This window comes from Chryseobacterium sp. Leaf405, from assembly GCF_001425355.1.
In the GTDB taxonomy this organism is placed as follows: domain Bacteria; phylum Bacteroidota; class Bacteroidia; order Flavobacteriales; family Weeksellaceae; genus Chryseobacterium.
In genome coordinates, this window is record NZ_LMQN01000012.1 from 173,014 (window position 1) to 288,356 (window position 115,343).

The 115,343-nt window shown below is 32.9% G+C and carries 101 protein-coding genes, 6 tRNA genes and 1 pseudogene (1 of these 108 running past the window's edge); 68 read left to right on the forward strand and 40 right to left on the reverse strand.

Going from position 1 to position 115,343, the window contains the following annotated elements:
• Positions 1 to 27: 27 nt before the first annotated feature.
• Together fusA and ASG22_RS06950 are read right to left on the reverse strand one after the other, a co-directional pair.
• A pseudogene (fusA, locus tag ASG22_RS06945) lies at positions 28 to 2,094 on the reverse strand (elongation factor G).
• A gap of 543 nt (positions 2,095 to 2,637) precedes the next feature.
• Complete coding sequence (locus ASG22_RS06950; RefSeq protein ID WP_055982471.1) at positions 2,638 to 3,573, reverse strand: LamG-like jellyroll fold domain-containing protein; 936 nt, start codon at positions 3,571 to 3,573, stop codon at positions 2,638 to 2,640.
• Between the two features lie 348 nt (positions 3,574 to 3,921).
• Between ASG22_RS06950 and ASG22_RS06955 the strand changes: the two genes are divergently transcribed.
• From ASG22_RS06955 to ASG22_RS06985, 7 genes are all read left to right on the forward strand, one after another.
• Positions 3,922 to 4,587 (forward strand): HAD family hydrolase, encoded by a 666-nt coding sequence (locus ASG22_RS06955; protein WP_055982473.1) that lies wholly within the window; start codon positions 3,922 to 3,924, stop codon positions 4,585 to 4,587.
• A gap of 8 nt (positions 4,588 to 4,595) precedes the next feature.
• Positions 4,596 to 5,420 carry a phosphoribosyltransferase family protein gene (locus tag ASG22_RS06960; RefSeq protein ID WP_055982475.1) on the forward strand — a complete coding sequence of 275 codons (825 nt, stop codon included), beginning with the start codon at positions 4,596 to 4,598 and terminating at the stop codon, positions 5,418 to 5,420.
• Positions 5,410 to 5,964 carry a TerD family protein gene (locus ASG22_RS06965; RefSeq protein WP_055982477.1) on the forward strand — a complete coding sequence of 185 codons (555 nt, stop codon included), beginning with the start codon at positions 5,410 to 5,412 and terminating at the stop codon, positions 5,962 to 5,964. The genes ASG22_RS06960 and ASG22_RS06965 overlap by 11 nt, the downstream gene beginning before the upstream one ends.
• Positions 5,964 to 7,052 carry a toxic anion resistance protein gene (locus tag ASG22_RS06970; RefSeq protein ID WP_055982479.1) on the forward strand — a complete coding sequence of 363 codons (1,089 nt, stop codon included), beginning with the start codon at positions 5,964 to 5,966 and terminating at the stop codon, positions 7,050 to 7,052. The genes ASG22_RS06965 and ASG22_RS06970 overlap by 1 nt, the downstream gene beginning before the upstream one ends.
• Positions 7,053 to 7,082: 30 nt before the next feature.
• Positions 7,083 to 8,003 carry a hypothetical protein gene (locus ASG22_RS06975; protein WP_055982481.1) on the forward strand — a complete coding sequence of 307 codons (921 nt, stop codon included), beginning with the start codon at positions 7,083 to 7,085 and terminating at the stop codon, positions 8,001 to 8,003.
• Between the two features lie 18 nt (positions 8,004 to 8,021).
• Positions 8,022 to 8,630, forward strand: a complete 609-nt coding sequence (locus ASG22_RS06980; protein WP_055982483.1) for a TerD family protein — start codon at positions 8,022 to 8,024, stop codon at positions 8,628 to 8,630.
• A 180-nt stretch (positions 8,631 to 8,810) separates the two neighbouring features.
• Positions 8,811 to 9,785: a TerC/Alx family metal homeostasis membrane protein gene (locus tag ASG22_RS06985; protein WP_238586891.1), complete on the forward strand. Its 975-nt coding sequence runs from the start codon at positions 8,811 to 8,813 to the stop codon at positions 9,783 to 9,785.
• A 94-nt stretch (positions 9,786 to 9,879) separates the two neighbouring features.
• Here ASG22_RS06985 and ASG22_RS06990 read toward each other — a convergent pair whose 3' ends face one another.
• Complete coding sequence (locus ASG22_RS06990) at positions 9,880 to 10,878, reverse strand: catalase (RefSeq protein WP_055982487.1); 999 nt, start codon at positions 10,876 to 10,878, stop codon at positions 9,880 to 9,882.
• A 211-nt stretch (positions 10,879 to 11,089) separates the two neighbouring features.
• Here ASG22_RS06990 and ASG22_RS06995 point away from each other — a divergent pair, with 211 nt between their 5' ends.
• The 4 genes from ASG22_RS06995 (at position 11,090) to ASG22_RS07010 (ending at position 13,780) form a co-directional block, all read left to right on the forward strand.
• Positions 11,090 to 11,524: an FKBP-type peptidyl-prolyl cis-trans isomerase gene (locus ASG22_RS06995; protein ID WP_082504966.1), complete on the forward strand. Its 435-nt coding sequence runs from the start codon at positions 11,090 to 11,092 to the stop codon at positions 11,522 to 11,524.
• 119 nt (positions 11,525 to 11,643) lie between these two features.
• Positions 11,644 to 12,594 (forward strand): hypothetical protein, encoded by a 951-nt coding sequence (locus ASG22_RS07000; RefSeq protein ID WP_055982489.1) that lies wholly within the window; start codon positions 11,644 to 11,646, stop codon positions 12,592 to 12,594.
• A 64-nt stretch (positions 12,595 to 12,658) separates the two neighbouring features.
• Positions 12,659 to 13,069: an Rrf2 family transcriptional regulator gene (locus ASG22_RS07005; protein WP_055982491.1), complete on the forward strand. Its 411-nt coding sequence runs from the start codon at positions 12,659 to 12,661 to the stop codon at positions 13,067 to 13,069.
• A 60-nt stretch (positions 13,070 to 13,129) separates the two neighbouring features.
• The gene (locus ASG22_RS07010; RefSeq protein WP_055982493.1) at positions 13,130 to 13,780 is read left to right on the forward strand and encodes an NAD(P)-dependent oxidoreductase; all 651 of its coding nucleotides are present in this window, start codon (positions 13,130 to 13,132) and stop codon (positions 13,778 to 13,780) included.
• Positions 13,781 to 13,853: 73 nt separating this feature from the next.
• Here ASG22_RS07010 and ASG22_RS07015 read toward each other — a convergent pair whose 3' ends face one another.
• On the reverse strand, positions 13,854 to 14,864 hold the full coding sequence (locus tag ASG22_RS07015; protein WP_055982495.1) for a M23 family metallopeptidase: 1,011 nt from the start codon (positions 14,862 to 14,864) through the stop codon (positions 13,854 to 13,856).
• 225 nt (positions 14,865 to 15,089) lie between these two features.
• Between ASG22_RS07015 and ASG22_RS07020 the strand changes: the two genes are divergently transcribed.
• The 7 genes from ASG22_RS07020 (at position 15,090) to ASG22_RS07050 (ending at position 23,117) form a co-directional block, all read left to right on the forward strand.
• Positions 15,090 to 16,127 carry an NAD(P)H-dependent glycerol-3-phosphate dehydrogenase gene (locus tag ASG22_RS07020; RefSeq protein ID WP_055982497.1) on the forward strand — a complete coding sequence of 346 codons (1,038 nt, stop codon included), beginning with the start codon at positions 15,090 to 15,092 and terminating at the stop codon, positions 16,125 to 16,127.
• Positions 16,128 to 16,349: 222 nt separating this feature from the next.
• Positions 16,350 to 17,852, forward strand: coding sequence for a malate dehydrogenase (quinone) (mqo, locus tag ASG22_RS07025; protein ID WP_055982499.1), 1,503 nt, complete (start codon positions 16,350 to 16,352; stop codon positions 17,850 to 17,852).
• A 66-nt stretch (positions 17,853 to 17,918) separates the two neighbouring features.
• Entirely contained in the window at positions 17,919 to 18,320 is a 402-nt protein-coding gene (locus ASG22_RS07030; RefSeq protein WP_055982500.1) for a hypothetical protein, read from the forward strand.
• A gap of 15 nt (positions 18,321 to 18,335) precedes the next feature.
• Positions 18,336 to 18,950 (forward strand): DUF1684 domain-containing protein, encoded by a 615-nt coding sequence (locus ASG22_RS07035; protein WP_055982502.1) that lies wholly within the window; start codon positions 18,336 to 18,338, stop codon positions 18,948 to 18,950.
• 3 nt (positions 18,951 to 18,953) lie between these two features.
• Positions 18,954 to 19,427, forward strand: a complete 474-nt coding sequence (locus tag ASG22_RS07040; RefSeq protein WP_055982504.1) for a GNAT family N-acetyltransferase — start codon at positions 18,954 to 18,956, stop codon at positions 19,425 to 19,427.
• A gap of 74 nt (positions 19,428 to 19,501) precedes the next feature.
• Positions 19,502 to 20,311, forward strand: a complete 810-nt coding sequence (locus ASG22_RS07045) for a glucose 1-dehydrogenase (RefSeq protein ID WP_055982506.1) — start codon at positions 19,502 to 19,504, stop codon at positions 20,309 to 20,311.
• Positions 20,312 to 20,462: 151 nt separating this feature from the next.
• Positions 20,463 to 23,117, forward strand: coding sequence for an MGH1-like glycoside hydrolase domain-containing protein (locus ASG22_RS07050; protein ID WP_055982508.1), 2,655 nt, complete (start codon positions 20,463 to 20,465; stop codon positions 23,115 to 23,117).
• A gap of 37 nt (positions 23,118 to 23,154) precedes the next feature.
• Here the strand turns inward: ASG22_RS07050 and recO are convergent, their stop codons facing one another.
• Genes recO through ASG22_RS07070 form a run of 4 tightly spaced genes read right to left on the reverse strand, consistent with a single transcriptional unit; the run spans position 23,155 to position 27,843 of the window.
• On the reverse strand, positions 23,155 to 23,841 hold the full coding sequence (gene recO / locus ASG22_RS07055; protein WP_055982511.1) for a DNA repair protein RecO: 687 nt from the start codon (positions 23,839 to 23,841) through the stop codon (positions 23,155 to 23,157).
• Positions 23,841 to 26,123: a hypothetical protein gene (locus tag ASG22_RS07060; protein ID WP_185113789.1), complete on the reverse strand. Its 2,283-nt coding sequence runs from the start codon at positions 26,121 to 26,123 to the stop codon at positions 23,841 to 23,843. The genes recO and ASG22_RS07060 overlap by 1 nt, the downstream gene beginning before the upstream one ends.
• Positions 26,124 to 26,125: 2 nt before the next feature.
• Positions 26,126 to 27,076, reverse strand: a complete 951-nt coding sequence (locus tag ASG22_RS07065; protein WP_055982513.1) for a bifunctional metallophosphatase/5'-nucleotidase — start codon at positions 27,074 to 27,076, stop codon at positions 26,126 to 26,128.
• The gene (locus tag ASG22_RS07070; protein WP_055982515.1) at positions 27,076 to 27,843 is read right to left on the reverse strand and encodes a 5'-nucleotidase C-terminal domain-containing protein; all 768 of its coding nucleotides are present in this window, start codon (positions 27,841 to 27,843) and stop codon (positions 27,076 to 27,078) included. The genes ASG22_RS07065 and ASG22_RS07070 overlap by 1 nt, the downstream gene beginning before the upstream one ends.
• Before the next feature lie 187 nt (positions 27,844 to 28,030).
• On the opposite strand from ASG22_RS07070, the gene dapA reads away from it, so the two are divergent.
• The 4 genes from dapA (at position 28,031) to ASG22_RS07090 (ending at position 30,783) form a co-directional block, all read left to right on the forward strand.
• Complete coding sequence (gene dapA / locus ASG22_RS07075) at positions 28,031 to 28,903, forward strand: 4-hydroxy-tetrahydrodipicolinate synthase (RefSeq protein WP_055982517.1); 873 nt, start codon at positions 28,031 to 28,033, stop codon at positions 28,901 to 28,903.
• Between the two features lie 74 nt (positions 28,904 to 28,977).
• On the forward strand, positions 28,978 to 29,481 hold the full coding sequence (locus ASG22_RS07080) for a GNAT family N-acetyltransferase (protein WP_055982519.1): 504 nt from the start codon (positions 28,978 to 28,980) through the stop codon (positions 29,479 to 29,481).
• Positions 29,482 to 29,764: 283 nt separating this feature from the next.
• Positions 29,765 to 30,340, forward strand: a complete 576-nt coding sequence (locus ASG22_RS07085) for a helix-turn-helix domain-containing protein (protein WP_055982521.1) — start codon at positions 29,765 to 29,767, stop codon at positions 30,338 to 30,340.
• Entirely contained in the window at positions 30,337 to 30,783 is a 447-nt protein-coding gene (locus ASG22_RS07090; RefSeq protein WP_055982523.1) for a response regulator, read from the forward strand. The genes ASG22_RS07085 and ASG22_RS07090 overlap by 4 nt, the downstream gene beginning before the upstream one ends.
• 506 nt (positions 30,784 to 31,289) lie before the next feature.
• Here ASG22_RS07090 and recG read toward each other — a convergent pair.
• From recG to ASG22_RS07115, 5 genes are all read right to left on the reverse strand, one after another.
• Positions 31,290 to 33,374 carry an ATP-dependent DNA helicase RecG gene (gene recG / locus ASG22_RS07095; protein WP_055982526.1) on the reverse strand — a complete coding sequence of 695 codons (2,085 nt, stop codon included), beginning with the start codon at positions 33,372 to 33,374 and terminating at the stop codon, positions 31,290 to 31,292.
• Positions 33,375 to 33,517: 143 nt separating this feature from the next.
• Complete coding sequence (locus tag ASG22_RS07100) at positions 33,518 to 34,051, reverse strand: thioredoxin family protein (RefSeq protein WP_055982528.1); 534 nt, start codon at positions 34,049 to 34,051, stop codon at positions 33,518 to 33,520.
• Positions 34,052 to 34,089: 38 nt separating this feature from the next.
• Positions 34,090 to 35,601, reverse strand: coding sequence for a peptide MFS transporter (locus ASG22_RS07105; protein ID WP_055982530.1), 1,512 nt, complete (start codon positions 35,599 to 35,601; stop codon positions 34,090 to 34,092).
• A gap of 151 nt (positions 35,602 to 35,752) precedes the next feature.
• Positions 35,753 to 37,507: a peptide MFS transporter gene (locus ASG22_RS07110; RefSeq protein WP_055982532.1), complete on the reverse strand. Its 1,755-nt coding sequence runs from the start codon at positions 37,505 to 37,507 to the stop codon at positions 35,753 to 35,755.
• Positions 37,508 to 37,640: 133 nt separating this feature from the next.
• On the reverse strand, positions 37,641 to 39,296 hold the full coding sequence (locus ASG22_RS07115; protein ID WP_055982534.1) for a peptide MFS transporter: 1,656 nt from the start codon (positions 39,294 to 39,296) through the stop codon (positions 37,641 to 37,643).
• 171 nt (positions 39,297 to 39,467) lie between these two features.
• Here ASG22_RS07115 and ASG22_RS07120 point away from each other — a divergent pair, with 171 nt between their 5' ends.
• The gene (locus tag ASG22_RS07120) at positions 39,468 to 39,929 is read left to right on the forward strand and encodes a hypothetical protein (protein ID WP_055982536.1); all 462 of its coding nucleotides are present in this window, start codon (positions 39,468 to 39,470) and stop codon (positions 39,927 to 39,929) included.
• A 79-nt stretch (positions 39,930 to 40,008) separates the two neighbouring features.
• Here ASG22_RS07120 and ASG22_RS07125 read toward each other — a convergent pair whose 3' ends face one another.
• Both ASG22_RS07125 and ASG22_RS07130 read right to left on the reverse strand, forming a co-directional pair.
• Complete coding sequence (locus ASG22_RS07125; protein WP_055983464.1) at positions 40,009 to 42,138, reverse strand: S9 family peptidase; 2,130 nt, start codon at positions 42,136 to 42,138, stop codon at positions 40,009 to 40,011.
• A gap of 107 nt (positions 42,139 to 42,245) precedes the next feature.
• A complete protein-coding gene (locus tag ASG22_RS07130) occupies positions 42,246 to 42,425 on the reverse strand; it encodes a bacteriocin-like protein (protein WP_131726164.1) in 180 nt (59 codons plus the stop codon).
• 126 nt (positions 42,426 to 42,551) lie between these two features.
• Between ASG22_RS07130 and ASG22_RS07135 the strand changes: the two genes are divergently transcribed.
• Positions 42,552 to 43,025 carry a hypothetical protein gene (locus ASG22_RS07135; RefSeq protein WP_055982540.1) on the forward strand — a complete coding sequence of 158 codons (474 nt, stop codon included), beginning with the start codon at positions 42,552 to 42,554 and terminating at the stop codon, positions 43,023 to 43,025.
• 11 nt (positions 43,026 to 43,036) lie between these two features.
• The gene (locus tag ASG22_RS07140) at positions 43,037 to 43,222 is read left to right on the forward strand and encodes a DUF6496 domain-containing protein (protein WP_055982541.1); all 186 of its coding nucleotides are present in this window, start codon (positions 43,037 to 43,039) and stop codon (positions 43,220 to 43,222) included.
• 202 nt (positions 43,223 to 43,424) lie between these two features.
• Here the strand turns inward: ASG22_RS07140 and glgP are convergent, their stop codons facing one another.
• Positions 43,425 to 45,089: an alpha-glucan family phosphorylase gene (glgP, locus tag ASG22_RS07145; protein ID WP_055982543.1), complete on the reverse strand. Its 1,665-nt coding sequence runs from the start codon at positions 45,087 to 45,089 to the stop codon at positions 43,425 to 43,427.
• A gap of 198 nt (positions 45,090 to 45,287) precedes the next feature.
• On the opposite strand from glgP, the gene ASG22_RS07150 reads away from it, so the two are divergent.
• The gene (locus ASG22_RS07150; protein WP_055982544.1) at positions 45,288 to 46,085 is read left to right on the forward strand and encodes a hypothetical protein; all 798 of its coding nucleotides are present in this window, start codon (positions 45,288 to 45,290) and stop codon (positions 46,083 to 46,085) included.
• 134 nt (positions 46,086 to 46,219) lie between these two features.
• The gene (locus tag ASG22_RS07155) at positions 46,220 to 48,316 is read left to right on the forward strand and encodes a T9SS type B sorting domain-containing protein (RefSeq protein ID WP_055982546.1); all 2,097 of its coding nucleotides are present in this window, start codon (positions 46,220 to 46,222) and stop codon (positions 48,314 to 48,316) included.
• A gap of 44 nt (positions 48,317 to 48,360) precedes the next feature.
• On the opposite strand, the gene ASG22_RS07160 is transcribed toward ASG22_RS07155, so the two are convergent.
• Positions 48,361 to 48,696, reverse strand: coding sequence for a nuclear transport factor 2 family protein (locus ASG22_RS07160; RefSeq protein WP_157844709.1), 336 nt, complete (start codon positions 48,694 to 48,696; stop codon positions 48,361 to 48,363).
• Between the two features lie 195 nt (positions 48,697 to 48,891).
• Between ASG22_RS07160 and mtaB the strand changes: the two genes are divergently transcribed.
• Positions 48,892 to 50,238 carry a tRNA (N(6)-L-threonylcarbamoyladenosine(37)-C(2))-methylthiotransferase MtaB gene (gene mtaB / locus ASG22_RS07165; RefSeq protein WP_055982550.1) on the forward strand — a complete coding sequence of 449 codons (1,347 nt, stop codon included), beginning with the start codon at positions 48,892 to 48,894 and terminating at the stop codon, positions 50,236 to 50,238.
• A gap of 55 nt (positions 50,239 to 50,293) precedes the next feature.
• Entirely contained in the window at positions 50,294 to 51,811 is a 1,518-nt protein-coding gene (locus ASG22_RS07170; RefSeq protein WP_055982552.1) for an FMN-binding glutamate synthase family protein, read from the forward strand.
• A 51-nt stretch (positions 51,812 to 51,862) separates the two neighbouring features.
• Here the strand turns inward: ASG22_RS07170 and ASG22_RS07175 are convergent, their stop codons facing one another.
• Positions 51,863 to 52,633, reverse strand: a complete 771-nt coding sequence (locus ASG22_RS07175) for a hypothetical protein (protein WP_055982554.1) — start codon at positions 52,631 to 52,633, stop codon at positions 51,863 to 51,865.
• A gap of 54 nt (positions 52,634 to 52,687) precedes the next feature.
• Here ASG22_RS07175 and ASG22_RS07180 point away from each other — a divergent pair, with 54 nt between their 5' ends.
• Entirely contained in the window at positions 52,688 to 53,125 is a 438-nt protein-coding gene (locus tag ASG22_RS07180; protein ID WP_055982556.1) for an RNA-binding S4 domain-containing protein, read from the forward strand.
• A 15-nt stretch (positions 53,126 to 53,140) separates the two neighbouring features.
• On the opposite strand, the gene ASG22_RS07185 is transcribed toward ASG22_RS07180, so the two are convergent.
• The gene (locus ASG22_RS07185) at positions 53,141 to 53,656 is read right to left on the reverse strand and encodes a shikimate kinase (RefSeq protein WP_055982558.1); all 516 of its coding nucleotides are present in this window, start codon (positions 53,654 to 53,656) and stop codon (positions 53,141 to 53,143) included.
• A 115-nt stretch (positions 53,657 to 53,771) separates the two neighbouring features.
• Here ASG22_RS07185 and ASG22_RS07190 point away from each other — a divergent pair.
• From ASG22_RS07190 to ASG22_RS07210, 5 genes are all read left to right on the forward strand, one after another.
• Positions 53,772 to 53,844, forward strand: a tRNA-Lys gene (locus tag ASG22_RS07190).
• A gap of 34 nt (positions 53,845 to 53,878) precedes the next feature.
• Positions 53,879 to 53,961, forward strand: a tRNA-Leu gene (locus tag ASG22_RS07195).
• Between the two features lie 56 nt (positions 53,962 to 54,017).
• A tRNA-Lys gene (locus ASG22_RS07200) sits at positions 54,018 to 54,090 on the forward strand.
• A 309-nt stretch (positions 54,091 to 54,399) separates the two neighbouring features.
• Positions 54,400 to 54,472: transfer RNA gene (locus ASG22_RS07205), tRNA-Lys, on the forward strand.
• A gap of 100 nt (positions 54,473 to 54,572) precedes the next feature.
• Positions 54,573 to 54,645: transfer RNA gene (locus ASG22_RS07210), tRNA-Lys, on the forward strand.
• A 180-nt stretch (positions 54,646 to 54,825) separates the two neighbouring features.
• Here ASG22_RS07210 and panC read toward each other — a convergent pair.
• On the reverse strand, positions 54,826 to 55,674 hold the full coding sequence (gene panC / locus ASG22_RS07215) for a pantoate--beta-alanine ligase (RefSeq protein WP_055982560.1): 849 nt from the start codon (positions 55,672 to 55,674) through the stop codon (positions 54,826 to 54,828).
• Positions 55,675 to 55,854: 180 nt separating this feature from the next.
• Between panC and ASG22_RS07220 the strand changes: the two genes are divergently transcribed.
• The 9 genes from ASG22_RS07220 (at position 55,855) to ASG22_RS07260 (ending at position 66,407) form a co-directional block, all read left to right on the forward strand.
• Positions 55,855 to 56,625, forward strand: a complete 771-nt coding sequence (locus ASG22_RS07220; protein ID WP_055982562.1) for a glycogen/starch synthase — start codon at positions 55,855 to 55,857, stop codon at positions 56,623 to 56,625.
• Between the two features lie 14 nt (positions 56,626 to 56,639).
• Positions 56,640 to 58,235, forward strand: coding sequence for a DUF4270 domain-containing protein (locus ASG22_RS07225; protein ID WP_055982565.1), 1,596 nt, complete (start codon positions 56,640 to 56,642; stop codon positions 58,233 to 58,235).
• A 24-nt stretch (positions 58,236 to 58,259) separates the two neighbouring features.
• On the forward strand, positions 58,260 to 60,113 hold the full coding sequence (glmS, locus tag ASG22_RS07230; protein ID WP_055982567.1) for a glutamine--fructose-6-phosphate transaminase (isomerizing): 1,854 nt from the start codon (positions 58,260 to 58,262) through the stop codon (positions 60,111 to 60,113).
• A 108-nt stretch (positions 60,114 to 60,221) separates the two neighbouring features.
• On the forward strand, positions 60,222 to 61,640 hold the full coding sequence (gldK, locus tag ASG22_RS07235) for a gliding motility lipoprotein GldK (RefSeq protein ID WP_055982568.1): 1,419 nt from the start codon (positions 60,222 to 60,224) through the stop codon (positions 61,638 to 61,640).
• A 60-nt stretch (positions 61,641 to 61,700) separates the two neighbouring features.
• A complete protein-coding gene (gldL, locus tag ASG22_RS07240) occupies positions 61,701 to 62,402 on the forward strand; it encodes a gliding motility protein GldL (RefSeq protein WP_055982570.1) in 702 nt (233 codons plus the stop codon).
• 52 nt (positions 62,403 to 62,454) lie between these two features.
• The gene (locus ASG22_RS07245; protein WP_055982572.1) at positions 62,455 to 64,047 is read left to right on the forward strand and encodes a GldM family protein; all 1,593 of its coding nucleotides are present in this window, start codon (positions 62,455 to 62,457) and stop codon (positions 64,045 to 64,047) included.
• Positions 64,048 to 64,063: 16 nt separating this feature from the next.
• Positions 64,064 to 65,002, forward strand: coding sequence for a gliding motility protein GldN (gene gldN / locus ASG22_RS07250; RefSeq protein ID WP_055982575.1), 939 nt, complete (start codon positions 64,064 to 64,066; stop codon positions 65,000 to 65,002).
• Between the two features lie 54 nt (positions 65,003 to 65,056).
• Complete coding sequence (locus tag ASG22_RS07255) at positions 65,057 to 66,094, forward strand: NAD(P)/FAD-dependent oxidoreductase (protein ID WP_055982577.1); 1,038 nt, start codon at positions 65,057 to 65,059, stop codon at positions 66,092 to 66,094.
• A gap of 55 nt (positions 66,095 to 66,149) precedes the next feature.
• Positions 66,150 to 66,407 (forward strand): SemiSWEET transporter, encoded by a 258-nt coding sequence (locus ASG22_RS07260; RefSeq protein ID WP_055982579.1) that lies wholly within the window; start codon positions 66,150 to 66,152, stop codon positions 66,405 to 66,407.
• A 60-nt stretch (positions 66,408 to 66,467) separates the two neighbouring features.
• Here the strand turns inward: ASG22_RS07260 and ASG22_RS07265 are convergent, their stop codons facing one another.
• Both ASG22_RS07265 and ASG22_RS07270 read right to left on the reverse strand, forming a co-directional pair.
• Entirely contained in the window at positions 66,468 to 66,899 is a 432-nt protein-coding gene (locus tag ASG22_RS07265; protein WP_055982581.1) for an META domain-containing protein, read from the reverse strand.
• A gap of 22 nt (positions 66,900 to 66,921) precedes the next feature.
• Complete coding sequence (locus tag ASG22_RS07270; RefSeq protein WP_055982583.1) at positions 66,922 to 67,326, reverse strand: hypothetical protein; 405 nt, start codon at positions 67,324 to 67,326, stop codon at positions 66,922 to 66,924.
• A gap of 716 nt (positions 67,327 to 68,042) precedes the next feature.
• Here ASG22_RS07270 and ASG22_RS07275 point away from each other — a divergent pair.
• The 6 genes from ASG22_RS07275 (at position 68,043) to ASG22_RS07300 (ending at position 77,332) form a co-directional block, all read left to right on the forward strand.
• A complete protein-coding gene (locus ASG22_RS07275; protein WP_055982585.1) occupies positions 68,043 to 68,432 on the forward strand; it encodes a hypothetical protein in 390 nt (129 codons plus the stop codon).
• Between the two features lie 147 nt (positions 68,433 to 68,579).
• The gene (locus tag ASG22_RS07280) at positions 68,580 to 69,662 is read left to right on the forward strand and encodes an efflux RND transporter periplasmic adaptor subunit (RefSeq protein WP_055982587.1); all 1,083 of its coding nucleotides are present in this window, start codon (positions 68,580 to 68,582) and stop codon (positions 69,660 to 69,662) included.
• 20 nt (positions 69,663 to 69,682) lie between these two features.
• Entirely contained in the window at positions 69,683 to 72,877 is a 3,195-nt protein-coding gene (locus ASG22_RS07285) for an efflux RND transporter permease subunit (protein WP_055982590.1), read from the forward strand.
• Complete coding sequence (locus ASG22_RS07290) at positions 72,864 to 74,306, forward strand: TolC family protein (protein ID WP_055983466.1); 1,443 nt, start codon at positions 72,864 to 72,866, stop codon at positions 74,304 to 74,306. Before ASG22_RS07285 ends, ASG22_RS07290 begins: the two co-directional genes overlap by 14 nt.
• A gap of 652 nt (positions 74,307 to 74,958) precedes the next feature.
• Positions 74,959 to 76,614 (forward strand): helix-turn-helix domain-containing protein, encoded by a 1,656-nt coding sequence (locus ASG22_RS07295; RefSeq protein ID WP_157844710.1) that lies wholly within the window; start codon positions 74,959 to 74,961, stop codon positions 76,612 to 76,614.
• 448 nt (positions 76,615 to 77,062) lie between these two features.
• On the forward strand, positions 77,063 to 77,332 hold the full coding sequence (locus ASG22_RS07300) for a hypothetical protein (RefSeq protein WP_055982594.1): 270 nt from the start codon (positions 77,063 to 77,065) through the stop codon (positions 77,330 to 77,332).
• Here ASG22_RS07300 and ASG22_RS21120 read toward each other — a convergent pair.
• The 3 genes from ASG22_RS21120 to ASG22_RS07315 all read right to left on the reverse strand — a co-directional run bounded on the left by ASG22_RS21120 (position 77,325) and on the right by ASG22_RS07315 (position 78,623).
• Positions 77,325 to 77,468, reverse strand: coding sequence for a hypothetical protein (locus tag ASG22_RS21120; RefSeq protein ID WP_185113790.1), 144 nt, complete (start codon positions 77,466 to 77,468; stop codon positions 77,325 to 77,327). The genes ASG22_RS07300 and ASG22_RS21120 overlap by 8 nt on opposite strands.
• A 154-nt stretch (positions 77,469 to 77,622) precedes the next feature.
• On the reverse strand, positions 77,623 to 78,249 hold the full coding sequence (locus tag ASG22_RS07310) for a hypothetical protein (protein WP_055982598.1): 627 nt from the start codon (positions 78,247 to 78,249) through the stop codon (positions 77,623 to 77,625).
• Positions 78,246 to 78,623: a hypothetical protein gene (locus tag ASG22_RS07315; protein WP_131726165.1), complete on the reverse strand. Its 378-nt coding sequence runs from the start codon at positions 78,621 to 78,623 to the stop codon at positions 78,246 to 78,248. The genes ASG22_RS07310 and ASG22_RS07315 overlap by 4 nt, the downstream gene beginning before the upstream one ends.
• A 315-nt stretch (positions 78,624 to 78,938) precedes the next feature.
• On the opposite strand from ASG22_RS07315, the gene ASG22_RS07320 reads away from it, so the two are divergent.
• The 9 genes from ASG22_RS07320 to ASG22_RS07360 all read left to right on the forward strand — a co-directional run bounded on the left by ASG22_RS07320 (position 78,939) and on the right by ASG22_RS07360 (position 90,375).
• Positions 78,939 to 79,865 (forward strand): IS1595 family transposase, encoded by a 927-nt coding sequence (locus tag ASG22_RS07320; protein WP_055982602.1) that lies wholly within the window; start codon positions 78,939 to 78,941, stop codon positions 79,863 to 79,865.
• A gap of 1 nt (position 79,866) precedes the next feature.
• Positions 79,867 to 80,088, forward strand: coding sequence for a hypothetical protein (locus tag ASG22_RS07325; protein WP_055982604.1), 222 nt, complete (start codon positions 79,867 to 79,869; stop codon positions 80,086 to 80,088).
• Positions 80,089 to 80,189: 101 nt separating this feature from the next.
• A complete protein-coding gene (locus tag ASG22_RS07330) occupies positions 80,190 to 80,657 on the forward strand; it encodes a hypothetical protein (RefSeq protein ID WP_055982606.1) in 468 nt (155 codons plus the stop codon).
• Between the two features lie 101 nt (positions 80,658 to 80,758).
• The gene (locus ASG22_RS07335) at positions 80,759 to 83,878 is read left to right on the forward strand and encodes an FG-GAP-like repeat-containing protein (protein WP_055982608.1); all 3,120 of its coding nucleotides are present in this window, start codon (positions 80,759 to 80,761) and stop codon (positions 83,876 to 83,878) included.
• Between the two features lie 80 nt (positions 83,879 to 83,958).
• A complete protein-coding gene (locus ASG22_RS07340) occupies positions 83,959 to 85,836 on the forward strand; it encodes an RHS repeat domain-containing protein (protein ID WP_055982610.1) in 1,878 nt (625 codons plus the stop codon).
• A 53-nt stretch (positions 85,837 to 85,889) separates the two neighbouring features.
• The gene (locus tag ASG22_RS07345) at positions 85,890 to 86,453 is read left to right on the forward strand and encodes a hypothetical protein (protein ID WP_055982612.1); all 564 of its coding nucleotides are present in this window, start codon (positions 85,890 to 85,892) and stop codon (positions 86,451 to 86,453) included.
• Positions 86,454 to 86,687: 234 nt separating this feature from the next.
• Complete coding sequence (locus ASG22_RS07350) at positions 86,688 to 87,437, forward strand: hypothetical protein (protein WP_055982613.1); 750 nt, start codon at positions 86,688 to 86,690, stop codon at positions 87,435 to 87,437.
• 391 nt (positions 87,438 to 87,828) lie between these two features.
• Positions 87,829 to 89,361 (forward strand): M20/M25/M40 family metallo-hydrolase, encoded by a 1,533-nt coding sequence (locus ASG22_RS07355; protein ID WP_055982615.1) that lies wholly within the window; start codon positions 87,829 to 87,831, stop codon positions 89,359 to 89,361.
• A gap of 318 nt (positions 89,362 to 89,679) precedes the next feature.
• Positions 89,680 to 90,375, forward strand: coding sequence for a hypothetical protein (locus ASG22_RS07360; protein ID WP_055982617.1), 696 nt, complete (start codon positions 89,680 to 89,682; stop codon positions 90,373 to 90,375).
• 147 nt (positions 90,376 to 90,522) lie between these two features.
• Here ASG22_RS07360 and ASG22_RS07365 read toward each other — a convergent pair whose 3' ends face one another.
• From ASG22_RS07365 to ASG22_RS07385, 5 genes are all read right to left on the reverse strand, one after another.
• Positions 90,523 to 90,912: a hypothetical protein gene (locus ASG22_RS07365; RefSeq protein WP_055982619.1), complete on the reverse strand. Its 390-nt coding sequence runs from the start codon at positions 90,910 to 90,912 to the stop codon at positions 90,523 to 90,525.
• 206 nt (positions 90,913 to 91,118) lie between these two features.
• Positions 91,119 to 91,415, reverse strand: coding sequence for a JAB domain-containing protein (locus ASG22_RS20725; RefSeq protein ID WP_238586869.1), 297 nt, complete (start codon positions 91,413 to 91,415; stop codon positions 91,119 to 91,121).
• 158 nt (positions 91,416 to 91,573) lie between these two features.
• Entirely contained in the window at positions 91,574 to 91,945 is a 372-nt protein-coding gene (locus ASG22_RS07375) for a hypothetical protein (RefSeq protein WP_055982621.1), read from the reverse strand.
• An 81-nt stretch (positions 91,946 to 92,026) separates the two neighbouring features.
• The gene (locus ASG22_RS07380; protein ID WP_055982623.1) at positions 92,027 to 92,431 is read right to left on the reverse strand and encodes a hypothetical protein; all 405 of its coding nucleotides are present in this window, start codon (positions 92,429 to 92,431) and stop codon (positions 92,027 to 92,029) included.
• A gap of 4 nt (positions 92,432 to 92,435) precedes the next feature.
• Positions 92,436 to 92,873, reverse strand: a complete 438-nt coding sequence (locus ASG22_RS07385; RefSeq protein WP_055982625.1) for a hypothetical protein — start codon at positions 92,871 to 92,873, stop codon at positions 92,436 to 92,438.
• 102 nt (positions 92,874 to 92,975) lie between these two features.
• Here ASG22_RS07385 and ASG22_RS07390 point away from each other — a divergent pair, with 102 nt between their 5' ends.
• Positions 92,976 to 93,209, forward strand: coding sequence for a helix-turn-helix domain-containing protein (locus ASG22_RS07390; protein ID WP_055982627.1), 234 nt, complete (start codon positions 92,976 to 92,978; stop codon positions 93,207 to 93,209).
• A gap of 375 nt (positions 93,210 to 93,584) precedes the next feature.
• On the opposite strand, the gene ASG22_RS07395 is transcribed toward ASG22_RS07390, so the two are convergent.
• On the reverse strand, positions 93,585 to 93,944 hold the full coding sequence (locus ASG22_RS07395; protein ID WP_185113791.1) for a hypothetical protein: 360 nt from the start codon (positions 93,942 to 93,944) through the stop codon (positions 93,585 to 93,587).
• 278 nt (positions 93,945 to 94,222) lie between these two features.
• Between ASG22_RS07395 and dgt the strand changes: the two genes are divergently transcribed.
• The 4 genes from dgt (at position 94,223) to ASG22_RS07415 (ending at position 100,477) form a co-directional block, all read left to right on the forward strand.
• Positions 94,223 to 95,863 (forward strand): dGTP triphosphohydrolase, encoded by a 1,641-nt coding sequence (gene dgt, locus ASG22_RS07400; RefSeq protein WP_055982629.1) that lies wholly within the window; start codon positions 94,223 to 94,225, stop codon positions 95,861 to 95,863.
• The gene (locus ASG22_RS07405; RefSeq protein WP_238586870.1) at positions 95,844 to 99,617 is read left to right on the forward strand and encodes an N-6 DNA methylase; all 3,774 of its coding nucleotides are present in this window, start codon (positions 95,844 to 95,846) and stop codon (positions 99,615 to 99,617) included. Before dgt ends, ASG22_RS07405 begins: the two co-directional genes overlap by 20 nt.
• Positions 99,618 to 99,706: 89 nt before the next feature.
• Positions 99,707 to 100,243: a hypothetical protein gene (locus ASG22_RS07410; RefSeq protein WP_131726166.1), complete on the forward strand. Its 537-nt coding sequence runs from the start codon at positions 99,707 to 99,709 to the stop codon at positions 100,241 to 100,243.
• A complete protein-coding gene (locus ASG22_RS07415) occupies positions 100,244 to 100,477 on the forward strand; it encodes a hypothetical protein (protein WP_055982633.1) in 234 nt (77 codons plus the stop codon).
• Between the two features lie 37 nt (positions 100,478 to 100,514).
• Here ASG22_RS07415 and ASG22_RS07420 read toward each other — a convergent pair whose 3' ends face one another.
• The 6 genes from ASG22_RS07420 to ASG22_RS07445 all read right to left on the reverse strand — a co-directional run bounded on the left by ASG22_RS07420 (position 100,515) and on the right by ASG22_RS07445 (position 107,649).
• Positions 100,515 to 101,549 carry a DUF3871 family protein gene (locus ASG22_RS07420; protein ID WP_055982635.1) on the reverse strand — a complete coding sequence of 345 codons (1,035 nt, stop codon included), beginning with the start codon at positions 101,547 to 101,549 and terminating at the stop codon, positions 100,515 to 100,517.
• Positions 101,533 to 102,444 (reverse strand): AAA family ATPase, encoded by a 912-nt coding sequence (locus tag ASG22_RS07425; RefSeq protein WP_055982637.1) that lies wholly within the window; start codon positions 102,442 to 102,444, stop codon positions 101,533 to 101,535. Before ASG22_RS07425 ends, ASG22_RS07420 begins: the two co-directional genes overlap by 17 nt.
• A gap of 178 nt (positions 102,445 to 102,622) precedes the next feature.
• Positions 102,623 to 105,019 (reverse strand): DEAD/DEAH box helicase family protein, encoded by a 2,397-nt coding sequence (locus tag ASG22_RS07430; RefSeq protein WP_055982639.1) that lies wholly within the window; start codon positions 105,017 to 105,019, stop codon positions 102,623 to 102,625.
• A 49-nt stretch (positions 105,020 to 105,068) separates the two neighbouring features.
• Positions 105,069 to 106,271 (reverse strand): site-specific integrase, encoded by a 1,203-nt coding sequence (locus ASG22_RS07435; protein ID WP_055982640.1) that lies wholly within the window; start codon positions 106,269 to 106,271, stop codon positions 105,069 to 105,071.
• A gap of 217 nt (positions 106,272 to 106,488) precedes the next feature.
• Positions 106,489 to 106,575, reverse strand: a tRNA-Ser gene (locus ASG22_RS07440).
• 57 nt (positions 106,576 to 106,632) lie between these two features.
• On the reverse strand, positions 106,633 to 107,649 hold the full coding sequence (locus ASG22_RS07445; RefSeq protein WP_055982642.1) for an asparaginase: 1,017 nt from the start codon (positions 107,647 to 107,649) through the stop codon (positions 106,633 to 106,635).
• A gap of 81 nt (positions 107,650 to 107,730) precedes the next feature.
• Between ASG22_RS07445 and ASG22_RS07450 the strand changes: the two genes are divergently transcribed.
• The 3 genes from ASG22_RS07450 to ASG22_RS07460 are packed head-to-tail and all read left to right on the forward strand — an operon-like array spanning position 107,731 to position 109,719.
• Complete coding sequence (locus ASG22_RS07450) at positions 107,731 to 108,405, forward strand: TrmH family RNA methyltransferase (RefSeq protein ID WP_055982644.1); 675 nt, start codon at positions 107,731 to 107,733, stop codon at positions 108,403 to 108,405.
• 28 nt (positions 108,406 to 108,433) lie between these two features.
• Positions 108,434 to 108,865 carry a hypothetical protein gene (locus tag ASG22_RS07455; RefSeq protein ID WP_055982646.1) on the forward strand — a complete coding sequence of 144 codons (432 nt, stop codon included), beginning with the start codon at positions 108,434 to 108,436 and terminating at the stop codon, positions 108,863 to 108,865.
• Positions 108,865 to 109,719 carry a hypothetical protein gene (locus ASG22_RS07460; protein WP_055982648.1) on the forward strand — a complete coding sequence of 285 codons (855 nt, stop codon included), beginning with the start codon at positions 108,865 to 108,867 and terminating at the stop codon, positions 109,717 to 109,719. The genes ASG22_RS07455 and ASG22_RS07460 overlap by 1 nt, the downstream gene beginning before the upstream one ends.
• Before the next feature lie 21 nt (positions 109,720 to 109,740).
• Here the strand turns inward: ASG22_RS07460 and ASG22_RS07465 are convergent, their stop codons facing one another.
• From ASG22_RS07465 to tsaD, 3 genes are read right to left on the reverse strand one after another with little or no spacing between them, the layout of a single operon-like run.
• Positions 109,741 to 110,463, reverse strand: coding sequence for an RsmE family RNA methyltransferase (locus tag ASG22_RS07465; RefSeq protein WP_055982650.1), 723 nt, complete (start codon positions 110,461 to 110,463; stop codon positions 109,741 to 109,743).
• A 42-nt stretch (positions 110,464 to 110,505) separates the two neighbouring features.
• On the reverse strand, positions 110,506 to 110,916 hold the full coding sequence (locus tag ASG22_RS07470; protein ID WP_055982652.1) for a hypothetical protein: 411 nt from the start codon (positions 110,914 to 110,916) through the stop codon (positions 110,506 to 110,508).
• On the reverse strand, positions 110,913 to 111,929 hold the full coding sequence (gene tsaD, locus ASG22_RS07475) for a tRNA (adenosine(37)-N6)-threonylcarbamoyltransferase complex transferase subunit TsaD (RefSeq protein ID WP_055982654.1): 1,017 nt from the start codon (positions 111,927 to 111,929) through the stop codon (positions 110,913 to 110,915). Before tsaD ends, ASG22_RS07470 begins: the two co-directional genes overlap by 4 nt.
• A 4-nt stretch (positions 111,930 to 111,933) precedes the next feature.
• Here tsaD and ASG22_RS07480 point away from each other — a divergent pair, with 4 nt between their 5' ends.
• Positions 111,934 to 115,343, forward strand: partial view of a translocation/assembly module TamB domain-containing protein gene (locus tag ASG22_RS07480; protein ID WP_055982656.1) — the 5' portion only. It continues 1,387 nt past the right edge of the window; the window shows 3,410 of its 4,797 coding nt (coding positions 1-3,410); its start codon is at positions 111,934 to 111,936; its stop codon lies beyond the right edge, outside the window.

Here is a 115,343-nt window from a genome sequence, read left to right on the forward strand (position 1 = left end):
GCAAAATAAATTTACAGCCCTCGTTTTTTAGATTAATAATGTATTAGCAATAAAATCGGGCACCAAAGCATAGTGCGACAACTTCATGCTGATCGAAGCTCTACCGCTCGTCAACGTTCTCAGATCAGAAATATATCCGAAAGTAGAAGCCAAAGGGACTTCCGCTGTGAAGATTTTTCTTCCTGATTTTTCATCAATCGAAGTGATGATTCCTTTTCGTTTGTTGATATCGGCGGTCACAACTCCGGTGTATTCTTCAATACTTTGAATTTCAACCTGCATAATCGGTTCCAATAATTTTGGTTTACAACTTTTGGCAACGGCTCTGAAACCGTCTCTTGCCGCCATTTCAAAATCATAAGCTCCGGAATCTTCGGAATGAGTCGACCCATCCAAAAGCGTAATTTTCATGCTTTCTAAAGGATTTCCACTTAATGCTCCGTTTTCCATCGCTTCTCTGAAACCTTTTTCAACAGACGGAATAAATTCATTCGGAACAACTCCACCTTTGATTTTATTAATAAATTCTAAACCAATTCCATCGTCATTTCTCGGTCCGATCTCAAAAGTAATATCAGCAAATTGCCCGCTTCCACCGTTTTGTTTCACGAGTTTTTCTCTGTGAGTTTTGGTTTCCGTTAAAATTTCTCGGTAGGAAACTTTAGGTTTTCCCTGATTGATTTCAATTCCGTGATTCAATCTGATCTTTTCTAACGTAACTTCAAGATGCAATTCTCCCAAACCGCTCAGCAAAGTTTCTCCAGTCTGTCTGTCTCTTTCAACAACTAACGACGGATCTTCTTCCTGAATTTTTGCCAAAACCAATCCAAAAGATTTTTCAGCAGCATTCGTTTTCGGTTCAATTGAAACTCGAATAACCGGAGCCGGAATCGTGATGGATTCAAGCAAAACAGATTGTTCAAGACTTGATAAAGAATCTCCTGTTTTCGCATCTTTTATTCCTGTTAAAGCGACGATATCACCTGCTTTTCCTTCCTCAATTGTTAACGTTTTGTCCGACTGCATCTGCAAAATTCTCGAAATTCTGAAAATTTCACCCGTTCTTACATTCTGAACCGTATCGCCGGATTTTATCTTACCAGAATAAATTCTCAACATTGAAAGTTTACCCATATGTTTATCAATAACCACTTTGAAAACCAATCCTGAAAAGGTTTCTTCCTCACTTCTTTCCAATTCAATCGTTTCTTCCGTTTTCGCATCTTTTCCTTTAATAGAAGGTAATTGGTTCGGAGCTGGAAGATAATTGACGATAGTATCAAGTAAAGGTTGGACACCTTTATTCTTAAAAGCAGAACCACATAAAACAGGAACTAAACTTCTTGCCTGACAAGTTCTTTGGATCGCTTCAACAATCATTTTTTCGGAAATTTCGTTTTCGGAATTCATAAAAGCTTCAAAGAAAGTTTCGTCAAATTCTGCTAATGTTTCCATTAATTGTAATCTGAATTCATCAGTTTCCGCTTTATAATTCTCAGGAATTTCCTTTTCAATAATCATTTCTCCGTTTTCATCAATCCAATACAAAGCTTTTTGTTTAATTAAATCGATAACGCCTTCAAATTGATCTTCAGAGCCAATCGGAATTTGTAAAGCCAAAGGAACTGCATTGAGTTTGGTTTTAATTTCATTCAAAACGGCAAAGAAATCAGCTCCGATTCTATCCATTTTATTGATAAAACAGATTTTTGAAATTCCATGTTTTTCTGCTTGAAACCAGACATTTTCCGTTTGCGGCTGAACTCCCGAAGAAGCGCAGAAAACGGCAACAACACTGTCTAAAACTCTTAACGAACGCTCAACTTCCACTGCAAAATCAATGTGTCCCGGAGTATCGATAATGTTGATATTGAAAATATTATTATCCTTTTTCCATTGCGTGGAAATCGCAGCAGATTAAATGGTAATTCCTCTATTTTTCTCCTGAATATCTTTATCCATCGTAGTATTCCCTTCATCTACGTTTCCAATTTTATGGATCATTCCTGTGTAATAAAGCAATCTTTCCGTTAAAGTTGTTTTGCCTGCATCGACGTGTGCTATAATCCCTATATTTCGTGTGTTGTATTTCATTTTTTTTAATTTAATTGTTGATTTTTAGGTTGTTTTGATGTTTTAAACGAAAAGTTCTTTTTAAAACTGTTTTATTTAAGAGAGCAAAGATTTGCGACAAAGTCAATGATGAAGGAAGCTTCTTACAATCAATGAAATTGATTCGAATTTTTGCTTACTTTCTTATTCAGTAAGAAAATTTTTCTTTGCGTTAAAAATGTAGACAACCAACTTGAGTTTTCGAAAGCTGGAAATAGGGTAGCAAAAAAAACCTATCTGAACAGATAGGCCTTCATTATATTTTTTGTTGTATAAAGGTCGATCGTTATTCAGATAAATATTCAGTGCTACCAAAGTACACAGCTCTGATAGGATGGCTTAAAGAAATTATATTTATCATTTTTGTTGACATTGTTGATTGTTAATCGGTTGCGAAATTATAAAAAATATTTAAACCTCAAAAATATTTTTCAATTTTTTTGAAGAGCTTAGGAATTTAGATTAATGAAAAATAAAAAACCGCCTCATATTGCTATGAGACGATTCTCACTAATTTTATTTCATTTACTTTTTTAGGAATTTTTGTGTTTTTACCCCGTCTATTTCTATAAAATAAGCACCTTTTGCTAATTCGGAAATATTTATTTTTTCTTCTGTTGAAATTTGTCCTTCAGATAATAATCGACCGTTCGTATCTGTAATTTTATAAGGTTTTGCACCTTTCAATGCGAAGTTGATTTGAATGTAATCGATTGCAGGATTGGGAACAAGAGTTCCGGAGATCAGTTGAGATTTTACTTCATTCGTAGATAATGTAGCTGAATATAACTGACTGATTTCATTGGAAGTAAGTACTCTGCTCCAAACACCGATGTCGTCCAGATTTGCGGCAATATATCCTCCGCTAATTGCTCTGCCGATATAAATTGGCAACGATGCCTGAGTTGTAGCCGTGTAGGTATTGGTCGTAGTTCCGATAGAAACTCCATTTTTATAAAGCTGCATGGTCTGGTTATTGTAAACGGCAACGTAATGCTCCCACTGCGTAGTAGAATAATTAGAACCGTTCAGCCACGTCCAGGATTGCCCTTGTTTATTGGTTCCGTATATAGTTTTGGAGGTATCACACTGCAAAAGCCAAATGAAATTTGAAGCGGCATTTGATCCACTCATTAGCGCTACTCCTTCAGCATTTCCCGTTTTTTTAATCCAAAAAGAAATGGAATGAGCACCTGTTTGCGAAAAACTATACGATAATGCATTATTGGTAAGATAACTGCTAGTGCCGTTAAAAGAATAAGCTGCGTTTGCAGTTCCGTTTCTGTCGGTGGTAAGTGTTGCACTGGTTACAGTAAGATTATTATTGTTTCCACTGGAGTCGTTGGCATTTCCGGTGAATCCCCACCATGCAACAAGTCCGGAAGATGGTACGTAATTTGGAGTTTGGGCATAGAGGGAGATTGCCAACAATACAGAGGATAGCAGAGAGATTTTTTTCATAAGTTATTCATTTTTAGTATATCAAAAATAAATATAATATTTCAATTATGAATGGTGAAATCTTATTTTATTTGATTTTTAAATAAAATTTATGCCAATGTTTTAAATATTTATTATCTCATAATGAGTATTTTTATTAATTGTATATTTTTAGTTTTACGATTGAGTTATTTGAAATGCTCAGATATGATAAATCTTAAATATTCTTAAAATAAATCAGCATTAGTATAAAAATTCTATCTTTGGGAGTAATTGACATTATAAAGACGCACCGATGTATAGAACCAACAGTTATTTAAAACATCTTTTTCGGAAAAAAAGCTAAATAAAATTTTTAACTAAACCATTTTGAAAACAGATATAGACATCCACAAACACTCACATTTTTCTTTTGATTTGTGGCTTACTTTAATAAAATCTCATCCTGAATTTAAAGCAAAAAGAGTTGAGCTTTTTTCTTCGTTTTTTGAAGTGAATAAACCAATTGACGAAGTGGCGAAAGTCGTAAAATATTACGATGATCTTTGTAATAATATCAATGAAGTAATTGGAGGAAATGTGGATACTTTTGAGATCTATTTATTGATTTTAGGATCTTTAAATGTTGACTTAAAAACTTTAAACAAAGATATTCTCAACCAGTTTTACCAAAAAAGTGAAGACTTGTTTTTAGAATATAAACCAGTTGTGATTTTCGAAAATTTACATCAGTTTTTTGAAGAAATTAAAAATCAGGATAAGACCATCAATATTTTAAGCAATACAGGTTTTATCAAAGGAACGACGATGAGAAAATTTCTGATTCAGGAAAATTTAGATCAGTATATTGATTTTCATATTTATTCTGATGAAATCAATTGTTCAAAACCTAATCCTCTTATTTTTCAGGAAGTTAAAAATAAAGTTAAACAAAATCTACAGCTCAGCCAGATTTTACACATCGGAGATAATCCGATTGCAGATTATAAAGGAGCAAAAGATTTTGGTTTCAGCGCACACCTACTTACACACTAAATATTAATATGAATAAAAGATACAGCTTACACCACATTCACTCGGCGGAAGAATTTACGTTTTCACCCGCTGAATACAGCTATTTCAAGTATGGAGATAAATTGTATGCAGAAAAATTTGCCAAAGAATTATTCGAAGGATTTGTTGCTCAGCACGAGGAAATTTTAAACACAGATAAAGAAATTGTGGTTCTGCCAAGTCCGTATATGGCAATTCCGACGGCTTCTAATTTTTTGTGCTTTTACTTCAAAAAACAATTGGATTTTTACCTGTTTCAAAAAGGAAAAAGATCCAGTATTTTATCTAAAATCAACAGAAATCATACTTATACGACAGATTACGGAAATTTAAGTTTTGAAGACCGTAAAAATCTGATCGCCAATGATACCTATTATCTTGATAAAGATTTCTTAAAAGGAAAACTTTGTATTTTTATTGATGATATCAAGATCACAGGAAGTCATGAATTTACGGTAAATAAAATTCTTGACGAATACAATGTTCAGGCAGACTTTTTGTTCATGTACTACGCAGAACTGATGAATTTTGAACTCGATCCTAAGATTGAAAACTATTTTAATTACTATGCCGTAAAAAATGTTGAACACATTGTGGAGGTAATGATAAAGCCAAGTTTTCAGTTCAATACCAGGATTGTGAAATATATTTTAGGTTTAGATTCAGGTAATTTTGAGTATCTTACGTCTAAAGTATCAAAAGAACATATGGATAATCTGCTGGAGCTTGCCATCAGCAATAATTATCACTTAATAAAAGATTACGAAAATAACATTAACACTTTAACGCAAACAGAATTAAATTATGGCTATTAACTTACAAAAAGGACAGAGAGAAAACATAAACGCCCCAAAATTCACTGTAGGATTGGGTTGGGATACCAACAATACTTCTACAGGAACGGCTTTTGACCTTGATGCTTCTTTATTTTTATTGGGAGAAAACAAAAAATTGGTTTCAGACAATCATTTTATTTTTTACAATAATCTTGAATCTCCTGATAAATCGGTAATTCATACAGGGGATAACCTGACGGGTGAAGGAAGCGGAGATGATGAGCAAATTAAAATTGATTTGAATAAAATTGATCCTGCAATTAAAGAAATTACCGTTGTGGTAACGATTCACGAGGCAGATGCCAGAAAACAAAATTTTGGACAGGTAAGAAATTCTTTTATCAGAATTTTCAATACAGATACGAATGAAGAGATCTTAAAATATGAATTAGATGAAGATTTCTCCATCGAAACAGCAGTAGAATTCGGAAGAATCTATAACAAAAACGGAGAATGGAAATTCGAAGCTGTAGGAGCGGGACAAAGAGATGGACTTGATAAATTTGTATCAATTTACCAATAATGGATAATCAGCAAACACCCAATACGGCGCCTGCCTTATTAGACAGAGACGGGAATGTTAATCTTAATCAGCTTCCGGCAGAAGAGCGTCAAAAATACGAAGTTCTTGCCAATGGAATTGATGAGACAAATCCTGGTTCGATTGTTAATTTCGGATCAGATCTTCAGAAAACATTAGCCAATCAGAGTGACAGCTTTTTAGGAAACGTAAGAAAATCGAATTCCGGAGAAGTAGGAGAATTGATCAATAATTTATTGGTTGAATTGAATTACGTTGATGTAGACGAATTGAACAGCAAAAATTCAGTAAAAGGATTTTTAAGCAGATTGCCTTTCATGAAAAAGGTCATGACGCAGGTAGAAAATCTTTTTGCCAAATATGATAAAATTGTTAATAATATCGATCAAATCTCGCATAAAGTAAACGCAGGAATTATCACTTCTTCTAAGGATAATGCTGTTTTGCAGACGATTTTCGACAGCAATGTAAATTCCATCAAACAAATTGAAGGTCTTGTGATTGCCGGAAATATAAGAATGGAAAGAGCATCTAATGAATTGGCAGAAATGGAAGCTAATGTTCAGAATTATGCAGATTACCAGATTGCCGACAAAAGAGATTTTATCAACAGATTAGACAGAAGAATGGCGGATCTTAAAGTGGTTCGTTTGATTATGATGCAGTCTCTTCCGCAGATCAGATTAGTGCAGAACAACAACGTTTCGATTGCCGAAAAAGCACAGACTATTCTTACAACGACACTGCCGGTTTGGAAAAATCAGCTTTCGTTGGCGGTAGCGATGCACAGACAGCAACAGAATATTGAAGTTCAGCAGAAAGTGTCTTCCACAACGGAAGAAATTCTTAGAAAAAATGCAGAACGTTTAGGTCAGAATTCTGTAAATGTTGCCAAAGCAAATGAGCAGACGATTGTTTCTGCGGAAACATTGAGACAAACAACGGCGATGTTAATCAATACATTGAATGAGGTGAAACAAATCCAACAGCAAGGTACTGAAAACAGAAGAAAACTGGATCAGGATCTTCAGACGCTGGAAAGTGAATTAAAAGCAAATATCAGAGGATAACAGAAAGTGAGCGATGAAGTTGAAATCATAATGTCACAAAGTAAAAGGAGATTAACAAAGCTTAATCTTCTTTCCAATTTCTTTGAAAATGTTGATATAATATCGATTTACATAAAAACGGATATTATTCATCGGCTGTTTGAAGAAAATAAGACATTGGATTACAATAAGCTCGAGCTTTTCCATCTTCAGTACACCGACAGTCTGATAGAATTGCTCACGAAGATCAAAAGGAAAAAAGAAAATGATCTTCTGGCGGTTATTAATGAGATTAATATTAATAATCAATATATTATTGCTTTTGAAGAAAAGATTGATGATCATTTTGAGACAGACAGAAAAATATACAGTGGTAAATTTTCGCAACATCTGAAAAGCCTTTACAATGATCTGATAGAGAACAGAAATTCATTGAACTGGAATGATGTTTTGTATTTTCAGAGGAAATACGGAGCGGAATTTTACAGAACAGATGCTGATGAAAGTAAACTAAAACCTGAATCGGCACCCTTCTACCAGTATCAGGATTATTGTATTGAAAAAAGATTGTTGGGGAAACTTAATATTGAAGGTTTCAGAGTTCGTTTTGTATGTGGATTCAGAATTGGCATTAATGAATATGAATTGTTTAAAATCTTTCAGACTGAGGATTATTTCATTTTTAATGTTGAGGAAAAAAAGTTATACTTAATTGATGATGAATTGTCAGATTTAAATATAACCGAAAACGAATCTAACCAGATTGCCATTCTTAATGAATTGAAAAGAAGGAATCAGGATTTGGAAGAATCCATTGAAGAACGAAAACGTACTTTACCCGATGATGTAGGATCTGTTTTAAAAGACTATCTTAGAAATCTGGAAAGGATTGATATTATGAGTAAAATATTCGATGTGAATGAAGAAACCAATATTCTTCGTGCCATGTTGAATTTGAATTTAAATAATTAAAAATATAAACATAGAAAGATGGCTATTAACTTACAAAAAGGGCAGAGAATAAACCTGACGAAAGAAAATGGTACAACACTTACACAGGCTTGTGTAGGAATCAATTGGGGAGCAATTGAGAAAAAAGGGCTTTTCGGAACTAAAAAAGAAGCAGTCGATTTAGACGGAAGCTGTATTTTATACGACACCAACAAAAATGCAACGGAAGTTATCTATTTTGGTAACCTAAAATCCAGAAACGGTTCTGTAAAACACAGTGGAGACGATTTAACAGGTGACGTAAACGGAGATGACGGTTTAGATAATGAAGTAATTACGATAGATTTTAGTCAGTTAGACTCAAATGTAGAACACGTTGCTTTGGTTCTGAACAGTTACAAAGGTCAGGATTTCGGAACAATTCCTTTCGCGTCAATCCGTATTTATGAAGGAACTCCTACGAATGTGAGAGAGGTTTTCGCTAAATATGATATTGCCAACGACGCATCTTTCAGCGGACACGTTGCGATGGTAATGGGAGTTTTCTACAAAAGAAACAATGAATGGAAATTCAATGCAATTGGAGATCCTACTTCAGACAAAAAACTTGAGCAGACGATTCAGACCGTTCAGCAGAAATATTTGTAAAAAGTAATATTGAATGGGCTTTAGCCCGCTTTTCGAATAAAAATAAAATAAGCAATAATTGTATTCTGTGCAGTTATTGCTTTTATACTAATAACACAAAAAATTAAAGTGGGACAAAACAGTAGTATTTTAGATCTTCATCCTGGATTGGTTTGGGGATTTGCGATAACCGTAGTTATCATGTTGCTCCTTGACTTAGGGGTTTTTAACAAAAAAAGTCATGAAGTTTCTTCTAAAGAAGCGACAATATGGTCTATTGTATGGATTTCACTTTCTATGGTGTTTTCCGGAGTCGTATATTGGGTTTACAATTCAGATCTCGGACCTAACAGCCATGAAATTGCCGTACAAAAATTAACAGAATATCAGGCAGCTTATTGGGTAGAGAAGGCACTTTCTGTGGATAACTTATTCGTATTTATCCTGGTTTTCGGTTTCTTTAAAGTACCGAAATATCTTCACCATAAAGTTCTTTTCTGGGGGATTATCGGTGCGCTGATATTTAGAGCAGTCTTTATTTTTGCAGGGGTTGGATTAATTAATCTTACTTATTTACCGGAAATGACTGTTTTCGGTCAGGCAGTGAAAATTAATATTGTGATGGTTCTTTTTGGTTTGTTCCTTGTCTATGCAGGTATCAAATCTTGGGGAGGTGGTGACGACGGTGATGATGAAGATTACAGCAACACGGCAGGTGCAAAATTAATTAAGAGATTCTGGAAAGTTTCCGATAATTATGTAGGAGATAAATTCTTCACTGTACAGAACGGAATGAAAATGGCGACGCCCCTTTTGGTTGTTGTTGCAGTAATTGAGTTTACGGATGTATTGTTTGCCGTAGATTCTATTCCGGCGATTTTTGCTATCTCAAACGATCCGTTTATTTTGTATACATCGAATATTTTTGCAATTTTAGGGTTAAGATCTTTGTATTTCCTATTGGCAAATTTCATTCATATGTTCAGCAAATTACCTTATGGCTTGGCGGTTATTCTGACTTTCATCGGGGTAAAAATGCTGATCGCACCATGGATTCATATTTCGTCTCCGGTTTCTTTAGGAATCGTGGGTGGAGTATTGGTAATTTCAGTGATTCTATCGCTTATTTTCCCTGATAAAAAAGAAGATGAAGAACAGGAAAAGATTGAAGAATAAGATCAATTATCATAAAATAGAAAGGCTTTACAAATTGTAGAGCCTTTTTTATTTCAAATTTCACTATTGCTTGCAAAGCAAAATTTACCCTTCACTATTTATATTTTAGTAGTTTATTAATTTTGAGTCTCGTTTGCAGTGAAGTTTTATACGCTTCATCTCTTAATTTCTGAATTTTTCCGACAGGCTGAAAATACGGATTGCTTTCAAAAGGATTAAATGAAAGCATCTCGTTGTCGCAGGAGCGAGCATCAAGCAAAGAATCTTTATTAATAATGATTTCTCCGATTTTGATAAAAGGCGATTTTTTCCATTCCACATTCAGTCTGTTAATGGGCTGATCATCTAAATTGTAACAGATTTGAATCAAAACATCGGCTCTGAAATTATTAGATGTAAGATATTCTTCGATAGCGTCCTTTGTTGCTAATTTTTTTCCGAAATTTTTACTGACAGATGTTGGACTGAGTTTAATTTTAATCATATTTTCTCCCAAACGATACGCTCCGACAGAATGAAAATCAAAAGACAGAAAAAAGTCATTTCTTTTGGTCCAAAGTTTGAAAATATTTTTAATAAACGAACCTGTAAGCGTAGAAGGAATCACTTTTACAATCTGCATCATTAAAGAAAATGAACTCCATTTTTTAATAAAAAAACGATTTACAGAAGTAAATAATTTGAGAAAAACGCTTACGGAATTTATTGGAAACAAAGGAAAATTCACCAATGGATAATTGGCAATCATATTTCCGTTTTCATCTTTTATCCGTACTGCAAAACCATAAGCAGGAATATCTTTTTTACTTTTATTGATTTTCAGGTGAGCGTTGGAGAAACGTATTTTCAGATTGTATTTTTCTTTATCAAAAAACTTATGCAGTTCTTCCGGCACGTTTTTATCAATTAAAAATTCTCCTCGGGCAACGGCATAGGTTTTGGCGTGTGCATTTCGGGTTGCAAAATTTACATCGCTTACAGATGGAGACTGTTCTACAAAATCGGCAATACTTTTTTTGTTGATTTCAAGGAGTTCTTTTTCCTCGTCAGTCAGTCTGTCAAATTTCTTGTTATATTTTAGTGGAATTGGCATTTAGTTTTTAAAATTCAATTATAACGCCAAGTTTCGACAAAAGTGTTAACAGAGTATTACAATTATTTGAATTTTTCAAATTACAAAAGATGTAAATGAATATTTTGTATTTAATATGTTGAAATTTAATTATTTGTATAAAAATTATTCTAGAATATTTTAATTAAAAAACATCACATTTCAAATTCTTATCTTTGCAAAAAATTATAATATGGGAGTAGCAGATATGTTATTTAAGCGTAAAAAAGAATTGGCAGAAAAAAACCTGAAAGACGGTCAGGAATACATGGTTGAATACGGCAAAAGAGAAAGCGTAGTAGAATTACCAAGCGGTTTACAGTACGAAATCATCACTGAAGGTGACGGCGAAAAACCAGGACCGAAATCTACCGTAAAATGCCATTACCATGGAACTACAATTGCTGGAAAAGTTTTTGACAGCTCTGTAAAAAGAGGAACGCCTGCATCTTTTCCATTAAACAGAGTCATTAAAGGGTGGACGGAAGCTTTACAATTAATGCCTGTTGGAAGCAAGTGGAGATTAATCCTTCCTCCGCATTTGGCTTACGGAGATCAGGAAATCAGCAAAGAAATCGGACCAAACAGTACATTGGTTTTCGAAGTGGAATTGTTGGGGATTAAATAATTTTTTATTTTTATCAATACATTAAATTTACTCATTTTCGGGTAAATTTTTTTATTTGTGTATATTCGTGATTGAGTATCATTTCGTATTTTCCAATATTGATTTCTAAAATAGATTAAATGAAAAGACTAATTTACCTTTTAGCAATTTTTGGTTTTCTTACTTCCTGTGTTTCAAAGAAAAACCAGACGATTAAACAAAATATTCTTACGCTGAAGGACAGCTATTGCAAAGCGCCTTTTCAGTATAATTACGGAAATAAAATTCCATCTTATAATTCAGATTCAATTATTTTGGCAAATAAAGAGTTGAAAGGATTATTTTCTGATCAAAGTATTTTGATTTTAAATGCATTGGATAATCTGGATGAGGTGCATGATATTATGGAACTTAAAAAAAGCAACTCGTTAGAATCACAGGTTAAAGTTTTACAGCTTAAAAGTAAAATCAACAGTAAAATAACTATTGCTTTAACCGAATTAGATGCCGTTGCTGCAGAATTTGACTGTGAAGGTGAACGGGTGGCTCAAATTGGAAATTATGTTGATAACCTGAATGATTCAAGGAATAATAAACTTATTTTGTTTTCAATTATTACGGGAGCGGCCGCTTCTATTGCCGGAGGAATTGTAAAAGATAACGCCTGGAGTAATGCCATTGACATCAGTGGAGGTATTTTGGGAGCTGGTTTTGGATTAGCAACATTAAATCCGAAAGGTAAAAAAGTAGAATTTATCCATCAGAGGAATCTTTTAAGAGATGTCTGGAAAGAAAAACTTGAATCACCCAACTTTCCGCCTTTTGTATGGTATATGTACACAGAAAAAAAGTTTTCTAATAAAGAAGGGGTACCGATTATCCAAAGTATTAAGAAAAGATGGCTCCATTTCCAGTTTGATAATAATCTGGACGCTGCCAATCAGTCTGTTATTTTCAGTGACGGTGGTTTCTATCGTGCGGATGACCTCAACAACAGAGCCGCAATGCTGAATCAGATGCAGTCGGCAACAAGAACGATCAATCAGAATATTAATTATTTACTTTTAGATTTAGACAGATTAATTCTTTAACAAAAATTAATTGTAATAAATTTTGTTACAATTAAAAATTGCATATCTTTGCAAAGTAATTACAATGAACAATACAAGATTTGCTACGGCAATACATATTATGACTTTATTGGCGGATAGCCCACAGGACTGGCTAACCTCCGAATGGATGGCGGGAAGTATTAATATAAATCCCGTAGTTGTCCGTAAAGAATTGAGTGTTTTGAGGGAAGCGGGGCTGATTATAAGCCGACAAGGAAAAGAAGGAGGAACCCAACTTTCAAGAAATGCAGATTCAATAACAATTTCGGAAATTTATTTAGCGGTAAAGAATACGGAAGTGTTGGGAAAGAAAAATCAGAATCCGAATCCTATTTGTACTGTAGGAAGAGATATCAACGATCATTTGAATAATCTTTTTACTGAAACAGATAAATTGGTTATTGATTTTTTAGGAAATAAAACATTGAAAGAATTTACCGATCAATTTGCATAGGAAAATTTTTTAACTATAAATGTAACAGAATTTATTACAATTTAATAAAATAAAATTATTATGAAAAAAGTAGCCGTAATCGGAGCAACAGGTTTTGTGGGAACACAGGTAGTAAACGAATTGGTAAACAGAGGATACGCTGTTGAAGCTATTGTAAGAGATGTTTCAAAAGTTCAGCAGAACGACAACGTTATTGCAAAAAGTATCGACGTAAGTAATGTAGATGAATTAGCAGAAGCTTTAAAAGGAAATGATGCCGTAATCAGTACATTCAATGCAGGATGGACGAATCCAAATTTATATAATGATTTCTTGACAGGATCAGAAAATATTGAAAAAGCAGTTGAAAATTCCGGGGTAAAAAGATTCATTACTGTTGGTGGAGCAGGAAGTCTTTTCATCGACGGAAATCAATTGGTAGACGGTCCGGATTTTCCGGCGGAAATCAAACCGGGAGCAACAGCAGCGAGAGATTATTTAAATAAAATTAAAGAAAATAATACGTTAGATTGGACGTTTTTCAGCCCTGCCATCGAAATGCATCAGGGAACAGCTGGAGTCAGAACAGGAAAATACAGAACGGCATTGGAAAATCCGGTATTTAATGAAGAGGGAAGAAGTGTACTTTCTGTGGAAGATGTTGCAGTAGTTTTAGTTGACGAATTAGAGCAGAATAATCACATTCGTGAGCGTTTTACAGCAGCTTATTAAATAACAATACTCTTGTTGAAAAACTTACGGCGGCACCAAAGGTGCCGCCGTAAGTCTCAATATATCAATCATTCTATAAATTCATAAACAACTTCGGATTCACCGGAGTATTATTTTTGTGTACTTCATAATGAAGGTGAGGTCCTGTAGAACGTCCCGAATTTCCAGATTTTGCAATCACCTGACCTACTTTTATTTTATCATTCGTTTTAGCCACCAATTGTGACAAATGTCCATACAATGTTGCCAGGCCATTTCCGTGAGAAACGATAACACAATTTCCATAACCGCCTTTCTGACCGGAGAAAATAACGGTTCCGGCAGCAGTTGCAATAACATCAGATCCAAAAGGAACCGCAATATCCAATCCTTTATGAAACTGCATCTGGTCGGCTTCTGCGGGTGGGTTATTTTTTTCTGTTGATACTTTTGGAGAATTATTTGAAGCGACAGAAGTGGTAGATGGAGCAGATACGGCTGGTGTAGCTTTTGGCGTTACCATTACTTTCACTTGTCTTTTTTCCCCGTAACTGTCGGTTACTTCAATGATTTTTTCTACGGGTTCAACTTTTACTTCAGGTTTTGTCGTTGCTGCTAAAGGTTTTGCTGATGATGTAGTAGACTTTACCGAAGCAAATACAGTTTTGAATGGAATAGGGTTTTTTCTGATTCCGAAATTAGATGAAATATACCCTTCGGTTGGCATTCCAAGAGGAACCTGCGTCAATTTTTTTTGAAGATCCATCAGGTATTGACTGTATCGGTTGGCTTGTTTAGCAAGATAGATAGAATTCGAAATGCTGTCTTTGCTGAGAACTGTAACTTTTTCACTTGCAACATCTTTAGATTTCAAAAAAGAGTTCAGTTGTGTCACAGTCTGATCTACCAAAGTAAGATCTGTCTTCATTTTTAAGTAATCTACACTGTCTTTTTCAGTGTTTATTTTTACAAGGTTTACTTCATAGTTTTTATCATCCTTCTGCGAATAAAGCTTTGCTATGAAAATCCCCTGTGCGAAAACTACTAGTAAAAGTCCTCCAAGAAGGATATTTACGTTCCTTTTACGGCTTAGAAATTTTTTCATTTTCTTCTTCTTAGTGTAATTAAACGGTTTTAAGGTTGCAAATTTAATTAAAAATAAACTTTGAGACCTATTTTTAACGAAACTTTAGTTATTTCTATAATTAACGGTTAATTAGATATTTAATTGTATTGATGTGTTAATTTTATTTAAAAATGGTTATTATCATGTCTTTAAATATTTCGCTTCAATCTTTGTTTTAATATATTTGCAGTTCACATTTCTATTATGGCTAAAAAGAAAACCAATACAGAACCGAATCCTAAAAAGAACAAAAATGAAGTGGCAGTAGGTGTTGTCGGAAGCGGAAGTTTCGCAACGGCTATTGTGAAAATGCTTGTTGAAAATTGTAAAGTCGTGCATTGGTGCGTAAGGAGTGAGTATGTAAAGGGGGCAATCGAACAGCGAGGTCACAATCCAAGTTATCTTACAGCGGTAAATTTTAATTTGAAGAATTTAAAACTGACAACCGATATCAACGAATTGGTTTCTGCTTGTGATATTATCGTTTTGGCTACTCCGTCTATCTATCTTTCGGATACGATGGATAAAATGAACTGTGAGTATAAAGATAAAATTTTCGTTTCTGCAATTAAAGGAATTATTCCAAAAGTAAACGATGTCGTGGCGCATTATTTAAGAGACGAGTTTAAAATAGGTTTCAGAAATCAGGCAGTGATTGCCGGTCCTTGTCATGCCGAGGAAGTCGCCATGGAAAGACTTTCTTATCTTACAGTAGCAACGGTGGAAGACGAAACTTCTCAAAAATTGCTGGACATCTTTAATTCTGATTTTATTAAAATGCATTCCAGTAAAGATATTTTAGGAAATGAATACAGTGCGATTCTGAAGAATATTTTTGCCATCGGAGCAGGAATTGCAAGCGGTTTAGGGTACGGGGATAACTTTACTGCAGTTTTCGTTTCAAATGCAATCCGTGAAATGGAAACTTTCCTTGAAGCCATTTATGAAGCGCCGAGAGATGTGAATGAAAGTGCTTATTTAGGAGATTTATTGGTAACGGCCTATTCATTATTTTCACGAAACAGAAGCTTAGGAAACCTCATAGGAAAAGGGTATACCGTAAAATCTGCCATTCAGTCGATGAATATGGTTGCAGAGGGATATTACGCTGCAGATTCTATTTATAAAACAGCAAAACAGAAAAATCTGGAACTTCCGATTATTGATACGATTTACGGAATTTTGTATGAAGGGAAAAATGCAGAAAAACAATTCAAAAAGTTAACGACTAAGTTAAATTAATAGAATATTTAACAGATTGAATAGGTAAGTTCATTCAATTTGTCGAGATGTTTAGAAAAGTAATTTGATTAATCGTTTCAATTCCTGTTAATCGATAATTTCCATCGTATTATTTAGTATAATAAAAACTTTATTTTCTATCCCGAAATTCATTGTTAAAATTTTGAAACGGTCTGTGGTTATTAAAAACTTTTACCGAAATTTGATGTAAAATTTAGTTTTATGCCACACCTTATAAGCAGAACACCAAAACCAAAATACGACGTCGTGTTAATTGGAGGTGGGATAATGAGTGCAACATTAGCAACATTACTTCATGAATTTGATCCTAATCTTGAAATTGCTATTTTTGAAAGATTGGGAAGGTTTGCCAAAGAAAGTACAGCAGCCTGGAATAATGCAGGAACAGGTCACTCAGCATTTTGTGAGCTTAATTATACTCCTGAAAAACCGGATGGAACCATCGAGATTTCCAAAGCGGAAAGCATCGCCGAACAGTTTGAAATTTCAAAGCAATTCTGGTCATATTTAGTTGCCAAAGGATATATTAAAGAACCTAAAGATTTTATTAATTCGTGTCCGCACATGAGTTTGGTTTTCGGTGAAAAAGATGCTGAATATCTTAAAAAACGTCATGATAAAATGTCAGAATCTGCTCTATTTAAAGGAATGGAATTCTCAACTGATCATGATAAACTGAAAGAATGGATTCCATTGGTGATGAGCAAAAGAAACCAATCGGAAGTAATGGCAGCGACTAAAATGGATTTGGGAACCGACGTAAATTTCGGAACGCTGACAAGAAAAATGGGGAGACATTTGCTGGAAGATTCCAATGTTGAGGTTTTCTTGTATCATGAGGTAAAAGATGTCGATCCAAAACAAAACGGAACGTGGGGAATGAAAGTGAAAGACAGAATAAACAATCATAAACAGGAAGTTGAAGCAGATTTTGTATTCATCGGAGCCGGTGGTTACGCATTGCAATTGCTTGAAAGTTCGGACATCAAAGAAAGTGAAGGCTACGGAGGTTTTCCAGTTTCCGGGCAATGGCTGGTAACTCACAATCAGGAATTGGTGGCAAAGCATCAGGCAAAAGTGTATACACAGGCAACTGTTGATGCTCCGCCAATGTCTGTCCCTCACTTAGATTTAAGAATTATTGATGGTGAAAAGGCTCTTCTTTTCGGACCTTTTGCAGGATTTTCAACTAAATTTTTAAAAGAGGGCAGTTACCTGGATTTACCTGAAAGCGTGAATACAAAAAACTTAAGATCCCTTGTGGGAGCATGGTGGCATAATCTTCCTTTAACGAAATATCTGATTCAGCAAGTTGCCATGACAAAAGCTCAGAGAATTCAGCATTTAAGAGAATTTATTAAAGATGCAAAAGAAGAAGACTGGGAATTGAAAATTGCCGGACAAAGAGTTCAGGTCATTAAAAAAGATGAAAAAACCGGTGGGAAATTAGAATTCGGAACCGAGGTTGTAGTGAATAAATCAGGTACCATTGCCTCATTATTAGGGGCCTCTCCAGGAGCATCAACAGCAGTTTATGCGATGCTGAATGTGCTTGAGAAATGCTTCCCAGAAAAGCTTCACGGAGAATGGAATGAAAAACTATTGGAAATGATTCCTTCTTACGGTCAGAAATTAGCAGAGAATCCTGAACTTACCGAAAAAGTAAGAAATTACTCGAAAGAAAAATTAGAACTTGAATATTAAAAAGTGAATGGTAAATGGTCAATTGTGAATTTAAAAAATTGACCATTCACTATTGACCATAAAATTATGTCTGAAACACTCGTAAAACCAATCATTGTAAAAGAACTTCTGGAATCTCTTCAGGCGAAAGTGCAGGAAGAGCAGCAAGTCATTGTGCATTGTTGTTTTCCCGCATCACCATTTTTAGGAAATCTGATCAGAATCTGGAATTCAACCTACCTTATTGATAATCAGTCTGATCATGAAAGTAAATTAATTCATGCAGAGAATATCACTATTTATCCCAATTGGACACCTGTTCCTTTTATGAGAGATTTCTGGTTTACATTGGTTTTTTCCGGACTTCCAAAAGATTGTAAAAGTTTTGATTTAAAAGAAGTCATTCCCGAAGAAGGCGGTTTTTTTGTGGAATCTATTAAAAGAAACTCCTCGGACGTTTATCGTGTGAAAATTTCTGAATCTTTTTAATTTATTTAAAAATCAATGAAAAAATATATATTGATATTCTTACTTCTTCCTTTGTTTATCTTTTCCCAAAAAGATTCTAAAGAAGATTTTGAAGTTAAAAAATTTCAGAAAGAACTGAATGAAGAATATTTAAATCCTAAAGAAACGCCTTTGCGTGGAGATAATTTCACGAATTTTAAAGCGCACCCTTTCTTTCCGATTGATTCAAAATACAGAGTGACGGCAAAGTTTGCAAAAACTGAAAATGCGGAACCGTTCGAATTACCCACATCTTCAGGAAAAACAAAATCGTACAGAGAATATGGTAAAGCAACGTTTGAATTAGACGGAAAATCTTACACTTTAACATTGTATCAAAGTTTAGCTTTAATTAAACAGAAGAAATATAAAGATTATTTATTCCTGCCTTTCCGTGATGCTACGAATGAAAAAGAAACCTACGGCGGCGGAAAATATATGGATTTAACAATTCCCAAAGGAAATACAATTGTTTTGGATTTCAACAAATCTTATCAGCCTTACTGCGCATACAATGCATACGATTACAACTGCCCGATTGTTCCTGAGGAAAATAAATTGCCGGTAGAAATTCGTGCGGGAGTGATGTATGAAGATATCTATCATCATTAATGTATGGTTAGCTTACGATTTTTCAATCAAGAGGATTTTCCTGATTTAAATTATCCACTGACCGAACTTCAGTTGGAATATACTTCATCCGCCGAATTTGCATTAAAAAGAATTGCAGAAAGAAACACCGATTTAGAATTTCCTGTCACCATTTTCAAAAATAAAAAACCTGTAGGCTTTTTCACCTTAGATTTTGGTGAAGATAAATTGGATATAACTGATAATCAAAATTCAACATTGTTACGATCATTATCCATCAATCCTGAATTACAGGGACAAGGAATCGGAAAAGTTGCCATGCTTAAAATCGACGATTTTATTAAAGAAAATTTCAAAGACTGTAAAGAAATTGTTTTAGCTGTAAATCAAAACAATATTTCTGCTTACGAATTATATCTAAAAGTCGGTTATCAATATGACGGAAAAAACCGAATGGGCAGGAGCGGAATGCAATATTTAATGTACAAAAAACTTTAAGAAATTTTTAATTCAAAATTTTCATGTTTGGCGTGATACTTTCAACTAAATTTGAGTAACATCAAATAATAAATATGGAAATATCACTTCGCAATCAGGTTGCCGTGGTCACAGGAGCATCCAGCGGCATTGGTTCAGGAATCGCAAAATCGTTGGCTTCAGCAGGGGCAACAATCATTGTCAATCATTCTTCTGAAAGATCTACCGACGAAGCAAAAGCTGTTTTAAAAGAAATTACCGATGCCGGCGGAAACGGAATTACCTATCAATGTGATGTTTCCAAAGAAGACCAGGTCGTAAAAATGTTTCAGGATGTAGTATCACAATTTGGGACGGTAGATATTCTCATCAATAATGCAGGCGTTCAGAAAGATGCAAAATTTACAGAAATGACACTTGATCAATGGAATACTGTCATCGGAATCAATTTGACGGGTCAGTTTCTGTGCGCAAGAGAAGCCATCAAAGAATTTCTTCGCCGTGGTATCGATACTTCTCGTTCCGTCGCTTGCGGAAAAATCATTCATATCAGTTCAGTTCACGAAATTATTCCGTGGGCGGGTCATGCCAATTATGCTTCGAGCAAAGGAGCGATCAGAATGTTGATGCAGACCTTGGCTCAGGAATATGGTGCAGATAAAATTAGAATCAATTCTATCTGTCCGGGAGCTATTCAAACGCCTATTAATAAAGATGCCTGGAGTACTCCGGAAGCTTTAAACTCATTATTAAACTTAATTCCTTACAACAGAATCGGGCAGCCGCAGGATATTGGAAATCTGGCAGCTTTTATTGCCAGTGATCTTGCAGATTACATTACCGGAACGAGTATTTTCGTAGATGGTGGAATGACAACTTTTGAAAGTTTTTCAACGGGTGGATAACTTTTTGGCGCACATTTCCGGCTTTCACTACTCGCTTTTTTGTACTTTGGCTTTTCCCTCGGCTTACAAAAAGAGCTCAGACAGGCCGTTCAATCCGGGGCGCAGTCAGTCGTAATTTCAACAGCAATTTTTTTATTAAATTTTATTCAAAATGAATTCCGAAAAAGAAAGACTATCCGATGTTACCTGGAAAAAATGGGGACCTTACGTCAGCAACCGTGAATGGGGCGTTGTACGTGAAGATTACAGCGCAGATGGCGATGCGTGGAATTACACCAATCACGATATTGCCGAAGCAAAAACCTACCGCTGGGGCGAAGAAGGAATTTGCGGAATTTGTGATGATCTCCAAAAGCTGGTTGTTTCCGTAGGATTTTGGAATAAAAAGGATAAAATGGTGAAAGAGCGGTTCTTTGGTTTGTCAAACGAACAGGGAAATCATGGTGAAGATGTAAAAGAATATTTTTATTATTTGGATTCTACACCGACGCATTCTTACATGAAGATGCTGTACAAATATCCTCAAAATACCTTTCCTTATGATGATCTGATTACAAAAAATGCACAGAGAAGCAAACAGGAAACGGAATACGAACTAATCGACACCGGAATTTTTGATAAAAATGAATACTTCGATATTTTTATTGAATATGCTAAAGAAAGTCAAAGTGATATTTTAGTCAAACTGACGATCGTCAACAAATCTGAGAATGCAGCTCCGTTACTTATTTTGCCGACAATTTGGTTCAGAAATACTTGGAGTTGGGGTTATGATAATTACAAACCACAAATGAATTCCGAGGATGGGAATTCTATAAAGATCAACCATAAAGATTTACAGGTAAAAAATATGTATGCAAAACAATCTGAAAAAGTTCTGTTTTGCGACAATGAAACTAATAACGAAAGACTTTATCAATCTTCAAACAAATCAAAATATACCAAAGACGGAATCAATGATTTTGTCATTAACGGAAATTCGCAATCAGTCAATTCCAGAAACATAGGAACAAAAGCATCATTTTTAATTGATGAAAATTTTCAGCCAAAAGAAACAAAAACTTTTGAATTCAGGATTTCAGATAAAGACTTAAATCAACCTTTTAAAGATTTCGACGAAATTCTTACAGCGAGACAAAATGATGCAGAAGAATTTTATGAAGAAATTCAGGACGGAATAACTACGGATGATGAAAAACTGGTTCAGCGACAGGCTTTTGCAGGAATGCTCTGGAACAAAATGTTTTATCATTACAACGTTGAAAAATGGCTGATAGGTGATCCCGCAGAGCCGACACCGCCAAAATCCCGAGAAAAAATCCGTAATTTTAATTGGAAACACCTCAACAATGACCACATCATTTCGATGCCCGACAAGTGGGAATATCCTTGGTATGCGACTTGGGATCTGGCGTTTCACACGATAAGCTTTTCATTAATAGATCCGGATTTTGCCAAACATCAGCTGAAATTGTTTCTTTTTGAATGGTATATGCATCCAAACGGGCAGCTTCCGGCCTATGAATGGAATTTTAACGATGTCAATCCGCCGGTTCATGCATGGGCAGTCTTCAGAGTTTTTAAAATTGATGAATATTTAAAAGGGAAACCGGATATAGAATTCCTTGAAAGTGCTTTTCAAAAACTGCTGATGAATTTTACCTGGTGGGTTAACAAAAAAGATAATAACGGGAATAATATTTTTGAAGGCGGGTTTTTAGGATTGGATAATATTGGTGTCTTTGACCGAAATATGAAGCTGCCGAATGGCGAACACCTGGAACAGTCCGACGGAACAAGCTGGATGGCAATGTTTGCCTTAAATATGATGAGAATTTCTTTAGAATTGGCACTTTATAACAATGTTTATGAAGAAATGGCGATGAAATTTTTTGAACATTTTCTTGCAATTGCCAATTCTCTTGCCAATATGGGCGATGAATGTTTCAGTCTTTGGGACGAAGAAGACGAATTTTTCTATGATGCCATTGCTTCTGATGATGGAAATCATATGTATCTGAAATTGAGATCGATTGTGGGGTTAATTCCTATTTTCGCTGTTGAGGTAATTGATGATGAAATGATTGAAAAGCTTCCAAATTTTAAGAAAAGAATGAACTGGATCTTGGAAAATAAGCCCGAACTGGCAGCCTTGGTCTCGCATTGGGAAGTAAAAGGTGATGAATCTAAACATTTGCTTTCACTTTTACGGGGTCACCGTTTAAAAAGACTATTAAGCAGAATGCTTGATCCTGAACAGTTTTTAAGTGAATTTGGAGTTCGTGCTCTGTCAAAAGAATATGAAAAAAATCCTTTCAATATAAACCTGAACGGAAACGATTTTACGATAAAGTATACACCGGCAGAAAGTGATAGCGGGCTTTTCGGTGGGAACAGCAATTGGCGCGGGCCGATTTGGTTTCCTATTAATTTTTTATTGATCGAAAGCCTGCAGCGGTTTTTCTTTTATTACAGTCCTGATTTTTTGGTTGAATATCCTACAGGAAGCGGAAATTATCTGAATTTAGACCAGATTGCCGATGCTTTAAGTAAAAGATTATCAAAATTATTTTTAAAAGATGAAAATGGAAATCGTCCTTTTAATAACCAATATCCAAGATTTCAAACCGATCCGGATTTTAAAGATTATATTTTGTTTTACGAATATTTTCACGGAGACAGCGGTCGTGGAGTAGGAGCTTCTCACCAGACGGGTTGGACGGGTTTAATTGCGAAAATTCTGATGCCGAGATTTTCCAAAAAAGAAATCGCAGAATCTGAAACTGAAATGCCGGATGATAAATAATATGTACTAAATATCAATTCAGCTTTGATGAAATAATTTACTCAAATATCTGCTGAAGAACTTCCAGTGATACCGGAATTTTAAAATCAGTAATATGATAGTGATAATAGACCAATAAGCTGTCTAAGAAATTTTTTCGGAAAGAGGAATGGATTTTAATTTGATAAGGATTCTGAGTCTGAAGTATTACTTTCCAAATGGTTGAAATGTCTTCATTAAAAATCTGGTGCGTGATTTCAGAGGAAAAAGTTCCTGTTTCCGGATCTAGAAACTTTCCGTCATTCAACAAAGGAGCAACGCCCTGAATTTTTAAAATTTTAATTAAAAAAATGAAGTGAGAATGGTAATTCTGATTTTCTAATTCGTCGATAAATTCTTCAAGACAAAAAAATATATTATGATTTTTATTTTCATGTCTTAAATTTTGATTCAAAAAATCTGAAACAAAAAAAACAACAGAATTACATCTGATATCAGAATAAATATCGTTGCTTTTAACCATTTCAAACTTTGAAATCGTCTGTATTCCGCTTCCTTTTATGGGATTTAAAGAAAAACTCAGTTTGCTTAGTGGCAGAAGCAAGGCTTTTTTCTTGTTTTTTTTGGCATAAATACCCTTTAAAAAATAAGACTGAAAGCCATCTTCTTCTGTAAAACAATGCAGGACTGCATCGTTTTCTCCATATTTTATATACGAAAGTAAAAAGCCGTTTTGTGAATTCATTAATTAACCACAGCTATCTTTGCAGTAGCTTTATCTGAGCCGTCTTCATTGGTCATTAGTACAAAATATATCCCCGAAGCCACTCTTTTTCCTCGTTGATTGTTGAGATCCCATTCGTAATATCCACCTCTTGCTACCGCAGAATGTACTACATTCCCGGCTGTATCGGCAATTCTGATATTCGTAACTTCCGCCAAACCTTTAATGGTTACTTTTCCTTTGAAAATAGAAGCTACGACAGGATTCGGATATACCAAAACATTACCAAAACCGGAGGTAACGTCGGCAACATCTCCCTGATATGTTACAATTCCATTATAGGAAACAAAATATACTTTTCCTGTCTTTCTGTCAACTTTAATATCTGTAATACTGTTAGTAGGAAGTGGAGAATTTTCTTTTGTAAAATGTTTAATCGTCTGCTGCCCGTCTGCTGAAAGATAATATACACCACCACCTTCTATAGAAACCCATTTGTGATCTCCTGCATCTACTTCAATCTGTAAAATTTGGGCATCTCGGAAAAGTTCTTCCCCTAAGCCGTTTTGCTCAATAATGATGGGTTCTACGGTTACATTTGCCGGAGTTTTAATTTCTGAATTGGCATTAGGTAAAATTCTTAAGCCTGTATCTGAGCCAATCCATGCGTCTCCTGATTTATCTAACGCTACAGAAACACTACCATTAGAAGACGCAGGAAACCCGTTGTCTGTTAAAAGATATTCTGTATCATCTGAAGTATTGACGGTTTTTTTAGCATCATATACTAAAAATCCTTTTAATCTTGGAGTAGGAATCCATAATAATCCTTCGTAATAAATTGGTTTTTGAGCGGCTCCAAAGTTAGATGCCGTATTTTTTACCAAAAAATTATCGGTACCACGATCGTAAGCTCCGATAGCAGTATATCCCCCTGGTGCTGATCCCTCACCGGAAAATGACATTGATAAAAATAGATTGTTTGATTCGTCAAACGCAAAACCTACGGGACGTCTTGTATTGGTATTTGTAGTTCCCAGATCATAATATTTTGTGAAAGTGAAATCTTTACTTCCATCATCATATTTCATTTTATAAATACCTCTCCCAGTGTTATCGTTGTAATTGGTGAAGAAAATATCATTTGGGTTTACAGGATCTGAAACTACATCTAATACATTGAATTTTGTAGTATTTCCTAAGAAATAGGAAGGATAAACCCATCCCGTTCCGTTATAGTAATAGAATCCTGGATTTTTAGGATTTATTAATGCCACATTAAATCTACCCGCTCTTGAACCTGTTGAAACCAATAGTTGATTTTCACCATGCAAATTTATTTTATAGGCAAAATTGAAATAAGGACCATCCGGTTTAAAGGTACTATTAGCTTCATCTTTAATGCCTGACAGAATAGTTCCACCATATATTTTTCCCCCAACAGTCGTTGCTGTATTACACTCTTCCCCTAATGCAGCGAAAGTGCTGAAATTTCCGCTAGTATTAAATGTATAAATCCTAGCCGCATCCGTTACAACAATATTACCGGAATTTACCACAACATCATGAATACCTGCAAAAGATTGTGCAATCTGAACAGGCGTTCCACTGTTTAAAATATAAGCTGAATTGGCAGATGAAAAAGAAATAACACCTTCAGAATCAATGTGATTGAAATTCCCGGGCATATCCGTCGTCCAGGTAGTAAAAACCGGAAACGTTATATTCATTTCATGGCTTTTTAATCCTATGCTGGTTACGGAATATACTTTATTACCAAAAATTGTTGCTTCATTACTCGCCTGATAAACTCCACCTGACAAAAAGAACGCTGAATCTTTAAATTCTTTTTTCTTTAAATCAAAAATAGAAACTCCATATCCTACAGAAATAACAGCCAGATCTCCTGTAATAGAGATATGATTAATCTTTTTTGTTCCGTTATATCCTGTTGCAATAGGAATATCAACAATATATTTAATTCCATCCGGAGAAATTACATCCAATGAGCCGTTGCTATAGCCTACGAGTGCGACTTTAGTCTGCGGATTGTAATCAAAAGCTGAAATTCCTATCTCGTGCAGTCCGTTTGCTTTAGACAGCTTTGTAATTTCACCTGTGGCAACTGTATAGTAGAAAATCCCGTTTTCTGCTGCTGCAACGAGTTTTCCATTATCTTCTCTCATAGCAAGAACATTGTTATAAGAAAATAGGTCTGCCCATTTTTTTGAAGAAATGTTTTGTGCATTTGCAACTTGCAGAGATGCCAAAATACCAAGAGAAATTAAAGAGAGTTTTTTCATGCTTATGCTGTTATGCTGCTGTCTATTGCCTGATTATTCCAGGAAATATGTTTTACGTTTTTATTAGTATCGAAGAAGAAATCTATTCTGCCCAACAGAAGACCTGCCCATCCAACCTGGTTTACCAAAACATTTTTACCTGCTCTGTTGGTAAAAGTCTCAGGTTCCGGTAAGAAAGTATGAGTATGCCCGCCTAAAATAATATCAATATTTTCTGTTTTGGCAGCTAAAATTTTATCACTTATTTTGTTAGGTTCGTCTTTATAATCGTAGCCGATGTGTGAAAGGCAAATTACAAGATCACATTTTTGTTCGTTTCTAAGAAAGTTGGAATAATGTTGAGCAACATCAATCGGATCTGAATATATTGTTTCTCCGTATTGCTTTTTGCCAACCAGTCCGTCTAACTGAATTCCTACTGCAAAAATTCCAACTTTGATTCCGTTTTTATTAAAAATCTTGTATTGAGAGGTTTTTCCGTCGAGAACTGTATTTTTAAAATCATAATTTGAACAGATAAAAGGAAATTTTGCATTGGGCAAAACCTTTAAAAATCCATCTAAACCATTGTCAAAGTCATGATTTCCCATCGTTGAAGCATCATACTTCATCATCGACATTAATTTAAATTCCAGTTCGCCTCCGAAGAAATTGAAATAAGGAGTTCCCTGAAAAATATCTCCTGAATCAAGAAGTAAAACGTTACTTTCCTGATTTCTGATTTGCTGAATTAAACTTGCCCTTCTCGCAAAACCTCCCTGATTTGGATTTTTGGTATAGCTTGCATCAAAAGGCTCTATTCTGCTGTGTTGATCGTTGGTATGAAGAATAGTCAGTTTATTTGCAGATTTTAAATCAAGAATATTTAATTCTTCCGCCATCATCATATTGGGAGCTAAAGCCATTGCTAAAGTTCCGCCACCTATTGCTTTTAAAAAACTTTTTCTATCCATTATTTCTTACCGATAAAATTTAAACGAACATCTGTATTGGCCACCACTTCAGGATTTTTCTTAAAATAATCAATAAAAAGATCTCTTAATTTAATTCCTGTTGAGATAGATTCTCCTTTGGCGAAGAATTTCATGTTGTCACCGCCCAAAGCCAGATAATCAGAAGTTGCGATGTAATAATCCTGCGTAGGATTTACCGCTTTTCCGTTGATCAAAGTTTTGGTTAGTTGTCCGTTATTGGTTTCAATATATAAATGAGAAACCGGATTATTAACCTGGGTTTTTGCATAATAATCATACAATCCCTGCAAATCTGAACCCTTCATTTTTACAATAATCACTTCATTTTCGAAAGGCATTACTTCAAAAATACTTTTCAATAGAATATCTCCTTTTCCGATCGTTGTACGGATTCCTCCAATGTTAATCAATGCAGCATCTACATTTTTTTTAAGATGAGTCTTTGCCCATTCATCAGCTCCATCGAATGTATAATCTGCCAAAAGATTACCCAAATTGCTATTGTCGCCCTGCTTTGTAAGGTCTGTATTGGTATGAGATATTTTTTGGTTCATCTCTTTATCCAATTTTTGCTTATAAGGTTCAATAGTTTTTACAAACTCCTCATCATTCTTTAGCTCATTATTAATAGAAATATTTTTCTGGGTCTTCACCTCCTCAAGCTGCATGGAAGAAGCCGATGAAGCTGTCTTACAGGCTGAAAGTGTAGCCAGAGCAATTCCTAATAACAAGAATTTATTTTTCATATGCATCAATTATTTTAAGATTATATGTAATCGCTCGTACTTTAGTATTTTTGTAAATAACTTCGATCATAGCGACGCATAATATCTTTTAGTATATGCAAATATAATTATATGTATAATAAAACATTATTAATTATTAGAAATTCTTAGTCGAAATTATTAAATTTGGAAAAAATAATTCTAACAGATGAGCATTTTAAAAGGAGTAGGTGTTGCGTTGGTAACACCCTTTAATGAAGATTTATCCGTAGATTTCGACAGTTTAACAAAATTGATTGATTATAACATCGAAAACGGAACCAGTTATTTAGTTGTTTTGGGAACTACAGCAGAAGCTGCAACGCTTTCTGACGACGAGAAGAAACAGGTAATTGATCATATCATTAAAGTTAATAATAAACGTGTTCCTTTGGTGTTGGGAATCGGTGGAAATAATACTCTTGAAGTAAAAAAACAGATTGAAGAAGCTGATCTTTCAGCTTTTGAGGCGGTACTTTCTGTATCTCCATATTATAATAAACCGAATCAGGAAGGGCTTTACCAGCATTATAAAATGTTGGCTTCCACGGGAAAAAATATTATTATTTACAATGTTCCATCGAGAACTGGACAAAATGTTGAAGCAGAGACTACGTTACGTCTGGCAAAAGAGTTCCCGAACTTATTCTTAATTAAAGAAGCTGCACCCAATATTTTACAGTATTTTGATATTTTAAGAAAAAAACCTGAAGGTTTCAATTTGGTTTCTGGTGATGATGAATATACTCTTCCTGTAACGTTAGCTGGTGGAGCGGGTGTAATTTCTGTTATCGGACAAGCATATCCAAAGGAATTTTCGACAATGGTTCAATTGGCTTTTGATAAAAAAGTAGATGAAGCATATGAAATTCACAACAAGTTAGTAGAAATCACGAGATTGATTTTCGCAGAAGGAAACCCTTGCGGAGTTAAAGTGATTTTGGCAGAAATGGGAATCATTAAAAATTATTTAAGACTTCCATTAGTTCCGGCTTCAGAAGGATTGTATGCTAAAATTAAAGTTGAAATGGCTAACATTTAATAATTATCAATTAATAAATATATAAAGTGGAAAGCCTATGGTTTTTCACTTTTTTTAATCATTAAAATTAAAATATGGAGTTTATAAAAGCTACGGAAAATGATATTCCATTGATCCAGGAATTGGCGAGAAAATCTTGGGAAAATGCTTATGCAGAAATACTTTCCAGCGAACAAATGGAATATATGCTGTCGACAATGTATTCGGCTGAAGAAATTGGAAATCATTTACAACAACCCAATTATCATTATTTCTTAATTAAAGATGAAACTCAAGATTCTTTCGATGGTTTTATAGGATATGAAGTGGGTTATGAAGAGAACACGACCAAACTTCACAGAATTTACCTTACTCCAGAAAGTAAAGGAAAAGGGTTGGGAAAAGCTGCATTGGCATTTTTAAGTGAAAAAGTAAAAGAGAGTGGAGACGAGAGAATTATTTTAAATGTAAACAAACATAATTCTGCCAGGAAATTCTATGAATCTCAAGGTTATAAGGTATTTGATGAAGGGATTTTCGATATTGGAAATGGCTATGTAATGGATGATTACCTGATGGAAGTATTAATTCAAAATTAAGTGACTTAAAATTATATAAGATTTGAACGTAATTCTATAAGAAGTGATGTATTTTTTTTATTCATCTTTGTACAAGAGCCAAATAATATAACAATACATATATGCTCGGTCTGAAGTATAAGAACTTTTTATCGGTATATTTTTTTTCATCCTTAGTGTTTAAATTCCTGTATTTTAAGAATGCAGGAATTTTTTATTTATTTTGATATTTGTCTTTTCTAATTCACTTTTTATTGAAATAATTATTATATTTACTGATAATTCACTCACACTATTTATAAGGATGAAAATGTATGTTAAATTTGATCTCAATGCTCTTTGCAAAAAGGTATTGGAAGAAAAACTCAAAGAACAGGGTTTGAAATACAGACTGCTGAATTTCGGAGAAGTAGAATTCTATGAATCCTTCACTCAGGAACAGCATAAGATTTTTAAGAAAAACCTTGAAGAATACGGAATAGAAATTATTGAAAGCCAGAAGGTTGCATTAGTTCAAAAAATTAAAGATACTATCGTGGGTCTGGTTTTTTCTAAGGAAGCAGTTACTGTAAAAGCTTCTATTTATATTTCCGAAAAACTAAATCACAGTTATGGGTATCTGTCAAATCTTTTTTCAGAAGTTACCCATACTTCGATAGAAAATTTCATTATTATTCAGAAAATTGAGCGTTCCAAAGATTTGATTATCAGAAATAAGCAAAGTCTTACGGAGATTGCACACAAGCTCAATTATTCAAGTGTTGCACATTTAAGTACGCAGTTTAAAAATACTACAGGTATTACACCTTCTCAGTTTCAGAAAATTATGCTGAAGAAAAGGAAGTTTCAAAGTATGATCAATAATATCAATGTAGCATGACTAAAGAATATCTCAATGTAATTGTTGTGGAAGAAGATGAAGGAATTCAAATATTTTTTAAAAGTATATTTGCAGATTTAAAAATCAAAACCAAAGTTTTATTTTTTTCCGACGGAAAAGTTGGTGTTGATTATTTAATGAAAGAAGATGCTTTGGTGCCTGAAGTTTTATTTATGAATTATGACTTTCCTGAAAAAAACAGCTTAGAATTGATCGATCAGGTTAAGGAAAATTTCAGGTACAATAAAATGACAACTGTTTTATATTCTGAATGGTTATCTGAACATGAAATCGAAGAAATTTTTGTAAAAGGGATCAATGTTTTTATGAAAAAACAGAATAATTATAGCAATCTGAAGAAAGCAGTCACAGAAATAATCACTGTAAACTGGCAGTATTACACGTCTGGACTGAATAAAGAAAATTTTATTATGAAAGTTTAAAAAATTTAAAATTTAATTATTCATTATGTGAAATTTAATTTTTATATTTGCTGTATTAATACTCACATAATAGTGAATATATAATTCAAAATGTTATCAAAATTTTCAGGCATAAAAATTCTTGACTGAAATTAATAATATTAATCACAATGTTAGTTAACAAAATGAATTATAGCAACTTCCAATTAATAAGCGAAGAAGATCTTTAAAAAAACGGTACAATCATGAAAACTTATTTAGTAGGCTAAAGGCAATATTCGTTTCATTTTAAAAACCTTTAGTCGAAAGAAACAAGTTAGTTTTTATAATAACAATTGGAAATTATAATTCGTTTTGTTTTTTTATTCAGACACCTAATCAATATTATAAAAATATTTTCAAATCACACCAAATCATAAAATATTATATGAAATAAATTAGAGTCATTTTTTTTGAAGTAAAGTAATTTCTTCTAAATAACAGTTTTATAAGGGGGAACCGCAGCGAGAAATCTTGTTGCGGTTTTTTTATGAAATTTTACTCCATTTATTTTTTCCTTTATAGTTTCTCAGATAATAATTTTTGATAATCTGATGGTCTGTTTTAGTTAATAAAGGGTCGTTTTCTAATATTTTTTCAACGGTTTTTTTTGTGGTTTTTATAATCGCACCGTCATTCACTAAATCCAATCTTTTAAAATCTACAATGCCGCTTTGCTGTGTCCCCAAAATATCTCCTGGACCGCGAAGCTGCATATCAACTTCAGAAATTTTAAAGCCATCATTGGTTTCCGTCATGGTCCTAATACGGGTTCTGCTTTCTTTAGAAAGTTTGTCGGAAGTCATTAAAATACAGTAACTCTGTTCGGCACCTCGACCAACACGACCACGAAGTTGGTGAAGTTGTGACAAACCAAATCTTTCAGAACTTTCAATCACCATAACAGAAGCATTCGGAACATTTACTCCCACTTCAATTACAGTTGTAGCCACCATTATCTCTGCTTTACCCGAAGCAAAATAATTCATGGCATCATCTTTTTCGCTAGGTTTCATCTTTCCGTGGAGCATGGTGACGTTATAATGGGTAAAATTATCCATTACATTTTCAAGCCCGGTCATTAAATTTTTATAATCTAATGTTTCAGATTCTTCAATTAAAGGATATACAAAATAAACCTGTCGCCCTTTTTGAATCTCTTCTCTGCAAAAATTATACACGTACGCTCTGTCTTTTTCCCTTCTGTGAGCAGTGATAATGGGTTTTCTTCCAACCGGCATTTCATCAATTACAGAAACATCCAAGTCAGAATAAAAACTCATTGCCAATGTTCTCGGAATTGGAGTCGCTGTCATCACCAAAATATGCGGTGGGATTTTATTTTTTGCCCAAAGTTTTGCTCTTTGTGCCACCCCAAATCTGTGTTGCTCGTCGATAATCGCTAAACCAAGATTTTTAAACTTCACTTTATCTTCCAAAACGGCATGAGTTCCCACCAAAATAGAAAGTTGTCCGTTTTCAAGTTCTTCATGAATAATCCTCCGTGCAGATACTTTTGTTGAGCCTGTTAAAAGTTTTACATTAATATTGGTATTTTCTAACAGTTCTTTAATTCCATTATAGTGTTGCTGTGCAAGAATTTCCGTTGGAGCCATTATACAGCTTTGAAAGCTGTTATCCATGGCAATTAACATGGTCAATAAAGCGACCATTGTTTTTCCTGAACCTACATCTCCCTGTAAAAGCCTGTTCATTTGAATCGGACGTTTCATATCAAGCCGGATTTCCTTCAACACTCTTTTTTGAGCACCTGTAAGTTCAAACGGAAGATGATTTTCATAAAAATCATTGAAATAATCGCCAACAACCGGAAATGGATTTCCAATCGTATGACTTTTATGATGAAGTTTTTTTAATGCATATCCTAACTGAAAAAAGAAAGATTCTTCAAATTTCAAACGGTAATTTGCCTTATCAAAATGCTCCATATCTTTTGGGAAATGGATATTAAGATAGGTATGCTGTCTTGATAAAAACTGAAAAGATTTCCTCATATAATCAGGAAAATTTTCCTGAATAAGATTCGGAATTTCTTTGCAGATATTTCTTAAAACAGTTTGAAAGAATCTTTGTCCGAGACCTCTTTTGGTTAATTTTTCCGAACTTGGATAAATGGGTCTTAAACGATTTTCAGTGTCTTTTTTTTCTTCAACTTCTATTTCCGGATGCGGCATAGAATATTGATTGTTAAAAACATTTATTTTCCCGAAAATAAAAATTTCCTGATTAATGGGAAGCTGCTCTTTCAACCATTTTGAATACTGAAACCAAACCAAATCCATCGAGCCCGTATCGTCATTAAATTTGGCAGAAAGACGTTTTATTTTTCCGGTTTGTATTTCCTGAACATTCGTAATTCTTCCTTTTAACTGAATATCAGTTGTCACATCATAAAGCTGAGACACTTTATGAACCTTACTTTTATCCAGATAACGCAGAGGAAAAAAGTTCAGAAGATCTTCCACATTAGAAATTCCCAAGACATTTTTGATGACTTTGGCCTTTTCAGGACCGATTCCTTTTACATATTCTATGGAAGTTTCGAGATTCATTTTTCTGGGTTCGTGATAGAAGATTCGTTTTTTTTTGATTTAAATTTTGGATAAAAAAATAAAAGTTCGAATTTCGGTAAAATAAAAAAGACTTCCAAAAAATTGAAAGTCTTAATTATATTTTCTTAGTTTAATCTCTAAAATCAATCTTTTATTTTCGATTTAAATTTTTTCTGATAATCTTCCCACTGATCTCTGGTTTTTATTTTCTTAAATAAATTTTTCGAAATCAGTTCTAAATAAGGTTCCAGTTCTTTAGCTGATAATTCTCCTTGTAGAATGGTTATCGGTCCGCCGTTTTCATCCAAAAAAACTGTGCTCGGAACTGCAGCGACGTTCATGTATTCTGTAAATTCGTGCATCGAGTTTCTTCCTTTTCTATGTTGGGTATTAGAATTTGAAAACGTTCTTCCGAAAATTTCAATTGAATTTTTTTCCTCCGCATTAAATTTTACAGGATAATAATTTTCATTGATAATATCAGCAATAATCTGATGTCCGTATGTTTTCTTGTCCATGATTTTGCATGGCCCGCACCAGTCTGCATAAAAATCGATCAATATTTTTTTCGGACTTTCTTTTTGTGCTTTCAAAGCTTCTTCAATTGTCATCCACTTCACCTGCGCAAAGCCAAAACTGAATATAAAGAGAAAGATTATGCTTATAATTTTCTTCATGATGTGATATTTAAGTAAAAATAAGCAATTACTTATCTTTATTTCACCTCCTGCATTAATTTTTTTACAAATGGAGAGATCAAAATTAATACAACTCCGGCAATTACTGCATATAATCCCAATTGTTTATATCCATCAGTATAAGTGATCAAAGCATCATAATTAGTAGAGCCTTCTTTTGCTGTTGCCAAGCCAGCTCCTATGATTCCCGCAACGTATTGTCCGTAAGCTGAAGCCAAAAACCACATTCCCATCATCATTCCCTGGAGATTTTTCGTAGAAAGTTTTGTCATGATGGATAAACCGATAGGAGAGAGGCATAATTCTCCCAAAGTAATAACCAATAAGGCAATCGTAAAGAAATTCAATGAAGTGATCCCCTGAAGATTAGCGAATAGTCTTGTCGCAAATAAAACATAGTAACCTAACCCAAGGAAAATAAATCCTAACCCGAATTTGATGATAGTATTGGGTTCAATTTTTCTTTTACTGAGCCAAATCCAAAGTAATCCAATCAATGGAGCTAAAAAGATGATAAAGAATGCACCTCCGGAGTTATTCACACCATTCGGATCAAGACCAAGTAAATCTTTATTTAAATTTTTTGCTGCGAAAATACTTAACGAACCTCCACTTTGCTCATAAATTCCCCAGAATAGAATGGAGAATAAAATGAAAACTAAAGCCGCCCATAGCTTTTTACGTTCTGCGACAGTAACTTTTGACATTTCGTAGAACAAATAAATCAATGTTAGTGGTCCGACAGTCCACATAAAATAATCTGTATATTCAGGCACAGAAACCATAATCATGATAATCGGAACGAAAATTAATGATAAAACATACACTCCGTATTCCTGCCATTTTGGGATAGGCGCAGATTTTATTTCATGATTTGGATGTCCCGGCTGAAGTCCAATAGAACCTAAGCTTTTTTGGGTAAAGACAAAATTAATTAAGCTTATTACCATTACAACAGCAGCAAATCCGAAAGCTAAATGCCATCTTAATTCTTCAGGTATATAAGTTGAAAAAAGTTCACCTTTTCCCACAGCAATACATAAATATCCCCCAAGCAACGCTCCAAGGTTAATTCCCGCATAGAAAAGTGAGAAACCTGCGTCTGCTCTTGAGTCATTTGGTTTGTACAACTGACCCACCATTGATGAAATATTCGGCTTAAAGAAACCTGTCCCTACAACAGTAAATGCGATCCCTAAAAAGAAAAATTTGTGTGGATCTATTGCTAAAATTATACTTCCGGCAATCATTAAAAGTCCGCCCCAAAAAAGAGACTTTCTGAATCCTAATATTTTATCAGCGAAAAGTCCGCCAACAAAGGTAAAAGCGTAGACGAATGCCTGCGTTGCTCCGTATTGTAGATTGGCTTCTTTCTCATGGAAATTAAGTTGAGAAATCATAAAGAAAACCAACATTCCGCGCATTCCGTAGAAACAGAAACGTTCCCACATTTCAGAGAAAAACAGACTCCAGATTTGCTTTGGATATTTTCCTTTGAAATTTTGTATTTCATCTAAAGTTAAACTCATAATTATATATGATTGAATTTTTAAGTAAGAATTTTATCAATCTACTTAATTGTTGAAGCAATCGTCAAGTATTGTAATTGATAAAGAACACACGAAAATAAAAAAAACCTCCGACTTAGCAGAGGTTTTCATTATATTTTATTGATGCGGATTAGTTTACACCGTGCATCATTTTCTTTAAGATTGGTGAAATTAAAGCTAAAATTACCGCAGCAATACCACAAAGAACTACGAATACCATGAAGAATTCGAATAAGTTGTGGATTTCAAATCCTACAAAAGTTGGATTTGCTAAAGGTAATTGAGCTTTTTCGAAAGCAGCAACCTGATCTGCATTTAAAGTCACTTTTTTATCTAAAACATCTTGAAGATTTACTCCAATTTCCTGTGCTTTAGAGAATTTATCTCCTGTAGCAGGAATTAGTGCTCCTAAAGAACCTGCCAAAGCGTAACCTGCAGCATTAGAAATAAAGAAAACTCCGTATAATAAAGAAGCGAATCTTTTTGGAGCCAATTTACCTACCAAAGATAAACCGATTGGTGATAAGCAAAGTTCACCACAAGTCTGAATGAAATATAATACCATCAGCCATTTGATTGCCAATAATCCTGAATTTCCAAGATCTTTAACATTGTGTGCGATGATGAAATAACTTAAAGCAATTAAAGCAAGACCCATAGCCTGTTTCATAGGAGAAACCGGTTCTTTTCCTTTCGCTCTTAATTTATCCCAACACAAACTGAAAGGAACTGCTAAAGCAACAACGAAAATACCATTGAAAATCTGAACCATTGAAGGCGGCATATTCCATCCAAAGATGTTTCTGTCTGTTTGGTTATCTGCAATAAATGTTAATGAAGAACCTGCCTGCTCGAAAGCTGCCCAAAAGAAAATGATAAAAAATGATACGATATAAATTACCCAGATTCTTTGTCTTTCAATCTTGTTTTCAGCTGAACTCATAATTAAGAACGCCAAAGAAATACCTGCGGCATAAATAAAAGGATAAATAATTCCTTTAATTAATTGCCCCATTTCTACTGCCTTGAACCCGAATTCTCCCACTAATAAATATCTAAACACAAAGAATAAAACAACAAAAATAGCTCCTGTAATTCCTAAAGCAGAACCTGAGAATTTTGCAGTTTGAGTTTCTCCTTCTTCGAAATCTTCACTTGTATTGTTTTTTGGTAAACCTCCGATAGGTCTTCCTTCGGGTGTTACAACATATTTATTTTTAAGAATAAAGAACGTAATTGTTCCGATTACCATTGCAATAGAAGCTGCTAAGAATCCCCATTTGAAAGCAAAAATATCTCTTACTCCCGTTGTTGCATCTTTCACATCTCCTACGTATGGACAGATAAACTGACCTAAGAACGCTCCAATGTTAATCCCCATATAGAAAATGGTGAATGCAGAGTCTAATTTTGATTTTTCTTGCTTTGGGTAAAGACTTCCCACCATTGAGGAAATGTTTGGCTTGAAGAATCCGTTACCAAAAATAATAACGAATAGTGCCAGCCACATGATTGTCTTTGCACTTCCAAGATCTGCCGAGAAACTCGATGCACTTATGAATAGTAAAAACTGACCAATTGCCATTAAAGATCCACCAATTAAAATGGCGTTTCTGTTTCCGATATATTTATCGGCAATAAAACCTCCCAAAAGAGGAGTAAGATAACATAAAGCTAAAAACCCACCATAGATGATTGCTGCATCTGCTTCTTTTATTAATAAGGAATTTACCATGAAAAGCGTCAATAGTGCTCTCATTCCGTAAAAATTGAAACGCTCCCACATTTCGGTTCCGAAAAGAACCCATAATCCTTTTGGATGTCTGGAACCTTTATTCTCTACAAATTCATCCTGTTTCGGACTTAATGCTTCAATATTATCCATTTTTATTGTTAATTTTTGTTAAGACTGACAAATATAGTTTTTTTTGGGTTTTCGGCAAGGTTTTAATTTTATAATTAAATAAAAAAGCTGCAGAATGATTCTACAGCTTCATATTCTTTATGATAAGGTAATATTAATGTCCTTTTTCTTTCATGATTTTATTTAATTTTTTTAACATGGAAAGTCCTAAAAGTGTGGCAAATATCAATAAAGCAAAATTCACAAGGAAATAATTCATTTTATTATCATAGCTGTACCATGTGCTTGCCAGAATTCCTGAAAGTTTGTTCCCTACTGAGTTTGCGAGGAAAAAACCTCCCATCATTAAGGCGGTAAGTCTTGCAGGGGAAAGTTTAGAAACAAAAGAAAGTCCCATCGGCGACAGGCAAAGTTCTCCGATTGTAATGACTCCATAGCTCGCTACCAGCCACAATGCTGAAACTTTCACGACTCCGTTTTCTCCAGCCATTACAGCAAGTACCATAACCAAACAGGAGAGCGCCGAAATAAATAAACCTAAAACAATTTTTGTTGGCGTTAAAGGTTCTTTTCCTTTTCGTCTTAGCAGTGCCCAAAAGCCTACGACAACAGGTGTTAAGGCAATTACCCAAAACGGATTTATAGATTGGAAGAGTTCGGTATTATATAAAAAGACTTGCTTTTCAGGATTTTGTTCTAATGAAGCCTTTTGTTCGGGCGAAATATTTTTAAAATAAACATCTTTTCCTGTTACTTTAATGGCTTTACCGTTATCATCTTTTTGAGACTGATATTGGTCGTTATATACAGGAACTTCCTTATCCTTGTAGCTTTTTCCTTCCACCATATAAATATCTTCCAATGGTTTTTCAAGTGAGGCAGGAACACTTCTGTCGGTGTAATAATTTGCCCATCTTGTTAAGGCTGTTCCATTTTGTTTGAAAACTGCCCAAAAGAACATACTGATCATAAATACCAATAGAAGTGCACCGATAGAAGATTTCTCTTCAGGCTTAGCTTTAAAGTATAATGAAACATAAAAATAAATCACGGGAATACAAGCTAAGATGAAGGCGTCTGTACTATCGCTTCCGAAGATATTTCCTGGGATCATCCAACCAATTGCTCCAGCAATGATAGCGGGTAAAAATACTTTAAGCAGAATTTCAGAAAGCTTGGTGTCGCCTTCCTGTACAGGTTTCATTTGTGCTGCGTGGATATAATGTTTTCTACCAATGGTAAAAATGACCATACCGATTAACATGCCGACTCCGGCAGTGATGAATGCTTCGCCCCAACCGAATTTATTTCGCATAAATGCTGCAATAATGTTGCAAATAAACGCTCCAATATTAATTCCCATGTAAAAAATATTGTATCCGGAATCTTTATTGGCTTTATATGGTTCCTCAGAATACAGATTTCCAAGTAATGTAGAAATCGTAGGTTTAAAGAAACCATTTCCAATGATAATTAAAGCTAATGAAGAATAAAACAACGTAAGATCTTTGAAAACTCCCATTCCGATATAGCCGGCTGCCATTAAAATTCCTCCTATGTAAATAGATTTGATATATCCTAACACTCTATCTGCCAAAAATCCTCCGATAAAAGGTGTCAGATAAGTTAGAGCGATATAAGTTCCAAAAATGTCGTCTGCCGTTTTATCAGGAAGTCCTAGACCACCTTTGGAACCAGTCGGTTCAATAACATACAATACGAAAATTCCGAGAATTAAATAATATCCGAAACGTTCCCACATTTCAGTAAAGAAGAGGAAAGGCAATCCTTTAGGATGTTTAGTCTTCATAGTTGATAATTTCAAATTTCACAAATATAAAATTTTAAAAAGAATAATTGAATTTTATTAAATTTGAATAAATAAAACTACACAAAATATATTTGTCAGTGAAAACTAAGATTGTATATTCATTTAGTGAAGACTGATTTTAATAAAAATTGTATTTAATGCTAAAACTGAATGGAAAAACTTCTGATAGCATCAATTGAAAAATATTTGGATCTTTTTGATTCTAGAGATACTTTTATCACCGAGAATGCTTTTAAGGCGATGCTTCATCATTATTTAGAAGTTAAAATGGTTGATTTTTATTTAAATGTAAACCCAAATGATATGTTTATCTTACGTTATGATAGTTTAGGCATTTCAATCACAACTAAAAGTTACAACTATCTTCGAATAGAGTTTCAAAGAGCTTTTAGATTCGATAATGAGGAAGATGCAATTCAAATAAGATTGGAATTACATTTCGAAAATATTTTAGATAATTCTAGATATGATGAGTATTTTGAACTATCAACAAGTGATTCCGATAATGTTTTTGAAGATAGAATCAATAGTTTAATGGATAATTTTTTTTATAAGCAGGTAACAAAAATGAAACCCACACATTATGGTTTATCAGTTCATTATGATTTTTAAGAGCATGACTAAAATTTCGCCTCAATAATAAAAAAATCACTCAAAGCTTGAGTGATTTTTTTATGTGATTTTTCGGAAATTATAAATTCTCCAAAATAAAATCAGTCATTTTCTGATATAATTGAGGTCTTGTCTGTCCGCCGTAGATTCCGTGGTTTTTATCAGGATACGCCATAAAATCAAATTGTTTTTTGTTTTGAATCAGCGCTTCTGAGAATTCCATAGAATTTTGAAAATGTACATTATCATCGGCAGTTCCGTGAATTAATAAGAATTTTCCTTTCAATAAATTAGCATATTCGGTTGGTGAATTTCTATCATAACCATCAGGGTTTTCCTGTGGTGTTCTTAAAAATCTTTCGGTGTAAACAGAATCATAATATCTCCAGTTGGTAACTGGTGCTACTGCAATTCCCATTTTGAAAACATCGGCACCTTTTGTCATTGCCAAACTCGTCATATAACCTCCGAAACTCCATCCGAACATTCCGATTCTGGATTTATCAATGTAAGATTGATTTCCAAACCATTTTGCAGCGGTAATCTGATCTTCTATTTCATGTTTTCCTAAATTCATGTACGTTACTTTCTTGAATTTAGCGCCTTTGTAACCCGTTCCACGTCCGTCAACACAAGCAACGATGTAGCCTTTTTGCGCTAACATTTCAAACCAGATTCCGTTTCCATTGTCCCAAGAGTTTGCAACTTGCTGAGATCCCGGACCAGAATATTGAAACATGAATAATGGATATTTCTTGTTTTTATCAAAATTTTTAGGCTTAATAATCCACGCATTCATCTGATCTCCCACATCGTTTGGAATGGTGATGAATTCTTTTTCAGTGAAATTATCAGCTTTTAATTTTTGAAGCTGAGCATCATTATTCTGAAGTTCTTTTACCACTTTTCCTTTCCCGTCTTTTAATACAAACATATAAGGTTTTGCAGCGGTAGATGATGTTTCAATGAAATAATTATAGTTTTTACTGAAATTTGCAGAATTATTTCCTTCAGTATTTGAAATCAACTGAGATTTTCCGTTTTCAATATTAATTTTTGAAATGACTTTATTGATACTTCCTTTTTCGGTGGTCTGAACGTAGATTTCTTTAGATTTTGGATTATAACCGTAATAATCGGTTACTTCCCAGTTTCCTTTTGTTACCTGTTTTTTCAGTTTTCCATCTTTGTCGTACCAGTATAAATGACGGTTTCCATCTCTTTCAGAACCCCAAAGGAAAGAATTATCTTCTAAAAATTCTAAAGTCGGACTGTCTGTATCAATCCACTTTTCATCAGTTTCTGTGAATAATTTCTGAACAGCTCCCGTTTTTGTATTCACTTTTAACACATCAGAAGCATTTTGAATTCTGTCGGAAGTAAGCAATACAATTTCGTCAGGTTTCGCCGTCTGAATAACGTTTGGAATATAATAATGTTTGTAGTTATCTAAATTAACTTTCGTTTTTTTTCCGTCACTTAACTGATAAATATGTGCAGAAGCCACTGAGTTTTTTTCTCCCGCTTTTGGATATTTATAACGCATTTCACCTGGATAAAGCGTTTTGCCATAAATCGGAATATAAATTTCCGGAACTTCCGTTTCGTCTAGTTTTACAAAAAGAATAGCATCCGAATTTTTTGTCCATTCATATAATCTTGCGTGCCCGAATTCTTCTTCATACACCCAGTCTGCAAGACCGTTTAAAATTTTATTCTTAACACCATGCTTAGTAACCTGTGTAATTGTTCCTGAATTTAAATCCTGATAAAAAATATTATTATCAACGATGAAAGCTATTTTCGTAGCATCAGGAGAAAATCTCGGTTCCTGAATAAATTTACCTTCATTTAAAGAAATTACTTTCCCTGATTTTAAATCTTTTACATCAAATTTTCCTAAAAAAGAATGTCTGTAAATTGGCTGACTTTCCTTTTGCAAAAGAATTTTAGACTCATCATCAGAAAATTCATAGCTTTCGAATTGTCCGTCGACCAAGTTTCCTTCTTTTTGAGAAGTTTTATAAGAATATTTTGCAATTCCGCCTTGTTCGATGATCAGATAATTTTCACCGTTTTTCATGGAAGTGATTCCGGCAATGCCTTTCCCACGGTAATATCCTGAATATATTTTATCTAAAGTGATTTCCTGTGCTGATACACTTTGGAAAGCTGCAGCAATTGTAAGCGTTAGTAAGAATTTTTTCATTTCTAATTTTAAAGAATTCAAATTTAATAATTCTTGATAATATTTTAGCATAAATAAAAAAAACAGAACTCTGATGAATTCTGTTTATTTAATTATTTTTAAAGATTTTAATCCTGTGGAGGAAGACATACAGGTAAATCTGTTGCACAAGGGCTGTTCAGCATACTTAAAGCATAATAAATTGTAACTTGGCAAGTTGCTTCATCATAACATCTTTTCATTCCTGGTAAAATTCCACCTTTCACTTCTTTTAGCTGTTCTCTTGAGATTTTTTTGAGATTTTTCATAATGATTATAATTTTTAATAACGGCTCTAATTTAATGAAAAATATCATTCATTAGTGAAATTTTAAATAAAAAGTATTTTGGCAAATAAATTGAATATATAAACTATAATCAAATCAATAATAATTATGGAAACGAATGCCTTTAACCAAAAACTAAATCGATACGAGTTAGATAACCAAATAATATATACAGGATTCTCAAGTTTTAATGATGCACAGGAATGTGCGAACAAAAAAAACGGAGAATTGGTGGAAGTAGGGTTCAAAGACGGAAATGACAATCCAGAAATTTGTAGTGATGCAGATTTAATTGAAAAAAAACTTCATTATTTTGTAGATGCAGGTGCAGAATATAAATTTATCCATTCATCTGATCCTGGTTTTAGAAAATATGCTGATGAATTGCAGAAAATTAAAGCAAAACTTCAACAATCTCCACCTGATGAAAGATATTTAGCGAATTTTGAAATTGAAAATGCAGAAGATCCGATTGTTGTGATTAAAAATGATCAATTTGAATCGGTAACTTCAAGAGAGCGTTCAAAATATTTGAAACATGCTAAAGTTTACGAAATAGGAGTAGCTGTACCAAAATCTTAAAATATAATATCATGAGCAAGACAAAATATTCAGAAAAAGCTCAGGACAAAGTTGGAAAGGTAATGCACGAATTCAAAGAAGGAAAATTGAAATCTTCCTCGGGTGAAAAAGTTACAAGCAGAAAACAGGCAATTGCCATCGGGATTTCTGAAGCGAAAGAATCAGGTTTAAAAGTGCCTAAAAAGAAAAAAGATTAATTAAATAAAAACGGTCTGAAAATTTTTTCAAACCGTTTTTTTTATTCATTTTCAAACCAATTATAATATTTTCATCGTCATTTCGATTAATTTTCGAAATGAAATGAAGAGAATGTATCGAGATTTTTTAAATAAATTTCTCGATACGATTTTTTCAAAATCTACTCTAAATGACGGAGTAATATTTACTCTCTTTCAAGAATTATTCTTTATAATTATACAAAACTCTATAATATTCATCAGCCATTCTATCGCTGTTGAAGTGATCTTTTACATCATCCATAGAATTATACTGAATTTTCCTCCATTGGTCTGGCTGATCATAATAAGTTGGAAGAATTTCGTTTTCAAGAATTTCATATAACTTGTTTAAGTCGTAATTATCCTGTTCATAAATACTCATATTCATATAATCTGCTTTTGGAACTACAAAAGAATTTTCTCCGTGTTTTGCAAATTCAGGAATCCAGCCGTCATCTGTTGATAAGTTAATCGATCCATTCATTGCTGCTGTCATTCCTGAAGTTCCTGAAGCTTCTCTTGGAACTCTAGGATTATTTAACCACAAATCTGAACCTTGTTTCAGAGATTTACTTAATGACAATTCGTAACCCGTCAAAACTGCCATGTTTTTGTAGTTTTTGCTTTCTTCAACCAAAGAATTAAAGGTAGAAATCGAAGAATAATCCATCGGATAGGGTTTTCCGGCCCAGATAATCTGCACCGGATATTTTGGATGATTTAATAATTTGTAAAATCTTGCTTTATCATGTAACAGCAAATCTGCACGTTTATAACCTGCAAATCTCCTTGCCCAAACAATCGTGAAAACATTTGGATTAAATAGATTTCCCGTTTGGTCTGCTACAATTTTAAATAATCTCTTTTTTAAATGCTTTTTACGAAAATCAAAAACTGTTTCGTCATTTTCATCTTTAGCGTTATAAAGCGGTTTATCTGCCCAATATTTGAATTCCTGAGCGTTGGTAATGGAAGTAATTTCACAAATTCCCGGATATTTGCTCCACATGGCTCTTGAAACTACGCCGTGAAGCTGGGAAACTCCGTTGGCAACTTTCGCCATTTTCAACGCACAAAGAGAATGATTGAATTTATCATCATCAAAACCTTCGATATTTTTTGCTTCTTCTATGCTGAATCCTGAAAAATACGACATATCGTGGCAAAGTCTTACATTATGTTTTTCATTTCCTGCTTCTTCGGGAGTATGAGTCGTGAAAACTAACTTTTCTTTTACTTTATTTAAATCTCCATTGTACTTTTTCAATAAATGAAAAGAAGCGGGCAGTCCGTGTGCTTCATTTAAATGATAAATATCTCTTTCAATATTCAGTTCATCCAGCAATTGCGCACCGCCTTTTCCTAATAAAATATATTGAGCCAATTTTGTAGATTCATTCGCATCATACAGCTTATGACTGATTGTTTTTGAAACATGATCATTTTCAGCAACATCCGTTGAGAGGAAGAACATCGGAGCGGTGTGAAAGATTTCAGGGTCAAGGTAATAGACTTTTACCCAAACCGGTGCGCTGTGAATTTCGATCTGAAATTTGATGCCCGTATCTTCCAGAAAACTGTACATTTTCTTTGTCCACGTTGGCTGTAAGGTCTGGTCGTGATTTCTCGCCTGATCGTAATAACCGAATTTCCAGAGAATCCCGATTCCTATCAAATCTTGTTTCAAATTATAAGCACTTCTCATGTGAGAGCCTGCTAAAAATCCCAGTCCTCCCGAATATATTTTCAGAACCTGCTCAATGGCAAATTCCATAGAAAAATAGGCAACTTTTTTTGAATATTGTGGATTGACGCTGAAGGGTATTTTAAAATTCTTAAAATCCATATATAATAGTTTAGTGTTTGAAGAGTAAAGGTATCGATTATGATAGTTAAACCCTACATTAATTATCTGATAAATTAACTTTAAAAATGTTTGTTGAATCTCTTTTTTAATTACCTTTAATGTGTAAATTTTTGAAAATCAAAACCTTTCTGATGTGAAACCTCGGTTTTATATGCTGTAACGATAATAAATTTAAGCATGAAAAAGGCATTTTCTGAAGAAGATTTAATTAAAAATCTGAGTTTATATTATCTGAATCGACATTTGAAAAAAAAGCCGATCGAAAAATATCATCGTACTATAGACGAATCCCGTCTTCATGACCGTGAAAAATACAAGAAGAAAGCAGAAATTTTACTTCTTAATTCATTTATGCATCATTTTCCTGAAGTTAAGTTTGAGGATTTAACGTGCGAAAGCCCCGACTTCATTGCAAAATTAAATGACAAAAAAATCGGAATAGAATTAACTGAAGTGATCAATCATCTTGAAATGAAAAAGGTGGAAAGCAGTTTAAACAAAATTTTCCGTCAGGCAGAAATATTATTGGAACAGGAAGACACTACGAAATATCGTGGTGTTTATTTTTTAGAATTCAACTCAAATATGAAATTGGATTCTCTGGAAAATCAACAGGAAATTATTCTTAATATTTACAAAAGTATTAAAAAAGCTAAGCCCTTTGGTTGTGTAAAAAGCGTAAGAAAATCTTTTCACCGCAGAAATGTTTTTATTACTCATGAATATAATATGAATCTTTTTGATGAATTGTGTTCAGAGAAAATTTTGGAATTAATAGAGAAAAAGAATGAAAAATTCCCGTATTATGATACTTCTGTTGATGAATGCTGGCTCGTTATCGTGTCAGATATGAATTCTATTGCTTCCCGTTATACTTTTATTCAGGATAAAGAACATTTGCATGAAGTAAAAAGTCCGTTTCATAAAATTTTTCATCTGGAAAATCTTTGCGGAAATATCACGAGTATAAAGTAATTTGTTGTCAAAATTTCATTGTTTTTCCTTTTTTATTGAATTATGATTCTTTAATTTTGTTAATATTGATATAATTTCTTTATATTTGATATACACTGTTTTAGGATTAAAAATTAATAACAAATTGAAAATATATGAAAAAACTTTTACTACTTTTTTTACTGTTTATATCACAAATATTCTTCTCTCAGGCCGATTGTTCAACGGCACTCAGCGTTTGTGGAAATTCGGATATTACCTATTCACCTTCGGGAATTGGCTCAGTCAACGAAAGCTTAGGAGGATGTATGGTATCGGGTGAGCATAATTCTATCTGGTATAAAATTACCATTGCTACAGGTGGAACTCTTACTTTTAATCTTATTCCCGCAGATCCGGATGCAGATTATGACTGGGCAGTCTACGGACCGAACGTTACCTGTGGAAGCTTAGGTGCTCCGATACGTTGTAATGCAGCAACTGTTATCGGAGTTGGCGCAGCTACAGGATTGAATATGACAAGTACAATTCTGAGTGCGGCAGGAGGTTCTACAACTCCCTATTGCAGATATTTGGATGTTTTACCGGGTCAAACGTACTATTTGTATATTGATAACTGGGTTGATGTTTTTAATCCTACATTGGCTCCTTTTTCTTTAACTTGGGGAGGAACGGCTACGTTGGCATCACCATTTAATGATCCTATTATACAGCCGAAACCTTTTGTTCCACCGGGAATTCCGGCGGCAAATCCTGCAAATCCTAAAGAAGTAATCGTCTGTGAAACTCCTGCTATATTTAATTTTTCTACTTTATCTGTAGGAATTTTAAATGGCAATCCTAATTTTGAAATAAGTTATCATGTCTCACAAAATGATGCTTTGTCGGGGGCAAATCCTATTTTATCTCCGCAGACGATTAATACGACTACAACGTATTATTATAGTATTCATTATCAGGATCCGGCAAATCCGACTAATCCTATTAACGGTTGCAGACAGATTGGACCGTTTAAGTTTAAACTTGGAAATATTTCTGGTACAAATGTTACGCTTTTTGGCTGTAATAATAACAATGTGGGTTTGGCGACATTCAACCTTACGACGGCAGCTGTTTTTGGCGATCCTTTGGCAACAAAAAAATATTATGAAACGATGTCAGATCTGAATTTGGGTGTTAATGAAATCCCCAATCCGACAGCTTTTGTTTCTGCTGAAGGAACTGTTTATGTGAAAATTACTTCTCAGTTCGGATGTACTGCTGTTGCACAGATTTTTCTGAAATTTTATCCTGTTGTGGTCGTAAATGATGCGACTTTAAGAGCTTGTTTTATTGATTCAAATCCTTCAATGGGATCGTTTGATCTTACTCTTGCCGCGGTAACCACACAGTCTGGAATTACTAAAACATATTATCCTTCTTTAGCAGATGCTCAAAACGGAACTAATCAGATACTTTCTGCAAATCCTTACATTGCGCCAAATGGAGTTATATTTATAAAAGTTACTAACGGAAACGGATGTTTTGCCATTGCTAAAGTAACATTAGTAGTTATTCCGCCGGTTTATTCAAATATTCTGGAAGATAAAATTATCTGTATAGAAGATAAAACAACATTAGATGCGGGTCCCGGATTTGCCAGCTACGAATGGAGCACGGGCGCAACTACTCAGACGATTACTAACGTCGGAGTTGGAACATATTGGGTAAAACTAAAAACCGGACAATGTATTACAACACAAAAGGTAAAAGTTTATCCTTCTGAGCAACCTGTCATCGCAAATGTTGAAATTGCGAGTACCACGGTTACTGTAAACGTTATAGGAGGAACTGCTCCTTATAAATATTCAATGGATGGGATTAATTGGCAGGATTCTAATGTATTTAATAATGTTCCGAGAGGTGATAATTATATTCATGTGAAAGATGCTTACGACTGTGAACCAATTGATATTACGATTGTTGTGCCTAATTTGGTAAACGTTATCACGCCAAATGGAGACGGTATTAATGATGTGATAGATTATTCAGCATTGGGAAATAAACAAAACTTGATATTCAATATTTTTGACAGATATGGAACTAAGATTTTCCAGGCAGATAAATCCAACGGCTATAAATGGGACGGAACAATTGCCGGCAAAAAAGTTCCGACTGGCACATATTGGTATTCGGTAACCTGGAATGAAAATGATAAAAAGAGCACCTTATTCAAATATTCAGGATGGGTGATGGTAAAAAACAGGGAATAAAATAATGTTTAAAATAGAAAAACCGTCGCAAGAGTGGCGGTTTTTTAATTAAATACTTTTGTATCTTTAAAATAATCAGAGAGATATAGGATTTTACCGCATTTCGAAAACTGAATGATTGTGCAGATTTCGTTTTCATAAGTTCCTTTTCCCGACAGATTTCCTAAAGAATTAGTTTGATAAAAATATTTTTCATTTCCCAAAGAAAAAATCTCAGAAACACGCCATTCAATATTTTCGTAACGCCTGAAGATAGCTCTGAATAAAGCTAAAATTCTGTTCTTGCCTGAAATTTCTTTAGAAGGCGGAATCCATATTGTACTTTCGTCCGTAAACCATTTTTCAAGATGATCTGTATCTAAAGAATTTAAATCTTTCATAAAATGACTGATTTTACAATTCATATTTTCCGTTTACTATTAATATACGTGAAAAATCTTAACTTGGTTTTTATTTTAGCAGTATGATTCTCGATTAAACCGGATTATGAAAGATAAAACAGATCGATAGATCGAATCAATTTATAAATAATATTAAATTGCTATCTTTGCACCACTAAAATTCAGGAGTAAATAATGTTAAATTTTCACAAAACTGCCGCATTTCACACCCTTGGCTGCAAATTAAATTTTGCGGAAACATCTACTATTGCCCGTCAATTAACAGATGCAGGGTATGACAAGGTAAGTTTCGATGAAAAAGCGAATATCTATGTTATCAACACTTGTTCAGTAACTGAAAACGCCGATCGTGAGTGCAAACTTCACGTAAAAAGAGCGATGAAAGCCAATCCTGATGGTTTGGTAGTGATCGTTGGGTGTTATGCACAGTTGAAACCTGAAGAAATTTCACAAATTACTGGTGTTGATTTAGTTCTTGGAGCTAAAGAAAAATTCAATATTCTAAGTTATCTTGATGATTTGGAGAAATCTGAAAATGAAGGAATCGTTCATTCTTGCGAAATTGAGGAGACTGATTTCTTTATCGGAAGTTATTCCATTGGTGACAGAACAAGAGCTTTTTTGAAAGTTCAGGACGGTTGTGATTATAAATGTACCTATTGTACTATTCCTTTGGCAAGAGGGATTTCCCGTTCAGACACCATCGAAAATGTGATTGAGAATGCCAAAGAAATTGCGGCAAAAGATATCAAAGAAATTGTTTTAACTGGCGTGAATATCGGTGATTATGGTAAAGGTGAATTTGGAAACAAAAAACACGAACATACCTTTTTAGATTTGATTTCAGAATTAAATCGGGTTGAAGGAATCGAAAGAATCCGTATTTCGTCTATCGAACCAAATCTTTTAAAAGATGAGAGTATCGAGCTGGTTTCAAAAAGTAAGAGCTTTGTTCCGCATTTTCATATTCCTTTGCAATCCGGAAGTGATGATTTGCTGAAGAAAATGAAGCGTCGTTATTTAACAAAATTATATAACGACAGAGTTCATAAAATTCGTGAAGTAATGCCTGATGCTGCAATCGGTGTTGATATTATTGTTGGCTTTCCTGGTGAAACAGAAGAAAAATTCATGGAAACATATAATTTCTTGAATGATCTTCCGATTACATATCTTCACGTTTTCACATATTCTGAAAGAGAAAATACCGAAGCGGTAGGAATGGAAGGGATTGTACCGATTCCTGAAAGAAAAAAACGTAATAAAATGCTGAGAATTCTTTCTGAAAAGAAAAAGATGGCATTTTATCAGACTCAGCTTGGTAAAACGCTTCCCGTACTTTGGGAACATGAAAATAAAGATGGGAAAATGTTCGGTTTCACAGAGAATTATGTGAGAGTGCAGAAGGATTTTGACCAAACCTTTGTAAACCAGATCGAATTTCTAAAATTAGAGAAAATCCTGTCAGATGGCACGGTTTCTGTGCAGTCGTCTTACGAAAGTTTTTTAGCAAAAGCGTAGTCTGTTTGCCGAATTTCCACTACATTTAGTTATAACTTTTTTAAATCTACATTCTATGAGAGATAAGTTTTTATCTTGGGGAATTGTATTAGTCATTGTTACATGGGTCGTGGCAGTACTAATCAAAGCGCATTATTGGATACCAACATTGTTAACGGCCTTCTATGCATTGGGTGTTTATAACACCTATCAGTCAAAACACGCTATTCTGAGAAACTTTCCTGTTATTGGATATTTCCGATACTTTTTCGAGGGTATTTCTCCCGAAATGCAGCAGTATTTTATTGAAAGAGAAACAGATGGAAAACCTTTTCCGAGAAATCAGCGTTCTGCAGTTTATAGACGTGCCAAAAATCTCAGTGATACAGTACCTTTCGGGACACAATTAGAAGTTAATCACAGAAAATATGAGGGAATTAAACATTCCATTTATGCCAAATCTCCTAAAGAAGAACTTCCAAGAGTCTGGGTAGGTGGTGAGCAGTGTACGCTGCCTTATCATGCTTCATTATTCAATATTTCAGCAATGAGTTTTGGAGCATTGAGTGATAGGGCGCAGATTTCTTTAAACAGAGGTGCCAAAAAAGGTAATTTTTATCATAATACAGGAGAAGGAGGGATTTCTCCACACCATTTGGAAGGAGGGGATTTATGTTGGCAAATCGGAACCGGATATTTTGGATGTAGAGATGATGAGGGAAAATTCAACCCAGAATTATTTACTAAATATTCCACACTTCCTAATGTAAAGATGATTGAGATTAAATTGTCTCAAGGTGCAAAACCCGGTCATGGAGGAGTATTGCCAGGAGTTAAAAATACACCGGAAATTGCAAAAATTCGTCATGTAAAACCCGGAATGACTATTATTTCTCCACCTTCTCATTCTTCTTTTTCTGATGCAGCCGCATTGTTGAGGTTTGTTCAGCAACTAAGAGAACTTTCAGGTGGAAAACCAGTCGGATTTAAACTGTGTATTGGTGATACCAAAGAGTTTGAAGACATTTGTGTTCAGATGAATGTTTTGAAAATCTATCCTGATTTTATCACAATTGACGGAGCTGAAGGAGGGACAGGGGCTGCACCGCCGGAATTTTCGGATGGAGTAGGAATGCCTTTGGAGCCAGCTTTAATTTTTGTGAACAAAACACTTAACAATTATAATGTAAGAAATAAATTAAAAGTTATTGCAAGCGGAAAAGTTCTGACGAGTCTTGATATTTTAAGAGCGGTAGCAATGGGAGCTGATATGTGTAATAATGCAAGAGGGTTTATGTTCTCCTTAGGTTGTATTCAGGCGCTGAGATGTAATAATAATAAATGCCCGACAGGTGTTGCAACGCAAGATAAGATGCTGATAAAAGGACTTGATGTTACCGATAAGGCAGAAAGAGTGTATCACTTCCATAAAAATACGCTTCATACCTGTAATGAATTAATTGCAGCAGCAGGAAAAGATTCTTATGAAGAAGTAGATGCTACGATGTTTATGAGAGGAGATGAATTTGATCACCTGGCAGATCTCTATTTTCCGGATATTTTAGGAAATGTAAAACAGAAAGCTAAATATTAGTAAATAAAAGTCATAAAAAAACCGCTTCAAATTTTGAAGCGGTTTAATTTTTTATTGATCACCACTAGGCCTTGGGTTTGCTTTATAGATTTGAAAGTTAAATACAAAAGAAGTATTTTTTAAAGAATACGTTGAAGAATAAGGAAAATGTGCATCCCTTGCAAAAGCAGCTCTGGATGGCACTATGATTACTCCCTGTAAATTATAAGGATCTCCGTCATTCATATTTTGAAATCCTTTAAAATATTTTAATCCTTCTTGTAGACCTTCAATTTCGTAATAGCTTCTTTGTTTTGCAGCATCTGAATTATTTGAAGCATTTAAGACAGAATTTTTTACATAATAAAATGAAGGATCAGTTACAGGAGACCCATCACCATTAATTGTATTAATTATATTTCCTATTGATGAAAAAGTAGTATTTCCATCGATGTTTGCAGCTACGTAGCCCGTACCTCTCATCATTGTTCTGATTTGAGTAGCATTATTTCCGGCAGATGAATTAGTTTCCAAAGTAACTCCCGGATCAGGTTGTACCCCATCTCTTACAATATAAATAACTCCTGAAGGAAGCGTTTTGGGAGCTAATTGAGATAATTTTTTATAATTATCATCAGCAGTATCTGTAGCGCTAAATGTTTTTATATTTCCCTGAACATCCAGATAATTCTCATCCATGAATTTCTGAATTGCCTGATCATCATAAGAATTTCTAACTGCAATGTCATCTGGCTCTACAAAAGTTGCCACTTCATCATCATCCTTTTTACAAGCAGAAAAACATAAAGATCCCGCAAGGATATATAAAAATATTTTTTTCATTTCAAAAACTTTAATTACTTTACAAATAATATAACGACAAAAGTATAAAAAAATATGAGAATAGATAAATTTTTATGGAGTATTCGTTTTTATAAGACTCGAACTATTGCTACAGATGAGATTAAAAAGAACAGAGTGTCTATCGGCGAGTCAGTTGTGAAGTCTTCTAAAGAGGTAAAAGAAGGAGATGTGATTAAGATCCGTAAAAATCAGATTGATTATAAAATTAAAGTACTTCAGATTCCCAAAAGTAGGATGGGAGCTAAGCTTGTTCCGCTTCACATAAAAGATGTGACAGATAAAGAACAGTATGAAATACTCAAAATGAGAAAAGAATCTCAGGATTATTACAGAATCAAAGGAGAAGGAAGACCAACCAAAAAAGACCGAAGAGAAATGGACGACTATGTAGGAAATGACATTGCATCAGATTTTACCGATTGGGACGATTTCTTTGGCGAAAGTGGTGGAGATTCTGAAAACGAAAATTAATCAAAATGAAAAGCTCTATATGTAGAGCTTTTCTATTATTTCGTTTACAATATCTTCAGGTTCTCGATTGTCTGTATTTACATTATATTGAGCCTTGCTGTAAAATTGATTTCTTTCAAATAAATGCTTAGCAATAAATTCAGGCAGATTTTCTTCATCAATATTGGCTATCAGCGGACGTTTTTCTTTTTGTTTTGAAAGTCTTTCCGCTAAAGTTCCTACAGATGCTTTCAGAAAAACACTTTTTGAGTTATGATTAATAATTTCCATGTTATTATAATAAACTGGAGTTCCTCCACCCAAACTTAAAATTACATTTTCTTCTGAAGCCAGAATTTCTTCTAACGCCTCTCGTTCCAGCTTTCTAAAGTAGATTTCTCCTTTTTTCTCGAAGATTTCAGGGATGGTTAATTTATTTCTTCTGGAAATGTCTTTATCCAGGTCAATTAATTTAAAATTGAGTTTATCGCTTAATATTTTGGAAATGTGAGATTTGCCACTTCCCATGTATCCGACCAGTGAAATTATCATGAATTTATTTTAAACAAATTTGCAAAAAAGTTTTGAGATAACGAAAAACTTCATATCTTTGCACCACTGAAAACGAGAGATGTTATAACAGACAATAATCGTTGCTAAAGTGACCGACTCGGTAGCTCAGCTGGTAGAGCAATACACTTTTAATGTATGGGTCCTGGGTTCGAATCCCAGCCGGGTCACTAGCAAAAAATTACTTAATTTGTGTAATTTATTGCCTGTGTGGTGAAATTGGTAGACACGCCATCTTGAGGGGGTGGTTTCCTAAGGATGTGCTGGTTCGAGTCCAGTCGCAGGCACTGCAAAGAAAAAATTAATGATTTGAAATGAAGCATATTCATTTTTAATTGTGGCCGACTCGGTAGCTCAGCTGGTAGAGCAATACACTTTTAATGTATGGGTCCTGGGTTCGAATCCCAGCCGGGTCACAAGTTTACTGAAAAGTAAATTTTTTTCATATTAATATTTTGTGATTTGGTGTTCGAAGGCTTCCTAAGGGAGGCCTTTGATTTTGNACTTTTAATGTATGGGTCCTGGGTTCGAATCCCAGCCGGGTCACAAGTTTACTGAAAAGTAAATTTTTTTCATATTAATATTTTGTGATTTGGTGTTTAAAGGCTTCCAAAAGAAGCCTTTAATTTTTAAAATAAATTTGCAAATACGAAAAAAAACCGTACATTTGCACTTCTTAAAAATGAAAATTAATTTTTATAGTTGTTTTCATTGATAAGGTGACCGACTCGGTAGCTCAGCTGGTAGAGCAATACACTTTTAATGTATGGGTCCTGGGTTCGAATCCCAGCCGGGTCACAAGTTTACTGAAAAGTAAATTTNCATAATCGCCTGGTTGCAGTCGCCGTAGAAAAAATTAATGATTTGAAATGAAGCATATTCATTTTTAATTGTGGCCGACTCGGTAGCTCAGCTGGTAGAGCAATACACTTTTAATGTATGGGTCCTGGGTTCGAATCCCAGCCGGGTCACAAGTTTACTGAAAAGTAAATTTTTTTCATATTAATATTTTGTGATTTGGTGTTTCAAAGACTTCCCTCAGGAGGTCTTTGATTTTTTTATATCTCTGATAATGTTTAAGCAAATTAAAAAGCATCACTTAATAGTAATGCTTCATTATATTAAACTGGAATTAATTATGTTCTTGAAAATTAATCCAAATGCATATTATCAATCAATCTCACTCCATCAACGATAACGACAATAAATGCTCTGAAACTTCTGCCCTTATAGAAAAAATCTGTTTCTTTTAAGGTTTCTTCGTCTGCTATTAAAAAATATTCAAGCTTCATGCCCTGTTGGTCATCAAAAACATCCTGTACTCTGTCTTTAATTTCCTGAATAGTGATTGTGTGGAACCATTCATTAACTTTTTTTAAAGTTTCAAAAATAATTTTAGAAGCATCTTTTCTATCTTCATGTAATCTTTGGTTTCTTGAACTTAATGCTAAACCGTTTTCCGCTCTGTAAATAGGAACTCCATGTATTTTCACCGGAATTTTATTTTTTTTAGCTAATTTTTTAATAATAGCCAATTGTTGAAAATCTTTTTCACCGAAATAAGCATTGTCGGGTTTTACCTGTACAAAAAGTTCTTCTACAACGGTTCCAACACCATCAAAATGCCCTGGTCTGGATTTTCCTTCCATTTCATTTTCAAGTCCATCAAAATCGTAATGTTTGCTTTCTGCTTTTTCAGGATATATATCAACTACTTCAGGGATATAAACGGCATCTACCAAACCAGAATTTTTCAGAATGAGAATGTCTCGATTGATGTCTCGGGGATATTTTTCAAGATCTTCAGGATTATTAAACTGAGTAGGATTAACAAAAATTGAGGATATTACCAGATCATTTTCTTTTCTTGCTTGTTCATATAAAGATAAATGACCGTTATGAAGGGCTCCCATTGTAGGAGCGAAGCCTATTTTCTTACCCATCTCCTTCTGTCTTTCAATGAAATCCTGAAGAATTTTCTTGCTTTTTAAAACTTCCATAGTTTATTTTAATAGTAATTCAAAAATACTAAAAATATCATATAATTATTGTGCAATTTGAGATTGTTTAATAATTTATGGAAGGGAATTATCGTAAAAAAATGTTAATTAAAATAATGTTGGATGTTTTTTCGTAATTTTGCACATTAAAGCATTTTTACAAAAATTAGATAGAAGTTTATGCCGAATCAAAAAATACTGTACATTACTACAGAAATGTATCCATATCAGGAAGACACAAATATGGCTGCGGTGGTAAATAAAATGGCACTTAAGATGCACCAAGAAGGCAATGATGTAAGAGTTTTTATGCCAAGATTTGGACAAATAAGTGAAAGAAAGTTCCAGCTTCATGAGGTGATTCGCCTTTCTGGGATGAATATTATTATTAATGATCTAGATCAGCCTCTTATTATTAAGGTAGCGTCTCTTCCTGGTGAAAGACTTCAGGTTTACTTTATCGACAATGAAGAGTATTTCAAAAGAAAGCAATATTATTTTGATGATGAAGGAAATCCCTTCGATGATAACGACGAGAGAGCAATATTCTTCGCAAGAGGGGTTATTGAAACGATCAAGAAGCTAAATTGGGTTCCTGATGTTATTCACTTAAATGGATGGATGACTTCTTTCGTTCCTATTTACCTTAAAACATATTACGAATCAGACGCTTATTTCAAAGATGCTAAGATTGTTCTTTCTTTATACAATGAGAAAGATGCAGCCTTAGCTTCGAATATTGATGAGAAATTGAAGTTTGACAATATTGCAGGGTTAAAGGCGTTAGAAAACCCGACGGTAAAAAGCTTTGTTATCGAAAGCATGAGCTATGTAGATATGGTGGTAAAAGGAGATGAGTTTCTGGATGAAGACTTGGACAAAGCTTTTAACGAAACAAGTACAGAAAAGTCGGAGTATCTCGATGTAGATTCTATAAATAAACTTTATTAAAAAACACATTTTTAATGATTCATTCTATTAAAAAAGCGATTACCATATTTTCGTTGGTAATTTTTGGAAGTGTAGTACTTTATAATTGTGAGCCTGATGCAGATACTTTAGGAGAACAATTGTTTTTGGATGGGGCTGCTCAGGGGAATGAGGAATCCTTTGATATTACTGCCTTTAATATTAATAATAACGATACTATCCAAAGTGATGCATCAAAATTAGGTCTGGCAACATTGGGTGCTTTTAACGAACCTCAGTTTGGTAAACAGAAAGCATCATATTTTACCCAGTTAAGATTATCAACATACGATCCTGATTTTGGAACTAATCCTGTGATTGACTCGGTGGTGTTGGTAATTAAGCCAACTTATGCTTCAGATTCCGTTAAAACGAATACCGTAGATGATGGTTTTACTTTTACAACAGCTACCGATGCGAATATAAATGCTAAAAAAGTTGTCAATACTTATCCGGTTAATAAGTACGGACGAGCTAAGATCGGTTCTACAACAGCTCCTTTTAATATTCAGGTACATGAAGTGACGGACTTCTTAAAAGGTGCTTCTGATCGTGCTGCTTCTAATTCTGATTACAACGTTGGTGCTCTGTTGGGAGAAAAAAGTTTTGATGGTAATATCAGCTCAGTAACAATTACTAAAGATGATGATGGAAGTGCTTTATTTACGGCTTCCACTCCGGGAATCAGAATTAAATTGGATAATGAGTTTTTTAAATCTAAGATTATTGCGTATCAGGATAAACCTGAATTGCAGGATGCCTCAAACTTTATCAGACATTTTAAAGGCTTGAAGATATCTGCTACTCAAGATGACGGGTATTTAATGCAGTTCAATCCTAATGATTTGGAATTAATCATGTACTATAAATATGATAAGACAGATGTTCCGCCAGCTACAAAACCGCAGGTAGCTTATGCTTTTGCGTTAGGTTCTGGTAATGTTCACATCGGACATTATGAATATGACAGAGCAGGAACACCACTTCTTAGTGAGGTTAATCAGCCAATTGGTACTATAGGTCATAAAAAATTGTTTTTACAAGGGATGGGAGGACCTTCAATTGGTGTTAAAATTCCGGGAAATACTTTTACTGAATTGAGAAATCGTTATAAAAATGATAGAGCAGCAATTATCAGTGCTAAGATAAGAATCTCTATTGATAACGAAAGCTGGGATAGTAAAGCACCTAAACTTACAGCGTTCTCAATTGTGGATAGATACATTGATACTACCAATAATAAGGAGAAATTTAAGTTTCTATCAGATCTGTTAAATTTAGTAGGCTCCAATAATTTTTCAATATATAAAGCTTATCTGGATAAGAGTCCTGCATACTATGATTTTACGGTGACTCAATCTATTAAAGATATCATCGAAACAAAAGATGATGTGACAATTAATCCGGAAGAATATATCAGAATAGATATGGGAAGCTTTTTATCAAACAGTCAGACTAATGCTTTAGTAGGTGCTAATACCACCTCGAGAGCTTATGCAAGAGACAGAGTTGTTTTTGTCGGTTCAAACACAACAGATCCAAAGGATAAAAAAAGAGCACACCTAGTTGTTACTTACGGGACAAAAAAATAAAAATTAAAAAAACACTGAAAGAATATGTGTGGAATTGTTGGTTATACAGGTTTTCAGGACGCTTATGATATCGTAATTAATGGTCTTAGAAGACTAGAATACAGAGGTTATGATAGCGCAGGGATTGTTCTGGAAAATACAGATAATAAACTTGAAGTCGAAAAAACAAAAGGTAAAGTAGACGATCTTGTTGAGATTTCTAGTCAATTAAAAGGAGTTGCTAAAATCGGAATGGGACATACGCGTTGGGCAACTCACGGGGTGCCAAGTGATAGAAATTCACATCCGCATTTGTCTAATAATAATAAAATTGCATTGGTTCACAATGGTATCATAGAAAATTATGATACTATTAAAACAATGTTGAAGGAAAAAGGATTTACTTTTAAATCTGAAACAGATACTGAAGTTTTAGTGAATCTGATTCAGTATTTTATGGATTTAAATGCTGAAATGGATTTTCCTACGGCTGTAAGATATGCTTTAAATGAAGTGTACGGAGCATATGCAATTACAGTAATGCATGAAGATTTCCCAGGAGTTTTGGTCGTGGGAAGATTAGGTTCTCCTTTAGCAATCGGAATCGGTGAAAAAGAATATTTTATTGCCTCAGATGCTTCTCCTTTTGTAGAGTTTACTAAAGAGGCAATTTATCTTGAAGAAGGCCACATGGCTACAATTTCTTTGGAAAATGGAGTAGACATCAGAACAATTAATGATAATTCTAAAATAGAACCTGAAATTCAAGAGCTTAAATTAAGCTTGGAACAGATTGAAAAAGGCGGTTACGAACATTTTATGTTAAAAGAAATTTTCGAACAGCCAAAGTCTATACATGACACAATGAGAGGTAGGCTTATTGTAGATGAAGGGGTTATTAAAATGGCAGGAATCTGGGATCATATTGAGAAATTCAAAAATGCTAACAGAATCATTATTATAGCTTGTGGAACCTCTTGGCATGCGGGTCTTATCGGTGAATATTTAATTGAAGAATATGCGAGAATTCCTGTTGAAGTAGAATATGCTTCGGAATTCAGATACAGAAATCCGATTATTACTGATAAAGATGTCGTTATTGCGATTTCTCAATCGGGAGAAACGGCTGATACAATGGCTGCTTTAAAGTTAGCTAAAGAAAGAGGAGCATTTATCTATGGTATCTGTAATGTTGTTGATTCTTCAATTGCAAGAATTACCGATGCAGGTTCTTATACGCATGCAGGTCCTGAAATCGGGGTTGCTTCTACGAAAGCCTTTACTGCTCAGCTTACCATTCTTTCGCTTATTGCTTTAAAATTAGGTAAACATAATGGAAACTTAGGAAACGCTGATTTCATGAGCTTAATTGCAGAGTTGGATGCTATCCCTAAAAAAATTGAGGAAGTTTTAAGTTCTACTCATGAGCTAGTTCAGGATATTGCTAAAGATTTTATAAACACAACTAATTTCCTATATTTAGGAAGAGGGTATAATTATCCGGCTGCGTTAGAAGGAGCTTTAAAATTGAAAGAAATCTCTTATATTCATGCCGAAGGTTATCCTGCTGCAGAGATGAAGCACGGTCCTATTGCATTAATTGACGAAAACATGCCAATCGTTATCATCGCTCCCAAAAAAGGACATTATGACAAGATTGTAAGTAACGTTCAGGAAATTAAAGCAAGAAAAGGAAAAGTAATTGCTGTAGTAAACAGAGGAGATAAACAGGTAAGTGAGATGGCAGATTATGTCATCGAAATTCCGGAAACTTCAGAATGTTTCTCACCAATCGTTGCATCGGTTCCTTTGCAGTTATTAGCATATTATATTGCGGTATATAGGGGAGCGAACGTAGATCAACCAAGAAACCTTGCGAAATCGGTAACTGTGGAATAAATATTACTTGTAAATAAAATAAATTTAGATTTCTCACGTTATTTCAAAAAAAATCTTAAAAGTTTCTTAAAAAAATTATATATTTACGGCTTAATTATAAAAATTAACATGAAAAGGATATTTCTTTTATTATTGTCTGCGTCGGTAGCATCGGTATCTTGTTCAGGTGGGGGATCTTCTTCTGTCGGAAAACCCGGAACAAAAGGAGAATTGATACCTAGAGAAAAAACAAAATCATTTGTAGCAGAAAGACCATACGGAATGGTAGGTATTCCTGCAGGTTCGTTTGTTGCGGGATTAGCTGATCAGGATTTCACGAGTAGTCCTGAAAAAGCTCAAGCAAAAACAGTTACTGTTTCTTCCTTCTTTATGGATGAAGCAGAAACTACCAATGCAGAATACAGAGTATTCATTAATTATGTAAGAGATTCTATCGCTAGAACTTTGCTTGCTGAAGCTGCCGGAGAAGGTGGTGAAGGGAAAGGTAAAGGTACTAACATTGGTGACTACGCATATCTTGCTCAAAAAGAAGAAAACTTAACACCATATCAGGAATATTTAGAAGGACAAGGTGGTGGAGACGAAGGTACATTCGATCCAACTAAAAAAATTGACTGGAAAGTTCCTTTGCATTGGAGTACGTCAAAATATCCTGACGTAGAATACGCAGAAGTTTTAGAATCTATGTATTTACCGGCTTCTTCAAGAATCAGTAATGAAAGAATCTTAGATGTTAGTAAACTTAAATATACTTACAGATGGGGAGATATGGACGCTGCTCTGGCTGAAAAAGAAAGAGGAGTAAACTATCTTAGAAGCGAAAGTATTGCAATTTATCCGGATACAACTGTTTGGGTGAAAGATTTCCATTTCGCTTATAATGAGCCATTGTTTGAACAGTATTTCTGGCACAAAGCTTACAAGGATTATCCTGTGGTTGGGGTAACTTGGGATCAGGCAAGAGCTTACTGTAACTTCAGATCAAAATTAAAATCTGATTATAACGAAAGTTTAAAAAGAAAAAAACAAAGACCATTAATCTTCAGACTTCCTACAGAAATCGAATGGGAATATGCTGCAAGAGGTGGAATGCAAAATGCTACTTACCCTTGGGGAGGTCCTTATTTAATGGATGACAGAGGTTGCTACTTGGCAAACTTCAAACCTAAAAGAGGTAATTACATGGAAGACGATAAGAAAGGTACTTATACATATACAGCTCCAGTAAAGAAGTTTAAGAAAAATGGTTTCGGATTATTTGATATGGCTGGAAACGTTTCTGAATGGACAGAATCTGCTTATAACAACTCTTCATACGGATTCTCATCTACTTTAAATCCTTCTACTAAAGATAAAACTGATAATAAGAGATCTGTAAGAGGTGGTTCTTGGAAAGATGTTGGTTATATGTTGATGACAGGTGCTAGAGATTGGGAAAGAAAAGATTCAGCGAGAAGTTATATCGGATTTAGAACTGTACAGGATATTCCTGAAGCTGCTGTTAAACCAAAAAGAGTTAACAGATAATTATCAGACCATTATTTTTCAATAACAATTTTATTTTAACATTAAAAAAAACTAACTTATATGTTTAAGACTAAAGATGCTTGGATGAATTTCTTCTATTCATTCGGGGCTGCAATTGTAATTCTTGGAGCTTGGCTTAAAATTACTCACATTACTTTGGGACCAATCAATGGTAACATTGCCCTTACAGTTGGACTTATTACTGAGGCAATTATCTTTATTATTTTCGCTTTTGACCCTCCAAAAAATGAAGAGTCTTATGCTTGGGAAAATGTTTATCCTGAATTATTAGATAAGCATGCAAACCCAAACCCATTACACTCAAATGTATCTTCTAAAAATGCTGCTGCGGCGGCTGCTCAATTTGCTGAATTAGAAAACTCTCTTTCAACTAAATTAGACAAGATGCTACAAGATGCTAAATTAGATGTACAGTTATTTGAAAGATTAAGAACAGGTATCGACAAATTTTCTACTTCTGTTGATCAGATCAATCAAACTGTTGATGTCTCTGCTTCTACTCATAAATATAACGAACAATTGAACAAAGCTGCACAGCATATGGAAAGCATGAATGCTTTATATTTAATGCAGTTGGAAAGCGGTAAAAGACAGTCAGATTATGCTAACAAATATGTTGAAGATATGCAAAAATCTGCTGAACAATCAGAAAAATTCAATCAGGAATTACAGGGATTAACATCTAACTTAAATAATTTAAACAGAGTTTATGGTGGTATGTTAACTGCTATGAAGTCTTAATTTCCAAACCATTTCTAATTTAACTAATTTAATCAAAAACAAAGAAAAGAGAATGGCAAAAGGAAAACAGACCCCTCGTCAGAAGATGATCAACCTAATGTATTTGGTGTTCATCGCTATGATGGCCCTAAATATTGATGTTGAGATCATCAGATCTTACTATGATTCTACTAAAGCACTAAATGAAACTAGATTCTTAACTGAGCAGAAAAATGAGGATATTTTTGAGAAAACTTTGGAAGCAAAGGCTCAACAAGTTCCTGACACTTATGCAACTCCATGGGAGCAGTATAAAGTTTTAAGAGACAAAATTAATACTTTGGTAAAATCTGCACAGGATGTTAAAGATTTAGTAAAGAAAAATTCAGATTTTCATGATAAAGACCTTAAAACGGGTAAAGAATTGGATATCAGTGAGAATTTCTCTGCTTTAAATAATAACGAAGCTACTACCGAATATTTCTTTAAAGAAGGCGATGAAAATTCTCCTTCAGCAAAAGCATTAGAATTAAAGAAGAAAATAGATGATGTAAGAAATTATATCAATGCAACTTTCGGAAATGATCCTCAATTGAAGAAATTGGTAGACAGAGCAAACAAGTCTCTGATTGCAGAATATCCTCAGGGTAAATCTCCAAACGGAAAAACTTGGTTCCAGAATAAATTCTACCATCAGCCGCTAATCGCTGCGATTTCTAACTTAGAAATTATTCAGAATGACGCAAGAAACGTACAGTCTGATGCATTAGCATTGATGTTACAGGAAAAAGTAGATGCTAGCATTAAATTCTCAAGCTATGAAGCTATTGTTTCTGCGCCTGTAGATGTAGTTGCTGGTAAGCCTGCAGAAGCTGTTATCATGTTAGGAAACTATTCTAACAGTAACAAGATTGTGATGTCTGGTGTTAATAAGCAAGAAAACGGAAAAGGTTTTGCTTCTCTTAATACAAGTGCAATTGGTGAGCATACTCTAAAAGGAGATATTACTTTAACTGATGCTACTGGTAAGGCTCAAAGCTTCCCGTTCACTCATACTTATAATGTAATCGCCGGTCCTCAGGAGGTTAAACTTCAAAAAGGTCTATTGCTTTCTGCTGATAAGATGAATGTAATGTATAGAAATCTTGATAACCCTGTTACAGGTTCTATTTTAGGTGCTGATAATGGTAAATTATCTCTATCTGCTCCTGGAGCGGTTGTGAAGAGTACAGGTCCTGGTAAATGGGATGTTAAGCCGGGTGCAGGAAATGTATTGAAAATTACATTATCTGGAACAGATCCTTATGGTAAGTCTTTATCTCAGGTATTTGAATATAGAATTAAAAATGTACCACCTCCACAAGGACAGATCAGAGGTAAAAATATGTTGACAATGCCGGCTAACTCAGTGGAGAATCAGCAACTTCAGGCAGTTATTCCTGATTTTGACTTCCCAGTATCATTTAACGTGACTTCGTTCATGGTAAGAGTTCCGGGTAGAGCTGCAATGCAGGTTCAAGGTAATTCATTACAAGGTGCGGCAGGAATGTTCAAGAATTTAAGACCTGGAGAAGGTGTTTATATATTTGAGATTAAAGCAACAGCAACAGGTTTAGGAACCCAAACAATTGGAAATATTTCACCTGTGTTAATTAATATCCAATAAAAATTAATAGAGTATTATGAAAAAATATATTAGCAGTTTTTTAGTTGTAGTTTCGGGATTCATGTTTTCTCAAACTATCCTGAATGCTTCTTCTCCTGAAGAATTCAGAAAAATGAGGGCTGAGAACAAAATGAAAGTGGGAGATACAATTATCGATAAAAAAGTTAAACCTTTGGAATACGGTTTTGTTGATGAGAAAGATATCCTTAAAAGCATATTTGTTTGGGAAGTTATCGATATGAATGACAAGATTAATCAGCCATTCTATTATAACAATCCGGACGGTTTATTATCTACAGAAACAAAATCTTTATATAAACTTTTACTTGATGGTGCTCTAAGTGGTGACATTAAAGAAGTTTATGACGATGAAAATTTCGTTCAGAGACTTACTCCACAACAGATTAAAGACAGATTAGTAAGTGTGCGTGTTGATGATGAAGCAGTAAATATCTTAAACAGTGGACGTCAGTTAACTGAACAGGAGAAAAAAGAGCTTACAGACATTTATGAAACCACTACGGATAAAGTAAAAGTTTTGAAAATGTTCGGTATGTGGTTTATCGATAAGAGAGACGGACAATTGAAGTACAGACCATTAGGTATTGCTGCAATGGGACCAGATCCTCAGATGATTGGTAGACTAGGACCAGACGGTCAACCTTTAGAAGGGGCTAATGATTTAATTGATCTTTTCTGGGTATATTATCCTAATGCAAGAGATGTTTTAGCGAATAATTTCGTTTACAACAGAAAAAATACTTCTGCAGATTTATCTTTTGATGATTTAATTAATTCTAGAAGATTCTCTTCAGTAATCTTTAAATCTTCAACAGGTTTAGGAGATGGTGTTATCAAGGATTATATTCCTAGAGATGCTGACGAGCAGTTGGAAGAAAGTGACAGAATTAAGTCACAAATCCTTCAAATGGAAAATGATATGTGGAATTACTAAATTTCACTTGATATTTATAGAAAACCTGAGTACTTTTACTCAGGTTTTTTTATTATGGAAAATGTAGATTATATCATTGTGGGAGATGGGTATGCGGGATTGTTTTTTGCCCATCAGTTGATTAAGAATAACAAATCGTTTATAATATTTTCGGAAGGAAGAAAAAGTGCTTCTCAGGTTTCTGCGGGAATTATCAATCCCGTTGTTTTAAAAAAGTTTACGACATTTTGGAAAGCTCAGGAGCAGATTGATTTTTTGAAAAAATCATTGAAAGAGATAGAAAGCTATACCGGAAAAAATTATTTAATCGAAAAGCCAATCCACAGAATTTTTCATGATGAAAATGAACAGCGATTATGGCTTAAAAAATCTGAAAATCCAGAGCTAGAAAATTTTTTAGACAAAAATTTTGGTCATTTAGAAGCTGTAAAAAACGATTTTAATTCAGGAATTGTTAATCAGTCTGCCAGACTTGATGTTAGTGGATTTTTTAGTGGTTTATTTGATTTTCTTGAAAATAAGTCATCAATCGTCAAAGAAAAATTTAATTATTCTGAAATTAACCCTTTAGAATCAATTTATAAAAATTATCAATTTAAAAATATTATTTTTTGCGAAGGAATGGGCGTTAAAGAAAATCCATATTTTTGTGATATTCCTGTTATTCCGAATAAAGGACACCATATAAAAGTGATGCTTTCAGAAAGAATTCCTAATGATGTTACGATTAAAAAGAAACATTTTTTGTTTCCGTTACATGATAATTTATACTTTTATGGAGGAACTTACGACAGAGAACAGTTGCATCATCATATTGATGAATCTGCGGTTGATCAATTAAAAAATGGATTATCAGAATTTTATCCTTACGATTTTGAAATCAATGACGTAAATTTTGGGTTCAGACCAACGGTGAAAGATAGAAGACCGATTATAGGCCAGCATTCAGAACATCAGAATTTATATGTTTTTAATGGACTCGGAGCTCGTGGGATTCTAAACGGATGTTACTTTTCTAAAAATTTGTATGATTTTATTGAAGAAAATATTCCTTTGCATGAAGAAGTTTCTTTAGACAGATTTAAAAAATAAAACAGATCATCTTACATTGGTATAGAATTTCCTTTAACTAAGAAAATTACTATTGATGGATGAAAATGTTTTAGGAATAATAGCAGGAATATTAACATCAGTGTCGATGATTCCTCAATTGATAAAAGTCATTAAAAAAAAGGATGCGGAAAATCTGTCTTGGGTAATGCTCACGATACTTATTACTGGTCTATCATTATGGGTTTGGTATGGCTTTTTACAGGATGAGCTTCCAATTATTGTATCTAATGCCTTTGCCGTTTTAGTGAATATTACTTTGCTCATCTGTTTCTTTATTTTCAAAAAAAAGTAAAAAAAAACGCTCTTATGATAAGAGCGCTCAAGTATATTGATGTGTTTGTTGAAACTTGATTTACTGTAAAACAAATTTTGCTAAAGGTGCCATTCTTGCTTTATTTAACATTAAAGTATTTCCGTTTACAGAATAATTATCGGCAGAGAGTAATGCGTTTACAAATGCTTTTTCAGTCTCCAGATCGTCGCAGGCAATCATCGTAGACATTCCCTGATTGAATTTTATGCGCATAACATCTTGCTTAATTTCAAAAGTTCCTCCTACACCATTGCATCCGCCGTTACCTGTATACCGCATATCAGCCATATTGAGTTTAAAATTAGGAATAGCGTTTGGATTTTTTAGCTTAATAGGTTGTCCGTTAATTTCCGTAAGTTTCCAGGTTTTTCCGGTAATATCGCCCGAATTTTGAGAAGCTGGTTTGCTCATACAAGAAGTTAAAAACAGAACAAAAAGCACGGAACTTAAATAGGTAAATAGATTTTTCATATTCTTTTGTTTGTCGGTTTTATTAAAACGAAGCCATTTTTGAGCCAGAAGATTGTTTTTCTTTTTTATGATGGAACATCACCATATTGTAATCTTTATTAAGGAAAGTTACATCTCCTCTTACATCAGAATATTGATAGAAAGCATCGCTGGCAGTATATTCAGGAAGTTCTTTGCTTTTTGTAAGCTCATAATTTTTACCTTCGAAATGTACAATAACAGTGTTTTGGCTGTTATTAATGGCAACTTCTAATCGATCACCATACTCGTCGGTATATGTTTCTTTGGTAATTTCATCTTTAGAAATTGCATCAGGAGTCTCTGGAATGTTTTGTGAAACCGTTTCTTCCTTTCCCTGATGATTACATGCTGTTCCTGTAAAAGCCAGAAGACCTGTAATAATAGTAATTTTTAATAATTTTTTCATAGTGATAAGTGATTGTTAGGTGTGTCATGAATTGAATATTAATATCCAATAAAAGTACGAAAATTTATCATGAAATATGTTAATTTTACTTAAAATGATTGAAAAATAACAGATTAAAATATATTTTAGCGAATTAATTTTACTTTTAATTGCATTAAAATATAATGCCAAAGGCACCTTTGGTATATAATTATTAAGATTAAAAGTAAAATAATTATTAAGTCAGGATTCGAAACTGTAAGATTTTAAAATTTTTCATCTGTTTTTTTTTGCAACATTATGAAAAAAATCTTCACATTGAAATAGCTGTCATTTGATTGTATAATTAAATCATATAATCAATCGTTTAAGAGGATTTATTTTCGTTAAAAAATATAATTTTTAAAATAAATTATTGAGCACCATGCTGAAAAACAAGTAGAAGAGCAATGTTTTGGTAAAAATAAATCTGTGAAAGAACAGAAAAATGTATTCAGGATATTAATAATTAAAAGTTTAATCACTAAAAATCAGGTAAAATCTCTTAGTTTTTATTAATTTTTTTAAGAATTGAATTTTTCTTATGTTATAGAAATCTTAATATTTTCCCTTTGTTTGAGCCATTAATATGAAGAAATTACCTGTTCATGCATTTTCAGGTAATTTTCAGAAGAGTTAAATTTTGTTAATCCGCTATGATGGTATACAAATCTAAATGTACATTTGTGCCTTAGAAAATGAGAACATATATCACATATTTTTTGACATCACTTTTCCTGCTTTTCGTAGTGGAAAGTAAAATTAATGTCAAAACTTTGCGAAATGATTATAATCCTAATACTTCTCACAATTTACCCAAAAGAGCAAACCGCTTAAATCAAACTTACGAAAAGCAAACTATCCACCAGGGGGACGATGCAGGGAATAATTTTTCTCTTGAACTTGCCGAAGACGACTTTCAGTTTTCAGATACACTGCAGGCAATCGTAGTTTTTGCAAGTGTTTTCAGCTTGATTTATATTTTTGGTTTAAATAGTTTCAAAAAATTAAAGCCTACTATTCATGGCTTTTTATCTGAATTTTCCTCTGTAAAAAGATTCATTCTGATTCGTTCTATCAGAATCTAAAATTTCATTTTTCGATGTATTTTCTGCTGATTATTTCGGTAGAGGATATTTTGCGTTGTGTTTGTCGGTAATCTGACACATCGTAAATCATTTTCTTATTACCATTTTCCTATTAAAACATTAACGATTTATATAAACTCTAGAATTATGATCAAAGGAGTTGTCGCAAGCATTGCGCTAAGCAGTCTTTTATTGTTCAGCTGTAACAAGAAAAAAGAAGAAAAAGAAGAAGCTACAGTCTATCCCGTAACCTCACCGGTGGTGATGGATACTGTGATCGACAAAGAATTTGTAGCTCAAATCAGGTCTGTAAAGAACATCGAGGTTCGTGCACAGGAAAAAGGTTTCCTTGAGAAAATTTACGTAGACGAAGGTCAGTACGTACGTCAGGGGCAGACTTTATTCCGAATCATGCCTCAGTTATATCAGGCAGAATTACTAAAAGCTCAAGCAGAGGTTGCTCAGGCAACGATTGAGCTGAAGAACTCAACAACATTAGCAGATAATAACATTGTTTCTAAAAACGAAAGATCAATGGCAAAAGCTAAGTTGGATGCAGCAAAAGCAGAAGCTAAGCTGGCTCAGATTCACTTGTCATTTACTGATATTAAAGCGCCATTTTCAGGGATTATCAACAGATTACCTCTGAAATTGGGAAGTTTGGTAGATGAAGGAGATTTGTTGACGTCTTTGTCTGATAACAATGATGTTTATACTTATTTCAACGTTTCAGAACCTGAATATCTGAATTATCAGAGAAATGTTGCAGACAGAGGAAGCAATAAGGTGGATTTGGTAATGGCAAACGGTGATGTATTTCAACAGAAAGGTGAAGTTCAGACTATTGAAGGAGAATTTGATAGTGAAACAGGAAATATTGCTTTCAGAGCAAAGTTCCCGAATCCTGACAAGTTATTGAGAAATGGTGAAACAGGAAAAGTAAGAATGACTTTACCGTTAAGAAATGCTTTAATCATTCCTCAGAAAGCAACTTACGAAATTCAGGATCAGAAATATGTTTTCGTAGTTGATAAAAACGGAGTGGCAAAGTCTAAAAATATTAAAATCGCTTATGAGCTTCCGGATGTTTACGTAGTGGCATCAGGACTTTCAACGGGAGATAAAATCTTATTGGAAGGGGTGCAGAAAGTGAAAGATGATCAAAAAGTTAAGACTAAAGCTCAGGATCCTAAGAAAGTTCTTCAATCATTGAAATTAAAAGCAGAGTAAGGCTCTATAAATGAATCAGTATGTTTAAGAAATTCATTCGCAGACCTGTTCTGTCTATCGTAATCTCTTTGATTATCGTATTTATGGGAGTTTTGTCCCTGATGAAATTGCCCGTTACACAGTTCCCATCTATTTCACCGCCAAAAGTAAATATCACCGCAGAATATCCGGGTGCCAACAACGAATTGTTGATCAAATCCGTAGTTATTCCGTTAGAAAGAGGTTTAAATGGTGTGCCGGGAATGAAATACATGACTTCCGATGCCGGAAATGACGGGGAAGCTTCTATTCAGGTGGTTTTCGATTTAGGAACCGACCCGAACGTAGCAGCGGTAAACGTTCAGAACCGTGTATCTTCGGTAGTGAACAAACTTCCTCCGTTGGTTGTTCGTGAAGGGGTAAAAATTACCCGTGAAGAACCAAATATGTTGATGTATATTAACTTATACAGTGACGATCCTAAAGCTGATCAGAAATTCCTTTTCAACTATGCGGATATCAACGTGATGTCTGAATTAAGAAGAGTTGGGGGAGTTGGTTTTGCAGATATCTTGGGAACAAGAGAGTATGCAATGCGTATTTGGCTGAAACCTGACAGATTAACGGCTTACAGTATTTCAGCAGATGAAGTAATGGAATCGTTAAATGAGCAGAGTTTGGAAGCATCTCCGGGTAAAACAGGAGAAAGTTCGGGTAAAAGATCTCAGTCATTTGAATATATTTTAAAATATCCGGGTCGTTTTAATAATGAAAAAGATTACGGAAATATTATCCTTAAAGCAAAACCTGACGGAGAATTTATCAGATTAAAAGATGTTGCTGATATTGAGTTTGGTTCTTCCATGTATGATATTTATTCTACATTGAATGGTAAACCTTCCGCGGCGATTACAGTAAAACAATCGTACGGTTCCAATGCAAGTGATGTTATCAAAAATGTAAAATCTTTGATGGCTGAATTGCAGAAAACGACTTTCCCTAAAGGAATGCATTACGACATTAGTTATGACGTGTCAAAATTCCTGGATGCTTCTATTGAAAAAGTAATCCACACGTTATTTGAAGCGTTTATTTTGGTGGCGATTGTGGTATTCCTGTTCTTGGGAGACTGGCGCTCAACATTGATTCCGGCAATTGCGGTTCCTGTTTCATTGGTCGGTACTTTCGCAGTCATGACTGCTTTTGGAATTACGTTGAACATGATTTCATTATTTGCCTTGGTAATGGCAATTGGGGTCGTCGTCGATGATGCGATTGTGGTTATTGAAGCTGTTCACGCCAAGATGGAAGAAAAAGGGCTTTCTCCGTTAAAAGCGACAGAAGAAGCAATGCACGAGATCAGTGGGGCGATTATCGCAATTACGCTGGTAATGGCATCTGTATTCATTCCGATTGCGTTTATGTCTGGTCCGGTTGGGGTATTTTACCGTCAGTTTTCGATTACAATGGCTTCGGCGATCATCCTTTCAGGTGTTGTGGCATTAACTTTAACTCCGGCTTTATGTGCTTTAATTTTGAAGAACAACCACGGAAAAGCGAAGAAAAGAACGCCGATTACTATCTTCTTAGATAAATTCAACAATTTATTTACAAAAGGAGCAGGGAAGTATGAGAAAATGTTGAATAAAACCGTTAAGAAAAAAACATTTACACTTCCTTTATTATTAGCGTTTTGTGCCTGTACATTCTTTTTAAGTAACTCATTGCCTTCAGGATTTATTCCTGCGGAAGATCAGGGGATGATTTATGCAATTATTCAGACACCACCGGGATCAACATTGGAAAGAACAAATCAGATTGCTAAAGAATTATTGAGAGAATCTGAAGATATAGATGGGGTACAGTCAGTATCATCATTAGCAGGATATGAAATCTTAACTGAAGGTACAGGTTCAAACTCAGGGACTTGTCTGATTAACCTTAAAAGTTGGGAAGACCGTTCAGAATCTGCCGCAGAAATTATTGAAAAACTTGAAGAAAAAGCTAAAAATATTCCGGGTGCGAATATAGAATTTTTCCAACCGCCTTCAATTCCTGGATATGGTGCTGCGGGTGGTTTCGAACTTCGTCTTTTGGATAAAGCGGGAAGTGGCGATTATCAGAAAATGGAAAAAGTAAGTAATGATTTTGTGAAGGAATTGAAAAAACGTCCTGAACTCGGATCTGCATTTACCTTCTATTCTGCAAGTTTCCCTCAGTATATGCTGAAGATTGATAATGATCTTGCTGAACAAAAAGGGGTAACGATTGAAAAAGCGATGGATAATTTATCTACATTAATTGGTTCGAATTATGAAACGAGCTTCATCCGTTTCGACAGACCTTATAAAGTGATTGTTCAGGCAGGTCCGCAATATCGAGCATTACCGTCAGATTTATTGAAACTGTATGTTAAAAACGATAAAGATCAGATGGTTCCGTATTCAGATTTCATGCATTTAGAAAAAGTGTATGGTTTATCTGAAATTACAAGACACAATATGTACAATTCTGCCGAGGTAAGTGGTACTCCTGCGCTGGGTTACAGTTCCGGACAGGCGATTGCAGCGATTAAAGAAGTGGCAGACAAAACACTTCCTAGAGGTTTCGGGATCGACTGGGCAGGTATTTCCAAAGATGAAGTAAGCCGTGGAAACGAAGCGATATTTATTTTCTTGGTTTGTTTAGGATTTGTCTATTTAATTCTTGCGGCACAGTATGAAAGTTTTATTCTTCCTTTGCCGGTAATTTTATCCTTGCCAACGGGTATTTTCGGAGCATTCTTATGTTTGAAACTATTAGGATTGGAAAACAACATCTATGCTCAGGTAGCAATGGTCATGTTGATTGGTCTTTTGGGTAAAAACGCCGTATTGATCGTTGAATTTGCCGTACAGAAGAAAGCAGAAGAAGGAATTCCGGTAGCGCAGGCGGCCATTGAAGGTGCTGCGATCCGTTTCCGTCCGATTTTAATGACATCATTTGCATTTATCGCAGGGTTGATTCCATTGGTAATGGCAACCGGACCGGGAGCGATTGGTAACCGTACCATCGGTACAGCCGCAGCAGGAGGAATGTTAATCGGAACTATTTTTGGGTTAATGATCATCCCAGGATTGTATTACATCTTCGGAACGCTCGCAGAAAAATCGAAACTGGCGAAATACGAGGAAGAAAATCCTTTAACAGAACAAACAGAACCTTACCAACACGATGATAAACATGAAGATTTATAACAAATATATAGCAGCCATTGCCTTATCGCTTGTTTTAGCAAGCTGTAAGGCGCCAATGGCGACCGTCATAAAAGACGAGGTGAAAGAAAATGTACCCCAGAATTTTAATCAGGAAGATCAGGGTGATGCCAATAATAACAGCGGGACAACCCCTTGGAGACAATTTTTCACTGATCCTAATCTGGTTGCTCTAATTGAAACTTCTCTAAAGAACAATCAGGAATTAATGATCACTCTGCAGGAAATTGAAATTGCAAAAAGTGGAGTTTTATCTAAAAAAGGAAAATTAACGCCAACGGTTTCTGCGGGAATTGGTGCAGGAGTAAAAAAAGCCGGACGTTACACAAGTGAAGGTGCAGGCGATGCTACCACAGAAATTGAACCGGGAAGAGAAATGCCGGATCCTCTTGGAAATTTCGAAGGCGGTTTAATGGCAAACTGGGAAATCGACATCTGGAAAAAATTGAGAAATGAGAAAGATGCAGCAGTTGCCCATTACCTTTCAACGGTAGAAGGGAAGAATTTCGTTCTTTCAAACTTAATTGAAGAGGTAGCTGACAATTACTATGAACTGTTAGCTTTGGATAATCAGTTGGATATTATTCAGCAGTATATTAAACTTCAGCAAAAGGCGTTGGAGATCTCAAAAATTCAGAAAGAAGCTGCTGCGACAACTGAATTGGCTGTGAAAAAGTTTGAAGCAGAATTGGCAAAATCCAAAGCGACAGAGTATACAATTCGTCAGGAAATTACGGAGAAAGAGAATCAGATCAATGCGCTGTGTGGTCGTTATCCTCAGCCGATTGTAAGAACGAAAGGAGATTTTATGACAACGATTCCGCAAACGGTATATACAGGAATTCCGTCACAGTTGTTGGCAAACCGTCCCGACATCAAACAAGCTGAATTAGAATTAAAATCATCAAAATTAGATGTTGAAGCAGCAAGAAAAGAGTTTTATCCTTCATTGGAAATCTCTGCAACGCTAGGATTGGAAGCTTTTAAACCTTCTTATTTAGTGAAAATGCCGGAATCTATTGCCTATAATTTGGTTGGAGAATTAGCAGGTCCGCTTATTAATAAAAGTGCGATTAAAGCTAATTTCCAGACTGCAGATGCAAAACAGATTCAGGCTTTGTATGAATATGATAAAACGATTTTAAATGCCTATCTGGATGTGGCCAACCTGATGTCTAGAGTGAAGAATATCGATCAATATTATCAGCTTAAGGCACAGGAGACAAAATCGTTGGAAGAATCGATCGATATTGCGAATCAGCTATTCCGAAACTCAAGAGCAGATTATCTGGAAGTTCTTTTGAACCAAAGAGATGCCCTGGATGCAAAAATGGAATTGGTTGAAGCAAAACAAAAACAGCTGAGTACAGTTGTTGATATTTATAAGAGCTTAGGCGGAGGCTGGAAGTGATTATAAATCCTTAATGTTTTAAAAAGAAAAGAGGCTGCCCGCAAGGAACAGTCTCTTTTCGATTAAAACTGAAAACTTTAAATAAAAAAAGGCTCATTTGCAGAACCTTTAGTAATTCATCTGCAGGAAATGGTAGCAAATAAATTATAATTTCGATGGTTATTAGTTTTTACCAGCTTTTAAAAAACCAACCTTCCTTAAAGTAATTTCCCCGATTAAAGGAAGGCGGCTTATTTTATGATAAAATCATCATGCTTTTGTTTTTTTAAGGACGGGGAGTTTCAAAATTTATCTGAGTATGTTTTCTTGGTATTTATTTTGATATTTCTATAATAGTAAAATTTATTTAAATTTTTCTTCTTTCATTTCGGATTCAAAATTATCACCTTCTCTCGATATAAAAAAATACTTGTTGTCTCTATTCACCAATTAAGACGGACTAATTTAAGAATTATAAATATTCAATGTTCTGATAATCATTTATTTATTTTGTAAAGTAGAAATAATTCTATAGTGGATGTTAATTCATTATTCATTGATAAAAACTGAGGTTTTTTATGTATTTTTGAGCAGAAACTAAATGCAGATTAATTTGTTAAAGGTGAATAAAAAACTATTTTTTATATTTTTATTAGGAATTTTTCAACTTTTTATGTCTCAGACTATTAATGATGATTATGAGACGTTAAGAGATAAATATGAAGATCTGCAGGAAAATGATCCCAAAGCTTTTCAGTTTCTTCAGATTTATATCAGCAAAGCAAAAAAAGAAAAAAACTATGAAAAATTAGTGCAAGGATATAAAGATGGTGTATTTTTTTCTTCTCTAAATGAAAATAAGTTAAAATACGCCGACAGTATTATTCATGCGGCAAAGAAATCTAAAGATAAAGACCTCATTATTGTTTCTCATATTGAAAAAGGAGTAATTTATTATTATCACTACAAAAAATTTCAACTGGCGCTTAATGAATATCTTGCAGCTTATGAATATTCAAAAAATACAAAAAATGAATATTTAAAGTATCAGAATCTCTATCATATTGGTGTTGTTAAAAGTTATTTGGGCTATTATGAAGACGCTTCAGAGCTTTTTGAGAAATGTGTTGCTTATTACCGACAGCAGTCAAAAGCAGATATTCATCCAAACCTTATTTACAATAATAAAAAAGGATACCTTAACAGCCTGCATCAGTTGCTGATCTGCAATAGACATTTAAATAAAAATAAAGAGGTAGATGCAGCTATACAGACAGGGCTTTCAGAAATAGGCAACGATCCGGATTACACTCAGGAGAAAGCGTATTTTCTTTTGTCAAAAGGGATTTCGTACTATAGGGATCAGCAGTATGAGTTGGCATTGGAAAGTTTAAACCAATCTATTCCCGTAATTAAAAAAAGCGGAGATTTTGCAAGACTATCTGTCGACTATTTTCATATCGGGAAAACATATGCAGGTTTAAAAAACACTAAGAAGTCTATTACTTATTTAAAAAAAGTAGACTCAATTTTTAATATACATCAGTTCATCCTTCCGGAACTCAGAGAAAATTATGAGATACTGATAGACCTTTCAAAGAAAGAGAAAGATCAGGCTCAGCAGTTATATTATACCAGCCAGCTTTTGAAGGCAGACAGTATTATTGCCAAAGATTTTATTTATCTATCCCCAAAAATCCATAAAGAATACGATACCCAAACCTTACTAGACGAAAAAAATAGTCTTCAGAAAGTAAGCATCTGGGGAATAATCATCATTTCGGTTCTTATTGTCTGGGCGGCAGGACTTGTTTTTCTACTGATTAAAAAACTTCGTAAAGAAAAAGAAGTAAAGCAGAAATACATTTTACTGGAAGAAAAATTTTCAGTGAAACAAGATCTTCTGGAAGAAAAAACGGTTCCTGTTGCTACTGTATGTGAAGAGAAAAAAGCAGGACCTGACGAGAGAAAAGTGAAAGAACTTCTTCAAAAGCTTTCATTGTTTGAGGAGAAAAAAGGCTTTACCCAAAAAGGGCTTACCGTAAGTAAACTGGCAGCAAGTTTGGGCACAAATTCAAATTATCTTTCTCAGGTTATTAATGAACACAAAAAAGTAAATTTCAACAAATATTTAAGCGAACTCCGGATCAACTACATTACCACATTACTTTTTGAAGATAAAGAATACCTGAAATATAGCATCGAAACATTGGCAAAAGAATGCGGCATCGCCTCCCGACAAAACTTCTCAGATCTTTTCTATGAGATCAATGGGATTCGCCCTACGGATTTTATTAAGAATAGAAAGCAGGAGCTGGAGAGTAAGTAAAGATTTTTAATTTTCTTTAATACAAATTAATTCTGATATATTAATTAAATACGTCAAGTTATGTCGTGTTGCAAAATTATATTTGTAAAATATGACCAGAATCATATTAAATCTCATTAATAAATCTTTCAGTTGTGAAGTAGAAAATATACTTTTGCAATTAATTTAACATATTTTAACTTTTATGAAAAAAAAATTATTACCACTAGCTTTAGTAATTTAAAGAACAATATTCTTAATTCAAAAGATGCTTTGTATACATTGTCTTCTAATGAACCTGATGGCAAAACACGATTAAGAATTTATGATTTTAATGGAAATAATTTTGAAGAAATTACTTCTAAGGAGTTAGATTTTTCAATATATAATTTTGGTAACTACATATTACTTTACACTAGCAAATCTACAAAAAATAAATTCTGCCCTAACTTCACTCAAAAATAATGTTATGGCAGATAAATATCCTTTGGTTTATATTGAGTGGGAAGACGCATATTCTGTACCTCAAGAATGGCATACAGAAGATCAGATGACCGGAATCTTAGCTGATGAATGTTTTACAGTGAAACAAACAGGATTTATTATCAAAGAAACAGATAAATTTATTGTTTTAGCCAATGTACTAAATGAACTTAATTTATCTGAAAACCAATTTTCGGGACTCCATAGAATCCCGAAAGGTTGTTTATTAAAGCAAATAGATTTAAAATTTACTTAGGTTTATTTACTTTAATTGTTTCCTTAACAGTGATATTAGGATGCTTCTCTGCATATTCTTTTGTTACAATTTTTCCATCTTCAGCGCTTCTGTAGATTGTTCTCTTTGTTGTAGTAGTTGTTTTTTTCTGAGCCATGATTTTCAATGTTTTAAGTTTAAATAAAACTACAAAAAACATTTGAATCATTATAAAAAAACTTTCCCCATATAGAGAAAAGTTTGTAAATTTGAATAAGCTCTTTTTAGAGCTTCACCATTATGAGTCTGCTTTTAATTAAGTGGACTCATTTTTATTTGTCATAAGGAAAGTTTCTTGATAACTTTCGCATTAAACTTTCAACCAAATCATCAGTTGATCTTGTATAATTATCATTCATAGTTTTGTAAAATCTCCAAATCATATCTCCAGATGATCCATCATTTAAAACCATTGTTAAAGTAGCAGATCCTGTTTTCCCGCCAAAACCTGTGAATAATACAGAAGTTAATGCTGCACCATCAGATTTAGTTTGTTCATTCTCGAATCTTCCGCTAATTACAGCATCCACACCTAATATTTTGCACACTTCATCTTTTGTAAGTTCATCTAGTTTATTTTCGGCTCCGGCTTTCTTAAGCAGAATGTTTGTTTTTTCAACATCTTGAAATTCTACTGAATAGTTTTTACGCTTACGAAGTAAAAAAGTGTACATACTTGATTGAATACTCTTGGCTGTTGAAATTTCCTGTTGTCGATTTGCTTCAGCACTAAATCCTTTTGGTTGTTTTCTGTAAGTAATTGTTGTAGGAAATGGAAGTATGGCAACTGTTTTATGTTTAGCTACAATCTGATTTAAATTCTTCGCTTCAAAAATTTGCTTTTGAGCTGTAATAAATGTTGCAAATGTAATTGCAAAAATTGTCATTAGTTTTTTCATGATTTTATATTATTAAGTTCTTTATTTAATATTTGACGTCCATATATAGCCAGAATAATTCCGTTTATCCCTATGGTTTGATTTTCATAAAGCTTATTGTAAGGAAGAATAAATAGGAATATGACAAATACTGATATTATTATATAATGACAAGTTGTAAAGCCAATTTTAATATCAGAAGTAGATCTTTTTTCTCCAGAATCAAATGTGAAGTAATAGATTAGCGCATAAGCTAAAAAGGTTGCAGTAAAACTGCTTAATACAGAAATAAGAAAAAAACTAAATTCAGAATTTTTACCTGAAAATATATAGCAGGAAATAATTTGAAGGATTACAGAAAGAAAGAATAAAATTGGAATACTTATATTTTTCACTAGACTATTTTTTTGTTTCACTCAGTCCCAAAATGAAAGGTTATAAATACATAAAGCGTGGAACTTAACCGTATTTATTTCTCGTGAGGCTCTGGTAAGCCAATAGGTAAATAAACAGGAAAGCCCACGCCTATGGCATGAGCATTCGCTAATTTATATACACCTATTTTTTGAATTTACCAGATTCCACGAGGTAGTATAAAACAGCTAACGCTTTGTTCGTTAAAATTTGAGACAAAAATAGGGGTTTAAAGTGTTAAAAAACAATAACAAATGAAAATTATTTTGTAAATTAGTCACACCACTATTCACAAAATGATAAACACAAATATTAAATCAGTATTGGAGCTCCTAAATACATTTTCTACAGAACAAATTTGTATTGAATATTTAGAGCAAATGAGATGGAACGGAATCGTAGTAAGTCCTTTTGATCCTTTGTCAAAAGTCTATAAATGCAAAGGCAACAATTACAGATGTAAGAATACCGGAAAATATTTTAATGCAAAAACAGGATCTCTATTTGAGAATACAAAGATTAGTTTGCAAAAGTGGTTTTTAGCAATTTGGCTAGTAACTTCACATAAAAAAGGAATCAGTTCAATTCAGCTATCAAAAGATATTGACGTAACTCAGAAAACAGCCTGGTTTATGCTTCAAAGAATAAGATCTTGTTTTGTAATTGAAAACAATAATGAGTTAGAAGGAATTGTAGAATGTGATGAAACTTTTATAGGTGGCAAAAATAAAAACAGGCATAAGGATAAAAAAGTTAAGAATTCTCAGGGCAGAAGCTTTAAAGATAAAACGCCAGTAATGGGAATGTTACAGAGGAATGGAAAAATGAATGCGTACGTTGTAGCCGATACAAAAAGGAATAGTATCCAGCCGTTAATCTGCAGGTTTGTAAATCCAGAAACTACACAATTAATTAGTGACGAATGGTTAGGATATACAGGACTAAGCAAATACTATGATCATAAAATAATTGATCATTCTAAAAAAGAATATGTAAGTTTGCAGGACTCTTCAATACATACCAACACAATAGAAGGCAGTTGGAAAATTCTTAAAAGTGCTGTAAGCGGAATGTATAATCATGTTTCTAGAAAACACCTTCAGAAATATGTAGACGAATTTGTATTCAGGTATAATCTTAGAAAAACTCCTGATAACCAAAAATTCTTACATCTTTTAATAAATAGTGATGTAAGAACAAAATATAAAGACTTAGCTGCATAAAATGTTAGTACAAGAACTTAAAGATAAAAACGTGAAAAGCGTATTAATGAATGGAATTGAATACTTTGATGTTAAGGATATCAGAGATAATCATCCTGATTTAAAAATCGATATTAAGAAAATTCTTATTGTTAGAAGAAAGTCATATATAACCGCAAATTATGTTGAACAACTAACAGATTTTGATAAAGTGTTTAAAGGATTATTTGAGAGTAAAGGTTAATTACAATATATTATTACAAACATAAAAAAGGACTAGAAAAAATCTAATCCTTTTTTTTATTACATTTGAGAAAAACTTTATCTATAAAAATGTCGCTATAAATGTTTATAAATGTATTAAGCCAAATAACAGATACAGATATCTCAATTGTTTGGGATATTAAGAATTGGATAAATTGGATAATAGGCGGAATTTTATCAGCTATTATTGGATCAATATGGAAATTAATAAAATTGCCACAAATCAATGCAAATCCCTTGGCAATTGTAAAGCTTAAAAACAAAAGAATTGTAAAAGTTACAGGTTTTATTTTTACATATTTAATTCCTCTTTCTGTAATTGTATATGTTTTTATTGAAAATAAAGTTGAAAATAACTTAAGGAATATATTATTATTCATTTTAATATTTTTTATATTGTTTGTTAATATTGTTTTAGATGTTATAACGCCTCACATTATTAAGATATATGAATTGATGATTATAAAATCTAAAACAGATTCAGATAAGTTGAAAAAAATAGATGATTGTTTTACTAAAGTTTATGAGCATATTGAAAGAAATAAATAAATTTTGCATATACTATCTACTAGTGTAAAGTTGTATGTAGTTACCATAATTTTAATAGTACTTCAGGCTATACTCCTATATACAGTTCATCTAATCCACTTGTGGCAGGTAATTCTCAATTTAAATTTTTAGAGGGAGATTTCAATGGTGATGGAATATCTGAATTTATTATTTCAACCTTAAAAGAAGTACAGGAAGAAATATGGGGATATGACTGGAATGGTTATCCCGAACAACAGGGAGCAGAAGTAATAGGGCATGAAGTTTTTGATTTTTATTTTGATCCACTAACTAATACTCTTAAAAGAGTAAATTTAGAATTAAGTGACTATAGTAAATATATAGGACCATATTTATTTACCTCACCATACTATTATAGGCCTGTACCATTGGGTGATTTTGATGGAGATGGTAAAACTGATTTATTCAGCCTTATCAGTGGAACGAAAATTTATTCTTTAAATCCAATAACAAAAGAATTTGAACTAAAAGTACAGTCTCCGTCGCAAATTTCTGTCAGAGGTGTTGCTTTGCTTGGTGATTTTAATGGTGATGGCAAAACTGATATAATGTCTCCTGTAGCAATGGATTCTTCAGATTGGAAAATGTTTATTTCCACAGGTAAAAGCATAATAGAATATTACTATTCCAATTTAGCTTTATATCAGCCCCAACATACAGGTGCGCCTACCAAAAGAAGAAATACAATAAGGAACTATTTTACACCCGATTTGAATAAAGATGGTAAAAGCGATTTTTTTCTTTTCCAATCGGAAGTGTGGTTTAGAGAGTGGGCAATTAATAATCCAGATTCAAGTTATGGATTTATTTATTTAAGAAATGACGGTGCCGACAATGTTGGTAAGCCAATATTTACAAATGCTTATAGTCTCAATACTAAAGAAGAAACATCATGGGGAGATAAAGATGATGAGGATATTAATTACTCTAAATATGGAGAACATTATTTGCCTTTATTAGGTAATTTCCGTCTTTCACAGTTGAATACGGATTTTGTTATTATTCATAAGACAAAACTTATCACATGGGATTTGGGAAGCAAACTAGATAAGATGTCAAGAATAAAATCTATTATTCAAGGAGGAATAAAAACAGATATAGAATATTTACCTTTAATTAATGAGGGAAATATTTATAAATCTTATGCAGATACTAACTCTGTAAGTTATCCTTATGCTAATGTTAGAGAAAATCTAAAATACTATGTAGTATCAAAATTAACTCAGGATCAGAGAAGACAGGAATTTAGGTATAGAGATTTAATAGGTAATTTACATGGTAGAGGGATTATAGGCTTTAGGCAAATGGCAAGATCTACATTCTGCGCTACTGGATTTGAAAACACTAAAATTTGGTCTGGTTCAGAAATTAACCCTTTGAATGAAGGATTACCATATAAAGATTGGTCTATTAGAACAACTGACGAGAACAAGATTTTTCCAACAGATATTTCATTAAACAATACACAATTATTATCGTTTAAACAATATGATTATAAAATAGATAAGCTACTTAATGGAAATATAGTTACAAATGTTTCGAACGCAGATGAACCCAAAATGGTTCTTGCAGTCAATCCACATGTAACAATATCAAAAGACTTTTTGAAAAATATTAAAACTGTTCATACTGTTGAGCAATATAATGAGATATATCTTCCTAAGAAATCTATAACTATAGTGAATGATGGGGTTGCAATTTCAACATCCGAATTGGAGTATTATCCTTCTGATCTTAATGTAGGAACTAATTATAGCGTTGGTAAACCTAAAATTAAGAGTGATATAATACAGGCTTATGGTGATACAAAATCTTCTAAAGAAGAATATGTTTATGAGGATAATCTGCTAAAAACGTTAAAAACATGGAATAGAGATAATACAGGATATATTCAGGAAACCTACAATTATGATGGATTTGGAAATGTTACTCAAAAGACGATCACCAATAGCATTGATGCTCAAACAAAAGTAACATCCACTGAATATGATAGTAAAGGAAGATTTGCTGTTAAGAAAACGGATGAATTAAATTTAAGCAATACTATTGTTTATAACGATTGGGGGCAACTTCTTTCCCAAACCGATCCCCTTAATAATGTCTTAACCAATACGTATGATAGCTGGGGGAAACTTTTAAAATCTAAAACTAATCTAGAAGGTATTACAACTTATCAGTATGAAAGAGATGATAGTGCTAATATAATTGTTACTCAATTTGATCCGGATGGTGATGTATCAAAGAAATTCACTAATAAGCTGGGACAAGAATACAAAATTTCATCTAAGGCATTCGGGCAAGGACAATTTATATCCCAAGATACTCAATATGATATATTAGGTAGGAAAATTAAGGAATCCGAACCTTATTTTGAAGGGCAAAGTGCAAATCAATGGAATGTGCTTACTTATGATGACTCTGTGTTCCCTGCCAAAGCAACAGCAACAGCATTCAATGGTAAACAGATGGAGACTTCCGTTTCAGGATCGACCACAACGGTAAAAGAGCTGAATGGCTATGGAAGAATCACCTCAAAGACTACTGATGCATTGAATAATGTAATTTCCTCTACAGATAAAGGAGGAACAATTACTTTTGGATATAATGCGGCAGGAGAGCAAATCAAAGCCCAATATGCTGAGAACATTGTCACCACAAAATATGATGCATGGGGAAGAAAATCTGAATTCAACGATCCTTCCAACGGATTATACAAATATGAATATAATAGTTTCGGCCAGCCGAAGAAAATTATTAGTCCGAAAGGAACAAAAGAATATACCTATAATAATCTAGGTCAGTTAGTTTCTCAAAAAGAAATCTCTACTGTTGATGGTGGGGAAGCGACCAATAAATTAATTTCCTTTACTTATGATGATAAAGGAAGGGTTATTTCAAAGTCAGGAACTTCGAAAGGTGAATCTTACAGCTCCAATATTTCTTATGATCCACAGGGACGAGTATTATCATCTTCGGAAAGCAGCAATGGGAAATACTTTATCCAGAAAGGAATAACCTATGATGATAAAGCAAGGGTTATTTTTTATGAAAAGCAACTCTATTCTTCTGGTATCCTTACCAAAGTTCAGATTGAAAACGTGTACAATGCTTGGAATGGAGAATTGTATCAGGTAAAAGATAGAACTTCAGGCAAAACCCTTTGGGAGCTTAAAGAACTAATGCTAAAGGTCAGGTTTTAAAAACCAAACTAGGAGCTGCAGATATCAATAATATTTATGATGCTAATGGTTTTTTAACTAATGTCAATCATTCTTCTCCGGTGAAACCAAGTATTCTGCAACTTTCATATTCATTCGATGCTATAAAGAATGAACTGAAGAGCAGAACAACGGGGGGAGATTTTAATATTGTTGAATCATTCGATTATGATGACAACAACCGACTCATCAACTGGACAAATCCTGTAACAGGAGTAAAGCCAGCAGCGAATAGGAATATTTATGATGCAAAAGGAAGAATTACTCAGAACGATCAGGTTGGAACTATTAAGTTTGAGAACTCAGCTAAGATTTACCAGCCAACGGGAATGACATTAAATGCTGCAGGAACACAGAATTATAACAATGATTTAATCCAAAGTATTGTTTATAATGAAAATAATGATCCTGTATTCATCGATGGAATGAAGGGAGATGTGGCATTCAAGTATGGGTTAACAAGTATGAGACAAAGAGTTACTTACGGAGGTAACTTTAGTAATGATAGTGATGGAAAATTTACAAAATTCTACAGTGAAGATGCGAGCTTTGAAGTATTGAGAGATAATGTTACAGGTAAAGAAAAACATATTCTTTATATTGGTGGAACACCTTATGAGTCAAATATTATCTATCTGAAGAATTATGATGAATCAATAGGTTCATATAAATTCTTGCATAAAGATTATATCGGAAGTATTTTAGCAATTACTGATGAAGCTGGAAACAAGGTAGAGCAAAGGCATTTTGATGCATGGGGTAACTTTACTCATCTTCAAATTGGAAATGGAGCTATTATTATAGATAAAAATATAATTGACAATGCCTCGTTATTAGTAGACAGAGGTTATACGAGCCATGAACATTTCGCTGAGGTTGGAATCATTCATATGAATGGAAGGCTATATGATCCTTTACTAAGAAGATTCCTCAATGCTGATGAAAATATACAAGATCCCTACAATACTCAGAATTATAATAAATATGGATACGTATTCAACAATCCATTGATGTTTAATGATCCTAGTGGGGAGTTTGTTTGGTTTGTACCGATAATAGTAGCTGCCGTTTCGGAATTTTTTACGATGTACTATACACAAACTCCTTTTGACGGCGCTCGTTTTTTCGGTGGTCTTGCTATGTCATATGCAAGCGCAGGAGTAGCTGCAGCCATAGGTACTGTATTTAAAGCAGCTTCTGTAGTTAGTACCCTAGGCACATGGGGAACTATTGCTGCCCGAGCTGGAGCTCATGCTCTTACACAAGGTATTTTTTCCACAGTACAAGGAGGAAACTTTTGGAGTGGTGCATTAAGTGGCGCATTTGCAAGTGTTTCAGCAGATTTGCTGAGTATGGCAACAGATAATTTAGGCTCCAAAAATATATTAAGAAGTGATGGTTTTGCTTTATTTAATGGAGCTATTAGTGGTGGCGTAGGTTCTGTATTGGGAGGTGGAAACTTTTGGATGGGAGCTGGACAAGGATTGGTTGTTACTGCTTTTAATTATCTAGCTCATAAAACAGATAATGACCCTAAAACAGATAATGATGACCCTAAACCCAAAAAGAAACAGACTTTACCTGAGATGAGGGAAAGTCCACCTGATCATCCAGATTATAAAGCTCCTAAAAGTGGAGCTAGAAAAGTTAGAAATCCTAATGGTCGTGGTACTGGATGGGTTGATAAAGATGGCAGGGTTTGGGTACCAGATGATCATAATGGAACACACGCTCCTCATTGGGATAGACAAGAACCTAAAGGCGGTGGATATACCCCTGTATATCCAGCTGTAAAAGTAGTAGTTATAGGAACAGCAGTCATTGTTACAGGATTAAAATTGTTTGATTATATATTAAAAAGAACTCCAATCCTGATGACGCCGGTATTACAAATGGAAATGGATTCATATAACTATAAGAATAATAAAGTTTATAATTAGTAAGGAAAACGAGCTAAAATAAAGTTTTCCACAATTATCTTAATTAATATATCATGATAGAATTCAATACAGAAGTTAAAAAACTTCTCCCTTATGATAGAAAACAATATCTTTCATTAAAAAGATGGTATGGAGTTTCATTTCAGTTATCTAATAATGAAAGAGAAATAACATTAATGGAATTTGTTAATAATTATGAAATTTTTTTTAAAAGTTTAGTTGAGCAACTTGATAGTGGTTACTCATGGATTGTAAATCATGATTATGTAGACAAAAATTGGTTTCCTAATGAAGATGATACTTTGGAGTCATTACGAGATTTATTTAGACAAAATAATATTCCTAATACATTTAAAGGTGCTTTAATTTTTACTAAAGATGATTTATTAAAAATGACCAAAGATTTAATTTTATATCCTTCTGCTGTATTTAAGCAAAAAGAAATTTTATATACGGATATAGATATTTCAAATAATACATTACAATTTGTTATAAAAATATCAGGTCATTTGAATATAGATTTATTAAGCACAGATAAAGAATTATTAAGAAAAATTGTAAATAATAATTCTTCGGCTAAATTTAATATAATAGAATATAGAGGTACTAAATTATAGATAGTGAAAATATTTTATTAGATAGTAACAAACACCACTGATCAAATCAGTGGTGTTTTATTTCACTACATTAAAATAATCCTACAAAACTTCAAAAAACATTTACTTATTTCAATAACAAAAACAATTTTTACGAATACCTTTATAATATATTGGTTATTAAACGATTAATTTTCGCTTTCCGAAAAATAAATTTTAAACCTATATATTTGTGGTACAATAAAATACACAAATATGAAAACAACAAAAAACTCTACGAGCGAGACAGGTCATGCAAAAAATATTGCCAACTTTCAGGATCTCATCTCTTTTTGCAAGGGCTACGGCGTGCAATACAATCCCGTAAAGCCTGAACTTAAAATCAGTAGTCTGGAAACAATTCATCAGACCGCACTTCAGAATCTTGCAGATACCCAGAGCAAAAAAACAGCCTTCGACAATGCCACCAATCAGAGAGTGGATGCTTTTAAAGACCTCAATCCTTTGGCGACTAAAATCATCAACGCTTTAGCCGTGTCAGAAACCAATCCGTTAATGCTCAGCAATGCAAAATCTTACAACAAAAAGCTACAGGGTAGGGTAAAAGCAAAAACAGCAGCCGTGCCTTCAGAAGAAAACTCCGAGCCTGTTGCCAAAACCATTTCCACATCACAGCAAAGCTACGACAGTAAGATTAATAACTTCTCCAATCTTATTCAGGTGTTGGAGCAGAGCTTAGCATACGATCCCAATGAAGAAGATCTGAAGATCATTTTATTACGTAATAAGCTGTCAGATCTTCAGGGGAAAAACAGGATTCATACCAATACCTACACAGAATATTCCAATGCCAGAATAGCGAGAGATCAGGCATTATATCATCCGGTTTCCGGTCTTTGCCAGACAGCAAAAGAAGTAAAACTATATGTAAAATCCGTTTTCGGAGCAACAAGTCCGCAATACAGACAGATTTCCGGGATTTTATTCAGTAAGATCAAACCGTAATCTGAAACTTTGAAAATAATAAAAGAAATTTCTGTACTGAACAATAATCTTCGTGCAGGAATTTTTATTTTTCCAGACTTTAAAATAAATTAGATAAACTCAGGAAAATATTTTTGCAACTCGAATAATATAATTGATTACTCAGAGTATAATTGTAGCAACTTTACAGAATATTCTTCTAACTTTTAATACAATATGGGCAACTTCAATGATAACTGCTTCATACTTTATTTTAAATGTTTAAAACTTCAAAAATACTTTTATCAACTTTGGTTAATATTTTAATAACTTAGAAGATAATATTTACAACTGCAAAGTAAATATTATCAACAAAAAGTGTAAAGCATCTGTAAAATTATCAGCATAAACAAACACCGGTAATAAAATCACCATGAAAAAAATTATCTTCATCATCCTCGGGTTTATTATAGTTTTAATTGTTCTTGTTTTAATCAGAACATTTACCTATTCTTTTAAGAAGATAAATGCAGCGACAGCAGAAGGCTGGAAAATGATAAGAAACGATTCTGCCATTCAAAGACTTTCAGGAGGTTTGAAGATCCCCACGGTATCTTCAGGAGAGTTGGGCGAGTTTAATTTCTCCCCATTCGATACAATTAAAGAGTATCTAAAAACATCTTACCCTCTCATTTATCAAAATGTTGAATATGTTGAAGTCAATCGATACGGATTAGTATATAAGCTAAAGGGTAAAAACTCTTCCCTTGATCCCATTTTATTTCTTTCACATACCGATGTCGTTCCTCCCGGAGATGCACCTGTAAAAGACAAAAGCGAAAATGTTTTCAGACCCGATGATAAACCATTGCCAGCCGTCTCTAAAGTTTCAGATGAGTGGGATTTTGCACCTTTCTCCGGTGCTGTTGCCAATGGAAGGATATATGGAAGAGGTTCGATTGATATGAAAGGAATGCTTTTCTCTTTAATGGAATCTCTTAATAACGTTATCAAAAATAAACACATTCCCGAAAGAGACATTTACCTTGCTTTCGGATTCGATGAAGAAGTTGGCGGATTACAGGGTGCAGTTTATATTGCCAACTATTTCAAACAAAAAAACATCAAGTTCGATGCGGTATATGACGAGGGTGGATTAGTTCTGGAAAAGGGCAGTGTTGCAGGAATCAACTCAGATGTTGCAGTCATTGGCTGTGCTGAAAAAGGTTTTCTCTCCGTTAAAATTAAAGTTAAAGGTTTGGGTGGACATGCATCAATGCCTCCTGCAGAAAGTGCCATTGGAAAAGCAGCCATCATCATGCACAGATTAGAAACCGACCAGATGAAGCCAATGATGACCCCGCTTATCAAACAGTTCTTCGACAGTATCGGAGGCTCAATGCCATTTATGAATAGAGTAGCAATTGCCAATCAATGGCTGTTAAGGCCTGTACTTTTATCGAAGATGACAAAGAATAATTCTACTAATTCTTTAGTTCGTACCACTACAGCTCTTACAATGATGAAGGGTAGCGATGCACCCAATGTCCTCTCTCCCGAAGTAGAGTTCGTTGTCAACTTTAGGCTTCTCCCTGGCAATACTATTCAACAGGTCAAAGAACATATTGCCAAAGCAACCAAAGGATTTAATGTCGAGGTTCAGGAAATCGACAACGTGAAAGAAGCATCTGCCGTGTCGCCTACCGATACAAAAGCCTTTAAACTAATTCAGGCGGGGATCAAAGAAATTTATCCATCTGCAATTTCTACACCTTACCTCACAATTGGGGCTACCGATGCTTATAAATATCAGATTGTCAGCAAAAATATATATCGTTTCATGCCCATCAAAATTAATGATGCTAAGAAACAATCCATCCACAGCACCAACGAATATCTAAGCATCGAAAACTATATGAAGATGATCCACTACTTCGAATTCATTATGCTGAATTATGATAAGTAAATAGCTGTAAGTAATAGGCTTTAGGCAATATGCATTACTCTTGACCTAGGAAACGGAGGCGTTAAGAAAATTAATGATTAATCCGTTAAAAAATTCCCACTGTTTGAGTGTGAGAGAAATACCGAACCGAAGCATTAATGTTGAATCGCACGAGTTTTGGGAATTTTAGGAGTAATCTTTAATTTTTAGCCGGAGTTTCCAGTCTTGAATTTTTGTTTCTTTTGTTTCAAGACAAGAGAAAATAATTAAATAAAAATAAAACACGTCAAGTTCTGTCGTATTACGCCATTAGCTTTGTCATATCAAAATTACAGAGCTATGGAACTGCCATTATATTTAACCTTTAATGAATTTCAAAACCACTATTACGATAATCTCGAAAAATGGTTTGAAGAATATCACAACGCCAGCGAAACAGATTATCTGAGAACTCTTGCGGATCTTTATATTCAGTATGTTTATTACAACTTTGCGAATGACAGGCTGCAGGCAGATGCATCTATTCAGATTAAAGACTGTTTTTTCCCATACTACGACAAAATCGGGATTTCTTTTTGCACAACCTACAACAACGAGAATCAATCTAAAAAATTTCAGGGAATGAATCACGTCTTCGAATGGAAAACCATCACAATGATGGAGTATGCTCAGCATATTTTAGATAAAATTAATAAGCATCTTTCCAAAAATGTTAATAAAGAAAATGAAAATATTCTCGATTTTATCAATAACCAAGAAATCATTACCAAAAGAGAAGGAGCAGGGTATTGCGTGAATTATAATACGCATCAATCTACTATTCCCTTTCTTAAAGCATATCTCCCTGTTTATGGGCAGACTGTGAACATGGCAGTTTACAGGGACTTTATATTCTCCATTGTCCAGACCGCAGAATTTATTGATAAGAAATTAAAAGAAGTTCAAGCCTTTGAAAGCATGATTTATACAAGATTAAAATCAGAAGCAAATTTCAAAGTACAAATGAGCCATCAGTTTTTGACAATGTGCAATTAATTTTAACACCATGAAACATTCATATAACTAGATTATTTTACAGTTTGAAATCAGCTTATCTTTTTCAAGCAGAACTCCCAATCGATTTGATTGGGAGCTTTTTATATTTTTTATAAAAATAAAAATTAAATATCTGAATCGTGAAACTTATTTTAGATCTCTTTTTGTAGGAAAGTTTTTTTTCATTTCTTCTTTAATATTAGAATCTAAATCATTAAACTCTTTTCTCATAAGCCAATGATAAACATTTTGTTGACCAATAGTTACAACGTAGGCTTGTTGAAATTCCCATCCCAATGCTCCCATGTAATTCATTGCATCAACCATAGAATTAAATTCCTTATTAGAACCATCAGGATTTTTCATGCGATTGCTTTCCCAAAAGCTTGTTGCTTGGCCGTAATCTATTTCAACAAGAACTTTTTTGCTTAAGAATTTTGAGGTTCCCACTATTTCTCCATAAACATATTTAGGTGTTTCTTGTGCTTTAAGCCAAATACACATAATAAATAATGTTAAGACTAAATTTTTTTTCATAGTTATAGTTTAAAATTATTAATAGTTTTATTAAATATAATAAAAAAGTCTTAAGTATAAAACCTAAGACTTTAAAATCTGCAGAGAGGAAGGGATTCGAACCCTCGATACAGTTACCCGCATACTACCTTTCCAGGGTAGCTCCTTCAACCACTGATGTTACCTTTAAATAAATGTATGCCTAAAACTGCTCCTATTTTTCAACATTACAATAATGAATCATCAGCAAAACTCATGTATCTTTCTTTTGTAATGATGAGACTATCAAGAAGTGAAATGTCCAACAGCTTACAGCTCTCTTTTAATTTCTCAACTATGCTCAAGTCTGAACTACTTGGTTTAAGGTTTCCACTTGGATGATTGTGAACTAATATAATACCAGTAGCCAAACATTTTAGTGCAACTGATAGAATTAGTCTTACATCAACCAAGCATGAATTCATGCCACCCTTTGATAAGCTATATATTCCTAATACCAAGTTAGACTGATTCAATAAAATCACTTTTACCTCTTCCTACATCTCTATTGTATTTTCATTCCAAACTTTCCTTACTAATTTAACAGCATCAAAACTTGAAGTTATTTGATTGTTAGTATTTCTAACAGGTTTATAAGAAACCGTTATTTCAGAAACTTGCTGATTAATATCGTTCATTTTTTTTAAGTGGTTTGTTTATTTAGTACTTTATTCTGATACATTAGGATTGTGTATTTCTTATTATTCTTTAATGCCAACATTAAATAATCTGGTAGTTCTACATTGATATTGTTTAATTGTTCTTTTAGAGAGTTTATCAAATCTCCTTTAAATAGGAATTCCACCTTCATTAAAACATCAGCATTAAAGTATAATAATATATGCTTAGTTCTTTGATTTAGAATTTCAGTTATAGTTCCAAAGTATTCATAAGATTCTAATGATAATCCATTCTCAATAATTTCATAAGGTGGAATAGCAATTAAATCAAATTCATAATCTGCATGTTCACTGTTTAGTTTAAAAATTAAATATTTGTATATATCATTTTTCATTTTTTAGATGTAAAAAAACCACCTGTTGATGGTGGTCTAGTATTAGTTTTTAGTAATTATTGATGTAATTTTCAAAATCATTTATTTAAAGCTATTTGCTACAAGATAAAATATAATTCCCAGAATGATATATAATGTTGTTTTAATTAATAGCATTCTTTTATCATAAACCATTCCTATTGGATATAGCCTATATGCAATAAAGGGGGTTACAAAATAAAGACACATAATATTAAAAACAACAACTATTAACCAATGTAAATTAATTCCTTTAAACAGGGATATTATTGAAAAAACAAAACCACTGATAAACACCACTAAGGAAATTACTTTATTATCAGCTAATCTGCCCTTTTCAAGGGTATAGTTAAAAGCTTTTAAAGGATCTATTGATTCCATTCTTTTAAGCCTTCTAATAGTATCTTGATATGTTGCAAATGGTAACTGGAATAGAATTGCTGAAATGATAAATAATAAAGTTCCCATTTGACTATATCTTATTAAGGAACTTTGCTCCAAATTCTGTTAGATAAATTTCACTTGAATATTCAGTAACTATCCTAACTCCAATAATGTTTCCATTCTTCTCATCATAGATAATAGCAAATGCACCCAATTCTGACTTAGTTCTTCTATTTAATGTATGTTGCACTACATCAGTTTCAAATCCAAGATTATATAATCCCCCATTATCATAAAAGGAATTTTTGAATTTAATGTAATATTGTTTTTGAATATCCAAATCTTTATCATTTGTATATAACTTACCTTGAGATACATCAAAGTAAAAATAATTATTCTCCTTTGCTACATTTCTGTCTGGCTTCATTCTATATTGAGTATCAATAGTAGTATTACTTTGAGCAAAAGATAGTTGAAAACTTATTAGTGCAAGTACTAATAGTGTTAATGTATAAATCCGTTTCATATTTGTAAGTATTAATGTTATTAAGCAAATATATTAAAGTTATCAATAATGATAACCATAAAATTATCATTTATGACCACTTTTGGCTATTAATCTAGAAGTGTGGATAAAAAAGAGTTTCAAATTGCTATTGGTAAAAGAATCAAACAACTGCGTGAGGATAAGAAAATATCTCAAGTTGAATTGGCTGCACTTTGCAATTTTGAAAAGTCCAATATGAGTAGACTTGAAGCTGGAAATACTAATCCTACAGCTTACACGTTATATATTATTGCCCAAAAGTTAGAGGTTGAAGTCTTTGAAATCATGAATTTCAACAATAGCAAGTTAACTTAGAATATTATGGCTATTAATATTAATCTACTCTAATTTTAAATCTTATAAAAAGTCTAAATATCTAGTAATTAGACCATAGTTATGTTTATATATCTACTGGTAATTTTCAATTCTTGCAAAGATCCTTCTGAATACCAGTAAATAATTTTATATTTTGAAAACTGCACAACTTTTCCTTTTACTATGTAATACAAGAGGAAAATCTGTATAGTTAAAAAATTAGAAATTCTTATATTAATTGAAAAGCATTATATTTTCCTTTACTATATATAATAAAAGAGAAAAAATAATGCTTTTACAATTTAAAAACTCCTCCAAATATTACTTAAACCTATATAAGATTTTAAGATAAAATTGGATATTTTGTTTTTCTTTTTAGCTACCAGTAACAAATATATTACTTACTGGTGTTTTACTAAGTACATTAATATCTTCTTGCTCATGAGGTGAATACATAAATCTGTGGTTAAGTACTATTATTTCCCCTGTGTCTTTTACAGTGTACTCATAAGGCTCACATTCTTGCTTAATGATGTTACCCTGCATTTGAGTACCTATTAATGCTTGACAAGCTAGCTCATCAAATGTTGATGTTATTGATGCCTTTTTAGATGTAGCATAGAACTGATTGGTGGTTTGGCTCATAACCATTTCAATTCCTCCTTGAATTTCCAAAACAAAGAATGTTGTTCCATCTTCTTTTTCTCTTTTTTTGTAGTTGATAATTGTTACCATTGTTTTTGAATTTTAAGTTAGAAATAACACCAAGAACAAAAGAACTGTGAGCAATAATACATGAACTATCACATTGATTGTATTATTGTCTGTCAAAATTTTCTTTCTATTATTACTGGTGGGGGGATGTTTTCCATTCCCAAGGATGGGTGGGGGTCTTTACAGGGGGATTTAAACTTGAATAAATTTTATAGTTATAAAAATTTTCAAAAAAAAAAAAAATTCTAATGTTTTTAATTATATCTATAAGGTTTATATTTACATAAAAACTAATAATTATGGATTGGACAAAACTATTGTCATCAGAAAGAATAAGGAGATCAACACCAACAGACAGGAGAAATGCATTTGAAAGTGATTATGGAAGGATAATTTATAGCCCTGCATTAAGAAGAATGCATGATAAAACACAAGTTTTCCCTTTAACAACTGATGATAATATTCATTCTAGATTAACACATTCCAATGAAGTTATGTCATTAGGTTATACTTTTGGAATAAAATTATCAGAATCTGAAAAGTTTCAAAGAATAACAGGCAAAACAGAATCAGAATTATTTAGAATAATTCCGATATTGTTACAAAATATATGTTTAGTTCATGATATAGGTAATTCACCTTTTGGACATTTTGGAGAAACAATTATTTGCAATTATTTTAAAGAGTTATTTGAAAGAGAAAAAGAATATTTCAATACTCTAAATCCACATCAGAAAAGCGATTTTGTTCATTATGATGGTAATGCACAAGGCTTAAGAGTTCTAACTAAATTACAAACATTAAATGATCCTTTTGGATTAAACTTAACATATGCAACACTTGCTTCATCAATAAAGTATCCTAATTTCAAAAAAATCAATAAGTTAAAGAAAAAAGAAAAAGAAACTATAGGTGAAATTTTTAATGATAATTTTATTGAAAACAATAAACATGGCATTTTTTACTCTGAATTAGAATATTTTAATCTTATTGTTAATGAAACAGGTTTAAAATTAGAAGACAGAGAACTGAGGCATCCCCTTTGCTATTTAATGGAAGCAGCAGATACAATAGCATATTTATGTATGGATATGGAAGATGGCTTTAACAAGGGCATTTATTCTTTAGATCATATTGCAAAAAAATTTGGGCAGCATAAAGAAATTGAGGTTTGTAGAGAGGTTTATGATATATTAACCGATAAATTTCAAGATGAAACTTATAAAATTGTCAATGCTAGGATAAAACTAATTGCATATTTTGTTAAAATTAGCTTTGACAATTTTATAAATAATCTTGATAGAATTGAGAATGGGACTTATAATGAAGAATTAATTGAAGATGATAAAGACAATGTTTATGAAATTGTTAAAAGCTTTAGTACTGAAATTTTCAAATCTAGAGAAATTAATAATCTAGAATCAACGGGGTATTCAGTTATAGTAGGGCTATTAGAATTCTACATAGATTTCATATTCTTAAAAAAAGATGATAGTTTTGCAAACAGAACCACAGCTTTAATTTCAAAATCTATAATTGATGCTGCAATAGAAGAAAACTTAATTAAAACATGTCAGAGAAAAATTGAAAATATTATTAAAGATTTACAATCAAAACAAAAAATATTTCAAGAAAAAGGCAATACTGATAACAAACTAAATAAGAATATTAATAAAACTTTAGCTATACAAAAATATTTTTCAAAACTTTCTCCAATATATATGGAACAATTTGAAAAACAAAAAAAGCAAAAACTCACTACTGAAGAATATAAAAGATTATCAAAAGTAAGATTTAAAATTGTTAAAAATATAAATCCATGTTTTAACGATTTGGATCTTTATTATAAACTTAGAGTTGTTGTTGATTTCATCAGTGGAATGACTGACCAATATGCATTAAAGCACTATCAAAAAATAAGTGGACAAAGAATTAATTAGTACAGAAACACATATTAAAAATGAAGCTAAATATTTTTTACAATATTTAGAAAAAATTACTGTGACAGAAATAATAGATTTTATTGAAAGTCTGTCACAGTTTTCTGATATATATATTTTTAGTGGAGTAATTAGAAATTTTTTCATACAGTATAATGAAAAAGCAAGAGATATAGATATCGTTTATCAGGGAGATGATTTAGCATTAAATAATTTTTTAAAAAATTATGATTTCCGAATTAATAGTTTTAATGGATATAAGATCAATTTAGCAGGGTTTACTATTGATTTATGGAAAGTTGAATCTACTTGGGCAATTAAGAATGAAAAAATAAGATGGGAATTATTTGATGCTTATGTTTTGCCAAAATCAACATTTTTTAATTTCTCATCAATAATATTTGATTACAAGGCTCAAAGTTTTTTATTTACTAATGATTTTACTAATTTCTTAGATACTAATATTTTAGATTTAGTTTTAGAGGAAAACCCTTTACCTCAATTATGCATTTTAAATACAATTTATTATAAAGAAAAATTTGATTTAAAAATCTCTGAAAGACTAAAACAATTTTGTGTAGATAATTTTAATCATTACTCGAATGAAGACTTTAATAAAATTCAGATTAAACATTTCTCTGAAATTAAATATTCATACAATGATTTAGAAGAATTTATAAATATTTTTAAAAAGACTAATTCTCTATTAGAACAGCTTAATTTGTTTCAAAAAGAAGAATTATTTTATTTTGATGATTTATTTAAAGAAAGTACTGATTTTCTAAATAGTAGAGCTAAACAATCATTGATTGATCTTTCTCCAACTGCTTTCTTCTGTATTAAAGGAGAGCCATTAATATTATTTTTTGAAAATTATAAAGATTCTGACAAGCAAGAAGAGATAGAGATACAAATTTGGAATTTTAATCAATCTCCTATAGTTTTCATTAATGATGGAAAACAATGGATAATAAAGAATGGATTTAAATTATTAAATAGTAGAACTGGTCTTGATGTAATAAAAAATAATAATCTTAAGGATTTTGATTATTTTGAAATTATAACAGGAAAAACGTGGGATAAATTTCAAAAACAATTTAAACAAGAAAATAGAGTTGATTATTTTCTGTTAAATAATATAAGTGAATTTAGAAAGAAATTAATATTAGATTATAATTTAAATTCTAAAATTGCTAATTCATTAATTGGAAGATCTATTTTTATTCGCTATTTAATAGATAGAGAAATAAATTTAGATAAATATAAAATCAAGAATCAGAATGATTTCCATAATATACTCGCAGAAAAAGAAGATTGCTATAAGTTATTTACTGAAATTTTAGAAGATTTTGGAGATAATCTCTTTCCATTAAAGTATAAAATTGATGAGGAAATAATTTCAGAGAATGAATTTGTTACTAATGAACATTTATCAATTTTAATAGCTTTATTAAAAGGAGGAAAATTATTAAAAGACTCAACAATATTATCCTTATTTAACTTATATGATTTCTCTATAATTCCAATTGAATTCATTAGTAATATCTATGAAAGATTTATTGGAGCTGAAAATCAAGCAGTAAAAGGAGCTTATTACACACCATTATTCTTAGTAGACTACATTGAAAAAGAAACAGTTAAGCATTTTTTTAACAGCAATAATGAAACTTTTAATTGTAAAGTTTTAGATCCAGCATGTGGGTCTGGGGTTTTCTTAGTTGAAACTTTAAGATTAATAATAAATCAATACAAGAAAATAAATCCTTCATATAAAGATAGTGAAGACAATTATACAAAATATAAGATTGACTTAATAAATCTATTAACTACAAATATTTTTGGAATTGATAAAGACGAAAATGCAATTAGTGTTGCTATCTTTTCCCTATATATAACCCTATTAGACAATCTTGTTCCTAAAAGTATTAGTGACTTTAAACTACCAGCATTAGTTAATAAAAACTTTTTTGTTGCAGATTTCTTTGATTTAAATCATGATTTTAATATTAAATTGCAAAAGCATTCTTTTGAATTTATTTTAGGAAATCCTCCTTGGAAAACTAAACATGCTAAGGAAAAACAATTGTTTGAAAAATATGTTGAAAATAGAAAAAGAATAGAGGGATCTAATCTTGAGATTGATAATAGAGAAATTGCAGAAGCATTTTTAGTCAGGGTTTCAGATTTTAATTTTAATGAAGCTGCTTTAATAGTTGTAAGTAAAATTTTATATAAAGTTAGTAGAAAAAATAAAAAAGGAATTTTCAGAAATTATCTATTAAATAATTTCTCTCTTAGAAAGGTTATTGAACTCTCATCTGTCAGACACCAAATATTCAATCAATCAAGTGATAGTGCAATTGCACCTGCAACTATAATATTTTATAAAAAGCAGAGTGATGAAAGCCTATTAAGAGAAAATATAATAAAACATATCTCTCTTAAGCCAAACATATTTTTTGAAGTATTTAAGTTAATTATTATTGAAAAATATGATATAAAAGAAATTACACAAGGTTTTCTTATAGATGAAGATTGGATATGGAAAGTATTAGTTTATGGGAATATATTAGACTACCAATTTATAAAAAGATTTAAATCAACAAAATCTATCTTTGATTATATAAATAATGAAAAAAATTTTTTGTTTGGCAAAGGTATAATTGTAAATGGTGGTGATGAAAATAAAATTTTAGATCATAAGAAGATAGACCATTCTATTATTTCAAAACAGAAAGGGTTAAGACCTTTTAACATTGAGTATTCAGCAAATTTTCTTGAAAATCTAGAATATGTTCATAGACCAAGAAAATTATCTCTTTTCAAAGCACCTGTATTACTTGTAGGTAAGGGTATAACTAGTGAATTTAGAGCTAAAGCAGCTATTTCATCAATAGATGTTATTTATACTGATGCAATAACAGGTATAAAGCCATTGAATGATTATGCTAAAAATATTATATATACTCTTGAGAGCTTATTTAATTCTGATTTTTTTAGTTACTTTTTATTACAAACTAATTCTTCTATAGGAATTGAGAGGGAGCAGTCACATGATAAAGATGATAAATTTTCAATTCCACTGATAATTGATGAAAATGGCATTTTAAAAACATACTCCGAGGAATTGAAACTTTTATTTAGCCAGAGAAATGCTAGAGATTTTTCAGATTATGAAAGCCAAGACTTAGATATACAAATATTACAGGTAGAGAAACAAATCAATAGTTTTCTAAATAAGCTATACAACATTTCACCAAGTGAGAAAGCTTTAATTAGTTATGCAAACAATGTTACAATTCCCTTATTAAAAGGTAGTATTGAAAATAAAAGAAAGATTATAGGGAAAATTAAATATAAAGAACACTTTTTAGAAAATTATGCTGATATATTTAATGATCATTTTAGTAAAAGATTTAAATCTGATGGCAACTATTTTGAAACAGAAATCCTATGGTCTGAATTTACTATTTTAATGAAATTCAAAATAATACCAAATCCTTCAACAAGTTTTAATGCCATTCAATGGAGTAAAAATGATAATAATGAATTACTTATTTTCCTAACTAAATTAGGTTTTGAAAAATTAAGTGAAAATTTATATTTGCAAAAAGATATTAAAGGCTTTGAAGATGATTTCTTTTATATTGCAAAACCTAATCAATACAAATCTTGGCACACAGCATTAGCATACCTAGATTTAGCTGAATTTATTGAGGCTTTTTTCAAACTTGATAATGGAGAATATATATAATGAAAATTAATAACCCTAAATATATAAGACTATATATTAATGAGAATTTTGAGTATATCTTATCTCAAATATATCTATGTTATATAAAAATGCTAGAAGATTTTGATTGTATTGAAAATAATGAAAATAAAATTAAGAATAGACTTTACAAAGATTATTTAAACAATCAAATTATAAGAGATCAATTAGGGTTAAATAATTTTCTTTTCAAGACGGAGACAGCTTTTATAGATGATAATTATAATGAGAGAGGTTATTCCGATATTGAAGTGATTGATCTAAAAAAAAGCTTCTACTCTACTGAATCATCTTACATCATTGAATGTAAGAGGTTGAATGGTAAATCACCACTTAATAAAAGTAGCTTATATAATGCATATTTAAAAGAGGGTATAGATAGATTTGTTGATGAAAAATATCCAACATATTATGGTGTTAATGGAATGTTAGGTTTTTTTGTAGAGAAAACAGATATTGAGAAGCAATGTAAATTTTTCACTAAATTCACTGAATATAAATTCATAAGCAACTTTGAATTTTCCTATAAATCAAAACATATAACTAAATCTGGCAAAAATTTAACATTATATCATATGATGTTAGATTTTTCAAATAAAATAGAATAAATGGAAGATAAAATAATTTGTAGCATTAATTCCATGAAAAAAGGAATGCTTGATAATGATTATACATTTTACGAGAGTGGCAAAATAAAACACTTCTATGATAAGAGTCAATGGAATCTTAATCATGAAGAATGGCTAACTGAAAGTGAAATAACTGAAAGTGAAAAAGAAAGGTTAATAATAGGCTGCCCAGAAGAATTTAAAGATAGGATTAAAAAAATATTATATCCTTAATGTAAAACCCCTTCCATTCTGGAAGAGGTTACAAGAATTAACTCAAAAACCAATGATAATTTGAATTACCATTAAGTGTCTGCTGAATACTTTTGGTAAAATCAAAGGCATTCAAATTTCTATCTAAAAATGTATCAATATAGCTACTCTTATTGGCTTGTGTAAAAAGATTATAGAGATTCCAAAGATTTATATCTCCGTTATTATCTCTACAAAAGCTTTCATCTTCATAATAATCTTTTGTGATTGTATTAATATGACCATCAGTAAACTGCAATAATGGCAAAGCTTGTCTTTCACTTTTAGGTAAGTGTTGATACAATCTTGTTTTACCTAACAGTTGAGCAAACTGATGTTCAGTTAAAGAATAGTCTGCAAATTGCTTCATTTCAGATAGGTGATTTTCTGCATTATAGTTACCTAATATGTTTAATAGTTTAGATTGCAGTTCCTCATAAGAACTTACTTTCAAATCATCAACAAAACCATCACTCCAAACACAGAGATTACAGCATACTTTATTCTGAAACCCTACAAAGAATTTAAACTTCTCAAATGTCTTTTTATTGTAAAGATTTTCCTGATTATATGCTCTAACCCCACCAACTGTAAGGGATAATTCATTACCAGTAACAAAGTCTGTAATACTAGGAATCTTAATTATGAAAGCCATTCTTTCAAAATATTGTGTTCTTTCATTATCTAATAAATCCTTTGCATTTTTATAGATAGCATCAGGAGTTCTGCCTTTAATTTGATGGGAAACTCTGATTTCAGGTTCAATAAAAATTTGGTTAGGAAATATTTTAGCAATACAATTCTGTGTGATTTCAATAAATTCCTGATGAGCAATAGTTTTCTCATTATCTTTAGAGAATACAGGAATTATACAATCACTTCTTAAACTGTAAATATCAATCTCTTGTGTATTTGCTTCAATAAAAGGCTTGTCTTGATATTGACTTTGAGAAAGAACAGTCATATCAAGTATCTTGGCTACTGGTGATAAATGCTGTACAGGAGAAAGTTGCAGTTTGTTATTTTCTTCAATTAAATCAATAGTGTTTTCCATTGGTAGAAAAGTTTTGTGGGTTAGATAGTCTAATTAAGAATGACTTTCTTGTTTCATATTCATTCTTTAATTCTTCCTGATATTCTGGGTATTGTTTATAAATAGCCAAAAGTTCTGCAATAGTGTTACTGGTACTAATTTTATTGAGAATATCTTCTTTAGAGAAGCGAGAATCACCAGTAAAGGTGTTCTGATTATTTGTTTGTTTAATGATTGCTCCTGAATTACACCATTCCAATATCAATTGACCAGTAGCAGAAGTAATTACAAATTCAGGTTTATTCATAAATAATCCTGTTCTATCCTTTGATGCTTTAGCCAAATGATTTTCATTGACCAGTTCAAAATTGATAGTTAATTCATATTCAAAACCATCTCTGGTAATTTCTTTAGTTCCATGCTTTACTACTTGTGCCTTACCATTGCTACCAATATCTAATGAATAATCCATCTTTCTTCTGGTAGTAGTGATAATATGGCAAGTTGACTGCAATATCTTATTGATAAAGTTTTGATGTCTTGGGGTTACATTAGCCCAATCCTGAAACCTACCTCCCAGTTTTTCATGAATTTCCAAGCATCCACCAGTACCATTCCATTCATGGCTTGCAGAATCTATTATGATAACTTCAATTCCTGATTTCTCACATAACTCTATTGCTTGAATATATCTTTCAGGAGAATAAGGAGCTTGTAAATCCAGAACATTATAATTTCCTAAATCAGAATATAAAGAAGCAGAAGAATTTTCTGTATCAATAACAGCTATTTTGCTCCAATCTTGTGTCATCCCATAAGCTAATAATAAGGCTGATTTGGTCTTTCCAAATCCAGATGCTCCAGACAATCCTAATCTGAGCTTTACTTGTTGTCTTTGTGATTGTTTTAATTGCATTGCTATAAAGTTTAATTGTTAATATTTTTGGTTCACTATTTAATTTTGAAAATGAATATAACTATGTTACTGGTGGTTTCCAGAAAACAAAAAACCAACCTCAAAATTGAGATTGGTGTTTAAAAAGCATTACTTTTTCCTTATTATTATATAAGTATTTGGAAAAAATGATGCTTTTTTAAATTATATATTCAGGAAAACGATTGTAGATTAGGTTTAAGAGTTTAGACTCTTCAAATACTAAATCTTCCAATATGTAATGATATGCAGACTCTCCTAGAATTTTTGTAGATTTTAAATTACCATTGAAGAATGTTTTAATCAATAATCCATAAAAACTTTCAATCATTTGTATTTTAGATTTTTGTTTACTTAATGTGTTTTTAAAGGGTATTAAAGATTTAGAAATAGCTATATCAAGCTTCTGTAATTCTTTAAAGTTATTTTCAATGTCTAACTCATTATATAAAGAAACGAATTCTGGAAATGGATTATTGGATAGTTTATGTTTAAGCTTTATCTTCTTTTTAGTGAAATCTAGTAAGCTGACTAATTTCCACCAGTCCTGATATAATTTGATTATTTCTTTTTGTTTTGAATTTAACATTTCTACGACATTACTATCATCTAAATTAATCTTTGAAGCAAAATAAACACAAGATTTAAAATACAACTTTTGAAATTCTTTACTTGAAACAAAATGTGAGTCAAAAATTAACTCAACCAATATTTTATATATCTTATTCGTGTCTGATAGTGTAAGTTTTTCTTTATCCAATCTTAATTCAAAAGACTTAAAAAATAACTCTTCAAAGTATTTCAATAATTCAAAATCGGATAAATTATGAGAAAATTCTATCTTATCCTCTTTATGTCTCCAAAGTGAACCAATAAATTTAAGTTCTTGATTATATATGTCTGAAATTTGTTCAAATAATTTATCTGAACTCAAATAAATCTTTTTTGAAATATGTAAACTTTCTAATTTACAATTAAGAAATTGATTAGTAATAGCTGCCCAAGTAAAATAAGCTGATATGTTTCCCCCAAAGAATTTTTTTGTAAGAAACTTTTCACCTTTCTCTAAAATAAATATTTCTTTTGATGGATATAAAAGCCTATTCATTCCAACTCTTTTTATTTTATCAACGTGCAAGATTTCCTTAGATACGCTTTCATACAATTCTTTAAACTTACCACTTAAAGTATTTGCTTGATTATTAATATTTGTATAACTAAATTTGTCTAATGATTTATATGAAATTTCTCTAAAAACATCTTCTAATATGTTGTTTTGTTCTGAAGAATGAGGAAAGGAATCAATATTAATGCAAGGTGGATTAGTAAGAAATACATGAATGTCGCCTTTCAATCTCTGCCTTGCTAAAGATTGCACAATGGAGTTCAATCCACTTGTAAAAGCACCTTTGTGCATGCCATAATATAAATTAGCTTCTGGTGGAAGAATAACAATAAAGTGATGATTCTTATTTTTTATATTAACACCAGTAGTAAAGTTTGTGCCAATGTTTATTAGTTTTGAATCAAAAGTTTTATTAGCTTTTTTATCTAGTGGGTCATAATAACATCTGTTAATTCTACTTCTTATAGGGTAAAGTATATTTGAAACTTTTACAGTTTCAGATTTAGAATCTGGTTTTCCAATTAGCTTTTTTGTTAGTTTTTTTGAATACACCATTATGTCAAATGGTTTATTTTTTTCTACAAAATGGTTCACTAAACTAATAAGTCTTTTATTACTATCAAGTTCATATCCTGAATAAAAATTAATATGTAATCTACTTTGTTTTTCTATAAATCTTTTTCTCTCTGATTCAATAATTTGAATAGTTTTGTTTGTGAACTCTGAAAGGTATTTGATAACTTCTTTAGAAGCTTCATTATATGTAGCACTTACTGTTAAAATCTTATGAATAAAGCCCTCAAACTTCCATAGATTGAAAATATTCTCTTCTCTAAAATTATAGATACTGTCATGTATCTCATCAAAAATTATCACTAACTTCTTACCAGTATTGCAAGCGGATACTAATTTTTTAAAATATTTAATTCTTTTTTTTGAGCTAACTAAGTTTTCTCCACCATTACCAAGTAAGGCGTTGACAGTCATAACATGTATTCTAAAATCTTTTACATTAAAATCATTGCTGTTATCTTTATCAGAGATGTTTACCAATGGCAATTCCTGAATATTAAAAATTTTTCCAATATCAATAAATTTTGAAAAATCTTCTACATATTGACTAATTAAATTATTAAATGGTACAGCAACAATTACCATATATTTATTATCGTTTGCATATTTGACAGCTAAATCAATAATAGATTTAGACTTACCTTGACCAACACCAGCATTAATTACTACTGTATTTTGAATATCATAAGTAGCTTCTAAAATAGGCATTAACGCTTTACTTATATATCCATCATCATCAGGAGTAATTTGAATCTTGTCACTAACTGTATAATGTTCATTAAAATCAAAAGGATTAATTTGTTTAAATTCTATTGGGTATTCTTGGAAGTAAGTATTAGGTAATATGGTATTGCTCATTATAATTAACTGTGCTGCAAAAATACCACAACACAGTTAATATTTACAATCATTTTAACTTTTTACCTAATTCTATCATATATTCATTGATCTTATTATCCATAATTTTAGCATAGTGTTCCTGTGTCATTGTGATCTTAGAGTGCCCCAGTAACTCTGAAACTATTTCAATAGGAATATCGTTATATAATAAGATAGTAGTAGCAAAAGTCTTTCTAGCTATATGATGGGTAAGTGTTTTGTTAATTCCTGTTATTTCAGCTATCTCTTTTAGATATGAGTTGAATCTTTGATTTGAAATAACAGGTAATACATTATCTTGGTACTGGTACTTGTCAATGATAGTAATAGCCTTTAGTAATAAGGGAACAGAGAACTTTCTTTGTGTTTTCTGTCTGTACATTTCTATCCAAAGATTATCATCAAATTTATTGATAATGTTTTCTTTTTTAAGATTAGCCATTTCCTGAAATGCTAAACCAGTATAACAACAAAAGATAAACATATCTGCAACTTGTTGAAGCCTGTCAGAAGCAAATTTATGGTTCTCGATTAAGTTCAGTTCTTGCATAGTTAAGTAAATAATCTCTTTTTTGGGTTCCTTTGTTCTATACAGAATAAAAGGGTCTTTAATTAGATAGTCCATTGCTACTGCAACTCTAATGACTTTTCTGAACCTTCCTATACTTCTGTATGTAGTGGTAGGCTTAAACTTCTTCTCAACTTTCAGATAGTACTCAAGATCTGTAATGAAACTGAATTGAATATCTTTTAGCTTCATATCCTTTCTCTTGAACTTAAACCATAGAAAATCTTTAATGTGGTTATGTGTATTATGGTATCTCTCCCAACTGTTAATTGAGCCTTCAATTCCTACTAAGCTTTTCATCTTATTATTATGATAATTAAAAACATCCATTAAAGTCTTGTCCTCATTCTGTGTTTCACCTTTATATTGCTTATAGATTTTTTCAGTATCAAAATCTGATTTTTGAAGCTGAAGGAATAAAAAAGCCTGATTAATTTCATTCTTAATCAGGCTCAGTTGGGAATTGATAAATTTATTATACTCATTGGGTGGATTTGCTTTCTGTTTGTTATTTTGCCACTGTGATGGATTAACGAATAATCCTGTAGCAAACTGTTTTCTTTCCTCTTGATATGTTATTCTGCAAAATAATGGTGCTAAACCAGCTTTATTAATTCTGCTTTTAGAAATAACAAACAAGATATTTAACTTGTTTATTTCCATTACTTATTTAGGTTTTTAATGTGTTGATTTTTAAATGCTTAATATGCAACCTCATGAAAAAAGTTGCAACCTTTTATGCAACCTTTAAATTGAAATTTCTGAATTAATTAAATAATACAGTCGCAGAGATTTTAAATGTAATAAAGTATAATTACCTAAGAATAAAGGTATTGTAAAATAAAAAAGACTCATAAATCATTGATTTACAAGTCTATTGCAGAGAGGAAGGGATTCGAACCCTCGATACAGTTACCCGCATACTACCTTTCCAGGGTAGCTCCTTCAACCACTCGGACACCTCTCTTTATTGAGACTGCAAAAATAGAGTATTTTCTTGAATATGCAAATTATTAATGCAGTTTTAAGCCGTAATTTCTCCACAAAGATTTCTGGCGAAGTTATTGGCAAAGCTTCCTTTGTAATTTGGGTTGTCAATTAAGTGCATGGCTTTTGTAATAGCACTTTCAGCAGTCATATCTTTTCCACTGATGGCTCCGATTCTTGAGAAAATATTACTATTTTCATATTTTCCAAACGAAATTCCTCCTGAAATACACTGACTTACCACCACGATTTCTGTTCCATTGTTTCGGATTTGTTGTAAAGTTTCCAATGTTTTTTCGCTGCTGAAGATTGTTCCTGAGCCAAAAACCTGAAGAATCAACACTTTCATTTTAGGGATTTCTTTAAAATGGTTCAGATTCATTCCTGGAAAAATTCTCCAGAAAATAATATCTTCCGAAATATGATCGTCTACGTGAAAATCAATTCTCGGATCACAACGATGAAGATTATCTTTAATAATATTCAGATGAACTCCCGATTGCCCAAGAATAGGATAATTCGGACTCGAATATGCATCAAAATACTCCGCAGAATATTTCAATGTTCTATTTCCTCTTAATAATTTATATTCAAAATAAATCGCAACTTCCTGAATCACTGCATCATTTTGTTCATACAAACTTGCATAATATAAACTTGTCAGAAGATTTTCTTTTGCATCCGTTCGCAAATCCCCGATAGGAAGTTGTGAACCGGTTAAAATCACAGGTTTTTCTAATCCTTTTAGCATGAAACTTAATGCTGAAGCCGTATAAGACATGGTGTCTGTTCCATGAAGAATTAAAAAACCGTCGTATTTTTTATAGTTTTCGAAAACCAGATTCGCGATCGTTTTCCATTCTTCTGGTCCCATATCCGAAGAGTCGAGTGGCTTAGCGAAAGGATGTACGAAAACTTCACATTCCATCAATTTCATTTCGGGCATTTTCTCAAAAATATTTCCGAAATCAAAGGCACGAAGGCTTCCGGTTTCATAATCTTTCTCCATACCAATGGTTCCACCGGTATATATAAGCAGGACTTTTCGTTTCATTACATGACTTTTATTAGATTTTTAAACCTGATTCAGATTCATTTCTCAAAATTACGTTAATTTGTAAAGATTTGAAAATGAATGGAAGATTTAGAACAAACTTTTGAATATTTAAAACAGTTTTTAACAGAGGAAAGATTAGCGAAAATTGAGCATTTTTCATCGGAAAGTTCTGATTTTGTGCTTCCTGTCGTCGAGGATATTTATCAGTTTAGAAATGCAGCGGCGATTGTGCGTTCCGTTGAAGCGTGCGGCTTTCATAAAGTGGTGGCTTTGCAGGAAGAATATAGTTTTGAACCCAATCTTCGAGTAACCAAGGGTGCTGACACTTGGGTTGAGGTGGAAAAAATGCCAAGAAATTTAGAATCTTTCCAGAAAATTAAAGATCGAGGGTACAAAATAGTCGTTGTTTCCTTAGAAAATAATGCGAAAATGCTTCCCGAATACGAAATAACCGAACCGATTGCTTTGGTTTTCGGGACTGAAATGGAAGGTGTTTCTCAAGAAATTCTGGATTTTGCAGATGAGACATTGGCGATTCCTATGTATGGTTTTACGAGAAGTTTTAATGTTTCGGTGGCGGCATCAATTTGTATGTATGAATTGAAACAAAAGCTGATAAAATCAAACATTGATTATAAATTAGATGAAGAAAAGCTTCTAAGAATGAAAATCCTTTGGACAGTGAATTCGATAAGAAGCGGACAGCAGATTTTTGATAAATATTTGAAAGATAATAATATTGAGTTCAATTAATATTTTACTTTAAAAAACACAAGTAACCATGCAGAAATATACCAAATATCTTTTTTTTATTTCACTTTTTCTGTCGTTTGTTTCTTTGTATGTCATGGGAAAAGGCGGAAAAGAAATTTACCCGTTTTTCAGTTGGAAGCTGTTTACAAGTCCCAGTGGAAATGAAAAACTTGCAGAACAATACAGATTATACAGGATCAATGGAAACGATACAATCAGACTTTCGTATAATGCCACTGAGTTGTATGATGAAAATAATCTGGGATTAATCACCAGTTTTTACGGCAGAAAAATTGACAATAATGAAGATAGAAAAGATAATATCCGAAAGATGAAAACTTTCATTAAAAGCTATCTTCTGGAGGATGAAAATATTTTTTTGTATAAAGAAAGTTTCAGTCCGTGGGAGTTGGGAAAACCTTCGTTCAAAATCAAAAAAATACAGATAACCAAATTGTAATGAAATACGAAGAGATTACTGTTTTCAATTATAAAGTTACGTATTATGCAATGCGTATTTTTGCGTTGTATTGGTTGCTGATGCAGTATTTGGATTTCAGAAGAATCAATCAGTGGCCAAAAGAAATTTATGAACCGTTTCTTCCGATTCAGCGAATTATTTTCCCACAATATCCGAGTGAGATTTTGTATGTAAGTATCTTGCTGATTTGTGCTTTACTTTTAATCATTACCATATTCAAGCAGAATTATTTTCTGAATTTCCTGATATTCTTATTAATAGCTATTATTAATTTTCCGATTTCGCTTAATTTCAGTGTCGGACATAATAATCACCTGATCATCATCGGATTTTTCATGGCAATATTTCTGCTCCCGAAGAATTTGAATAAAGAAAATGATTTTAAATGGGTGCAATATTTTTATCTGGGAATATTGTCTACCTATAGTTTAGCAGGAATATCTAAGTTTATAGGAGTTGCCAAAAATCTGATTTTAAATACGGGTAAAATTACCTGGATTGATAAAAATGCAGCAAAAATCAATACGCTTGATAATTACTGGATGGCGGATATCAAAGTTCCCGATTGGATTCTGAATCTTTACGCTTACGAAAATTTGTGGATACTTATCACAGGTTTTGGGATTGTGGCTCAGGCTTCATGCTTTTTAGGAGCATTCAATCGGAAATTTTTAACTTTTATCATGATTTTTCTGTATGTTTTTCATTGGTATACAGATTTCTTTATCTTGGCAGATTTCAAAGATGCTAAGAATTTTGTATTGATTACGTTATTTCCTTACCATATTTTTTATCCTTTTTATTTAAAAATTTTAAATAAAAAAAGCGGTTAATCATCATTAACCGCTTTCTAATTATATTAAAATTTTAATTTTATAGCTAATTGATTTGATGTAATAATTCCAGGCAGCAACAAAAATTCCTGCAGTTTCTGTTCTTAATCTTTGGTTTCCTAATGAAACAGCTTTAATATTATGTTCGGCTAAAAACGAAATCTCTTTTTCCGAAAAATCACCTTCCGGACCAATCAAAAAGGTGATGTTTTCCATTTTTGGAATTAGTTTTAAATCAATTCTTTCTAAATTTTCGTGGCAGTGCGCCACAAAAGTACTTTCAGAATGGATATTTTTCAGGAAATCCTGGATTTTAATTAAATCGTTAATAACAGGAAAATGAAATCTCAAACTCTGTTTTGAAGCGGCAATTGCCTGTTTTCTTAATTTATCGATGTTAATATTTTTGCGTTCGGTTTTCTCCGTTTGTAAAATTGTAATTTCAGAAATTCCCATTTCTACAGCTTTTTCTATAAAAAACTCAATACGGTCAATATTTTTCGTTGGAGCAATCGCAATATGAAGTTTCGGACTGAAATCAGGTAAATCAGATTTAATCTCTACGATTTCAATACTTGCTTTTTTACCTTCAATAATCAATTTTCCGGATGCCAGATTTCCTTTTCCGTCGGTCACATGAATTTCTTCACCATTTTTCATGCGAAGAACTTTTACAATGTGCTGCTGCTCTTCATCATTAATGATTGCTTTTCCGCTATTTATTTCTCCAAAAAAAAGTTTCATAGTTAAATATTTAGAATCTGCCTGAATTTTATGTATAAGTGATTAAAAGTAAATTTCATTCTCACTCAAAAATGCAACCCCGGTTTTTATTGTAGTATAAATATCGCCCTCACAATCTCTGTATGAACATGCATAAATTTCTTCAATCCACTTATTATTCATAAAAATTAAATTCAAATATTCGTTTTTTCTTAAATTATTTTTGATGGAAAGATAATCTCCTTCTTTCGGTTCGTAAGTAAAACTAAATACATTTTCTGAATTAATTTTCTCTACAATTTCTTCCTTTATGTTTTGAACATATCCAATTTCTGAACTTATCATTAAATAATCTTCGTCTTCAGATTTTTCTGTCACTTCATTTTTTCCTGTAATCGTTTCTAAAACCCAATAATATTTTGAGTTTTTTTTAGACTGCGTTCCAAGTATTTTTTCTTCTAATAATATTTTCATAAATCGTATTTTGCAGTTGCAGAAGTTCTTAAATCTGTAAATTCACCTCTTTCAAATTTCAATTGAGCTACCATGGCTATCATTGCGGCGTTGTCGGTCGTGTATTCGAATTTAGGGATATAAATATTCCAGCCTAATTTCTCATGATTATCCTGCATTGCTTGTCGTAATCCTGAATTGGCGGAAACTCCACCTGCAATAGCAACTTCCTTTATATCTAAATCTTTCGCAGCTTTCTCCAGTTTATTCATTAAAATTTCAACAATGGTCTTCTGAACTGAAGCACAAAGATCGTGCATGTTATTTTTTACGAAGTCGTTCTCTTTTTTAACTTCTTTTTGGATAAAATATAATACAGAAGTCTTAATTCCGCTGAAAGAATAATCGTAATTGTCTAATTTTGGTTTATTAAATTTAAAAGTATCGGAATTTCCTTCCTTTGCCAGTTTGTCGATGATAGGACCTGCCGGATAGTCTAAATCGAAGATCTTTCCGATCTTGTCGAATGCTTCTCCTGCCGCATCATCAATGGTTTTTCCGATAATTTCCATGTCGAAATAATCTTTCACCAAGACGATCATCGTATGTCCGCCGCTTACGGTAAGGCACAGAAACGGAAATTTGGGCGGCATAGGATTTGCATCCTTAATGAAATGCGCTAAAATATGCGCCTGGAGGTGGTTTACTTCAATTAGCGGAACATCCAGACTCATTGCCAGAGACTTGGCAAACGAGGTTCCTACAAGAAGTGATCCCAAAAGTCCCGGACCGCGTGTAAATCCTATAGCAGAAATTGCATTTTGTTGTATATTTGCTTTAGTTAAAGATTTTTCAACAACGGGGATGATATTTTGCTGATGTGCACGTGAAGCCAGCTCAGGGACTACACCGCCATATTCTTTATGAATAGCCTGGTTTGCAGCAATATTCGACAAAATAGAATTTCCCTTGATGATAGCTGCTGATGTGTCGTCGCAAGACGATTCAATACCTAAAATTATAGAGTCGCTCATAATAATGGCAAAGTTAGAGAATAATAACGAGAATGGGAACAAAAAATCGGTAGCTGGAAACTTAGGTAATCAGGTACAGAAAGCTGTTGAAAATGCTGAAGGCGCTGTAAAGGAGACCGTTAAGGAAGCGTCTGAACTGGCTTCAGATGCAATCCACCATCCTATAGAAACTGCTGAAGAGTTTGGTAAACAGGCGGTAAAAGACGTTACGAGCTATTCGTGGTGGGCAAGACTTCTGTTGATACTTTTTTGGCTTGGTTTATCTTTAGTTGCTGCTGTTTTTATCATTATTAATCTCCCGGTGACGAAGCAGTGGGCTGCGGATCAGGCTTTACAGATCGTAAACAAAGATTTCAAGGCACAGATGTCAACTGAAAGTGTTGAAGTAAACTTCTTTGGAAATGTAAAGATAAAAGGATTAAAAATAAAAGACTACAAGGGATACGATTTTATCCAGTCGAAAGAATTTATTGCCAATTCCAACTGGCTTTCTTTGGCATCCAATATTACAAAAAATAATTCCCTAAGCTTTAATTCTTTAACACTGAAAAATGCTGACATAAAAGTTATTACCTATAAAGGCGACAGTATTTCCAATTTCATTCGTTTCACACAGCTATTCGACAATGGTAAAAAAAGGGATCCTAGCAAACCGCCTTTTCAGCTTGATTCCCGACTGCAGATTATTGATTCCAAAGTTTCCATTGTCAACCTCAATTCTCCAGGAGAACAGGGAAAATGGTTAACAGCAACGAATTTTAATCTTAGGGCTCCGAATGTAAAAGTTAATGGAAGAAATATTTCTGCTATCATTAACAATATGTCCTTCATCACAAAAAGATGGGGGAAATCTCATTTTGTAGATACTTTTTCTACCGAACTTTCGATGACTCCGGATTTTCTTTTTTTGCAAGATTTAACTTTAAATACAGATCATTCACTTTTACAGGGCGATATAAAATTTAATTTACATGATGACGGTTCCTGGTCAGATTTTGCTGATAAAGTGAAATGGGAAATGAATATGAAGCAGGGAAGTCAGGTGAGTGGATATGATATCAGTTATTTCGTGACGAATTGGGATAATTTCAAACCATTTAATATAGCAGGGAAAATGACCGGTCCGCTGAATAATTTTACCCTTGAAAATTTTCTGATCAGAAATCCTGACGTGAATATTGCAACCAATAAAGTAAAGGTCAATAATATTCTAAAAGGTAATTTTTTAATCGAAACCAATAATCTTTCGGCAGACTTTACTTACAAAGATCTCAAAGCGATGATGCCTTCATTCATTTCTAAAAAAATGAAGAATTTTGCTGATGACTTCGGAAAATTGAAATACAACGGAACCGCAAAAGTAAATCCTAGACAAGTGTATGTGTCAAACGGAAATCTGATGACAGGAATTGGGCAGGCAAAAATCACCAACTTTTCTTTAACAGACTACAGTTCTGCAATGCCTAAATATGTCGGAATTGCTGAAGTGAGGGATTTAAATACTTCTGTAATCACAAAAAATAAATCGGTCGGATTAATTTCGGGGAGATTTGATATTAATGGTCAAAGTTTCGATGTCAATACAATGCGTTTGACGACTAAATCTCAGATTTCAAGTATTGAAATTATGAATAAAGAGATCAATAATTTGTATTTAGACGGATTATTGGATCATAAAAAATATAACGGATTAATCACTGTTAATGACGAACAGGCGAAAGCAACAATAAAAGGGTTAATTGATTTCAGTACACCAAGAATTTCGATGAATGTGGATGCTGATATTAATTATCTTAATATGAATTATTTTACAGACAAACCCGGTCAGCAAGTTGTAAGCGGAACGGTGAATGGTAAAATGTCGATGTCTTCTATTAATGATCTTACGGTGGATATTGAAGCCAATAATATCAATTTTGCCACGGCAACTCAAAAATATCATATTCCGAATGCCAAAGTGAAAACATTTATTGATGCTGGTGGAAGAGTAATTGATGTAGATGCTCCGGGAGCAGCAAACGGAAAAATTTCAGGACGATATAATTTGGCAGATCTTGCCGGAATGGTGGAAAACGGACTGAATAAAATTCTCGTTGGTCCGGCTCCAAGAAAAATATACAGAGGACAAAACTTTGCCATGAATTTTGATGTTCAGCAGGGTTTGGTAAGCTACTTTTTACCTGATCTGAAAATTCCTCAAGGCGCAAAAGTAGATGGGCAGTATGACGGAAATTCTAATAATCTTATTTTAAATGTAGATGCGGCTTCTTTAAAATATATCATGACTAAAAAGGAGGAGATTACAGAAGCAGATAAAGCTCTTGCAGCCTCCAACCCGGAATATAAAATTAATGACAGAGATAAAATCACGCAGGATAGCGCAATGGTCGACAGCCTGATGGTGAGAATTAATACTGCTAATCTTGATGAGCAGATTTTAGCTAAAATAAGCAGAGCAGAATACAATAAAAATATTCTGAAAGATATTACGTTAAGTGGTCGAAATGAGAACAATACAATTCTTCATATTGCCACAAAGTTCAAACATGGAAGTCCTGAAGATGAATTGGAAGATAATCTGAAGGAATATGCCATCAATGTTAATCAGTCAACAAATGCGGGTGGTGATTTTGTGTTCAGATTTGAGCCTACGGAAGTGAAATTTAATGAAGTAACCTGGGCGATAGATACAAGTCCGGATCTCAATCATTCCATTACATATCGAAAAAAAGAAGGCGATTTTGATATCAGGAATCTAAGGATTTATTCGGATGAAAGTGCACTTTTTATAAAAGAAGCTCAGTTTAAATCTGCCAAAGACTTTTATCTGGATGCTGATATTAACAACTTTGCTATCGAAAAACTGCTTGAAATGCAGGCTGGTGGGAATTCAATGGATATAAAAGGTCTTGCCAATGGAAGTGTCAAAATTAAAATGGATAAAAGTACGCTTCAGCCATTAGTTGATCTTACGGTAGACAATATCATGATGAATGGTAATGATATGGGTGATATTACCGTTTCTGCTACGAATAGTTTTTCCCTGAATGTATATGATGTTGATATTAAAGTAAATTCTGCAGGAGTAATCGGAAATAACAGTCTGCACGTTACCGGAACTGTGAACAACAACACAGCTTCGCCGACTATTGATCTCACGGCAGAAATGAGAGATTTTGATGTTGCATTTGCACAACAATTTGTGACAAAAGTTTTTGGAAATCTACGAGGAAAAGCAACAGGAGATCTTAAAGTAGCCGGAAAATTCAGTGATCTGGATTACAGTGGTGATATTGCTTTGAAAGGTTTTGGATTAAAACTGTTATTTACAGGAGTAGATTATACCTTTGATGATACCGTAATTCCTTTAACGAAAGGTTTAGCGATTCTTAATAATATAGAAGTTCATGACGG

Coding starts and splice junctions, on each gene's coding strand:
- ASG22_RS06950 (WP_055982471.1), bottom strand. CDS start 3,573: ATGAAAAAAATCTCTCTGCTATCCTCTGTATTGTTGGCAATCTCCCTC.
- ASG22_RS06960 (WP_055982475.1), top strand. CDS start 4,596: ATGAATAAAAGATACAGCTTACACCACATTCACTCGGCGGAAGAATTT.
- ASG22_RS06965 (WP_055982477.1), top strand. CDS start 5,410: ATGGCTATTAACTTACAAAAAGGACAGAGAGAAAACATAAACGCCCCA.
- ASG22_RS06970 (WP_055982479.1), top strand. CDS start 5,964: ATGGATAATCAGCAAACACCCAATACGGCGCCTGCCTTATTAGACAGA.
- ASG22_RS06975 (WP_055982481.1), top strand. CDS start 7,083: ATGTCACAAAGTAAAAGGAGATTAACAAAGCTTAATCTTCTTTCCAAT.
- ASG22_RS06980 (WP_055982483.1), top strand. CDS start 8,022: ATGGCTATTAACTTACAAAAAGGGCAGAGAATAAACCTGACGAAAGAA.
- ASG22_RS06985 (WP_238586891.1), top strand. CDS start 8,811: ATGTTGCTCCTTGACTTAGGGGTTTTTAACAAAAAAAGTCATGAAGTT.
- ASG22_RS06990 (WP_055982487.1), bottom strand. CDS start 10,878: ATGCCAATTCCACTAAAATATAACAAGAAATTTGACAGACTGACTGAC.
- ASG22_RS06995 (WP_082504966.1), top strand. CDS start 11,090: ATGGGAGTAGCAGATATGTTATTTAAGCGTAAAAAAGAATTGGCAGAA.
- ASG22_RS07000 (WP_055982489.1), top strand. CDS start 11,644: ATGAAAAGACTAATTTACCTTTTAGCAATTTTTGGTTTTCTTACTTCC.
- ASG22_RS07005 (WP_055982491.1), top strand. CDS start 12,659: ATGAACAATACAAGATTTGCTACGGCAATACATATTATGACTTTATTG.
- ASG22_RS07010 (WP_055982493.1), top strand. CDS start 13,130: ATGAAAAAAGTAGCCGTAATCGGAGCAACAGGTTTTGTGGGAACACAG.
- ASG22_RS07015 (WP_055982495.1), bottom strand. CDS start 14,864: ATGAAAAAATTTCTAAGCCGTAAAAGGAACGTAAATATCCTTCTTGGA.
- ASG22_RS07020 (WP_055982497.1), top strand. CDS start 15,090: ATGGCTAAAAAGAAAACCAATACAGAACCGAATCCTAAAAAGAACAAA.
- mqo (WP_055982499.1), top strand. CDS start 16,350: ATGCCACACCTTATAAGCAGAACACCAAAACCAAAATACGACGTCGTG.
- ASG22_RS07030 (WP_055982500.1), top strand. CDS start 17,919: ATGTCTGAAACACTCGTAAAACCAATCATTGTAAAAGAACTTCTGGAA.
- ASG22_RS07035 (WP_055982502.1), top strand. CDS start 18,336: ATGAAAAAATATATATTGATATTCTTACTTCTTCCTTTGTTTATCTTT.
- ASG22_RS07040 (WP_055982504.1), top strand. CDS start 18,954: ATGGTTAGCTTACGATTTTTCAATCAAGAGGATTTTCCTGATTTAAAT.
- ASG22_RS07045 (WP_055982506.1), top strand. CDS start 19,502: ATGGAAATATCACTTCGCAATCAGGTTGCCGTGGTCACAGGAGCATCC.
- ASG22_RS07050 (WP_055982508.1), top strand. CDS start 20,463: ATGAATTCCGAAAAAGAAAGACTATCCGATGTTACCTGGAAAAAATGG.
- recO (WP_055982511.1), bottom strand. CDS start 23,841: ATGAATTCACAAAACGGCTTTTTACTTTCGTATATAAAATATGGAGAA.
- ASG22_RS07060 (WP_185113789.1), bottom strand. CDS start 26,123: ATGAAAAAACTCTCTTTAATTTCTCTTGGTATTTTGGCATCTCTGCAA.
- ASG22_RS07065 (WP_055982513.1), bottom strand. CDS start 27,076: ATGGATAGAAAAAGTTTTTTAAAAGCAATAGGTGGCGGAACTTTAGCA.
- ASG22_RS07070 (WP_055982515.1), bottom strand. CDS start 27,843: ATGAAAAATAAATTCTTGTTATTAGGAATTGCTCTGGCTACACTTTCA.
- dapA (WP_055982517.1), top strand. CDS start 28,031: ATGAGCATTTTAAAAGGAGTAGGTGTTGCGTTGGTAACACCCTTTAAT.
- ASG22_RS07080 (WP_055982519.1), top strand. CDS start 28,978: ATGGAGTTTATAAAAGCTACGGAAAATGATATTCCATTGATCCAGGAA.
- ASG22_RS07085 (WP_055982521.1), top strand. CDS start 29,765: ATGAAAATGTATGTTAAATTTGATCTCAATGCTCTTTGCAAAAAGGTA.
- ASG22_RS07090 (WP_055982523.1), top strand. CDS start 30,337: ATGACTAAAGAATATCTCAATGTAATTGTTGTGGAAGAAGATGAAGGA.
- recG (WP_055982526.1), bottom strand. CDS start 33,374: ATGAATCTCGAAACTTCCATAGAATATGTAAAAGGAATCGGTCCTGAA.
- ASG22_RS07100 (WP_055982528.1), bottom strand. CDS start 34,051: ATGAAGAAAATTATAAGCATAATCTTTCTCTTTATATTCAGTTTTGGC.
- ASG22_RS07105 (WP_055982530.1), bottom strand. CDS start 35,601: ATGAGTTTAACTTTAGATGAAATACAAAATTTCAAAGGAAAATATCCA.
- ASG22_RS07110 (WP_055982532.1), bottom strand. CDS start 37,507: ATGGATAATATTGAAGCATTAAGTCCGAAACAGGATGAATTTGTAGAG.
- ASG22_RS07115 (WP_055982534.1), bottom strand. CDS start 39,296: ATGAAGACTAAACATCCTAAAGGATTGCCTTTCCTCTTCTTTACTGAA.
- ASG22_RS07120 (WP_055982536.1), top strand. CDS start 39,468: ATGGAAAAACTTCTGATAGCATCAATTGAAAAATATTTGGATCTTTTT.
- ASG22_RS07125 (WP_055983464.1), bottom strand. CDS start 42,138: ATGAAAAAATTCTTACTAACGCTTACAATTGCTGCAGCTTTCCAAAGT.
- ASG22_RS07130 (WP_131726164.1), bottom strand. CDS start 42,425: ATGAAAAATCTCAAAAAAATCTCAAGAGAACAGCTAAAAGAAGTGAAA.
- ASG22_RS07135 (WP_055982540.1), top strand. CDS start 42,552: ATGGAAACGAATGCCTTTAACCAAAAACTAAATCGATACGAGTTAGAT.
- ASG22_RS07140 (WP_055982541.1), top strand. CDS start 43,037: ATGAGCAAGACAAAATATTCAGAAAAAGCTCAGGACAAAGTTGGAAAG.
- glgP (WP_055982543.1), bottom strand. CDS start 45,089: ATGGATTTTAAGAATTTTAAAATACCCTTCAGCGTCAATCCACAATAT.
- ASG22_RS07150 (WP_055982544.1), top strand. CDS start 45,288: ATGAAAAAGGCATTTTCTGAAGAAGATTTAATTAAAAATCTGAGTTTA.
- ASG22_RS07155 (WP_055982546.1), top strand. CDS start 46,220: ATGAAAAAACTTTTACTACTTTTTTTACTGTTTATATCACAAATATTC.
- ASG22_RS07160 (WP_157844709.1), bottom strand. CDS start 48,696: ATGAAAGATTTAAATTCTTTAGATACAGATCATCTTGAAAAATGGTTT.
- mtaB (WP_055982550.1), top strand. CDS start 48,892: ATGTTAAATTTTCACAAAACTGCCGCATTTCACACCCTTGGCTGCAAA.
- ASG22_RS07170 (WP_055982552.1), top strand. CDS start 50,294: ATGAGAGATAAGTTTTTATCTTGGGGAATTGTATTAGTCATTGTTACA.
- ASG22_RS07175 (WP_055982554.1), bottom strand. CDS start 52,633: ATGAAAAAAATATTTTTATATATCCTTGCGGGATCTTTATGTTTTTCT.
- ASG22_RS07180 (WP_055982556.1), top strand. CDS start 52,688: ATGAGAATAGATAAATTTTTATGGAGTATTCGTTTTTATAAGACTCGA.
- ASG22_RS07185 (WP_055982558.1), bottom strand. CDS start 53,656: ATGATAATTTCACTGGTCGGATACATGGGAAGTGGCAAATCTCACATT.
- panC (WP_055982560.1), bottom strand. CDS start 55,674: ATGGAAGTTTTAAAAAGCAAGAAAATTCTTCAGGATTTCATTGAAAGA.
- ASG22_RS07220 (WP_055982562.1), top strand. CDS start 55,855: ATGCCGAATCAAAAAATACTGTACATTACTACAGAAATGTATCCATAT.
- ASG22_RS07225 (WP_055982565.1), top strand. CDS start 56,640: ATGATTCATTCTATTAAAAAAGCGATTACCATATTTTCGTTGGTAATT.
- glmS (WP_055982567.1), top strand. CDS start 58,260: ATGTGTGGAATTGTTGGTTATACAGGTTTTCAGGACGCTTATGATATC.
- gldK (WP_055982568.1), top strand. CDS start 60,222: ATGAAAAGGATATTTCTTTTATTATTGTCTGCGTCGGTAGCATCGGTA.
- gldL (WP_055982570.1), top strand. CDS start 61,701: ATGTTTAAGACTAAAGATGCTTGGATGAATTTCTTCTATTCATTCGGG.
- ASG22_RS07245 (WP_055982572.1), top strand. CDS start 62,455: ATGGCAAAAGGAAAACAGACCCCTCGTCAGAAGATGATCAACCTAATG.
- gldN (WP_055982575.1), top strand. CDS start 64,064: ATGAAAAAATATATTAGCAGTTTTTTAGTTGTAGTTTCGGGATTCATG.
- ASG22_RS07255 (WP_055982577.1), top strand. CDS start 65,057: ATGGAAAATGTAGATTATATCATTGTGGGAGATGGGTATGCGGGATTG.
- ASG22_RS07260 (WP_055982579.1), top strand. CDS start 66,150: ATGGATGAAAATGTTTTAGGAATAATAGCAGGAATATTAACATCAGTG.
- ASG22_RS07265 (WP_055982581.1), bottom strand. CDS start 66,899: ATGAAAAATCTATTTACCTATTTAAGTTCCGTGCTTTTTGTTCTGTTT.
- ASG22_RS07270 (WP_055982583.1), bottom strand. CDS start 67,326: ATGAAAAAATTATTAAAAATTACTATTATTACAGGTCTTCTGGCTTTT.
- ASG22_RS07275 (WP_055982585.1), top strand. CDS start 68,043: ATGAGAACATATATCACATATTTTTTGACATCACTTTTCCTGCTTTTC.
- ASG22_RS07280 (WP_055982587.1), top strand. CDS start 68,580: ATGATCAAAGGAGTTGTCGCAAGCATTGCGCTAAGCAGTCTTTTATTG.
- ASG22_RS07285 (WP_055982590.1), top strand. CDS start 69,683: ATGTTTAAGAAATTCATTCGCAGACCTGTTCTGTCTATCGTAATCTCT.
- ASG22_RS07290 (WP_055983466.1), top strand. CDS start 72,864: ATGAAGATTTATAACAAATATATAGCAGCCATTGCCTTATCGCTTGTT.
- ASG22_RS07295 (WP_157844710.1), top strand. CDS start 74,959: ATGTCTCAGACTATTAATGATGATTATGAGACGTTAAGAGATAAATAT.
- ASG22_RS07300 (WP_055982594.1), top strand. CDS start 77,063: ATGGCAGATAAATATCCTTTGGTTTATATTGAGTGGGAAGACGCATAT.
- ASG22_RS21120 (WP_185113790.1), bottom strand. CDS start 77,468: ATGGCTCAGAAAAAAACAACTACTACAACAAAGAGAACAATCTACAGA.
- ASG22_RS07310 (WP_055982598.1), bottom strand. CDS start 78,249: ATGAAAAAACTAATGACAATTTTTGCAATTACATTTGCAACATTTATT.
- ASG22_RS07320 (WP_055982602.1), top strand. CDS start 78,939: ATGATAAACACAAATATTAAATCAGTATTGGAGCTCCTAAATACATTT.
- ASG22_RS07325 (WP_055982604.1), top strand. CDS start 79,867: ATGTTAGTACAAGAACTTAAAGATAAAAACGTGAAAAGCGTATTAATG.
- ASG22_RS07330 (WP_055982606.1), top strand. CDS start 80,190: ATGTTTATAAATGTATTAAGCCAAATAACAGATACAGATATCTCAATT.
- ASG22_RS07345 (WP_055982612.1), top strand. CDS start 85,890: ATGATAGAATTCAATACAGAAGTTAAAAAACTTCTCCCTTATGATAGA.
- ASG22_RS07350 (WP_055982613.1), top strand. CDS start 86,688: ATGAAAACAACAAAAAACTCTACGAGCGAGACAGGTCATGCAAAAAAT.
- ASG22_RS07355 (WP_055982615.1), top strand. CDS start 87,829: ATGAAAAAAATTATCTTCATCATCCTCGGGTTTATTATAGTTTTAATT.
- ASG22_RS07360 (WP_055982617.1), top strand. CDS start 89,680: ATGGAACTGCCATTATATTTAACCTTTAATGAATTTCAAAACCACTAT.
- ASG22_RS07365 (WP_055982619.1), bottom strand. CDS start 90,912: ATGAAAAAAAATTTAGTCTTAACATTATTTATTATGTGTATTTGGCTT.
- ASG22_RS07375 (WP_055982621.1), bottom strand. CDS start 91,945: ATGAAAAATGATATATACAAATATTTAATTTTTAAACTAAACAGTGAA.
- ASG22_RS07380 (WP_055982623.1), bottom strand. CDS start 92,431: ATGGGAACTTTATTATTTATCATTTCAGCAATTCTATTCCAGTTACCA.
- ASG22_RS07385 (WP_055982625.1), bottom strand. CDS start 92,873: ATGAAACGGATTTATACATTAACACTATTAGTACTTGCACTAATAAGT.
- ASG22_RS07395 (WP_185113791.1), bottom strand. CDS start 93,944: ATGGTAACAATTATCAACTACAAAAAAAGAGAAAAAGAAGATGGAACA.
- dgt (WP_055982629.1), top strand. CDS start 94,223: ATGGATTGGACAAAACTATTGTCATCAGAAAGAATAAGGAGATCAACA.
- ASG22_RS07410 (WP_131726166.1), top strand. CDS start 99,707: ATGCTAGAAGATTTTGATTGTATTGAAAATAATGAAAATAAAATTAAG.
- ASG22_RS07415 (WP_055982633.1), top strand. CDS start 100,244: ATGGAAGATAAAATAATTTGTAGCATTAATTCCATGAAAAAAGGAATG.
- ASG22_RS07420 (WP_055982635.1), bottom strand. CDS start 101,549: ATGGAAAACACTATTGATTTAATTGAAGAAAATAACAAACTGCAACTT.
- ASG22_RS07425 (WP_055982637.1), bottom strand. CDS start 102,444: ATGCAATTAAAACAATCACAAAGACAACAAGTAAAGCTCAGATTAGGA.
- ASG22_RS07430 (WP_055982639.1), bottom strand. CDS start 105,019: ATGAGCAATACCATATTACCTAATACTTACTTCCAAGAATACCCAATA.
- ASG22_RS07435 (WP_055982640.1), bottom strand. CDS start 106,271: ATGGAAATAAACAAGTTAAATATCTTGTTTGTTATTTCTAAAAGCAGA.
- ASG22_RS07445 (WP_055982642.1), bottom strand. CDS start 107,649: ATGAAACGAAAAGTCCTGCTTATATATACCGGTGGAACCATTGGTATG.
- ASG22_RS07450 (WP_055982644.1), top strand. CDS start 107,731: ATGGAAGATTTAGAACAAACTTTTGAATATTTAAAACAGTTTTTAACA.
- ASG22_RS07455 (WP_055982646.1), top strand. CDS start 108,434: ATGCAGAAATATACCAAATATCTTTTTTTTATTTCACTTTTTCTGTCG.
- ASG22_RS07460 (WP_055982648.1), top strand. CDS start 108,865: ATGAAATACGAAGAGATTACTGTTTTCAATTATAAAGTTACGTATTAT.
- ASG22_RS07465 (WP_055982650.1), bottom strand. CDS start 110,463: ATGAAACTTTTTTTTGGAGAAATAAATAGCGGAAAAGCAATCATTAAT.
- ASG22_RS07470 (WP_055982652.1), bottom strand. CDS start 110,916: ATGAAAATATTATTAGAAGAAAAAATACTTGGAACGCAGTCTAAAAAA.
- tsaD (WP_055982654.1), bottom strand. CDS start 111,929: ATGAGCGACTCTATAATTTTAGGTATTGAATCGTCTTGCGACGACACA.